General features: G+C 44.3%; 111 protein-coding genes, 1 pseudogene and 1 riboswitch (2 of these 113 cut by a window edge). Of the genes and pseudogenes, 86 read left to right on the top strand and 26 right to left on the bottom strand.

Features of this window, described 5'->3' with window-relative positions:
• Positions 1-1455, bottom strand: the 5' portion of a protein-coding gene (locus MKY87_RS30350; protein WP_340967745.1) for an MFS transporter. It extends 51 nt beyond the left edge of the window; only the first 1455 of its 1506 coding nucleotides appear in the window; its start codon is at positions 1453-1455; the stop codon falls past the left edge of the window.
• A gap of 139 nt (positions 1456-1594) precedes the next feature.
• On the opposite strand from MKY87_RS30350, the gene MKY87_RS30345 reads away from it, so the two are divergent.
• From MKY87_RS30345 to MKY87_RS30300, 10 genes are all read left to right on the top strand, one after another.
• Positions 1595-2452, top strand: a complete 858-nt coding sequence (locus MKY87_RS30345) for a MerR family transcriptional regulator (RefSeq protein ID WP_340967744.1) — start codon at positions 1595-1597, stop codon at positions 2450-2452.
• Between the two features lie 13 nt (positions 2453-2465).
• A complete protein-coding gene (locus MKY87_RS30340; protein ID WP_340967742.1) occupies positions 2466-3002 on the top strand; it encodes a GNAT family N-acetyltransferase in 537 nt (178 codons plus the stop codon).
• A 376-nt stretch (positions 3003-3378) separates the two neighbouring features.
• A complete protein-coding gene (locus MKY87_RS30335; RefSeq protein ID WP_340967740.1) occupies positions 3379-4857 on the top strand; it encodes an Lsa family ABC-F type ribosomal protection protein in 1479 nt (492 codons plus the stop codon).
• 152 nt (positions 4858-5009) lie between these two features.
• Positions 5010-5576 (top strand): TetR/AcrR family transcriptional regulator, encoded by a 567-nt coding sequence (locus tag MKY87_RS30330; RefSeq protein WP_340967739.1) that lies wholly within the window; start codon positions 5010-5012, stop codon positions 5574-5576.
• A 351-nt stretch (positions 5577-5927) separates the two neighbouring features.
• Entirely contained in the window at positions 5928-7082 is a 1155-nt protein-coding gene (locus MKY87_RS30325) for a glycosyltransferase family 2 protein (protein WP_150367354.1), read from the top strand.
• A 37-nt stretch (positions 7083-7119) separates the two neighbouring features.
• Positions 7120-8427: an aminotransferase class III-fold pyridoxal phosphate-dependent enzyme gene (locus MKY87_RS30320; RefSeq protein ID WP_340967737.1), complete on the top strand. Its 1308-nt coding sequence runs from the start codon at positions 7120-7122 to the stop codon at positions 8425-8427.
• Positions 8428-8469: 42 nt separating this feature from the next.
• Positions 8470-9501, top strand: coding sequence for a zinc-dependent alcohol dehydrogenase (locus MKY87_RS30315; RefSeq protein WP_036608226.1), 1032 nt, complete (start codon positions 8470-8472; stop codon positions 9499-9501).
• Positions 9502-9593: 92 nt separating this feature from the next.
• A complete protein-coding gene (locus MKY87_RS30310; RefSeq protein ID WP_340967735.1) occupies positions 9594-10838 on the top strand; it encodes an MFS transporter in 1245 nt (414 codons plus the stop codon).
• A gap of 95 nt (positions 10839-10933) precedes the next feature.
• Positions 10934-11527 carry a DUF1349 domain-containing protein gene (locus tag MKY87_RS30305; RefSeq protein WP_340967733.1) on the top strand — a complete coding sequence of 198 codons (594 nt, stop codon included), beginning with the start codon at positions 10934-10936 and terminating at the stop codon, positions 11525-11527.
• Between the two features lie 39 nt (positions 11528-11566).
• The gene (locus MKY87_RS30300) at positions 11567-12208 is read left to right on the top strand and encodes an HAD family hydrolase (RefSeq protein WP_127548321.1); all 642 of its coding nucleotides are present in this window, start codon (positions 11567-11569) and stop codon (positions 12206-12208) included.
• Here MKY87_RS30300 and MKY87_RS30295 read toward each other — a convergent pair.
• Complete coding sequence (locus MKY87_RS30295; RefSeq protein WP_338594512.1) at positions 12205-13020, bottom strand: AraC family transcriptional regulator; 816 nt, start codon at positions 13018-13020, stop codon at positions 12205-12207. The genes MKY87_RS30300 and MKY87_RS30295 overlap by 4 nt on opposite strands.
• Positions 13021-13313: 293 nt before the next feature.
• On the opposite strand from MKY87_RS30295, the gene MKY87_RS30290 reads away from it, so the two are divergent.
• The 3 genes from MKY87_RS30290 to MKY87_RS30280 all read left to right on the top strand — a co-directional run bounded on the left by MKY87_RS30290 (position 13314) and on the right by MKY87_RS30280 (position 16190).
• A complete protein-coding gene (locus tag MKY87_RS30290; protein ID WP_340967731.1) occupies positions 13314-14456 on the top strand; it encodes an NAD(P)/FAD-dependent oxidoreductase in 1143 nt (380 codons plus the stop codon).
• Complete coding sequence (locus tag MKY87_RS30285; RefSeq protein WP_340967730.1) at positions 14453-14740, top strand: hypothetical protein; 288 nt, start codon at positions 14453-14455, stop codon at positions 14738-14740. The genes MKY87_RS30290 and MKY87_RS30285 overlap by 4 nt, the downstream gene beginning before the upstream one ends.
• A 214-nt stretch (positions 14741-14954) precedes the next feature.
• A complete protein-coding gene (locus MKY87_RS30280; protein WP_340967729.1) occupies positions 14955-16190 on the top strand; it encodes a cytochrome P450 in 1236 nt (411 codons plus the stop codon).
• Positions 16191-16288: 98 nt separating this feature from the next.
• On the opposite strand, the gene MKY87_RS30275 is transcribed toward MKY87_RS30280, so the two are convergent.
• Positions 16289-17728 (bottom strand): DHA2 family efflux MFS transporter permease subunit, encoded by a 1440-nt coding sequence (locus MKY87_RS30275; RefSeq protein ID WP_338594946.1) that lies wholly within the window; start codon positions 17726-17728, stop codon positions 16289-16291.
• A gap of 281 nt (positions 17729-18009) precedes the next feature.
• On the opposite strand from MKY87_RS30275, the gene MKY87_RS30270 reads away from it, so the two are divergent.
• The 8 genes from MKY87_RS30270 (at position 18010) to MKY87_RS30235 (ending at position 27293) form a co-directional block, all read left to right on the top strand.
• Positions 18010-18615, top strand: coding sequence for a TetR/AcrR family transcriptional regulator (locus MKY87_RS30270; RefSeq protein WP_339784029.1), 606 nt, complete (start codon positions 18010-18012; stop codon positions 18613-18615).
• Between the two features lie 90 nt (positions 18616-18705).
• On the top strand, positions 18706-19239 hold the full coding sequence (locus MKY87_RS30265; protein WP_340967727.1) for a GNAT family N-acetyltransferase: 534 nt from the start codon (positions 18706-18708) through the stop codon (positions 19237-19239).
• 73 nt (positions 19240-19312) lie between these two features.
• Positions 19313-19987 (top strand): response regulator transcription factor, encoded by a 675-nt coding sequence (locus MKY87_RS30260; protein ID WP_076211879.1) that lies wholly within the window; start codon positions 19313-19315, stop codon positions 19985-19987.
• Entirely contained in the window at positions 19984-21354 is a 1371-nt protein-coding gene (locus MKY87_RS30255; RefSeq protein WP_339784027.1) for a sensor histidine kinase, read from the top strand. The genes MKY87_RS30260 and MKY87_RS30255 overlap by 4 nt, the downstream gene beginning before the upstream one ends.
• Positions 21355-21571: 217 nt before the next feature.
• Positions 21572-22558: an alpha/beta hydrolase gene (locus MKY87_RS30250; RefSeq protein WP_340967725.1), complete on the top strand. Its 987-nt coding sequence runs from the start codon at positions 21572-21574 to the stop codon at positions 22556-22558.
• 126 nt (positions 22559-22684) lie between these two features.
• Positions 22685-23668 carry an alpha/beta hydrolase gene (locus MKY87_RS30245; RefSeq protein WP_340967724.1) on the top strand — a complete coding sequence of 328 codons (984 nt, stop codon included), beginning with the start codon at positions 22685-22687 and terminating at the stop codon, positions 23666-23668.
• 45 nt (positions 23669-23713) lie between these two features.
• Complete coding sequence (locus tag MKY87_RS30240; protein WP_340967723.1) at positions 23714-25168, top strand: alpha/beta hydrolase family protein; 1455 nt, start codon at positions 23714-23716, stop codon at positions 25166-25168.
• 34 nt (positions 25169-25202) lie between these two features.
• Positions 25203-27293: a serine hydrolase domain-containing protein gene (locus MKY87_RS30235; RefSeq protein WP_340967722.1), complete on the top strand. Its 2091-nt coding sequence runs from the start codon at positions 25203-25205 to the stop codon at positions 27291-27293.
• Between the two features lie 103 nt (positions 27294-27396).
• Here the strand turns inward: MKY87_RS30235 and MKY87_RS30230 are convergent, their stop codons facing one another.
• Both MKY87_RS30230 and MKY87_RS30225 read right to left on the bottom strand, forming a co-directional pair.
• Positions 27397-28785 carry an MFS transporter gene (locus MKY87_RS30230; protein ID WP_338594533.1) on the bottom strand — a complete coding sequence of 463 codons (1389 nt, stop codon included), beginning with the start codon at positions 28783-28785 and terminating at the stop codon, positions 27397-27399.
• 112 nt (positions 28786-28897) lie between these two features.
• The gene (locus MKY87_RS30225; RefSeq protein ID WP_074094962.1) at positions 28898-29323 is read right to left on the bottom strand and encodes a MarR family winged helix-turn-helix transcriptional regulator; all 426 of its coding nucleotides are present in this window, start codon (positions 29321-29323) and stop codon (positions 28898-28900) included.
• A 263-nt stretch (positions 29324-29586) separates the two neighbouring features.
• Between MKY87_RS30225 and MKY87_RS30220 the strand changes: the two genes are divergently transcribed.
• From MKY87_RS30220 to MKY87_RS30205, 4 genes are all read left to right on the top strand, one after another.
• Positions 29587-29961: a hypothetical protein gene (locus MKY87_RS30220; RefSeq protein ID WP_340967721.1), complete on the top strand. Its 375-nt coding sequence runs from the start codon at positions 29587-29589 to the stop codon at positions 29959-29961.
• Between the two features lie 2 nt (positions 29962-29963).
• Positions 29964-31682, top strand: coding sequence for an ABC transporter ATP-binding protein (locus MKY87_RS30215; protein WP_340967720.1), 1719 nt, complete (start codon positions 29964-29966; stop codon positions 31680-31682).
• A 233-nt stretch (positions 31683-31915) separates the two neighbouring features.
• Positions 31916-32338: a MarR family winged helix-turn-helix transcriptional regulator gene (locus MKY87_RS30210; protein ID WP_339784020.1), complete on the top strand. Its 423-nt coding sequence runs from the start codon at positions 31916-31918 to the stop codon at positions 32336-32338.
• Positions 32335-33414, top strand: a complete 1080-nt coding sequence (locus MKY87_RS30205; protein WP_340967718.1) for a threonine aldolase family protein — start codon at positions 32335-32337, stop codon at positions 33412-33414. Before MKY87_RS30210 ends, MKY87_RS30205 begins: the two co-directional genes overlap by 4 nt.
• 179 nt (positions 33415-33593) lie before the next feature.
• Here MKY87_RS30205 and MKY87_RS30200 read toward each other — a convergent pair whose 3' ends face one another.
• Complete coding sequence (locus MKY87_RS30200; protein ID WP_340967717.1) at positions 33594-34511, bottom strand: AraC family transcriptional regulator; 918 nt, start codon at positions 34509-34511, stop codon at positions 33594-33596.
• Positions 34512-34882: 371 nt separating this feature from the next.
• Here MKY87_RS30200 and MKY87_RS30195 point away from each other — a divergent pair.
• The 13 genes and pseudogenes from MKY87_RS30195 to MKY87_RS30135 all read left to right on the top strand — a co-directional run.
• A pseudogene (locus MKY87_RS30195) lies at positions 34883-35155 on the top strand (aldo/keto reductase); the annotation flags it as partial.
• Between the two features lie 239 nt (positions 35156-35394).
• Entirely contained in the window at positions 35395-36159 is a 765-nt protein-coding gene (locus tag MKY87_RS30190) for a methyltransferase domain-containing protein (RefSeq protein WP_340967716.1), read from the top strand.
• 11 nt (positions 36160-36170) lie between these two features.
• Positions 36171-36800, top strand: a complete 630-nt coding sequence (locus MKY87_RS30185) for a pentapeptide repeat-containing protein (RefSeq protein ID WP_091030814.1) — start codon at positions 36171-36173, stop codon at positions 36798-36800.
• A 70-nt stretch (positions 36801-36870) separates the two neighbouring features.
• Positions 36871-36969, top strand: a riboswitch (guanidine-I (ykkC/yxkD leader).
• Positions 36970-37071: 102 nt separating this feature from the next.
• Complete coding sequence (locus MKY87_RS30180) at positions 37072-37410, top strand: DMT family transporter (RefSeq protein ID WP_133384669.1); 339 nt, start codon at positions 37072-37074, stop codon at positions 37408-37410.
• Positions 37410-37724, top strand: a complete 315-nt coding sequence (locus MKY87_RS30175) for a DMT family transporter (protein WP_221819443.1) — start codon at positions 37410-37412, stop codon at positions 37722-37724. The genes MKY87_RS30180 and MKY87_RS30175 overlap by 1 nt, the downstream gene beginning before the upstream one ends.
• Positions 37725-37841: 117 nt before the next feature.
• The gene (locus tag MKY87_RS30170; protein WP_340967714.1) at positions 37842-39242 is read left to right on the top strand and encodes a DEAD/DEAH box helicase; all 1401 of its coding nucleotides are present in this window, start codon (positions 37842-37844) and stop codon (positions 39240-39242) included.
• Between the two features lie 142 nt (positions 39243-39384).
• Positions 39385-39741, top strand: coding sequence for an MmcQ/YjbR family DNA-binding protein (locus MKY87_RS30165; protein WP_340967713.1), 357 nt, complete (start codon positions 39385-39387; stop codon positions 39739-39741).
• Positions 39742-39903: 162 nt separating this feature from the next.
• The gene (locus MKY87_RS30160; protein WP_340967712.1) at positions 39904-40578 is read left to right on the top strand and encodes a hypothetical protein; all 675 of its coding nucleotides are present in this window, start codon (positions 39904-39906) and stop codon (positions 40576-40578) included.
• A 163-nt stretch (positions 40579-40741) separates the two neighbouring features.
• The gene (locus tag MKY87_RS30155) at positions 40742-41626 is read left to right on the top strand and encodes an alpha/beta hydrolase (protein ID WP_340967710.1); all 885 of its coding nucleotides are present in this window, start codon (positions 40742-40744) and stop codon (positions 41624-41626) included.
• A gap of 256 nt (positions 41627-41882) precedes the next feature.
• Entirely contained in the window at positions 41883-43040 is a 1158-nt protein-coding gene (locus tag MKY87_RS30150; protein WP_091030798.1) for a type III polyketide synthase, read from the top strand.
• On the top strand, positions 43027-43746 hold the full coding sequence (locus MKY87_RS30145) for a methyltransferase domain-containing protein (RefSeq protein WP_047842870.1): 720 nt from the start codon (positions 43027-43029) through the stop codon (positions 43744-43746). Before MKY87_RS30150 ends, MKY87_RS30145 begins: the two co-directional genes overlap by 14 nt.
• Before the next feature lie 6 nt (positions 43747-43752).
• Positions 43753-44901, top strand: a complete 1149-nt coding sequence (locus tag MKY87_RS30140; protein WP_340967708.1) for an NAD(P)/FAD-dependent oxidoreductase — start codon at positions 43753-43755, stop codon at positions 44899-44901.
• 179 nt (positions 44902-45080) lie between these two features.
• The gene (locus MKY87_RS30135) at positions 45081-46271 is read left to right on the top strand and encodes an aminotransferase-like domain-containing protein (RefSeq protein ID WP_340017061.1); all 1191 of its coding nucleotides are present in this window, start codon (positions 45081-45083) and stop codon (positions 46269-46271) included.
• A gap of 68 nt (positions 46272-46339) precedes the next feature.
• On the opposite strand, the gene MKY87_RS30130 is transcribed toward MKY87_RS30135, so the two are convergent.
• Entirely contained in the window at positions 46340-46765 is a 426-nt protein-coding gene (locus tag MKY87_RS30130; protein WP_074094976.1) for a MaoC family dehydratase, read from the bottom strand.
• 161 nt (positions 46766-46926) lie between these two features.
• On the opposite strand from MKY87_RS30130, the gene MKY87_RS30125 reads away from it, so the two are divergent.
• The 9 genes from MKY87_RS30125 (at position 46927) to MKY87_RS30085 (ending at position 56342) form a co-directional block, all read left to right on the top strand.
• Positions 46927-47925: a LacI family DNA-binding transcriptional regulator gene (locus tag MKY87_RS30125; RefSeq protein ID WP_340967707.1), complete on the top strand. Its 999-nt coding sequence runs from the start codon at positions 46927-46929 to the stop codon at positions 47923-47925.
• A gap of 118 nt (positions 47926-48043) precedes the next feature.
• Positions 48044-48928, top strand: coding sequence for an AraC family transcriptional regulator (locus MKY87_RS30120; protein WP_017688600.1), 885 nt, complete (start codon positions 48044-48046; stop codon positions 48926-48928).
• Between the two features lie 85 nt (positions 48929-49013).
• On the top strand, positions 49014-50279 hold the full coding sequence (locus MKY87_RS30115; RefSeq protein WP_340967705.1) for an ABC transporter substrate-binding protein: 1266 nt from the start codon (positions 49014-49016) through the stop codon (positions 50277-50279).
• A gap of 54 nt (positions 50280-50333) precedes the next feature.
• Positions 50334-51224 carry a carbohydrate ABC transporter permease gene (locus MKY87_RS30110; protein ID WP_074094979.1) on the top strand — a complete coding sequence of 297 codons (891 nt, stop codon included), beginning with the start codon at positions 50334-50336 and terminating at the stop codon, positions 51222-51224.
• A 15-nt stretch (positions 51225-51239) separates the two neighbouring features.
• Positions 51240-52121: a carbohydrate ABC transporter permease gene (locus MKY87_RS30105; RefSeq protein ID WP_338594572.1), complete on the top strand. Its 882-nt coding sequence runs from the start codon at positions 51240-51242 to the stop codon at positions 52119-52121.
• Positions 52122-52320: 199 nt separating this feature from the next.
• Positions 52321-53730 carry a spore germination protein gene (locus tag MKY87_RS30100; protein ID WP_340967703.1) on the top strand — a complete coding sequence of 470 codons (1410 nt, stop codon included), beginning with the start codon at positions 52321-52323 and terminating at the stop codon, positions 53728-53730.
• 40 nt (positions 53731-53770) lie between these two features.
• The gene (locus MKY87_RS30095) at positions 53771-54886 is read left to right on the top strand and encodes a GerAB/ArcD/ProY family transporter (RefSeq protein ID WP_338594574.1); all 1116 of its coding nucleotides are present in this window, start codon (positions 53771-53773) and stop codon (positions 54884-54886) included.
• Between the two features lie 42 nt (positions 54887-54928).
• Complete coding sequence (locus MKY87_RS30090) at positions 54929-56080, top strand: Ger(x)C family spore germination protein (RefSeq protein WP_340967702.1); 1152 nt, start codon at positions 54929-54931, stop codon at positions 56078-56080.
• Positions 56081-56123: 43 nt separating this feature from the next.
• Positions 56124-56342, top strand: a complete 219-nt coding sequence (locus MKY87_RS30085; protein ID WP_340914806.1) for a hypothetical protein — start codon at positions 56124-56126, stop codon at positions 56340-56342.
• Positions 56343-56426: 84 nt separating this feature from the next.
• Here the strand turns inward: MKY87_RS30085 and MKY87_RS30080 are convergent, their stop codons facing one another.
• Positions 56427-57701: a stalk domain-containing protein gene (locus tag MKY87_RS30080; protein WP_340967701.1), complete on the bottom strand. Its 1275-nt coding sequence runs from the start codon at positions 57699-57701 to the stop codon at positions 56427-56429.
• A gap of 182 nt (positions 57702-57883) precedes the next feature.
• On the opposite strand from MKY87_RS30080, the gene MKY87_RS30075 reads away from it, so the two are divergent.
• Together MKY87_RS30075 and MKY87_RS30070 are read left to right on the top strand one after the other, a co-directional pair.
• Complete coding sequence (locus tag MKY87_RS30075; protein ID WP_091030768.1) at positions 57884-58252, top strand: hypothetical protein; 369 nt, start codon at positions 57884-57886, stop codon at positions 58250-58252.
• A 27-nt stretch (positions 58253-58279) separates the two neighbouring features.
• Positions 58280-59503: a sialidase family protein gene (locus tag MKY87_RS30070; protein WP_165980168.1), complete on the top strand. Its 1224-nt coding sequence runs from the start codon at positions 58280-58282 to the stop codon at positions 59501-59503.
• Between the two features lie 82 nt (positions 59504-59585).
• On the opposite strand, the gene MKY87_RS30065 is transcribed toward MKY87_RS30070, so the two are convergent.
• Positions 59586-60011, bottom strand: coding sequence for a hypothetical protein (locus MKY87_RS30065; RefSeq protein ID WP_091030763.1), 426 nt, complete (start codon positions 60009-60011; stop codon positions 59586-59588).
• A gap of 46 nt (positions 60012-60057) precedes the next feature.
• Complete coding sequence (locus MKY87_RS30060; RefSeq protein ID WP_091030760.1) at positions 60058-61290, bottom strand: GAF domain-containing sensor histidine kinase; 1233 nt, start codon at positions 61288-61290, stop codon at positions 60058-60060.
• A gap of 163 nt (positions 61291-61453) precedes the next feature.
• Between MKY87_RS30060 and MKY87_RS30055 the strand changes: the two genes are divergently transcribed.
• The 5 genes from MKY87_RS30055 (at position 61454) to MKY87_RS30035 (ending at position 67647) form a co-directional block, all read left to right on the top strand.
• The gene (locus MKY87_RS30055; protein ID WP_211083220.1) at positions 61454-61762 is read left to right on the top strand and encodes a hypothetical protein; all 309 of its coding nucleotides are present in this window, start codon (positions 61454-61456) and stop codon (positions 61760-61762) included.
• A 187-nt stretch (positions 61763-61949) separates the two neighbouring features.
• Positions 61950-62522 (top strand): esterase/lipase family protein, encoded by a 573-nt coding sequence (locus MKY87_RS30050; RefSeq protein WP_165980272.1) that lies wholly within the window; start codon positions 61950-61952, stop codon positions 62520-62522.
• 203 nt (positions 62523-62725) lie between these two features.
• Positions 62726-63724 (top strand): helix-turn-helix transcriptional regulator, encoded by a 999-nt coding sequence (locus MKY87_RS30045; RefSeq protein ID WP_340967699.1) that lies wholly within the window; start codon positions 62726-62728, stop codon positions 63722-63724.
• A 130-nt stretch (positions 63725-63854) separates the two neighbouring features.
• On the top strand, positions 63855-64649 hold the full coding sequence (locus MKY87_RS30040; protein ID WP_340967697.1) for an SDR family NAD(P)-dependent oxidoreductase: 795 nt from the start codon (positions 63855-63857) through the stop codon (positions 64647-64649).
• Between the two features lie 163 nt (positions 64650-64812).
• The gene (locus MKY87_RS30035) at positions 64813-67647 is read left to right on the top strand and encodes a glycoside hydrolase family 2 TIM barrel-domain containing protein (RefSeq protein WP_340967696.1); all 2835 of its coding nucleotides are present in this window, start codon (positions 64813-64815) and stop codon (positions 67645-67647) included.
• A gap of 106 nt (positions 67648-67753) precedes the next feature.
• Here the strand turns inward: MKY87_RS30035 and MKY87_RS30030 are convergent, their stop codons facing one another.
• Positions 67754-69127 carry a sugar phosphate nucleotidyltransferase gene (locus tag MKY87_RS30030; protein ID WP_340967695.1) on the bottom strand — a complete coding sequence of 458 codons (1374 nt, stop codon included), beginning with the start codon at positions 69125-69127 and terminating at the stop codon, positions 67754-67756.
• A 17-nt stretch (positions 69128-69144) separates the two neighbouring features.
• On the bottom strand, positions 69145-69954 hold the full coding sequence (locus MKY87_RS30025) for a DUF6492 family protein (RefSeq protein WP_340967694.1): 810 nt from the start codon (positions 69952-69954) through the stop codon (positions 69145-69147).
• Positions 69955-70156: 202 nt separating this feature from the next.
• Here MKY87_RS30025 and MKY87_RS30020 point away from each other — a divergent pair, with 202 nt between their 5' ends.
• The 5 genes from MKY87_RS30020 (at position 70157) to MKY87_RS30000 (ending at position 76922) form a co-directional block, all read left to right on the top strand.
• Positions 70157-70921 carry a YheC/YheD family protein gene (locus MKY87_RS30020; RefSeq protein ID WP_340967692.1) on the top strand — a complete coding sequence of 255 codons (765 nt, stop codon included), beginning with the start codon at positions 70157-70159 and terminating at the stop codon, positions 70919-70921.
• A gap of 198 nt (positions 70922-71119) precedes the next feature.
• On the top strand, positions 71120-71860 hold the full coding sequence (locus tag MKY87_RS30015; protein ID WP_340967690.1) for a LytR/AlgR family response regulator transcription factor: 741 nt from the start codon (positions 71120-71122) through the stop codon (positions 71858-71860).
• Position 71861: 1 nt separating this feature from the next.
• Positions 71862-73160, top strand: coding sequence for a sensor histidine kinase (locus MKY87_RS30010; RefSeq protein WP_340967689.1), 1299 nt, complete (start codon positions 71862-71864; stop codon positions 73158-73160).
• Between the two features lie 110 nt (positions 73161-73270).
• Entirely contained in the window at positions 73271-75322 is a 2052-nt protein-coding gene (locus MKY87_RS30005) for a serine hydrolase domain-containing protein (protein WP_340967687.1), read from the top strand.
• Positions 75323-75518: 196 nt separating this feature from the next.
• Positions 75519-76922: a PQQ-binding-like beta-propeller repeat protein gene (locus MKY87_RS30000; RefSeq protein WP_340967686.1), complete on the top strand. Its 1404-nt coding sequence runs from the start codon at positions 75519-75521 to the stop codon at positions 76920-76922.
• A 67-nt stretch (positions 76923-76989) separates the two neighbouring features.
• Here MKY87_RS30000 and MKY87_RS29995 read toward each other — a convergent pair whose 3' ends face one another.
• Positions 76990-77664: a class I SAM-dependent methyltransferase gene (locus MKY87_RS29995; RefSeq protein WP_338594603.1), complete on the bottom strand. Its 675-nt coding sequence runs from the start codon at positions 77662-77664 to the stop codon at positions 76990-76992.
• A 163-nt stretch (positions 77665-77827) separates the two neighbouring features.
• Here MKY87_RS29995 and MKY87_RS29990 point away from each other — a divergent pair, with 163 nt between their 5' ends.
• The 5 genes from MKY87_RS29990 to MKY87_RS29970 all read left to right on the top strand — a co-directional run bounded on the left by MKY87_RS29990 (position 77828) and on the right by MKY87_RS29970 (position 83725).
• Positions 77828-78439, top strand: a complete 612-nt coding sequence (locus MKY87_RS29990; RefSeq protein ID WP_340967684.1) for a hypothetical protein — start codon at positions 77828-77830, stop codon at positions 78437-78439.
• Positions 78440-78611: 172 nt separating this feature from the next.
• Positions 78612-79592, top strand: coding sequence for an SDR family NAD(P)-dependent oxidoreductase (locus MKY87_RS29985; RefSeq protein WP_340967682.1), 981 nt, complete (start codon positions 78612-78614; stop codon positions 79590-79592).
• 237 nt (positions 79593-79829) lie between these two features.
• Positions 79830-81860 carry a methyl-accepting chemotaxis protein gene (locus MKY87_RS29980; RefSeq protein ID WP_340967680.1) on the top strand — a complete coding sequence of 677 codons (2031 nt, stop codon included), beginning with the start codon at positions 79830-79832 and terminating at the stop codon, positions 81858-81860.
• A 115-nt stretch (positions 81861-81975) separates the two neighbouring features.
• Positions 81976-82884 carry a UDP-N-acetylmuramate dehydrogenase gene (murB, locus tag MKY87_RS29975; protein ID WP_445259540.1) on the top strand — a complete coding sequence of 303 codons (909 nt, stop codon included), beginning with the start codon at positions 81976-81978 and terminating at the stop codon, positions 82882-82884.
• Between the two features lie 232 nt (positions 82885-83116).
• Entirely contained in the window at positions 83117-83725 is a 609-nt protein-coding gene (locus MKY87_RS29970; RefSeq protein ID WP_340967678.1) for a hypothetical protein, read from the top strand.
• Positions 83726-83762: 37 nt separating this feature from the next.
• Here MKY87_RS29970 and MKY87_RS29965 read toward each other — a convergent pair whose 3' ends face one another.
• The 4 genes from MKY87_RS29965 to MKY87_RS29950 all read right to left on the bottom strand — a co-directional run bounded on the left by MKY87_RS29965 (position 83763) and on the right by MKY87_RS29950 (position 88340).
• A complete protein-coding gene (locus tag MKY87_RS29965; protein WP_340967677.1) occupies positions 83763-86012 on the bottom strand; it encodes an ABC transporter permease in 2250 nt (749 codons plus the stop codon).
• Between the two features lie 30 nt (positions 86013-86042).
• Complete coding sequence (locus MKY87_RS29960; protein WP_340967675.1) at positions 86043-86741, bottom strand: ABC transporter ATP-binding protein; 699 nt, start codon at positions 86739-86741, stop codon at positions 86043-86045.
• 1 nt (position 86742) lies between these two features.
• Complete coding sequence (locus MKY87_RS29955; protein WP_340967673.1) at positions 86743-87330, bottom strand: TetR/AcrR family transcriptional regulator; 588 nt, start codon at positions 87328-87330, stop codon at positions 86743-86745.
• Between the two features lie 224 nt (positions 87331-87554).
• Entirely contained in the window at positions 87555-88340 is a 786-nt protein-coding gene (locus MKY87_RS29950; protein WP_340967672.1) for a DUF817 domain-containing protein, read from the bottom strand.
• Positions 88341-88605: 265 nt separating this feature from the next.
• On the opposite strand from MKY87_RS29950, the gene MKY87_RS29945 reads away from it, so the two are divergent.
• The 7 genes from MKY87_RS29945 to MKY87_RS29915 all read left to right on the top strand — a co-directional run bounded on the left by MKY87_RS29945 (position 88606) and on the right by MKY87_RS29915 (position 94047).
• A complete protein-coding gene (locus MKY87_RS29945) occupies positions 88606-88950 on the top strand; it encodes a YojF family protein (RefSeq protein ID WP_017688572.1) in 345 nt (114 codons plus the stop codon).
• 22 nt (positions 88951-88972) lie between these two features.
• Positions 88973-89653: a bacillithiol biosynthesis deacetylase BshB2 gene (gene bshB2, locus MKY87_RS29940; protein WP_339783968.1), complete on the top strand. Its 681-nt coding sequence runs from the start codon at positions 88973-88975 to the stop codon at positions 89651-89653.
• Between the two features lie 317 nt (positions 89654-89970).
• Positions 89971-91359, top strand: coding sequence for a right-handed parallel beta-helix repeat-containing protein (locus MKY87_RS29935; protein ID WP_340967671.1), 1389 nt, complete (start codon positions 89971-89973; stop codon positions 91357-91359).
• Positions 91356-91937, top strand: coding sequence for a nitrous oxide reductase accessory protein NosL (locus MKY87_RS29930; RefSeq protein WP_051449728.1), 582 nt, complete (start codon positions 91356-91358; stop codon positions 91935-91937). Before MKY87_RS29935 ends, MKY87_RS29930 begins: the two co-directional genes overlap by 4 nt.
• 28 nt (positions 91938-91965) lie before the next feature.
• Positions 91966-92787 carry an ABC transporter permease gene (locus MKY87_RS29925; protein WP_339790627.1) on the top strand — a complete coding sequence of 274 codons (822 nt, stop codon included), beginning with the start codon at positions 91966-91968 and terminating at the stop codon, positions 92785-92787.
• The gene (gene ccmA, locus MKY87_RS29920) at positions 92780-93493 is read left to right on the top strand and encodes a heme ABC exporter ATP-binding protein CcmA (protein ID WP_339783966.1); all 714 of its coding nucleotides are present in this window, start codon (positions 92780-92782) and stop codon (positions 93491-93493) included. The genes MKY87_RS29925 and ccmA overlap by 8 nt, the downstream gene beginning before the upstream one ends.
• Before the next feature lie 11 nt (positions 93494-93504).
• A complete protein-coding gene (locus tag MKY87_RS29915) occupies positions 93505-94047 on the top strand; it encodes a TlpA family protein disulfide reductase (RefSeq protein ID WP_339783965.1) in 543 nt (180 codons plus the stop codon).
• Between the two features lie 181 nt (positions 94048-94228).
• Here MKY87_RS29915 and metE read toward each other — a convergent pair whose 3' ends face one another.
• Positions 94229-96523, bottom strand: a complete 2295-nt coding sequence (gene metE / locus MKY87_RS29910) for a 5-methyltetrahydropteroyltriglutamate--homocysteine S-methyltransferase (RefSeq protein ID WP_339783964.1) — start codon at positions 96521-96523, stop codon at positions 94229-94231.
• Positions 96524-96792: 269 nt separating this feature from the next.
• On the opposite strand from metE, the gene MKY87_RS29905 reads away from it, so the two are divergent.
• Positions 96793-97191 (top strand): DUF3888 domain-containing protein, encoded by a 399-nt coding sequence (locus MKY87_RS29905; RefSeq protein ID WP_340967670.1) that lies wholly within the window; start codon positions 96793-96795, stop codon positions 97189-97191.
• 16 nt (positions 97192-97207) lie between these two features.
• Positions 97208-97831: a hypothetical protein gene (locus MKY87_RS29900; protein ID WP_340967668.1), complete on the top strand. Its 624-nt coding sequence runs from the start codon at positions 97208-97210 to the stop codon at positions 97829-97831.
• Between the two features lie 73 nt (positions 97832-97904).
• On the opposite strand, the gene MKY87_RS29895 is transcribed toward MKY87_RS29900, so the two are convergent.
• On the bottom strand, positions 97905-98570 hold the full coding sequence (locus MKY87_RS29895) for an MBL fold metallo-hydrolase (RefSeq protein WP_340967667.1): 666 nt from the start codon (positions 98568-98570) through the stop codon (positions 97905-97907).
• A 218-nt stretch (positions 98571-98788) separates the two neighbouring features.
• On the opposite strand from MKY87_RS29895, the gene MKY87_RS29890 reads away from it, so the two are divergent.
• Positions 98789-99259, top strand: coding sequence for a GNAT family N-acetyltransferase (locus tag MKY87_RS29890; RefSeq protein ID WP_091016394.1), 471 nt, complete (start codon positions 98789-98791; stop codon positions 99257-99259).
• A gap of 141 nt (positions 99260-99400) precedes the next feature.
• Here MKY87_RS29890 and MKY87_RS29885 read toward each other — a convergent pair whose 3' ends face one another.
• On the bottom strand, positions 99401-99766 hold the full coding sequence (locus MKY87_RS29885; RefSeq protein WP_340967790.1) for a winged helix-turn-helix transcriptional regulator: 366 nt from the start codon (positions 99764-99766) through the stop codon (positions 99401-99403).
• A gap of 105 nt (positions 99767-99871) precedes the next feature.
• Here MKY87_RS29885 and MKY87_RS29880 point away from each other — a divergent pair, with 105 nt between their 5' ends.
• A complete protein-coding gene (locus tag MKY87_RS29880) occupies positions 99872-100729 on the top strand; it encodes an arginase family protein (RefSeq protein ID WP_340967666.1) in 858 nt (285 codons plus the stop codon).
• A 148-nt stretch (positions 100730-100877) separates the two neighbouring features.
• Complete coding sequence (locus tag MKY87_RS29875) at positions 100878-102149, top strand: MFS transporter (protein WP_340967665.1); 1272 nt, start codon at positions 100878-100880, stop codon at positions 102147-102149.
• On the opposite strand, the gene MKY87_RS29870 is transcribed toward MKY87_RS29875, so the two are convergent.
• Positions 102144-102956, bottom strand: a complete 813-nt coding sequence (locus tag MKY87_RS29870) for an undecaprenyl-diphosphate phosphatase (RefSeq protein WP_036608062.1) — start codon at positions 102954-102956, stop codon at positions 102144-102146. The two genes, MKY87_RS29875 and MKY87_RS29870, sit on opposite strands and share 6 nt — an antisense overlap.
• Before the next feature lie 211 nt (positions 102957-103167).
• Between MKY87_RS29870 and MKY87_RS29865 the strand changes: the two genes are divergently transcribed.
• The 5 genes from MKY87_RS29865 (at position 103168) to MKY87_RS29845 (ending at position 107121) form a co-directional block, all read left to right on the top strand.
• Positions 103168-104196, top strand: a complete 1029-nt coding sequence (locus tag MKY87_RS29865) for an ABC transporter substrate-binding protein (RefSeq protein WP_340967664.1) — start codon at positions 103168-103170, stop codon at positions 104194-104196.
• Between the two features lie 186 nt (positions 104197-104382).
• Positions 104383-104808 (top strand): MarR family winged helix-turn-helix transcriptional regulator, encoded by a 426-nt coding sequence (locus MKY87_RS29860; RefSeq protein WP_017688556.1) that lies wholly within the window; start codon positions 104383-104385, stop codon positions 104806-104808.
• Positions 104809-104946: 138 nt separating this feature from the next.
• Positions 104947-105591: an SDR family oxidoreductase gene (locus MKY87_RS29855; RefSeq protein ID WP_340967663.1), complete on the top strand. Its 645-nt coding sequence runs from the start codon at positions 104947-104949 to the stop codon at positions 105589-105591.
• A gap of 51 nt (positions 105592-105642) precedes the next feature.
• Positions 105643-105987, top strand: coding sequence for a rhodanese-like domain-containing protein (locus MKY87_RS29850; RefSeq protein ID WP_339783956.1), 345 nt, complete (start codon positions 105643-105645; stop codon positions 105985-105987).
• A gap of 111 nt (positions 105988-106098) precedes the next feature.
• Positions 106099-107121, top strand: coding sequence for an NADH:flavin oxidoreductase/NADH oxidase (locus MKY87_RS29845; protein WP_340967662.1), 1023 nt, complete (start codon positions 106099-106101; stop codon positions 107119-107121).
• A 137-nt stretch (positions 107122-107258) separates the two neighbouring features.
• Here MKY87_RS29845 and MKY87_RS29840 read toward each other — a convergent pair whose 3' ends face one another.
• On the bottom strand, positions 107259-108182 hold the full coding sequence (locus MKY87_RS29840; protein WP_340967661.1) for an AraC family transcriptional regulator: 924 nt from the start codon (positions 108180-108182) through the stop codon (positions 107259-107261).
• A gap of 289 nt (positions 108183-108471) precedes the next feature.
• Between MKY87_RS29840 and MKY87_RS29835 the strand changes: the two genes are divergently transcribed.
• Positions 108472-109050, top strand: a complete 579-nt coding sequence (locus MKY87_RS29835; RefSeq protein ID WP_340967660.1) for a TetR/AcrR family transcriptional regulator — start codon at positions 108472-108474, stop codon at positions 109048-109050.
• A 99-nt stretch (positions 109051-109149) separates the two neighbouring features.
• Here the strand turns inward: MKY87_RS29835 and MKY87_RS29830 are convergent, their stop codons facing one another.
• Positions 109150-109563, bottom strand: coding sequence for a MerR family transcriptional regulator (locus tag MKY87_RS29830; RefSeq protein ID WP_338594643.1), 414 nt, complete (start codon positions 109561-109563; stop codon positions 109150-109152).
• 192 nt (positions 109564-109755) lie between these two features.
• Here MKY87_RS29830 and MKY87_RS29825 point away from each other — a divergent pair, with 192 nt between their 5' ends.
• From MKY87_RS29825 to MKY87_RS29815, 3 genes are all read left to right on the top strand, one after another.
• The gene (locus MKY87_RS29825) at positions 109756-110796 is read left to right on the top strand and encodes an NAD(P)-dependent alcohol dehydrogenase (RefSeq protein WP_340967657.1); all 1041 of its coding nucleotides are present in this window, start codon (positions 109756-109758) and stop codon (positions 110794-110796) included.
• A gap of 179 nt (positions 110797-110975) precedes the next feature.
• Positions 110976-111449, top strand: a complete 474-nt coding sequence (locus MKY87_RS29820; protein WP_338594646.1) for an HIT family protein — start codon at positions 110976-110978, stop codon at positions 111447-111449.
• Positions 111450-111575: 126 nt separating this feature from the next.
• A complete protein-coding gene (locus tag MKY87_RS29815; protein ID WP_076317922.1) occupies positions 111576-111947 on the top strand; it encodes an iron chaperone in 372 nt (123 codons plus the stop codon).
• A 74-nt stretch (positions 111948-112021) separates the two neighbouring features.
• Here the strand turns inward: MKY87_RS29815 and MKY87_RS29810 are convergent, their stop codons facing one another.
• The 3 genes from MKY87_RS29810 to MKY87_RS29800 form a co-directional block, all read right to left on the bottom strand.
• Positions 112022-113002, bottom strand: a complete 981-nt coding sequence (locus MKY87_RS29810; RefSeq protein ID WP_340967654.1) for an aldo/keto reductase — start codon at positions 113000-113002, stop codon at positions 112022-112024.
• 231 nt (positions 113003-113233) lie between these two features.
• Entirely contained in the window at positions 113234-114112 is an 879-nt protein-coding gene (locus tag MKY87_RS29805) for an SDR family oxidoreductase (protein ID WP_340967653.1), read from the bottom strand.
• Positions 114113-114258: 146 nt separating this feature from the next.
• Complete coding sequence (locus MKY87_RS29800; protein ID WP_017688544.1) at positions 114259-114576, bottom strand: winged helix-turn-helix transcriptional regulator; 318 nt, start codon at positions 114574-114576, stop codon at positions 114259-114261.
• 364 nt (positions 114577-114940) lie between these two features.
• Here MKY87_RS29800 and helD point away from each other — a divergent pair, with 364 nt between their 5' ends.
• Positions 114941-115343 carry the start of an RNA polymerase recycling motor HelD gene (helD, locus tag MKY87_RS29795; protein WP_340967651.1) on the top strand. The gene runs 2012 nt beyond the window's last position, so the window shows 403 of its 2415 coding nt (coding positions 1-403); it begins with the start codon at positions 114941-114943; its stop codon lies off the right edge, out of view.

Below are 115343 nucleotides of genomic sequence, written 5' to 3'. Positions count from 1 at the left end.
GCTCATCATCAGAGCAGCAATGATCAGAAATACGGTAACACCTGCAATGACAACAAAGAAGGATTGGTCAAATGCAGCAAAGGCGGCATTTTTGAGCGATTCAGCAGACGCGGCAGGCAAGCTTTCGGCAGCAATAAGCGCTTCATCCAGACTGTCCTTCGCATTGGCTGACACACTAATCCCCGCAGGAATCTTCATAGCGAGTGTGTAGAAAAGGGTAGACATGCTTCCGATGATCGCAATACCGGATGCTCCGCCCAGCTCATAACCTACTTCCTCAATGGATGCTGCCATACCCGCTTTGTGAGGTGGGGCATAACTCATAATGGAATGTGATGCAGCGGTCATGCCTGATCCAAGACCTGCACCAAGCAGTGCCAAACCGATAATTTGCCCAGTGAACCCAGCATTGAAATACATCAGATACGTCCCCATGCCAAGGGCAGCGATGAAGAGAGTGAAGCTTTTGATATATACAACATCCACACGGTGCATAATGGCCCCCGTAACAGGTCCGGCAATGAGTGCTGCAACAGGTATGGATACGGTGAATAGTCCAGCCTGAAGAGGTGACATGCCTTCCACCAGCTGAAGCCGCTGAGTGACCATATATTGCACACCCATTTGTGCAAATAAGCCAACCAGTGCGGTAATAAAGCCGGTACTGAATCTTGGAATTTTGAACAAGGACAGATCCAGCAGTGGAGTCGTACTGTTATTCTGACGGCGAATAAAGATGATCAGGGACAGAAGACCGATCACAGCAGCAATGATAGCGAGTGTGAGGGATCCTTCGCGTCTTGTGAATTCCTTAATGGAATAGATAATTCCAACCATGGCAATCATGATCTGAATGGAACTGGTGAAGTCCCACTTTTTCGACGCATCCCCATGGTGTTTAGGAATCATTTTCAAGGCGAATACAAACGCAAGAATAGCGATAGGCAGGTTAATTAGAAACACAGAGCCCCACCAGAAATGTTGAAGAAGCAGTCCACCAACAATCGGTCCCAGTCCAGCACCACCTGATGCAATGGAACCCCATATGCCGATCGCCAGTGCGAGTTCTCGCTCATTCCTAAACGTAACTCTGATAATCGACAATGTCGCTGGCATCATCATGGATGCACCTACGGCTAGAAGAATTCTGCTCATGACTAGTACAGCCGGTACTGGAGAAAAGGCAGCAGCAAGAGAAGCAGCAGAAAAGACGAGCAAGCCCAGGGTAAATATTTTTTTATGACCAACACGGTCCCCGAGTGTTCCCATTGCAGGAAGAAGACCCGCCATGACAAGGGAGTAACCGTTCAGAATCCATAATTTCTCCGAAGCAGATGCACCGAGATCATGGGTCAAGCTGGGTAAAGCGGTGTACAGGATGGTCATATCCATGACAATGAGTAATAGTGCACTTGAGACAATAACAAGAATCATCCAACGTTTGAATTTTGACATGTTTCCCTCCGGCGATATGAATAACTTACAATTTTAGACTAAACTATCGGGTAACCCTATAGTCAAATCTTTATTTACACACTATAATGCATTTATACTTTTATAACTTAGACCACATATGTACACGGAGGGCCCTAAGATGGCTGGACATCACGCACAACACTTTACCACCAGTGAATTTGCCAAGATCTGCGGAGTGACCAAACATACCTTGTTTCATTATGACGAGATTGGGCTGTTAAAGCCTGAATATATCAATGCCAAGGGCTACCGCTACTACGGTATGCAACAAACGTATGTGCTGGATGTCATACATGTGCTGAAGAAGGCAGGAAGCTCACTCCAAGAGATTAAGTCATTTATTCAAAATCAGAATACACCATTGTTAATTGAGCTATTTGAACAGAAATTAAAGGCACTTGAGTTGGAGCAACAACGAATCAAACGTATGCAAAAGCTGCTAAGTGGTGCCATTGAAATGACGAAACAAGCCACGGATGCTTCTCCTGAAGGGCTGCATATTGAACAATGTGAGCTGGAGTATTTTATTGCTGTTCAACTGGAGCAAGGGGATGGGGATAAGGAATTCTTCCGTAAGTTCATTGAATACAGGACCCATTGTGATGAACAGATGATCGACTATGAATTTCCGGTATGGACGATCTTACGTCAGGAGCACTATGAGGCAGGAGAATACTATCCGGATTACTTTGGCAACAAAATAAAAACTCCCATTCCAGGGGAAACGATATGGATTAAGCCCAAAGGGATGTATGCCGTCATGAATCATCGAGGTTCATACGAAAGCATGCCGGAGACGTATTCCCTCATGAAAGAGGAGATAGAAAAAGAGGGACTCCAAGTCTGTGGACATGTATATGCACTGGACCTGCTCACTTATTTTGCAGAAAGTAATCCCGATGAGTACATCATCAAAATTTACGTAGAGGTGTGTAAGGCTGATAACCCAAGCAAAGGGCAGAATGGCTTGACTTAAGGAGGATATTTATTTGAAATTAATTCAGACATATGATGTGGATCTAAGTGAAGAGTGGTCAACTCTTCTTCGAGAATTACTTGTTGCCAGTTTTCCAGTGATTTATCCAACAGACAGATTGTTCTTTAAGCAAATACCACATGGCAGAGTGTTGGCATTTACCCCTGATAACCAATTAGTTGGGCATGTCGGACTAGATTACAGGATGATGAATTTGAATGGAACACCCATAAGAGTGTTGGGGATAATCGATTTGTGTGTTTCTCCGGCTATTCGCTCTCAAGGAATCGCTTCTTTGTTAATATCCGAAGTGGAAAGGTTGGCCAAAGGGCGTGTTGATTTTGTCCTTTTATTTGCTGATCATGAGGAATTGTACAGCAAAAATGGATTCAAAACGGTGAGCAACACTTGTAAGTGGTTGAAAATTGATCATGAAACCTTAACCACAATTGGAGTTGGAACTCAAAAGGTAGAGGGGTTAATGATTAAAGAAGTGGGAAGCTTGCCATGGGGTGAAGGGGAACTCGACTTTTTAGGATATTTATATTAATCCCTACACGCCAATATGGGAGAAGGGTGCCTTGACCCATGTTGTATTCCATGTTAAGTTTTCTGTATTCAAATTGTGAGCTTGTAAAGGGGTGGTAAAGTGATGACTGAATTAGAGGTTGTGGATGTTTATGTGGACCTGTCAACGAACATGAACAGTGGCATGGTTCACAATATTACTAATCAGAATCCGACACTTTGTCCTCCTATGCATAGATCTACTTGGCGCTGAATGTATATCGGCCAGGTTCTTTTATTGTATAAGCGAATCTAAATTCTGATTATGTTCAAATATTAAAGTGAGGGAATCCATGCCATGTTCGATGGTGAAATCCCGTCAGTTTACTTTTATATTTCACATAAGAAGGATGATCTGTATGTCTTTAATTAACGTTACCAACCTGACCTTTGCCTATGATGGCAGTTACGATAATATATTTGAAAATGTTAGTTTTCAGTTGGACTCGGATTGGAAACTTGGTTTTACCGGAAGGAATGGCAGAGGCAAAACAACCTTCCTCAATCTGTTACTTGGCAAATATGAATACAGCGGACATATCTCTGCGAATGTTAGCTTTGAATACTTTCCTTACCAGGTAGAGAATAAGGGAGCTATGACCGTCGATGTCATCGGCCAGATTCATCCTGAATATCTGCACTGGCAAGTTGTGCGCGAGCTTAACCTGTTAAAAGTGTCAGAAGATGTGTTGTATCGGCCTTTTGATACGTTATCCAACGGAGAACAAACAAAGGTGATGCTGGCTGCTTTGTTCCTGAAGGATAATCGGTTTCTGCTCATTGATGAACCTACCAATCATCTTGATCTTCATGCGAGACAAATTGTAGGTGATTATCTCCGCAGCAAGAGTGGATTTATTTTGGTATCTCACGATCGGGCGTTTCTGGATCACAGCGTGGACCATATCCTTTCCATCAATAAGAGTAACATCGAGATTCAGAAAGGCAATTTTTCCGCTTGGTGGGAAAATAAAAGAAGGCAAGATCAGTTTGAACTTGCGAGTAATGAGAAATTAATAAAGGATATCAAACGTTTATCCGATTCAGCCAAACGGACCGGTGGATGGTCGCATGAAGTTGAAAAAACCAAAAATGGTACGAGAAATTCCGGTTCCAAGGTGGATAAAGGATATATTGGGCACAAGGCTGCCAAAATGATGAAACGTTCCAAAAATATCGAACAAAGGCAGCAATCTGCGATTCAGGAGAAATCCAAACTTCTCAAAAATATCGAGAGTGCAGAACGTCTACAGATTCATCAGCTGGATTTTCACAAGCATGAACTTGTCGAATTGGAACATGTGTCGATCTCATACGGCTCCAATACGGTGTGTAAGGATGTCAGTATCACGGTTGAAAAAGGGGATCGTATATCCCTATACGGTAAAAATGGATCTGGAAAATCAAGCATTCTCAAACTGATCTGTGGTGAAGATATCCCTTATACAGGTCTTTTCCGTAAGGATCATCAGCTTAAAATCTCGTATGTGTCGCAGGACACGTCCGATCTCGGAGGATATTTATCTGAGTATGCGGCCACACAGGGGATTGATGAAAGTCTGTTTAAATCGATACTTCGAAAGTTGGATTTTTCCAGACTGCAATTGGAGAAAGATATCTCAACGTTTAGTGCAGGTCAAAAAAAGAAAGTGCTCATTGCCAAAAGTCTTAGTGAGAAAGCTCATCTGCACATTTGGGATGAACCACTCAACTTTGTAGATGTCATTTCACGTATGCAGATCGAAGACTTATTGCTGGAATACTCGCCAACCCTGCTTTTTGTAGAGCATGATCGTGAATTTTGTACAAATATTGCAACGAGAATCATCGAACTGTAAGTAACGGGAAAGATAACGATGCTAAGAGCCGCCAAATGGCGGCTTTTAGTTTTACTCGTGAGGAAGTATGCTATAATTTTATAGTCTAATCCAATCATATGATGGATGATCAGATCAATTGTTGAACTATACTCGCCAAGAGGTGTAATACAATGAAAAAAGAAATGACTACAATCAAACAAACTAGGCTTCATTCCATTTTGGACGAGGCCACCAAGTTGCTGATTGAAAAACCGAATGCTTCCATGAATGAAATTGCAGAATCTGCAAAAATCGGGATCGCGACGTTACATCGATACGTGGAAAGCCGCGAACAGCTCATGGTTCATCTGGGATTACGCGCAATCGAGGTGGTCAGTGAGACCATGAAAGAAATTCAACTGGATGAAGAGCAATGTGAAAAATACATACCTGAGCTGATCGAGGCACTGATTCCATTAGGCGACAAAATTTATTTTCTGGCTCATGACACCACCATTAACTATAATCCCGAGATTGAGGGAGCAGATATGAAACTGAGACAACCTGTACTGCATGCGGTCGGTCTGTTACAACAGAAAGGTTACTTCCGCTCCGATCTTGATAAAACCTGGATTGTCGATGTGCTGTATTCCATCATGTTCCTGACGTGGCAACAAGTTGTGAGTGGTCATATCGCGAGAAAAGCAGCCCCTGCGCTTGTGGTGGATACGTTTTATCATGGATTTAAGCAGCGTTAGGTCAGGGCATATCCAACGAAAAATATAGATTTTAATACGAAAGCACCTCCAAAGAATCAACCGTATCGTATGATACGCAGACTCTTTGGGGGTGTTTTTTTGCGTTCACAACAGCGTTTCTCAGTGTGCAAGCTGCAAAGACTTGATTTTCTCACATATTCAAATATTAATAGAGTTCAGAATTTAAGATTTTCAGTTTACAAAAAATGATATAAATTTCTAGTAGATTCAAATCATTACCAAATAAAGACAAAATATTCAAACAAGGAGGCCGGACAGAACTACCTGCAATTATGCATTTCAAAATCAGCTCAAGTACTCATTCCATCAACCCAAATCAGGAGGGATTCCATGCTTTACACCATTATTGTGCCAGTCAACCAGGACTATAACATTTTGAACCTGTTCACAGATTCGTTGCTCCGGACGGTAAGCCCATCCACTCAGATTATTTTCATCAACGATGGTTCCGGCTCAGCAGTCTTTCAACATCTGGATAAACTGAAGCAAGAAGTAAGAGAAGGTGTGACCATCGAGATTCTTCAGCATGATTTTCCACTCGGTTGCGCCGTGTCGATTAATAGCGCACTGAGTCTAGCCAAGGGAGAGTACATTTTCTTCCTGGATTCGGACACCATTCTTCAACCGAACTGGCAACCGATGATGAAAGAGACACTGGATAGCGATATTACAATCGGCATGATTGGAGGGGTTCTGTTGTATCCGCAAACCGGAGGCGTGCAGCATTGCGGCATTGCTTTTGCGGACACCATCGGCCGACACCTGTTCCTGAACGCATCTCCTGATGATATACCAAAAGAAACCTTTTCTGTTCAACTGGTGGTGTTCGCCATGTTTGGCATGAAGCGGGAGGTGTATGAGACCATCGGCAACCTCGATGAGAAGTTCTTTAACGGATACGAGGACTTTGATTATCAGATGCGGGCACGAGCTGCGGGATACGATACGGTCATTAACCCGAATATTCAGGCGTATCACTGGGAACGCAGCAGCGGCATTCACCGCAACTTCAACCGCAAGAACAATCTGGCACGCTTCTGGAAAAAGTGGGGCGGTCAGATCGAGGCTGATGTGTGGCCATTCGTTTTCAGTCATCTGAAAGCACAGCTGGAAAGCCAAGGGGAATACCAGCATCTGCCGATTGTTGGGATTGACCTTGCCGAGGTTCGAAGTGATGCCGATACATTCTGGACTAAGCTGGAGGAAGCTGAATTTGCAAATGTAGCCGAAGTACGTGACTATTCAAACCGCTTCAATTCCAATGGAGCCATCTGGCTGCCACAGGTACTGGGCAAGGAACTGATTCATAGTGAGAACCGGTTACTGTTTTTGGTGGACAATTTCGCCCGTTTGCTGGAGAACCGCTACTGGATTGAGATGAGACATGCTCATCGAGCCAAGGATCTGATCATTGACTTGTATGGCAATGTGATCACAATGGACCGCATCTACGATGGATGCTGGCCTGGAACCAAAGTTCGGTAATTCACTCACAACGAAAATAAACAGGGAGGTACTTAAGGTGAAAGAAAAAGAGAGCACGCTCGATCGTGCCGTAAGATTTACCCGGAATCTGGAGTGGTTGGAACAAGTCGAAAAGGTAATTCCGAGCGGATGCAGCACTTTAGCCAAAGCACCTGAACGTTTATTTCCCGGGCATACACCCGTATGTTGTGCAGAGGCTTACAAATCCCGATTTACAGATATCGACGGGAATGAATGGCTGGATTGCGAGATGGCCATGGGTACGGCGTCTTGGGGCCATGCGAGGCATGAAGTCCAACTAACCGTCATTCACCAGCTGAAAAAAGGGACAAGCTTTTCTCTGCCTGCCGACATTGAGCTTGAATGCGCCGAGTTGATTTTGGAGCGGTTCGAGGGTCGTTATCCATCGCTTCGCTTTACCAAGAGTGGGGCCGATGCAGTGAGTGGAGCTGTACGTCTGGCTCGTGCTGCAAGTGGTAAGAGCAAGGTTATTGCGACGGCTTATCATGGGTGGCACGATTGGTCTGCCTACGGCTATTATGGTGGCCAGACGAAAGAACGTGGCATCCCGGTGGATATCGAGCGTTCAACGATCTGGGTCAACAAACCTACTGTGGAGCGAATTGAGGCCCAGATTACCTCATCTCCCGAGGATATCGCATGTATTGTTTTGTGCCCCAACGAGTGGAAAAGGGACGCGCTGGAGGAAGCCGTAAACCTGTGTCGCTCTCTGGACATCATTATTATATTTGATGAGGTCACTTCCGGTATTCGAATGGGCAAGCAGGCTACAGCAGGAGAATATGACATCTGGCCTGATCTGCTCTGTATCTCTAAAGGTATGGCCAACGGTTTACCGCTCGCAGTGGTTATGGGGCCTGAGCACTTGATGTCTTTGTCGGGACAGGTCAGATTCAGTAATGCCCATTCCAGCGAAACGACAGCGCTCGCGGCAGCCATTGCCTGTGAACGATTAATGAAAAATGCGAAAGTATGGCCGACCTGGCGTGATCCGGCAACCCGGATCATGGATCGTCTGGAATCCGAACTTGTGTTACTCGGATTGACGGATCAATTGGAAGTGAGAGGGACGTATGCAAGCTTCTGCATTCAATCCTTAGCTGAAGATAACTTCCAGACAGATCCTTTCCGCGAGTTCATGGTGAAGAGAATGGCTCACTTCGGCATTTTCACCAAGGGTTACTTTATTTTCTCCGATGCCCATACACGGGAAGAATTGTTGTGGGTCGAGGAAGCGCTGTTGCAGATCCTGTCAGACTGGAAAGAGATTCAGAAGCAGGAACATCTTCATGCGATGCAACTTTCGAAAACGTTTGAAGCTTAATCCATAGATCATAATTGAAAATCGACTAGGAGGAATTATTCAATGAAAGCACTCGTATATCAGGATCTTAAACAGGTGACTTACCAGGAGATTGAGGAGCCAACCATTCAAAAGCCAAACCAGGTAAAAATTAAAATCTATGGTTCCGGCATCTGCGGGACAGATCTGAATATTGTCAAAGGCAAAGTGCCGGCGAATAAAGGAACGATCATTGGTCATGAAGGCGTAGGCACAGTGGTTGAGGTGGGCGACGACGTTCGTGGTTTCAAGATCGGTGATCGGGTATTGGTTGATCCCACGCAATCTTGCGGTACCTGCTCATACTGCCGTGAGGGTCTGTTCATCTACTGCGAGAATTTTGATGACTATCAAGTAGGGATGACGACACACGGAACCTTTGCTGAATATTTTGTTGGGGACGAAAAGTATATCTATGCCATCCCGGATTCCATGAGTTGGGAAACGGCCATGATGATCGAACCACTGGGATGTGTACTTCAGACGTTTATGAAAGCAGGGACTAAGCCAAGTGACTCCGTACTGGTCCTCGGTTCGGGTGCAATCGGTTCCCTGTGTCAGCTTGTTAGCAAACGATTGGCAAGGCTTACTGTAGGCACGGAAGTTGATCCATACCGCAAAGAGTTCGCTTCAGGGATCGCGGATCATGTGTTCTATCCTCAGGATCTGACACTGGATAAAGTTTACGAGATCAATAATAACAAAAAGTTTGATATTGTAGTGGACGCGGTTGGTAACCAGCTTCATGTGGGGTTTGAGCTGATTGCCAAAGGCGGCAAAATTATTCCTATGGGATATGACGACAGCTATGAGGTAACGTTCAAATCAACAGCCGTCATTAATGATGGAATTAGTATCATCGGTGCAGTTGCTAATCACTCGATGATCAGTACGGCACTGAAATTTGCCCAAAGCATCCCGGAACTGGAACAGATGGTGACAGCCAAGGAACTGCTGAGTGATTATGAACAGGCCTTTAATGGAACGATTGGTTATGACATGCACACTGGAGAGAAGTTGCCGATGAATTCAGTCAAAACAGCTCTTATTCTATAAGAGGTACTATAAGCATGTAGACATTAGCGGGTTTGCCGCTGCGAGAAGTTGGAATTCGCAGCGGTGAAAACCGCAGAAGGAAGGGATATCGATTGAAATTGCTTCAAGATTTGCCGAAGAATCCACGCTACTCCATTTTACTCGAACCGGTATGGGCCATTCCGGGCACGATCGTTCTCTTCTACGCTCCTTTATATATGAAGGAAGCCGGACTTTCGGACATTGAAATCGGTTTAATCAATTCGGTGAATCTTTATTTTGCCTTTATCTTTCAATTGTTTGCGGGTTCCATTACGAATAAGCTGGGCCGGAAACGAACAACGCTGATCTTTGATCTGCTTGCCTGGAGTGTTCCCATGTTCATCTGGGCCTTCTCCCAGAACTTCTGGCTGTTCCTGATCGCTTATTTACTGAACGCAACATCCAAGTTTGTAACGGTCGCCTTTAACTGTCTGATCATAGAGGATGTGGAGGAACACAAACGATCCAAGGTGTTTGCCATCCTCAACATGATTATTACAGGGGCTGGGGTTCTTACGCCGATTGCCGGAGTTGTCATTGCTGATTTTGGTATTGTACCTACTTTGGCTAGCATTTATTTTGTCGGGGGCATCCTCATGACCGCCATGTTCTTCATTCGTAACCGATACACGGATGAGACCGAGGTCGGCAAGGAACTTATGGGATTGCATAGTAAAACCCGCGTGCTTCAGAGCTTGGGTTCCAGTCTGCGTCTGTTCGGCAAATCGTTCTACAAACGGAGACTTTTTCCGATTATTCTGATTACGGTGTTATCCAATCTGATTCTGCAACTGAATTTCTTTCAGGTTATTTTCTTCAAGGAACAGTTGAAATTTGATGACCGTGTCATTTCGTTTATCCCAGTAGTGACTGCGGTAACCGTCATGCTGCTCTATCTGGTCATCATTCCGCGACTGAAACGGCGTTCGGAAGAAAAGTATGTTGGTTTTTCCATCGTGCTTAGCACGGCTGGAGCCATTCTGTTTCTATTGATCCCTGTGGGGAATATAGGCATGCTGTTTCTCACGTTAATTGTGCTCGCTGCGGGGAACTTCATTTTGCAGACGTACCGGGATTCCCTGCTGATGAACCGATTGGGGACGCATGAGAAAGCCGACATGTTCTCGGCTGTGCAGACGGTCATGACGCTGACAGCCATTCCATCGGGATACCTGACGGGTTTGCTCTACCATCACAATCCAACCCTGTTGTTCAGTGTCATTCTTGGTCTATACATCGTACTCATGGTCATTATGTTCTTCCTGCCAGATCCACAAAAGCACTCCCAAGTGCTGAAACCTTACAAAAATATGTAGAAAAAGGGGTTTACTGTATTTGGAGCGAATATGTAGTACAGAAAAAAACTAGAACTACCTCTAGAACATATTTTAACTTGGGAGGCTGCTAACAAATGACTAACGTAATGACAACAGAAGCACGGAAGCAATGGAGCTGGATGAACGAGCCCGAAAGCTGGTCCTTTACAGATCAGGGAGGTGTGCTGGTGGAAGCGAAGGCGGACACCGACTTTTTCCAGGACCCTGCGGGCAAGCACATTCGTGCAACTGCTCCTTTCTTGTTCATGCCTGTGCCTGGCGATTTTGAAATTACAACCCAATTAACCGTTGATATGAAAAATCAATATGATTCCGGATGTCTGATGGTGATGGCGGATGATCTTAACTGGTGCAAAATTTGTTTTGAGTATGATGGAAAAGTGCCTACCATCGTGTCGGTGGTGACACGTGATGGTTCATCCGATGATTGTAATTCGGTTGAAGTCTCCGTACCTAATCCCTATCTGCGTATACGCAAAGTAGAGGACTGCATATCATTCTTTTATTCACCCGATGGGGAAGAGTGGAAACTAATTCGATATTTCGGCATGCCGATTCAGGGGGAACTTCGAGCTGGATTAGTTGTACAATCGCCGACTGGAACGGGCTGTACGAGTCACTTTTTATCAGTGAACGTTACTCATCCTGACTTGACCGCACGTTTCTAATCCGCTCCCCCGGCCGATCATTGGAGGGAGAACAGGTTCATGGTAAAAGCATTTATATTTGATTTTGATGGACTCATTGTGGATACAGAGACGCCTTGGTACTATGCATTTCGCGATATTTATGAAGAGCACGGAGTGGAACTTGGTCTGGAGCTATGGTCGAAAAATGTGGGGACATCCTTTGAGGAGTTTCATCCATTTCTATATCTGGAGCAGGCGCTCCAAAAAAAGATAGATCATGATCATATCAAACTTCTCTCTGAACAGAAATACGAAGTCTATTTGGGACAGGCCGCCATTCTTCCAGGGGTGTATGAATTGCTTCAGTCTGCGAGGGAGAAGGGGATTCAGCTTGCGGTTGCTTCCAGCTCCACACGAGACTGGGTGCATGGTTACTTGCAGAAGTTAGGCATTTTCGATTATTTTACAGTTGTTCATACATCTGAGGATGTGAAGCGAGTGAAACCGGACCCTGAACTGTACCTTCTTGCTCTCCAGAGTCTTGGGATCGAGGCTTCCGAAGCGATTGTGTTCGAAGACTCACCTAATGGCTTGAAGGCAGCCAATGCCGCAGGTATTCGTTGTATCATCGTGCCTAACGAGGTAACGCGTGGTCTGGAATTCGCCATGCATGAACTTCGGTTATCCTCGCTGGCCGAGATCGATATGGAGGCGCTTTAATCCAGATACTGCTTGCGTAGCTCGATAGGAGAGATCCCTTCGTATTTTTTGAACACAGATCCAAAGTAACTGGCACTGTTGAAACCAACGGCTTTGGCTATTTCATGAGCGGTTGTAGCGTCATTTTCGATGAGCATTTCCTTTGCTTTCAACAACCGATACCTCATGAGATACTCCAGTGGAGTCATTTGAAATTCTTTTTTGAATATCCGATTCAGGTGCTGCTCGGTAACATCCATCTGCTCAGCCAACATGGGGAGAGAAATATCCTGATGATAATTTTGTTTGATAAAAGTAATGAGTTCATCCAATCTTAATCGGGCATCAGAACGTTCGTAAGCACTATAGCGTTCACCTTCAATGGTTAATCTGACCAAAAGCATGTACAGTAATGCGGATACGTGCCAGATCTGATCCTTGTGCCGGGACTGCAGCGCCAACGTAATTTCACGCAACAGGATATGAAGCATTCCATCCGGCTTGAAGGCGCGCAGCTCCCCGATCTGCAAGGTATGCAAGAACCGTGGCAACAAATAGCCATTGAAAGACAGACAATCAAATCGTAATGAATCACTCAGATTGTGGTAACGGTAGGTTACCTCGGGAAACAAAATAAGAGCGGTCCCTTTTTTGATCGAAAATTCATGATTCTTTGCTGCGATTCGCCCTGTTCCTCCGATGCACTGTACAATGCTGTAATCCCGTGAATGGTCGCTCCAATTCATCAATTCATCAACGGTCAACTGGTTTTGCCCTGTAATCATGAGCGGCATATCGGTATCCAGCGGATTCCCCATGCTAGGTTTCGGCATCGTCGTGTTATTCCTCTTTTCGTTAAAGGATCATGTGCGTAAGTGGCGTGGTTACAGAGTTAAAAGAAACCTAGAAAGAATTATATTACATAAATGGAATAATTTTAATTGAATGACGGGCAATATATAAAACGTTTTCATATAAATGTTTCAACAATTATTTCTTGGATGAATGAGTATGAACAGTGGTCTGATCAGCCTCTATATGGACCTTAAAGTACGCCTGCCTTGCCAACAGAATGCGAAACGTTATACGCTATAACGAATGAGTGATTAAAGAAAGGAATGCAAACATGAAGAAAGTCATCGTAGTCGGATCGGGTATTCTGGGGGCATCAACAGCCTATCAATTAGCCAAACATGGCGCAGAGGTCATCATCATAGACCGAAAAGATATAGGACAGGCAACGGATGCAGCTGCTGGTATCATCTGTCCATGGCTGTCACAGCGACGTAATCAGGACTGGTATCAGCTCGCCAAGGCTGGTGCGCGGTTCTATCCTGGCATCATAGCGGAGCTTGAGGGTGAAGGAGAAACGGAAACCGGATATGCTCAAGTGGGTGCGCTCAGTATTCATACGGATGTGGACAAAATCAACAAGATGGAAGAGCGGGCCCATCTTCGCAAAGCAGATGCACCGGAGATTGGCGACATCACACCTCTGGATGTAAAAGAAACCCATGAACGTTTTCCATTGCTGGATGAACGTTATCAGTCGGTACATATCAGCGGTGCTGCACGTATAGATGGAAGGGCGCTGCGTGATGCCTTAATCCGGTCTGCACAGCGAAATGGAGCGGAAGTGATTCATGGAGACGCCACGCTTCAATTCGAAGCAAATCGGGTCGTTGGTGTGAGTGTTAATGATCGGAGTTTCCTGGCAGATGAAGTCGTTGTCTGTGCAGGTGCATGGGCCAACGAACTGCTGAAGCCGCTCGGGTTACACTTTAAAGTGCATTATCAAAAGGCACAAATTATGCATCTACATGTCACGGATGGGGAGGATACAGGCAGCTGGCCTGTGATCATGCCACCTTCTGACCAATATCTCTTGGCCTTTGATCAACAGAAGATTGTGATTGGAGCCACTCATGAAAATGATGTGGAGGGTTATGATACAAGAGTAACTGCAGGAGGCATGCAGGAAGTTTTGAATAAAGGTCTGGAACTGGCGCCGGGGCTAGCCAATAGCACATTCCAGGAAGTAAGAGTTGGGTTCCGTCCGTTCACGCCAGGCTTTCTGCCAGTAATGGGGGCTGTCCCAGGCTGGGAAGGTCTGATTACCGCGAATGGACTTGGAGCCTCTGGATTGACCATGGGTCCTTTTATCGGGAGTCAACTGGCGAAATTAGCTCTTGGCATGGAGCTGGATATCGATATTGAGCCCTATGCTGTTGGCAAAGCAATGGATGAAATTAAAAGAGGTGAGTCATGACATATTCACAACGTTTATCCGATGGAGCGAATTCGTCCGACATCATATATCTGGAACATCAGATCGGTACGACGAAAGAAGAACTGCGCATAGCTTTAGAGAAACAAGAAACATACAAAAGCGAATTGTCGGAATTGTCGTCATCACCAATCGGTAAAGCATCGAAAGAGGGTTCGGACGAGCAAGTCTTAATGGAGAAGGCACGCCAAACGCAGAACTTGGTTGAAACCTTGTCTGCACAGCTGGATCAGCTACAGGAAGCATTGGCGAAACTAGGCGATTGATCGGTTCGTATCGCTGATCTCTCTGAAACAGCGACAGAATAATATACGATACGTATAAAACAAAAACCCCTTATAATAAGGGGTTTTTCTGATTTAGTTCAAATGGTTTATATCAATAAATGAACTCATGGTATAAAATGGAATCAGGTGCTGAACTGTCAATTCAGGTACCCATGTAACCAATCACGAAACTATGCTGAGAGGTGGATTCCAAATGTATAAAGAAGTGATACGTGTTGAGGACATCACGGGGTTTCAGTCCAGATCAGAAGAGTTTTTCCCACTTCACTGGTTTCGAAAAATGCTGTCCGAGCATCCTGTGTACTATCACGAAGATACAGACACCTGGAATGTGTTCAGATACGATGATGTGAAGCAGGTCCTCAGTAATCATGAGTATTTTTCAGCCGAAGGAACCCGGACGACCATTGCCGTTGGAGCGAAAAACAATGAAGGCACACCTCCAGACAAATTAAACATATCAAGTATTGATCCTCCCCGTCATCAAAAAAGTCGTTCGTTGTTATCTGCTGCTTTTACACCGCGTAGTCTGAAGAACTGGGAGCCACGTATTCGCAACATTGCAGAGCAGCTGGTAGCAGATATTGAGCCGAATACGACCATTGATATTGTTCAAGCGTTGGCTGCTCCGCTGCCTTCGATGGTTATGGCTGATCTGCTCGGCATCCCTCTCACAGACAGTCATCGCTTCAAGAACTGGGTAGATATTCTGTTTCAACCTACCAATCCGAAGACTGCTGAAGAGAGTGAACTGAAAAAACAAACTGCAGCGCAAGAGTACTATCAATTTCTGTATCCTGTTGTGGTTCATAAACGGTCCCATCCTGGTCAGGATATCATTACGGATCTGTTGAACGTTGATGTTGAGGGGGAGAAGTTCACGGAGGATGAGGTTGTTCGCACGACCATGCTTCTGCTCGGAGCTGGTATTGAGACAACAAGCCATATGGTTTCAAATACATTCTATTCCTTCCTGTACGATGACCCGAGTCTGTATGGCCAACTAAGACAGAATCCCGAGTTGGTTCCGCTCGTAGTGGAAGAAATGCTTCGTTATCGGTTCCACAATGCCAAGCGACATCGGACAGTGAAGCAGGATAACCAACTGCTCGGAGTAGACTTGAAAAAAGGGGATGTCGTCATCTCCTGGATGAGTGCAGCCAATATGGACGAGCAGATGTTTGAAGACCCGTTTGATCTAAACATTCATCGTCGGAATAACAAAAAGCACCTTACCTTTGGTAATGGCCCACACTTTTGTCTAGGTGCCCCACTGGCAAGAATGGAACTAAGTATCGCCTTGACAGCATTTGTGGAGAAGATTGCTCGGATTGAACCAGCGGAGTCCTTTGATCTGGAGAGTAATCTGGTCACTTCAGCTCCGGGACAGTCTTTGACCCATCTGCCAGTGAAGATCGTTGCGGAGTGAGAAGGAATCATACGGGATACAACCTAAAAAGCGGCAGATCAGACGTAAACGTCTTGATCTGCCGCTTTGTTATGCAAGCAATTATGAGGCTGGACACCTTAATTTGAGTTCATAGAAACTTTTTGTCTTACCACCTGTTTGATTTCTTCCTCTTTGGCTTGTTTGGTACGTTTGATAAAGAAGGAAAGAACCAATCCCACAACAGCGATACCGATGATAACAACATAAGCATCATTGATACCCTGGATCATGGATTCTGTAGCAAGCTGTTTTTGACTGAGACCATTGGCTGCACCAGTGGCCATCATATCCTGTACGTGTGCCGTTGTACGGGAGGTCATGACACTCACGAGCAATGAAGTACCTACAGCGCCAGCTACTTGTCTGACGGTGTTGGAGATAGCTGTACCGTGTGCACCAAGTCTTGGTGGCAGTTGGTTAAGCCCCGCAGTCTGAATCGGCATCATGAGCAGAGCCATACCAATTCGGCGGCCAGTTGACATTAATACCAGGTAACCATAGCTGGTTGAATCCGTTAAGTCGATGAAACCAATTGTCGTCACGATGGTGATCACCATCCCGATAACAGCCAGCCATTTTGCTCCAAATCGGTCAAACAATTTTCCGGCTACAGGCATCAGGAAGCCCATGACAAGAGCACCCGGGAGCAGTAATAATCCGGACTCCAGTGCAGTGTAACCACGTGCGTTCTGGAGGTACAAGGGAAGCAACATCATGTCAGCATACATGATCATCGTAATTGCGATACTAATGACCGTGGTCAGGGAGAACATGTTGTATTTGAAAGCCCGCAGATCAAGCAGCGGAGTATCTGAAACGAGCTGCCGCCATGTGAATAGTGCAAGAGCAACTATACCAGCAGCGATACAGATAAGTACTTCTGCACTTGACCATCCCAGACTTCCTGCTCTGCTGAAGCCATACAGCAATGCGCCGAATCCGATGGTGGACAGTACCACACTGATGGTGTCGAACTTCGTACTAACTCGTTCGGATACATTCTTCAGGTATACAAACGCAAAGGCAATGACAATAAGAGTTAAGGGTATCATGCCGTAGAACATCGTTTGCCAAGAGTAGTTCTCCAGAATATAACCGGCAAGTGTAGGCCCAATTGCAGGGGCGAAAATGATCGCAAAACCAACCATACCCATGGCTGATCCTCGTTTTTCAGGAGCAAACAAGGTCAAAATAACGTTCATCAAGAGCGGCATGATAATGCCCGCGCCCGCTGCCTGAATCATGCGTCCTGTCAGCAATGTGCCGAAGTTGGTTGCAAGGGCGGATACGATGGTACCAATCAGGAAAATAAACATTGAAGCTTGGAATAATTGCTTGGTTGAAAAGCGTTGCATGAAGTAAGCCGTAATGGGGATAAGTACCCCGTTCACCAGCATATAACCTGTCGTTAACCATTGTGCTGTTGCGGCGGAGATGTTAAAATCACCCATCAGTTCCGGTGTAGCGACACTCATGATCGTTTGATTCAACGTTGCAAGGAAGGCTCCCAAAATCATGATAAACAGGATGGGGCCTTTCTTTACGGATAATTCTTCTTGTACTCTAGCCTGACTCAATCCTTTTCATCCTTTCAATCCACGCGTGACTAAATTTACAACGTGTTGTATAGTTTACATTGTATTTATTGAATTATATACATATTCGGTCAGATTACAATTTACGTTATGATGTGTTTTCGTTGTTTATTTTACAGAAATTATGAGTTTGTTGTCTAAATCAAAAATAAACGACTGATCGTTTAAAATTGTAATGTTCAAAATTTGAAGGAGGGATACACGTGAAAGACGAGAAGAAATCAGCCGTGGACCCAAGAATATTGCGAACACGTCAGTTAATTCGAGGTGCATTTGTTGAATTGCTGCAGGAAATGGATATTGAGAAGTTGTCAGTCAACAAAATTGCCGAACGAGCGACGATTAATCGGGTAACCTTCTACCTGCACTATCGAGATATTACGGATATGATGGAGAAGATGGCCGACGAGATGATTGAGCATATTGAACGGATCGTGGATGAATATGCCCCTCATTTTGAGAAGCATAGGACGGAAGAGGCTTGGCCTGTTTTGGTCAAGTTACTGGAGCATTTTGCAGAGAACGCCTCGTTTTATAAGGTCGTACTTGCTACAAAGCGCACACCGATTTTTACCGAACGACTGCTCAAATTGTTGAGTACGCTGGTCAAAGCCAAAATTGATCGGGTGGAGATGGAGGATGAACTCGAAGAATCTGGTATTCATAAGGAGATTGCAATCTGGTACGGTTCTTCCGCCCTGATCGGCACCATTGTCGCCTGGCTGCGCAACGACATGCCGTATTCCCCGCATTTTCTGGCGAAACAATTCTCTTTGATTCGCTCGTACTCGTATAATGACCTGATATAATCAAAGTAGAATCCACTGATGGCAAACAGGGAGATATGACAGGAAAATTGCAGCCCATTTGACCTAACGTAATAGAGGAGGAATAATGTAATGAAATATAGTGCAGAACGTATCTATGTGAGATTTTGGAATGTGGAAGATGCCGCTTTGCTTCTGGATCTACAGATTCGTAACCGTGCGGAAATTGAGAAAATCTCAGCGAGTAATCGGGATGAGTCTTTCTACAGCTTGGAAGGGCAAAGGTCACTTATTGAGAGCTGGAACAAGAAGAGAGAAGACGGAAATCGCTATTCTTTTGGTATTTTTCTACATACAACGGATGAACTCGTCGGTGAAATTTCTTTGTTCGAGATCATATTGGATTCTACCCCAAAATGGATCGTTGGTTATGTGACGGATATTCTACATCAAGGAAAAGGGTATATGAGCGAAGCCCTGCAATGTGTGCTGGAGTTTGCCAAACACGAAACTAAAATTACTCGAATCGAAGCTGGCGCTGTACCAGAAAACACAGGCTCTATCCGTGTCCTTCAAAAGGCAGGATTCAAGGAGAATGGGTCACAGCCTGTGCCAATCCAGGGAACGTTGAAAGAGCATACGATGTTTGCTGTAGATATACTATAAGCACGAGGTTTTACTATTTACTATATAAGTTGAACTATATATTTCAACGTAACGGAGAGGACAGAAAAAACCTATGGCTACTATACTCGTTGCTGACGACGATGCGAATATTCGCGAACTCGTTTGTTTATTTCTAAAAAACGATGGATTCACAACGGTGGAAGCTGCGGACGGTAAGGAAGCTCTCACCGTGTATGGCGAAACTCCAGTGGATCTGGTTGTGCTTGATATTATGATGCCTGTTATGGACGGTTGGGCACTGTGCAAGGAACTCCGGAGAGCCAATCCCGACCTCCCGCTACTCATGTTGACGGCGAGAGGAGAGACTTGGGAGAAGGTGAAAGGATTCGAACTGGGAACGGATGATTATTTGACCAAACCATTTGATCCATTGGAGCTTACCGCTCGTGTCCGAGCATTGCTCAAACGATACAAAATCGGCTCCACACACACAATCCAGTTTGGCAACGTCATTCTGGATCGTCAGACGTATAAGGTGATGAGAGGCACGGAGTCGCTTACGTTACCACTTAAGGAGTTCGAATTACTGTATAAGCTTGCTGGAACACCAGGACAAGTCTATACACGTGAGCAATTAATCGATCAGATATGGGGTATTGATTACGCCGGAGATGATCGAACGATAGACGTACATATTAAGCGCCTACGCGAACGATTCGCAACTACACCTGATTTTCGAATTGAAACGGTACGTGGGCTAGGATACAGACTTGAGGTCTACGAATGATCCGATCCATATATATTCGTGTGGTCCTGACCTTTCTGGGGTCTGTCATCGCTGGTACGGTCATTTCATTTTTTGTATCTACCTGGATATTTGAGGACAAATTGAACCAAAACGCTCAAATTAACTTGCGTAATTTTGGCCAAGACGTTGTGCAGATCTATAAGACCCTCCCAGTACGTGAAGCGGACTTGTACGTAAGTGGAATGAAGCAGCTCAATTCCTATCATATCCGAATTTACGAAGCTTCCGGTCAGTTCGAGTCTTACGGAAAACTTAACGGACATAAGTCTGCTGCTGTGACGAGTGAGCAACTAAAGAAAGTATTAGCTGGGGGCGTTGTTCAAGATACGAGGGATGGGATCGCTACGGTGATTTTAGGGTTGCCTTTGAAAACGGAGATGGGAACGAAAGCGATGTTTTTGGAAACACTCTCACCTCCCTCAGCCACGTTTGTGGTCAAGTGGGGCTTGATCTTTGCAATCAGTTCGTTGATGACAGGAAGTTTGTTAATCCTGGTTGCTTCTGTATATCTGGTGAGACCGATCAAGAAGTTGACCCAAGCAACCAAACGAATTGCAGCTGGAGATTTCAACGTCAAGTTGAACATTAAGCAAACGACTGAGATTGGTACGTTGGCCCGCAGCTTTGAAGAAATGATGCATGATCTGAAGCAGTTGGAGCAGATGCGCAGGGAATTTGTTACAAATGTTTCACACGAGGTTCAGTCTCCTCTCACCTCGATATCAGGTTACGCTTCGGCACTGAAGCAAGTAAACCTCTCAGAACAAGAACGGAACCGTTATCTGGATATTATCATCTCTGAAGCGAAACGAATGTCCAAAATGAGCGATAGCCTGCTCAAGCTGAGTTTGCTTGAATCGCAGTCACAGCAACTACGGCTCACCACGTTAAGCCTTGATGAACAGATCCGGCGGGTCATCGTGGCACTTCAGCCGCAATGGTCTGCGCGCAACATTCATTTCGAGCTTGATTTGGAGAACGTGAAGGTAACGGCTGATCACGACCAGTTAAATCAGGTATGGACAAACATCATAGGAAATAGCATCAAGTTTTCCAAGGATGGCGGTATGATTAAAGTCCGTATCGAAGAGGATTTCAAAAATGTGACTGTTCTAATATCCGACACGGGCATTGGAATTCCCCTGGAAGACCAGAAGCGTATATTCGACCGCTTTTTCAAGGCAGATCGTTCCCACAGTCGTAAATACGACGGGAGTGGTATGGGACTAGCAATCGTTAAACAGATCGTATCGCTTCATCAGGGTGACATCCGAGTGGAAAGTGAACCTGGTCAAGGCACAACCTTTATGATCACGTTGCCCATCCATCCACCAACCGATAGTTAGATTCACAGGATAGGTGAATGAATTAGAATATCCATCGGAGTATCTAGACCGAATTATCATGTCATGTGTAACATGCAAGCTTCCTTGTATGTTACACATGGCATTTTTTTTGCTTGTTCATACTCCGTTCATATTATGGTCATGGGGAGTACATCTTCGTTGGTTAGGCTTTTATTAGCAGCCTGTTAGGCCAATATACAGATGAGGATAGGAGCAGATGAATGTGAATCAACAAGCAGAGAAAGAAGTACAAAGTAAAAGCAAAATAAAGAAAGTGTTAAACATCTTGTTTAAAGTGTTTGCCGCAATCGTTATCGTAATCCTACTTTTTGTAGCTACCGTATATACCGTTAATAAAATCAGTAGTTATTCGGAGCAAAAAAGAATGGAGCCGTATGGTCAACATGTATCCGTAGACGGGAAAAATATGAATGTATTCATTCAAGGCGAAGGCGAGGAAACGATTGTACTTCTGCCGGGTTTTGGAACAGCGTCACCTGCACTTGATTTTAAGCCACTTATTTCAGAACTATCCCCCTATTATAAAGTCGTTGTGGTTGAACCTTTTGGTTATGGATTGAGTGATCAGACTGACAAGGAACGCAGCACAGCAAATATCGTAAGTGAAATCCACGAAGCGCTGCAAAGTCTACATATTGATCGGTATATTCTCATGGGTCATTCCATTTCGGGGATCTATAGTCTGGATTATGTGAACAAATATGCAGATGAAGTAAGTACATATGTCGGGCTGGATAGCAGTGTTCCAGCGATTAGTGAACAGAAGGTTGAAGCATCAGAAATCGTACCGATTACATGGTACCGTAACTTGGGTTTCCCACGTTTGCAATTGAAAATGAGTGATGATCCATATGCTGGGCTACCGTATGATGAACAAACCAAAGAACAATTGAACATTTTGATACAAAAGAACATGTTTAATTCAACTCAATTAAACGAGATTGTAAGCATGTATTCCAATTTTAAAGCAGCTGAACAGTTAACGTTCCCAGTCGATCTCCCCGTTCTTTTCTTTGTTCAAAAGAATCATCCGGCAGTGGACAATTGGGTTCCCGAACACGAGAAGTTAATAGAGAACTCTATACATGGTGAAATGGTGCTACTCGAAGCAAATCATTATTTATACCGTTCCCATGCCAAAGAAATCGCTGAAAAATTCAGGAGTTTTATGACGCAGCAATAAATATTGATTGGCTTATTCATATTCAGTTCATATTGGCGTCACGGAGAGTACATTTTCATTGGATAAGATTTCATTAGCAGCAAAGAAGACAACCGAACAAACAGTTCAAGACAGGAGAAGATCAGAGTGACACTACCAGAAGGAAAAAAAGCCAAGAACAGAACCAGGGTCAAGAAGGTACGAAATATTATACTTAAAGTACTGGGCGCAATCTTAATTGCCATTATTCTATTTTTAGGTATTGTTTATATCACAAATGTGATTAGTAGTAATTCAGAGGCGAAAAAGATAGAGCCCTACGGTCAGCATGTATCTGTAGACGGGAAAAATATGAATGTGCTCATTCAAGGTGAAGGCAAGGAAACGATTGTGCTTCTGCCCGGTTATGGAACAGCAACACCAGCGCTTGATTTCAAGCTGCTTATTGATGAATTATCTCCATATTACAAAGTGGTTGCTGTTGAGCCATTCGGTTATGGATTAAGTGATGAAACTGAAAAAGAAAGAACCACAGAGAATATCGTAAGTGAAATTCATGAAGCTCTGCAACAACTTGATATTCATCAGTACATGCTTATGGGTCACTCTATTGCAGGCATTTACGGCATTGATTATGTGAACAAATATCCGGGTGAGGTGACTGCTTTTGTCGGTATTGACAGTAGTGTTTCCACCCAACCAAGTATTACAGATGCGAAGTTCCCATTAAAAACGTTTGCTTTTCTCCGAAATACAGGTCTCTTAAGATTAATGATGAAAGTGGGTGCGGACCCCTATGAGGGACTTGCATTCGATGAACAGACGGTTGAGCAGATGAAAATGATCTCGAATAAAAACATGTATAATCCCACCTCATTAAACGAGATGGATCATATTTATACCAATTTTAAAGGTGCTCAAGGTTTAAGCTTCTCTAAAGATCTTCCACTTCTTCTCTTTGTACAAGCGAATAATGAAGGGGTAGAAGGATGGATCCCATTACATGAAGGGCAGATCAAAGATTCAGTACATGGGAAAGTCATCACTATGGATGGTTCACATTATTTACATCATACTCAATTCAAAAAAATTGCTGAAGATGTAAGAGCATTTATGAACGAAGCAAAATAAATATGGTTTCGGCCGTTGCCGTGATGAAAGAGAGAGGAATTCAACATGAGATTATTTGAGATACTGTTAGTTCTATCCTGTTTTGCTTTACTCGTAGACCTGCTATTTATTAAAAGAAGTGCAAAGAAAACAGGATTGGGTTTGGGGATAGGAAGTAGCGTTATACTCGTAGTTCAATTGTTAGTTGAGGGATACAGATGGCAGTTGCTTTTGGTATATATCATGACGGCTCTATTCATAATTATTGTTTTACTCAGACATTCCGAAAAGATGATGAATCTAAAAATAGGGAAGTTCTTGAAATATAGTTTATCTTCCCTGATTGTCATTCTGCTGGTTGCTTCTACTGCCTTGTCTGTATACTTACCTGTCTTTAATTTGCCGAAGCCGGATGGTCCAGAGAAAGTGGGAACTCAAACATTTCATTTAACGGACCAGAACAGAGACGAAAGCTTCACTGAAGATCAAAGCGATAAGAGGGAACTAATGGTTCAAGTTTGGTACCCAACTGAAAACAGCAATAATAACAAGCGTGACACGCTGTTTCCAAAAGATAAAGAGAGGTTCAAAAAGTATATTCAGAGCTTCTCTAATTCTTTAAAACTGCCTGAATTTGTGCTCGACTATTGGAAGTATAGTCAAACCAACTCTTATGAAAATAGTGAAATATTGTCTTCTACAAGTCCTTATCCCGTGATACTGCTATCTCATGGTATGGGAACCAGTAGAGTTCTACATGCATCGCAGGCCGAGAATCTGGCCAGTCATGGGTTTATCGTGGTCACCATCGATCATACGTATAGCACCTTTGCTACCCTTTTTCCAGATGGCCGTGTAACGGATTATAAAAAAAGTACGACTACACTAGAGGAACGTACAAAAACAGGGAATATATGGACGAAAGACGTGGAGTTTGTAATCGATCAAATCGAAAAGCTGAATTCAGGTGCAATCGAAAGTCAATTTAAAGGTAAGATCGATTTAAATAACATAGGCGCAATGGGGCATTCTTTTGGGGGGGCAACCGCGTTTAATGCAACTTATCTAGATCAGAGAATCAAGGCCGGGGTTAATATGGATGGGTCATTATATGAAGTGGAAAATAGAGATGATATAAACAAGCCATTTATGTTCATCCGATCGGGAAGTTTTGAAGACTGGTTAGCCAATTTTGAAGTGGATAGAAATTCGGATGATGAAGTAACTAAATTTCTTTCAGATGAGCTACACATTATGAAAAATGTTATCAATCATGGGGGAAATGTGATTTATGTAGAAGGAACCCAGCACTTCAATTTCACAGATCTTCAATTCTATTCGGAGCTGGTTAAGCTGTCCGGAATAACAGGAGACATCAATGGTAAAAGAGGATCAAACATCGTGAATCAATATGTACTCGATTTCTTTAACAAGCAGCTGAAAGGAACGGGTGGAGATCTGATTCAGGGACCGAGCGTCAAGTATCCGGAGGTAAAATTTGCAAACCCAGAAGAACTCTAATACCAAAACATAATAAATTCAGGAGATGATGTGAATGGGACGACAAAAGGGAAAACGAACTTCAATCACCGCCTTAACTCTGGTGTTAACGATGTTGGCTCCAATGTCAGTCATGGCCGCACCAACTGCCGGTAACAGCAGCGACCTGAAGTATGAACCAACAGAGAAAATAGTGGCGGAGAAAGCCAAGTTGCTCACGGAGACGTACGGTACGAACAGTGTGCAATATGCATTAATGGATGGCGGAGAGATCGTAGTGTCTGGTCAGACAGGCAAGAACGATTTAGAGGGTAAAGTACCGCTTACTTCAAATACGATTTATGGCATAGGTTCAACGAGTAAAATGTTCCTCACAGCTTCTGTTATGAAGTTAGTTGACGAAGGCAAGATTGATTTGGATCTGCCTGTTGTGAACTATATACCGGATTTTCAGATGAAAGATCATCGCTACAAACAAATCACACCACGCATGCTGTTGAATCATTCTTCCGGTCTGCTGGGCAGTACTGGCAGCAATGCCACATTGTACGGGGATAATGACACGTATTCACACGATACGTTTCTGGAGCAATTGGCGAATCAAAACCTGAAGGCAGATCCTGGAGCATACTCGGTGTATAGTAACGACGGTTTTACGTTGGCCGAGATTATGGTTGAACGTGTTAGCGGCATGACTTTTACGGCTTTCATACACCACTATTTTACGGAACCTTTGGACATGAAACATACCAAAACACCACAGGATGTCGTTGACCCGGCAGCAATGGCGGGAATCTATTCTCCTGTGTATGAGGGACAGCTTCCACAAGAGAATTATAATATCATCGCTACTGGAGGCATTTATTCGACCGCTGAAGATCTAGTGAAATTTTCACAAATCTTCACGGGAGAAGTCGATGGCATTCTATCCAGTAAGTCGGTAGAAGCCATGGCGCAAGAAGAATACAAAAGAGGTATGTGGCCGGAGGATAGCGACACGTCTATCTCTTACGGTTTAGGGTGGGATAGTGTGAACTTGTTCCCATTCAGTGAATATGGCATCAAGGCCTTGACGAAAGGTGGAGATACGATATCGTATCACTCCTCATTAATCGTACTGCCGGAATACAATCTGGCTGCAGCCGTTACCTCATCAGGGGGAACGAGTGCCAGAGATCAGTTCATTGCAAGTGAATTATTACTAAGCGCACTTGAGGAAAAGGGTATTATTACGGAACGAAAGCCGGAAAAATCATTTGGCGTGCCAGTGAAGGCTGTTATACCTGAAGAAATATCCACGTATGCGGGTATATACGGTTCTAATAATTCGGTTAAGAAGATCGAAATTAATGCTGGAAAAATGAATGTATCGGCGCTAACAGCTCCAAATAACCCGGCTCAAGTATACACATATACAGCGGATGGTACGTTTGTTAACGATAAAGGCACAGAAAAGCTGAAATTCGTTACGGAACAGAATGGAAGGACGTATCTGTGGTCTCGATCTTATGTATCCTTGCCAGGACTTGGTCAGCTGGCGTTCTCCGAATATACGGCGGAGAAGCTGAAAGCCAATGAATTATCTCAGGATATTACCGCCTCATGGGAACAGCGTGAAGGTAAGAGATACTACGTGGTGAATCAGAAGTATACATCAACAGTATATCTGCATTCATCACCAATCCTCTCTTTCCATATGAATGAAGAGACCCCAGGGTATGTGACCAATAGTAAGATTATTGGAGCCAATGAAGCAGTCACAGAGCTGCAAATCCCTGGCATGGCTGGACGTGATACCAAGGAGATTTATTTCACCGAAAAGAATGGAGTAGAGTACATTGAAGCCGTAGGTAGCGTATACGCCAGTGAGGAAATAGTACAACCACTATATTCGGGTAAACAATCTCTAGCAACAATTCAAGCAGACGGATATGCCAGATGGTTTTCGATACCAGCAACGGTGAAAGGAAAAGTCATGACGGTTAAAATGCCTGCAACTGGCGCCTTTGCCGTATATGATCAAAAGGGTATTTGTATTAATCACACCGTAGTCAGCGGTCAGAATGAGGTTGTTTTACCAGAAAACGGCCGCATTGTATTTGCAGGTGACGTGGATTCCACTTTCGAAATTTCATTGAAAAAGTAAAATGAATGTATTTAAAAAACATACCAAAGCCTTCTCCATGACGTGGGGAAGGTTTTGGTATGTCAATGTAGGGAATATTTAATTTTCCGAATTCAGGACGGTATCAGTTCTCCGCCGAGGCTTTTGCCTGCTTGATGCGAAAGGAAATCGTAAAGCTCAAGAGAACGAGAATTAATTGAAGAGATAGAGCCAATATAATCCCCGTCAACAACCCCAAATTTAGTGACTGACTAACGGCAATAAGGGCTCCTCCGACGCCGATGCTTACCCCTGGGCTAAATGCATCTGTAAACTGAAGGCTGGCGGAGATCTCACCTTCTTCACCTGTTTTTGTATTCTGTAGTGCAATCGCTCCAGTCGTAGGATGTGCCAAACCGATGCCGAATCCAGTGAAAAGCTGTGAAATCACTGCAAATACGATCCCTCCTTCGGGGAGGCCAACAGCGAGAATGACCGCAGCAACACCAATGATCATAAATCCAATACCAATGGTTACCCGTTTTTTTCGGCCCATCCCATGATCTTTAGCATCAAACCTGGACTGAAGCCAGGCAGCCGCTGACCAGCTTAATGCACCAGCGGCTACAATTAATCCCGCCATATCCGCAGGAAGCTTTTTCACATCTGTCAAAGCGAGGACAACATAACTCTCGGTCGCATTATAACTAGCAACAAAGAATCCTCTTGAAGCAATTGTGGCCGGTAAACCTCTTCTGGCACTTAAGGTGCCCTCGGGCAGCAGCTTTCGCAAAGGCTGAATCATGATAAGCAATCCTGCTACGGAAAGCACAATTCCTTTCCAATCGGTTATATAGCCTAGCCCAGCCAGCAACATTCCCGTTCCGATAGTCAGTAATACTGCAAAACCTTCTTTTTGGTTATTCTCGGAAGGTTTATTCACTCTAACTGTAAATTTGCGGAAAGCGGGAAGCGTCAGCATGACAGCCAAACCAATGAAGGGAAGCACGAGCCAAAAAACAACTCTCCAGGAGATATGCTCCGCTATAAGCCCAGCAATATAAGGGCCTATTAGTGCAGGTAGAATGTATGCGCCGGAAAACAAAGCAAGTATTTTCGTTCTCAGCTTATCAGGATAACCTAAAGTAATGCTGTAATATACACACGTAATGATACCGCCTCCACCAAACCCTTGAAATACTCTCCCTATAATTAGAGTAATCATGTTCACCGAAGTAGCCGCAATTACGATGCCGATCACAAAAAAAAGTATCGATATGCCAAACGATGCAAATACGCCGTTTTTGTTGATCCGCGCTCCAATGATCATTGTTCCAAGGATTTGTGCCAAAAGAAAAGAGCTGAATATCCAACCGTACAAATGGAGCCCATTTAATTTTTGAGCCAGGCTTGGAGCAATCGTAACAACTGCTAAACCTTCAAACGCGACGGTAGTGACAGCAAGAATGATCCCAATGGTCAATGCTCTGTACTTGGCGTCGAAAACACCTGTTTCTTTTGCTGTTATTTCCATCTTTAAAATCTCCTTTAGAATAAATTTTAATAGTCTCGACCATAGTTGCTGCAGCAAGTATATGACAAAAAAAGTTATCCCCCCTTTAAAGTGGAGAGGACTCCTCTTTGGACTATAGATCTTTTACGTTGTTATACATTACAGTAAGAATCCTTCTAAACATCTCAACCTCCTCCTTGGATAACCCCTGGATCGTTTTATTATATGCATCCATGGAAGGAGCAAGAATTTCATCTTTCATATCTCGTCCTTTAGGAGTTAAATAAACACGTAAAGATCTTCTATCCGTTTCATGAATCACACGATAAATAAATTCTTTCTTTTCGAGCTTAAACAGCATCCGTGCAACATTCGTTTGGTCCTTATGAAGTCTCTCGGCAAGTTCTTTTTGAGTAATGCCTTCTTTTTCCCATAGTACGATTAGTATTTCCCACTGATCCACTGTGATGTCAAACGGATTGACTACCTTTTGATAGTAATTATTCAGTTTAAGTGCCGCGCGCTGTACATTAACACCGATATATTTTTCTAATTCCAAGGTTTTCCTCCTAAATAACCGTCATGATTATAGTTGCTGTGACCATTATAATTCTACCTCTTTTTGGTGTCAATTAATAGAAGTGTTCATGGAAAAGTGCCCGATCCAAAGAGATCACTTCTTTTTCCGTTGGATTGATGTATGGCGTAAAGTTTACGTTGTTTCAAGTGAATATAAAGGTTGACATCTTTTGGGATTTCGCATACATTCGTATACATGAATGCGTTGTATACATATGTATACACGTAATGGGGGTGGCAAAAATGAGAGATCGTGATCTGAATGAAATCAATGGAAGTGTACGTCAAGGTGAGCGTCCGAAACGTGATATGAGTGACAGCGAGCAACGTGGAGAGCGTTCCAGACGTGGCAGAGGGCATGGAGAACATCAGGGAAGACGGGGCCATGGTGCGCAAACATTCCGCCGCGGCCGGATTCTTGTATTTCTGGAACAAATGCAGAATCGAAGAACAACGCTTGTCCGACAACTTGGACAGGAGGAGTACGAACATATTCGCCCGATGATCAGTGGGGAGTTAAAAGCTATTGATCAGGTCATCGACGAGTATATCCATCTTTTCGAGCTGCAAAATGAAGGTGTAAGTCCCAATAAGGATCTGGAGAGTGAGAGTGAATAAGTATGATTCGTCGTTTTTTTTCGTATTATCGCCCCTATAAAAAACTGTTTTTGATTGATTTTGGATGCGCTGTACTCGCAGGTCTTTTGGAGTTGGCTTTCCCCCTTGCCGTCAGCAAATTCATTAATGAGTTGTTGCCAGGTCAGGATTGGCCTCTTATTTTGCTTGCCTGCGTTGTGCTGTTATCCATCTATGCACTTAATACCGTATTGAACTATGTCGTTACATACTGGGGACATATGCTTGGCATTAATATTGAGACCAACATGCGTGAGAAGATGTTCGCTCACTTGCAGAAGCTGTCCTTCCGTTTCTTTGATAATCGTAAAACAGGCCACTTAATTGGTCATCTTACGAATGATCTGAATGATATCGGCGAGGTTGCTCACCATGGACCTGAAGATGTATTCATCGCAATCATGACATTAATCGGATCGTTCTGGCTGATGGCTAACATTAATCTGGAGCTTGCGCTGCTTACCTTTATCATTATCCCAATTATGGCTTGGGTCATTATTGTATTTGGTGGACGGATGACAAAGACCTATCGGCGACTTTTCGGAGACGTCGGCAATTTCAATGCACGCATTGAAGATAACGTTGGTGGCATGCGTGTTGTGCAATCGTTCGCCAACGAAGAGCATGAGAAAGAACTTTTTGCGGTGGACAATCAGAATTTCCGTAAAACCAAACTGCTTGCCTACAAAACGATGGCGAAAAGTATCTCGGTCAGTTATATGATGATGCGACTGGTTACGGTGTTTGTCATGATAAGCGGGGCTTGGTTTTATATCGATGGCAGAATCAATATGGGTGACTTTATGGCCTTCCTGCTTCTGTCCAATATCTTCTTCCGCCCGATCGAGAAAATCAATGCCGTCATTGAAAGTTATCCAAAGGGCATTGCTGGTTTCAAGCGTTATCTGGAGATCATTAATACAGAACCTGAAATTGCGGATAGCAAAAACGCCGTTGAGTTCGAAAGTGTTAAGGGTGATATTCGCTTCGAGAACGTCTCGTTCGGATATGAATCCAGTCGGCGTATTCTGAGTGATATCAGTCTGTCTGTTCGACCAGGGGAAACCGTTGCTTTTGTTGGTCCTTCGGGTGCAGGCAAGACGACGATCTGCAGCCTGTTGCCCCGATTCTATGAGGTAGAAGAGGGACGTATCACTGTGGATGGCGTCGACATTCGTAACGTTAAGCTTCAATCGTTGCGTAAGCATATCGGAATCGTTCAACAGGATGTATTTTTGTTCTCGGGTACCATTAAGGAGAATATTGCTTATGGTGATCTCAGTGCAACGGATGAACAAATCTGGGATGCCGCCCGTCGTGCCTCATTGGAGGAACTGATCCTCACGTTGCCTGATGGCATGGATACCATTATTGGTGAACGTGGTGTTAAACTCTCGGGAGGACAAAAACAGCGTTTGTCCATCGCACGTATGTTTTTGAAAAACCCGCCCATTCTTATTCTGGATGAGGCAACCTCTGCGCTGGATACGGAAACGGAAGCACTGATCCAGCAATCACTCGCTGAATTGTCGGTGGGCAGAACAACACTTGTGATTGCACACAGACTGACAACTATCAAGAATGCAGATCGAATCATCGTAGTAAACACAGATGGTATCGCTGAGCAGGGCAACCATGAGGAATTGGTCGCCGCTGGAGGGATATACAGCCGTCTTCATCAGGTGCAATATAGTCACTCTTAATCCATATAAATTGAACAAAAAATAATTACACTCGTCACTCCGATGACAGAACAACCTTGCCGCGCATCTGCGCGGCTTTTTGCATGGTGTCAAAAAAAGAGGTTATACAATGTTAAGGAAAAGATAATGTTGACAACGTCCACTAACGTGATTATTATAATGTTGACAATGTCCACTAAAAAGGAGGGTTTGACATCGACTCTCAGTACATAAATCCAGATATACTGGCTGACATGCGACGTTTTAACCGTTTTTATACCAACATACTTGGTGTACTCGACAAGCATATTCTCGGAACAGGGTATTCCTTTGCTGAAGTACGGGTCATTATTGAGATTGGGATTCGGGGAGAGAGCATTGCGAACAATCTGGTAGATACTCTGACCATTGATCGCAGTTACATGAGCCGAATTGTGAACAAGCTGTCCAAGGAAGGACTGCTGGTGAAAGTGGATTCTGCTGCCGACAGCCGGGTCAGTCTGATTCGTCTGACAGCCAAGGGTGAGGAACTGTATGCCCAATTGAATGATCGATCCGATCAACAGATCCTGAAGCTGATGCAAGAATTGAATGAAGAAGAGATTCAAGAGGTATACATCTCCATGATGAACATACAAGAGAAGTTGAACAAGAAGGCAGGAGAGACAACACGATGATACGATTTGAATGTGATTATAACGAAGGTGCGCATGAACGAATTTTACAAAAACTGATGGAAACCAATATGGAACAGACGAGCGGGTATGGCACGGATGAGCATTGCGAACGGGCAAGAATGCTTATTCGTCAGGCCTGTGACAATGAGCAAGCTGATGTTCATTTCCTGGTTGGCGGTACACAGACGAATACAACAGTGATTGCGTCCATTTTGCGTCCATATCAAGGTGTGATTGCAGCGACCTCGGGACACATTGCGGTTCATGAAACTGGAGCTATTGAAGCTACGGGACATAAGGTACTCACGGTTCCAAGCGAGGACGGAAAGATCACACCTGAGCAGGTTAGAGCAGTCTATGATGCGCACATGAATGAGTCGTCTCCGGAACATTGTGTGCAGCCAGGCATGGTCTACATATCTCAGCCAACCGAGAACGGAACGATGTACAGCAAGGCAGAATTGCAAGCATTGCATAAAGTGAGCAGAGCATGTGGTCTTCCGTTTTTCGTGGATGGAGCACGTCTTGGATATGCACTCGCTTCACGTGATTGCGATATGACACTTGCTGACCTTGCGCGCTTGTGTGATGTGTTTTACATCGGGGGAACCAAGATTGGCGCATTGATGGGAGAGGCGGTTGTTATCCTGAATGATGCGCTGAAACCGGATTTTCGTTATATGATCAAACAAAAAGGTGGCCTGCTTGCCAAAGGCAGATTGCTGGGTATCCAATTCGAAACGTTGTTCGAAGATGGTCTGTACCTCGATATTTCCCGTCATGCGGTAGATATGGCCTTGAGAATTCACGACTCACTTGAACAGCACGGGGTACGTTTCCTGTACGACTCACCAACCAACCAGCAGTTTCCGATTCTGCCTGATCGTTTGCTTGAGAAATTACGCAGCGGTTATACCTTCTCCTTCTGGGAAAAAGTTGACGATACACACAGTGCGGTGCGGTTCTGCACCAGCTGGGCAACTCGTCAGGAGAATGTGGATGCACTGACTCGTGACATTGCTCAATTATTGCACGAAGAGACCCACGTGCCAGAACGGGTCGAAGCATTGGTCTGATCTTGTTCAAAAATGAAGGAGAACAGCCCGATTTCCTACTCATACATACGAGTATTTTGAATAAATCCAAAAGCAATTACGCAGAATTCTGATACTGAAAAAAGGACAACTCATTGTGGTTGTCCTTTTTTGGTTTGCCTTTTGTGTGATAGTTGTGAGATAGAGAGGTGCATACTCGGTTACTCACTCAAGGCCATGTCGTATTTCTCTTTCAGCCGTCGGATATCGGCTCTTGGCGGCGCACCGAACATGCGTGCATATTCGCGGCTAAATTGGGAAGCACTCTCGTAACCAACCCGGAACGCTACATCTGCCGCATCTGCAGATTCGGCCATCAGAAGTCGCCGGGCTTCCTGTAATCTTAATTGTTTCTGGAATTGTAATGGGCTCATAGCTGTAATCTCTTTGAAGTGACGATGGAATGAAGAGACGCTCATACTGGCGGTCTCAGCCAGATCTTCAATGCGAAATGGCTGTTCCCAATGATGAACGATGTACTCAATCGCTTCTCTGATCCGATAAGTGCTGCTACCTTCAACCGCAATCTGCGCCAGTTCTCCTCCGTAAGGCACTTGAAGGAGGCGGAACAGGATTTCTTTAACGTACAACGGAGCCAGAAACGGAATCTCTTCCGGCGTATCCAGCAAACGAACAAGTCGGAGTACAGCGTCCTGAATGGACGATTCCATCTGACCTACAAACATGGCTCGTCTGGCGTTTTCGTTGAATGTTACCTTGATATTGCATTCGTTAAGTACTTCGAGAATTTGGTTCGGTGTGAATTCGAGCTTGAGACTTAAGTAGGGTGCATCAGCGGATGCCTTGATAATCTGCCCGATGACCGGGAGATTCATGGAAGCAATCAGGTAATTGGAAGGTCCATATTCATAACGCTCCTGTGCGAGCAATACTTCTTTCAACCCTTGAACAATCACACAAAATGAAGGTTTATACACTCTGTATGCGGGTTCACTAATCTTGGAATGGTGATAGACAAACAAGGAAGGAACCGCCGTTTCCATTGCACCGTTATGATTGGAATGGCGTTCGATCAGGTCACTCAATTCCTGTTTTGGTAGAAATAATTCTTCGGTCATACGTATCCTCCTCACGGATTTAACCTACTTAAATTATAAAGCTTACCGTACAGAACCAAAAGGGGGCCTGAGAGGATCAGGCAATCAATTAAGACGATTGATATACCGCTTGCAGCCCATGACTCGGCATACTAAGAGTATGTTAACAGAGCCAAGCGATTAAAGTTTATTCGAAAAGTTGGGTGAGTAAGGTGATGAAGTGGTTATCAAACCATGTGAGGCAAATATTGATTGACAGGCTCGAATCACAGATCAAGTTCGAAGAAAATTCCGTACATCGAGAGATATACTTCACATGCTGGTTAGAGCTAGTTACCGAAGAGGTCGAGACAACATCCATTCACAGAACAAATTGAAGGAGAGTGTGAAATATGGAATATGTGAAATTAGGACGTACCGGTCTGGATGTCTCCAGATTATGTCTAGGTTGCATGAGTTACGGTGTACCGGAACGCGGAATGGCTCCATGGTCCCTGAATGAAGAGCAGAGTCGACCGTTCATCCAGAAGGCGTTGGATGCTGGTATTAATTTCTTCGATACGGCCAATATCTATTCGGATGGAACCAGTGAGGAAATTGTTGGACGTGCATTGAAGGACTTTGCGCGTCGGGATGAGATTGTCCTGGCGACCAAAATTCACCATCTGGAGGATGCAATGGCAGCCCTTACGGTGAAGCTGACTGTGGAAGAGATCGGTTTCCTCGAAGAAGTGTATGTACCGCATCCGGTAACAGGCATTCTCAGTTGATCCGAATTCTTAATGTTAAAGTCGCCATTCGGCGGCTTTTTTTATAGTTATCTGATGAGTGAATTGACAGTTCTCTTATATTAAAGTTATTATAGATACATTAGATCCTTAATTGAAAAAGGAGATTATATTCTATGAATAACGGACATTCATCCGGTCAAGCGAACGAATCATGGAGTGGTCATTCCGCTCCTTTTGCAACGTTACAGGAAACACCTATCTTATCCCTGCTCCAGCCATCCCAAGGTGAACGTATTCTTGATGTGGGTTGTGGCAATGGGGATCTGACAGCCAAAATTGCAGCCGCAGGAGCGCTGCCAATAGGTATAGATTTTTCAGAAGAGACGATTAGGCAAGCTAAACAGAAATACCCTGATATGAATATTCAAGTCGAAAATGCTTGTCATTATCGGACAGAAGAAACGTTTGATGCGGTCTTCTCTCATGCCGTTCTGCATTGGATAAAGGATGCTCCAGCTGTAGTACAATCCATACAGTTAGCGCTCAAGACGGGAGGACGATTCGTGGCTGAGTTTGCTGGAAGTGGCAACACGGCTATATTAATAACAGCGGTAAGGGAAGAACTGAATGCCCGTGGATACAAATGGGAAGGACGGAATCCATGGTATCACCCGACCATTGGCGAATATGCTAATCTACTAGAACAACACGGATTTCGAGTTCGTCTGGCGCAGCACGTTGACCAATTTACCCCGTTTAAGCCAGGTGTCAGAAAGTGGTTGACCAGCTTCGCGGAGTATTTATTCAGTGGTATCACACCTGCGGAACAGGATGTTATTATGGAAGCTGTCGAGAAAAGAGTGCGGCCACAACTGATGCGGGATGGACAGTGGTATCTGGACAGAAGCCGACTGCGAGTTGTAGCTATTAAAGAATAGGGGAATACGGGATGAAAATGGACAAACCCAAGATTCAGGAGCAGTTGCTCGAACCGGAAACGATTGCATTCCTGGAATCCAAAGTGGAGTACAAACACAAACTGATCGAGAACATTACATTGGATCAACAGGAAGCGAGTAAGGTTTCCTTTGAAAATGTTGTATTTAGACATGTGACAATCTCGGAGTCTGCCTTGGAACAATTTGAATTCACCGATGTCCGGTTTGAACACTGCGACTTCTCCAATGTCAATCTCTCTGGTGCCTTCATGCACCGGATCGAATGGCATAACTGCAAGTTTGTCGGAACTGATTTTTCCAATAGCCGATTGCAAAATGTCAATTTCCTTCATGGTCTAGGCGACTATAGCAATTTCCGTTTTGCCCATCTGAAACAGGTCTCTTTCTCGGAATGTACCTTGATTGGTGCGGACTTTGCCTATCTGGCACTGCAAAAAATGGAGTTCAGTCAATGTAACATCGACCAAGCTTCCTTAACGGGGACCAAAATGAAGGATTTGGATCTTAGCGATTGCGAATTTGACTCCTTGGTGCTGACCATGGAAGATCTCAACGGTTGTGTGATTTCACCACATCAAGCCGCCACATTTGTAGGATTAATGGGTTTGATTATCAAATAAATAACATGATCATAATATCAGGGTTGCCAAGATAGTGGAAGTGTGTATAATTGGAGACACATTAGAATAAAAACAGGTTTTCTAGGGTTCCGCGATGTATGTCGGTCTGGTCCGAGAGAAAACCCACAACCTGTTGGTTGTGCCACGGAGGGATAAAAGCCTGGGAGATGAACTGCTACATGCAGTTTGTTTCCCGGGCTTTTTTTGTTTTTACGCTAATGTACCCATACAGGCTGTACAAAAAATGTAGTAGAGAAGGAGTGTTACAGGAATGAATAAAACGTGGATGTCGGTTGTGATTGCTGCTTTGTTTGAAGTGGGTTGGGTCATTGGTTTGAAACATGCCAGTGGTCTGTTGGAATGGGGGTTTACGTTGGTTGCAATTATCATTAGCTTCTCCTTGATGATTGCAGCTTCGCGGACACTGCCTGTGGGAACCGTGTATGCAGTATTTGTTGGCCTGGGTACCGCAGGTACAGTGCTTGCAGAGATTTTTCTGTTTAATGCACCTATCCAAACCGGAAAAATGGTACTCATTGGTGTACTTTTACTCGGCGTGATCGGGCTTAAAATGCTGAGCAAAGAGAAGAATAAGGAGGTGCAGCTATAATGAACTGGGTATTTCTTATCTTGGCAGGGGTATTTGAGATGATCGGAGTGCTGATGATAAACAAGTTACACAAAGACCGTAATCTCATTTCACTGGTTCTATTGGTAGCCGGGTTTGGTTTAAGCTTCCTGTTCCTGTCCATTGCAATGGAAACTCTTCCGATGGGGACAGCGTATGCCGTATGGACGGGAATCGGGGCCTCCGGTGGTGCTATTCTGGGCATGGTGTTTTACGGAGAACCTCGAAATGCCCTAAGAATTCTGTTTATCGCTATGGTGCTTGGATCAGCAGTCGGTCTTAAATTGGTCAGTTAAACAAAGTGATATTAAAAAGATAATGTACAGATTACGTTTTTAATGGTATCCTTATACGTTACGTGTGAAATAAAAGATGCGTCTTATTGATAGATGTGCGTAAATGAAGGAGACAACATGACATTTAAGGACTTAAATATTATCCCCTCTATTATGGAAGGGTTAAGCAAAGCAAATTATACTAATCCTACCCCTATACAGGAACAGGCCATACCAGCTGTATTAGCTGGCAGAGATCTGCTGGGATGTGCACAGACAGGAACAGGCAAGACAGCAGCATTCTCGGTGCCGATCATTCAATTATTAAGCGAAAGATCCAAAGGACCCAAGTCCACACGACATATTCGCTCATTAATTTTGACACCAACACGAGAACTGGCTATTCAGATCGCGGATAACATCAAGGTATATAGCCGATATACGGACATTCGTTGTACGGCAATTGTTGGCGGCGTTTCGCAAAAAGTACAAGAGCGTGCGTTGAATCAAGGTGCAGATATTATTATCGCAACACCTGGTAGATTGAACGATCTGATTAATCAGAAACGTATTGATCTGAAGATGGTTGAGATTCTTGTTCTGGATGAAGCAGACCGGATGTTGGACATGGGCTTCATTCATGATGTGAAAAGAATTATTACCAAAATGCCGAACAAAAAGCAGACGCTGTTCTTCTCAGCTACAATGCCTCCTGAAATCACCAAAATGGTTAAAACCCTGCTGGTTGATCCAGTCAAAGTAGAAATCACACCGGTATCTTCAACAGTAGACCGCATTGAGCAGTCTATATATTTGCTGGAGAACGGCAAGAAGCAACATATGTTGAACCAAATTTTGGAGGATAAATCCATCGTCACGGCATTGGTGTTCACACGCACGAAGCGCGGCGCTGACCGGGTTACACGTGATTTGGCCAAAGTGAACGTTACGGCACAGGCTATTCATGGCAACAAGTCTCAGAACGAGAGACAACGGGCACTGAACAACTTCAAGAGTGGTGCAACACGTGTATTAGTTGCGACGGATATCGCGGCAAGAGGAATTGACGTGGAGGAACTGTCACATGTCATTAACTTTAACCTGCCTAACATCCCGGAAACGTATGTTCACCGTATTGGCCGTACAGGTCGAGCTGGCAAAAGCGGGATGGCAATTTCGTTCTGTGAGAAGGATGAACTTCCATTCCTGAAGGATATCGAGAAAGTAATCAAAAAGACGATTCCTGAAGTGAAAGGTCATCCGTATCCAATGACAGGTGTACCTGTGTTTGATAAAACCAGCAAAGCAGCAGGCAGTAAACCTTCGTTCAACAAATCGGCTGCAGGCAAACCGGCGAAGTCCAAAGCTAACCCGGCGCGCAAGCCCAAATCCGAATGGTTTGCCAAGAGTGGTAAATCAAACAGTAGTCGTTCAAACGACGGTAGACCGAATAGCAGTAGATCAAACAGCAGTAGCAGTAAATCAAACCATGGCTCCTTCAGCCGCAGCAGCAAAACTAGGAATGATAGAGCCAATTAAGATCTAAATGAATCCAGATAAAACCTTCTCCATTTATATGGAGGAGGTTTTATTATGTGCTTTTATGTGCAACAAGCTTATTTACATACGAACTTACATTCGGTATCATTATATCGTCCACTGGTGAAAGGGAGGTACTGACTTGAAGGAAACGATGATTGAATACAGTTTGAACAAGAAAGGTGCGACCAAGGATTATCCATTTGGGCCTGATCCAGTCGCGATTAAGGTTGCGGGTAAGATGTTCGCGCTTATTTTTGAAAACAAAGAAAAGCACGGTCTCTTAAACTTAAAATGTGATCCCATTATTGCAGAGAACCTGAGAGAGCAGCATGAAGCAGTTCAACCGGGATATCATATGAACAAAAAACACTGGAATACCATTACGCTGGATGGTTCATTGTCCGATGAGGATGTCTATGTCATGATCGATCACTCGTATGATATGGTTGTCCAATCCCTTCCGAAAAGGATTCGGGAATCTCTGGCCGAATCGTGAGACATTTCTATTTGATTTAACACACATTTATGTATCGTATAAAGGACGTGCCGAGCTTCGCTAATAAGGTAAGAAAGAAGAAATATATATTATGAGGTATGTAAAAAAGCCACTGGTCTGCTGGCCAAGTAGATTGAATATCATATGGAAATGAAGACATACATGAAGTCCGTGTGGGACCGTTACCTTGGAAATAAACAAGATCGAACAGCCATGATCAACGTTGTATCCCTTGTTATCAATGCTTTGATCGGAATAGGCAAGTTAATCCTGGGAATATATCTGCTTTCCGGATGGTTCATTACAAATGCGGTATATTATCTGATTCTGTGTGTAGCCAAAGGACAGGTGCTTCAAAAATATAAAGTTGCCAAAAGGATGAAGTCTCCAAAGGAAAGATATACATTAGAGCTTACGGTCTATAAGCGCGGTGGTCTTTTCCTGTGTTTTCTGGGCATGTCCTATTCACTGGTCTGCCTGCGAATGTATCTAATCGGCGATGCCTTCATATATGAGGGTAACATCGTGTATATCGTATCTACAGTGGCTTTTACCAAGCTGGTTTTTGCCGTGTATGGTACCTGGGCGAACCGTCATCTCCATAACCCGATCATATCTACATTAAAAATGATTAACTTCACCGATGCGATGGTATCCATAGTGGTGACCCAAGCGACATTACTTACCATGCAAGGCTCACCTCTTGCATTAAAAACCAGTAGCTTGTTTGGCATGGGGTGCAGCATTTTATTTTGTTTGATGGGGGTCTGGATGATGTTCCAGAAAAAACAGGAAACAAGCACGGACCCAAACCGATCTCCTGGCACTGAATGTTAACATTGAAGCATTAAGAGCAGGGGAAGGTAATTTTGGTCCACGTTTGAGCATGTTGATCAATACATATCGAATGAATTGCACATGACGGAATAGACGAATGTCATCTATACTTAAGTGACAACGGAAGTAGGCGTATTGGCAATCCACTAAAGGAGTGATATCTATGGATCAACAACAACAACTGGAAATGGTACAACGTATGCGTCAAAATGTCGTCGGTACAGGTGCAGCTCTTCAACCCAGTTCCACGTATGCTGTCACAGTAAAAGAAGTCATGATTCCTACGACGAAAGGTGATACACGTGTACTTGTGTATACACCGGATAGGGACCATTCCGCTCCTCTGCCAGTCTTCTTTAATATGCATGGGGGTGGTTTCATCTTGGGACAAGCAGAGATGGATGATCCATGGTGTCGTCTGATCGCTGATCGATCTGATTGTGTGGTCGTTAATATCGATTACAGTCTTGCACCAGAGCACAAGTTCCCAACGGCGGTCCATGAATGTTACGACGTTGTACAGTGGGTCCACGCCAATCCGCAATCCTTATCGGTTAACCCGTCTCTATTCGCTATTGGGGGGCATAGTGCTGGTGGTAATCTTGCTGCAGCAGTGTGTTTACTGAATCAGCAACGTGGTGGCGAGCTGCCGCTTGTTCTGCAAGTTATGGATTATGCCGTATTGGATGTGGCTACAGATCCGGCCGAGAAACCGAGTTTTGAAGAAGCCATTCCAGCCGAGATCGCCAGAACGTTTAATGCCATGTACCTTGAAACGCCAGAAGATGCGCAAGACCCGTTGGCTTCACCTGTGCTTGCAACATCAGTAGAGGGTCTTCCAGAAGCATTGATTATTACCGCGGAGAAAGATTCACTGGCCCAAGAAGCAAGAACATATGCAGCAAGGCTGGAAGCAAGCGGTGTTAAGGTGACTCTTAAGGAGTACGAGGGAGCCGCTCACGGATTTACGCATTTTGGCGATCTCCAGATGGCTGAGGATGCCTGGTACCGGATGAGTGACAAGATCAGAGAAGCATTTTCCAAATAACGTACATCAGAACGACGTTGAGAAGTGGTTAGAAATTATTTGAGAAAGTTATTTAAAAAGATACCTTGAAGTCGCCTAATGGCGGCTTTTTTCATTCATTGGTGTGACTGCTTCAATGGCTTGATGAAACCAAGCTTCTGAGCTTGAGGATGTGTTAATAAACTGGATTAGGAGCCTTATTGAGATTATAACGATATCGTTAAGGGTAAGAGTTGTTAAATTAGAGGAAATAATGACCAATACCAGGAGGTTTATTATGAACCAATATAACAGTCCATCCGATATCGCGATTCTTGGCATGGGAACGGCTCTACCTGCTCACCCCGTAGCGCAGTCAGATATTGCAGAACTAATCGCTTCTTCTCTTCAGGATCGGCCAGATTTGGCCCGTTTTGCCAGACGAATATTCAAGTCCTGTGGTGTTGAAACACGATATACCGTGGAACCGAGCTATCTGGGTTCACTGGAAGAATGCCGTTATCTGCCCTCTGGTGAGCGATCAGACATCCCGACAACCGAAGAACGAATGAATACATACAAGCGAGAGGCGCTTCCACTCGGGATTGAGGCGGCAGAGAAAGCCCTGGAGGATTCAGGCGTATCTCCAAAGAGTATCACGCATATCATCACGGTCAGCTGCACCGGTCAATATCTGCCGGGTCTTGATGTTATGCTCATCCGTCATTTGGGTTTGTCTGCCCGAGTTAATCGACTGCCGCTGATCTTTCAGGGGTGTGCGGCAGGGTTGAAAGCCATTCAGATGGCACGAGATGTTGTGCAGGGAGCTCCCGGATCACAGGTCCTTGTGGTCTGTGTAGAGTTGTGCACCATTCATTTTCAGCCCGTACAAGATCGGGAAGCGCTGTTTGCAGCTTCATTCTTCGGAGACGCTGCTTCTTCCTGTGTAGTGGGTACACCAGAACCTCAGCACAAGAATGTTCTGAGTCTGGGCACGGGTTATTCTGTGCTTCTTCCGGATTCGACTGAAGATATGACCTGGGAGGTAGGGAATCTGGGGTATGACCTGTATCTATCCCCTCGTATTCCAAAGCTGTTAGGTGTTCACCTGGAAGAGGAACTGCGTCTCTTATTGCAAAGTGAACAGCTTCCTGAACTGTGGGCCATTCATCCGGGAGGACGTGGGATTGTGGACTCTGTACAGAATGTAATGAAACTGCGAGACGAGCAAACAAAGTATAGCAGGGATGTCCTCAGAACGTATGGTAACTTATCTTCCAATACCATTCTGTTTGTACTGAACGCGATGCGTGAGGACATGAAGGCACAGGTTCAATCCTCTACAGATGGTGTAGCCATGGCATTTGGACCGGGACTCACCGCAGAGTTGATGAAATTCACTTATGTACCCTCATTATCTTCAGTGATGGAGGAGCACGATCATGTCCTTTTTTAGAACATTGTCCATTCGAGCCAAGGAAGATGAACTGATGGATGATTTCTCTCTGGGAGGGGAGGAGCTGCGTGAAGCGCTTAGACATCTGAGACGTCTTAACAAAATATTTGCAGCACCTGGCCCAACTCTGGCTGGTGTAGAGAAGTTGTGGAACTCTGTCGGCAGGCCGGATAAGCTGACTCTACTGGATGTGGGGGCAGGTTCAGGAGATGTGAACCAGAAACTACTGCAATGGGCAGATCGTCAGGGTGTTCAGTTGGAAATTACGCTGGTTGATCTGACGGAAGAGGCGTGTGAGGAAGCGAGACAACTATTCCGTGACGAACCCCGAGTCCGGGTACAACGTGCCGATCTTACACAACTGCCGGATGCTTCAGCAGATATTGTGACAGGTTCCCAGTTCGTGCATCATTTTGACGGAGATCAGCTGGTTGATATGGTTTCTCATATGCTGCGAGCATCCAGATACGGTGTCGTCATTAATGATATTCACCGCCACCCCGTATCCTATAAGGCGGTCTGGATTACTACACGGATGATCTCGCGCAATCGTTATATTCGTCATGATGGGCCTCTTTCCGTAGCCAAAGGTTTTACAGGGAGGGATTGGAAGGAACTTAAACAACGGCTAAATCATGATACGATGACCTATGAATGGAAGCCGTTATTCCGTTACTCTGTTGTTATTCCCACGAAAGGCAGGTGATCTTACGTGTCGAAATCGATAGATGTGATTGTCATCGGAGCCGGAATTGCCGGCAGTACATGTGCAATGCAACTGGTAGGGAAAGGACATCGGACCCTTTTGCTGGATCGCCAGGAGTTCCCGCGACACAAAACCTGCGGTGAGTTCATGTCACCCGAAACCAAGGAGATGTTAGAAGTTCTGGACATTCACCTTCTGGACCAGTCGAAGAAACCCAGCACCATGGATCATGCCAAAATCGTTATGCCACAAGGCGGAGTGATCGAAGCACCGCTGCCGGGATTTGCATATGGCATAAGTCGATATGAGCTGGACCAGATTTTGCATCAGAAGGCTCTGGAGGCCGGAGCCCAGATTGTGACCAAAGCGACCATAACGAGCATTGAGCAGCTTGAGGATGCCAGTTATGAGGTTCAGGTGAAACAGGGAGATGAGCGGATCAGTTACAGAGCCAAAGCCGTCATCGGAGCACATGGGACCAAAAAGCCGCGCGGGATGGCTTCCGCACCTGATCTGCGGGACCAAACCGTATACGTTGGCGTTAAGTCCCACTTCAGCGGGATGGAGATTCCCGCACGGGTAGAGTTATATTTTTGCGAGGGTGGTTACGTGGGCATTTCCCCAATTGAGGATGGCATTGTGAATGTCGCCGCGTTGTTGACACTGGATACCGTCCAGGGAAGTGGCAAGTCTGTAAACGATATTTTACAGGCGGCATCCCTGACAAACGTGAGTTTGGCGGCCCGTTTAGCCGAAGGAATACCTGTAGATGGAACGCAAGTGTCGATTGCACCGCTGCATCTGTCCAATGTTCCAGAACCGTGGTCCCAATATCCGCATATTGGGGATGCCATGCTGATGATACCGCCTTTATGTGGAGACGGAATGTCCATTGCCCTTCGCTCCTCACTCCTGTGTGCAAGGTGGACTGACAAGTACCTGCAAGGCGACATTGAACATGCCGATTGGCAGAGTAATTACACGCTGGAAGCAAGCCGGGAATTCACCCAATTGCTCAGACGCGCAAGAAGAATTCAAAAGCTGGCTTTTGCCAAAACCAATAAATTCTATCCCGGTCTGGCTCGGATGATCCCAGGTCTAGCCGCTTATGTTGTGAAGGCCACACGGTTATCCGAGATGAACGCAGCGCGCTAATAGGCTGAAACTTTGCTCAATACTTATGCAAAAGAGGTTGCTGACGGCAGCCTCTTTTTTGGTGTATAAACATTAATTTTGTCGAGACAGTTTGGAAATTTGGGAAATGCTCGTATAATAGAATCTAATGTAATGATAGAGAACTAAGTCAGATGAAATGTCGGGAGGCACTATTTAAGATGAATTATTCATTTTCCAATCGTATCGCAGCACTGCAACCATCCATTATTCGTGAGATTTTGAAGGCTTCTTCGGGTCAAAATGTGATTCCATTCTCTGCGGGAAATCCCGCTCCGGAAACCTTTCCTATTGAGGCGATTCGTACGTTTACCCAATCCATTCTGGAACAGGACCCGGTCACGGCTTTGCAATATGGAATTACGGAAGGATATGTTCCCCTCAGGGAAGCATTGACTCAACATTTGAAGACCGGTTTTGATACGGGTAAGCCATCCGATCAATTGTTCATCGTATCTGGAGCACAGCAGGGGATTGAACTGGCCTGTAAAGTGTTCTGTAATGAGGGGGATACCATCATCTGTGAGAGTCCGAGCTTTATCGGTTCTCTGAACTCCTTCCGGGCATCCGGTGCAAAGCTTGCCGGTGTTCCGATGGAGATGGACGGTATGGATATTGAGAAGCTGGAACAGGCGCTGCAAACGGAGCCCAATGTGAAACTGATCTACGTGATTCCAAGTTTTCAGAATCCGACCGGTGTAACGACGAGCCTGGAGAAACGGAAGGCCATTTACGAGCTGGCTAAGAAGTATGGCGTGATGATTTTGGAAGATAACCCGTATGGAGAACTTCGATTCAATGGAGACGATGTGCCAACGATCAAATCAATGGATGATGAGGGTCTGGTCATCTATGTTGGATCATTCTCCAAAATTTTGTCGGCTGGACTGCGCGTTGGTTTTGTACAAGCGCCACATGAAGTCGTGGAGAAAATGGTTGTCGCGAAACAGGGAGAAGACGTACATACGGCTATGCTTCCACAGATTCTGGCATACAAGTTCATGACAGAGTATGACTACGCAGGGCATATTAACAGCATTCGTGAAGTATATCGGAGAAAGGCAACATTGATGATGGACAAGCTGCAAGAGCATATGGGTGAGTCCATTACCTATACCCAACCGGATGGTGGGTTGTTCCTCTGGTGTGATCTGCCAGCACATGTGCCAATGCTTGATTATGCCAAGACAGCGGCAGCTCAAGGGGTTGCGGTTGTACCGGGAAATGCTTTCCTGGTGAACGAACAAGACCCTTGTAATGCCATTAGGCTTAATTTCTCAACTCCGTCAGACGAACAGATTGTCAAGGGCGTAGAGATTTTGGGGCAGGTATTAAAAGGTTATAACGCTTAAAAATGCTTCGATGTGATATATCTACGAAAAGCCGCCAATTGGCGGCTTTTTTGGGCTTTTTCTCGTCCTTAATTATCGATTAATGCACTTAATTCTGCCTGAAATACCTTTTGATTTTTCTGATTGAATGTACTCAGCAGCACCGTAACAATCCCATTTCCTTTTCGTCTGGGAGTCAGTCCAATGACTTCTGCAATGACATGAAGTTCATCATCCGGAAAGACAGGTTTCAGGAATTGAATGTTATTCATTCCGGTGCCTGCCACGACATGCTCTCCATAGACCCCGACCTCAATCCATAATTTAAAGGAGATATTCATTGTTTGCATGCCAGAAGCAATTAAACTGCCGAATCGACCTTGCTTGGCCTTTTCCTCATCCAAATGCATGTACTGTGGATCATAGATTGTGGCAAACTCAATAATATCACTCTTGGATAATGCCAAGGATGTGGTTTCGTAGCGCTGACCTATTACATATTCACTAAATCTCATGAAGGCACCTCGGTTTCTTTAATATGTTTTTTCGTAGTTGATGGTTTGCTAAGAGACATGACTGGACTGACGTGTTAAAATGCTAGTGAACTATCCCGTGTGTATTGCTGTGTTACTGCCATGATGGACTAAACAGATGAAACTGTCTTTGAGGAGTATATATGATGACAACGATTAAAGATGTTGCAAGGATGGCTGGTGTAGCCAGTTCGACCGTATCTTGCGTACTCAACGATAAAGGGAATGTAAGTGAGCCGACAAGACTCCGAGTACTTGAGGCAGCGAGTCAACTCAATTACGTTAGGCATGGTCCTGCATCGGAATTAAAACGAAATAGTACACAAACCATTGGTGTTATTGTCCATGACATGTCCAGTCCGTATTTCTCGGATTTGGTGAACGGAATAGAAACCGTCGTCATGAGTCATGGATACGATATGATCGTATGTAGTTCGTTGGGTGGAGAGAAGTCGACAGCCCATCGTTACATTCGTGAAAGAAGAATTGACGGAGCTATTGTTATCGCTCAGAATATTCAAGATCAGTTGCTTGTTGAAGCATCTGAAGCAGGCTTTCCGATTGTTGTCATGGATCGGGATCTGGATGCTCAACATATTGTAAAGGTTTTAATGAGTGATACGCAAGGCGGTTACTTGGCTACCCGTTATCTGATCGATAAAGGGCATCGGACAATAGCTTATATTAGTGGCCCGTCACAATCGGAATGTAATCTCCATCGTTATCAAGGTTATTTGAAAGCCTTGAAGGAGGCAGGCATTAAAGAGAACCCCGAATGGAAAATTGGCGGACAATACATGAAGCAAGATGGCTACAATGCAGCCAAGAAACTGCTTGAAGGAGAGTTGCCATCCGCTGTATTTTTTGCAAATGATGAAATGGCGATCGGCGGCTTGGAAGCCTTCAGGGAGCATGATATCTCAATACCTGAGCAGTTATCCGTAATTGGCTTTGACAATATACCTGCATCTCAGTACATGAATCCACCTCTAACCACATTTCGTCAGCCGAAGAGGGATGCAGGCCAGCTTGCAGGTCATGTTCTCTTCCAACTGCTGAACGGAGAGATCGTAGAGACGTTATATACACTGGACATCCAATGCGTGGAACGTGATTCTGTTCGGCTCCTCAACCTGAGTTGAGGAGTTTTTTTTGCATTCTATAGAATTTTAAATACTTAAAAAGAAAGGAGAGTAGCCATTTATGCATAATATAAAGACGAGGAGTATTTTTTGTTGGAAATAAATGGAGGTTGATACGATGGGCGTACCCACTTTTTTGGAGACAGGCCATATGCAAGAAGGTTTTCCCATTCGGGTAATTCATACAGGAAATCAGTTCAATTATGCTGCACACTGGCATGATGAGGTTGAACTGGTTCTCGTCAATGGAAAGAGCGCCAGAATTGGCGTGAACGACCACGTGTGTGAGTTGGAAAAAGGGGATGTGCTGTTGATCAAACCAGGGGATGTTCACTGCTTCTTGCCGGGAACCGAACATTTGACCATTATTTTGTTCCGACTCGAATTGTTAACGGGAAGTTTCACAACCGAAGCCGAAATTCAGGATCTCGGACAACTTTTCAACAAAACAACAGTTATTCCCTCGAATACGGGAAGTCAGAGCAATCTGACTCAATATATAGATGACATCATTACCGAGAAGAAAAATCAGAAGCCGGGATACCGATGGTTAATGGTATCCAGGTTGTATGATCTCATCATACTTTTATTACGTACCAAAGTACCGGTTACCACCGATGAATCTTCATCTTCAGGATGGGCATGTACTTCTTCCAAAAAATTTGAATTCCTTGAATCGGTCTGTGAATACCTGGAGGAGCACTATGCTGAGCCCATTAAGCTGGAACAGGTGGCGGAACATATTAAATTCAGCAAGTTCCATGTCTGCAAGCTGTTCAAAGAGATCAAGGGAGTAACACTGATGGAATACTTGAATCATTTTCGAATTATCAAATCCGAGTGGGCTTTATTGTTCCGTCAGGATACGATTCTGGAGATTGCGATCGGACATGGATTTAACAATGTTAACTCCTATAATCGTCTTTTCAAGAAATATAATGACTGCACACCCTCCGAATTTCGTAAGAAACATCGTACAAATATCACAAAATATGGAGGGTAATGCACAATATTTGTGGAGAAAGCCCTCTCCAAAATCAATATACTCTAATAAATTGTAAGCGTTTCCTTTTTGAAGGAGGGGGCCTATGAAGAAGTGGTTTAAGCCAACTATTGTATTTGTATGTGCAGCGATGTTGTTAGCTGGTTGTCAGTTCAGTCCATCGAATCAAACCAAGCAACAAGAGATTACCGTGTGGAGTTTTACGGATGAAGCAGGGTACGCCATCGAGAAATTCGAACAGAAATATCCTGACATTAAAGTGAACTTTGTCAACATCCCCGGTAATTTCTATATCACCAAGCTGAAATCTGCGCTACAGACAACCTCGAAGGCTCCAGATGTATTTATGATTGAAAATGCGAATATTCGAGAGCTGATTGACGTTCCATATCTGGAGAATCTATCCGCTTCGCCGTATAACGCCAATGAACTTATCCAGGAACAATATGCTTTTGTTCAGGCCAATGAACAGGACAGTGAAGGAAATGTCAGAGCGATAGGTTATCAGGGAACACCAGGGGGCATCTACTATCGTCGGGATCTGGCGAAGAAATATCTTGGCACCGATGATCCTGAGAAGGTGGGTTCACAGATCGATACATGGGAGAAAATCTTCGAGATTGGAGAGAAGGTGCAGCAACTAAGCGGGAATAAAGTACATGCATTGGCGAATTGGAATGCTATATCGAATTCATATGATGGGATTCCTTGGGTGAAGGACGGCAAGCTCGTCATCGATCCAACCTATTTGGAAGTGCTCGATCTTGTACGTGAAGCACGTGAGCGAAATGTACTTGCCGAGTATGAAGATGGAAGTGCCGGTTACGCTGCATCCATGCAAAAAGGAGAGGTCATGTTTTATCCCGGGGCAACTTGGGCCCTGCAATATACGTTCAAGGCAAACGCCCCGGATACCGAAGGCATGTGGGGCTTGGCTCAGGGACCGTCAGCGTTTAGTGCAGGCGGAACGTATATAGCGATGTATAGTAAAAGTGACAAAAAAGATCTCGCCTGGAAGTTTATCGAGTTCTATAACTTTAACCACGACTTTCTGTCGGAGTTAGCAAAAGAGCAGGATTATTTCACCAGCAACATGGTTGTGAATGATGAACTTGCCTCGTCTCTCTCATCGTCCTACTTGGGAGGACAGAAGCATTTCGAGTTTTTCTCGGAGGCTGCAAAACGGGTACCTGTATATGAACGCACCAAATATGATGCCACGATTAACAATGATATCTACAAGATTGTACTCCAGTTATATCTCAATAAGGACATTCAGACCAAAGAAGAAGTCGTAAAGCGAATCAAACGTGATGTCACCTTGAGATTTCCGGAGCTGGAAGTGGATTAGCTTATAAGCTAGCGATTGAATATACACATCCGATGATAACTGGGGGGATAGAACATGTTTGCCAAAACGATTCGCAAGGACCATTACGGCTACTACTTCATTGCTCCGTTTTTTATTATTTTCACCACTTTTGGGCTGTATCCCATTTTATATTCCCTCTACATCAGTTTCACCAACTTTGATGGGATCACGACACCTGATTTTGTAGGGATCGGTAACTACGTTGCCGTATTACAAGATCCGTTGTTCTACAAAACCTTGTTTAATACGTTATTCATCTGGGGCGTATCTGTAGTTCCACAGCTCACAATCTCACTTGTGTTGGCTTTTATCCTGAACGATAAGCTGCTCAAAGGACGGGACTTTTTCAGAGCCGTATACTTTTTTCCCAACATCGTGACGGCGGCATCACTTGGATTGCTTGTCAGTTTGATTTTTGACTGGCAGTCTGGCGGACTGAATCATTTTTTGGTGCAGACCGGCATAATACAAGATCCAATTAACTGGAAAAACGATCCCTGGTTTATGCGTCTGATTGTATCATCCATTTTGTTTTTTCAATACTTTGGCTATTCCATGGTCATCTACTTAGCCGGTCTTCAGGGCATTGACCCTTCTCTGCTGGAGGCTGCCCAGATGGATGGCGCGAAAAAGAAACATATTTTCATTCATATTATCGTGCCGATGCTCCGTCCAATTATTCTTTTTCAGATGATTACATCCATTATTGGGGGCATTCAGATTTTCGATCAGCCATTTACACTGACCAATGGAACTGGCGGTCCTGACCGGGCAGCCATGACTAGTATTATGTATCTCTATAATGTAGCATTCCAGAGCACGCGTTTTGGTTACGGCGCTGCCATAGCATTTTGCCTGTTCATCATTATCATATTGTTGTCTGTTGCATCCTTCATCATGACCAAGCGCAAGAGCCGTTCATAGGGAGGGGAGTTCTTCATGCAAACTGCGAAATCAATGGAACAACCAAATGCAGCGATTCAGCATTATGCCAGCACAAGGCGACTGACGGTTGGCAAGATCATCATCTATTTGTTACTGGTCGGTCTAGCCGTGCTTTGTATTATTCCATTCTATCTGATGCTCATCTATTCAACACATAATAATGCAACGATTGCTTCGACGTTTACATTTCTCCCGGGCTCATTCTTGGTTGATAACTATATGAACATGGTATCCAAAATCAACATATGGCGTGGGTTTGCCAACAGCATATTTATCGCAGGAACATCGACCGTATTATCTCTGTATATTGGGGCCTTAACTGCGTATGGATTTGCCAAATTTAAATTCAAAGGACGAAACGGATTGTTCCTGTTTCTGTTGGCAACCATGATGGTACCGGGTCAACTGGCTTTGATTGGCGTATATCGACTATTCAGCATGATGGGACTCCTGGACAGTTATGCCGCCATTATTTTGCCTGCTGCGGCTAACGCATTTAATGTATTTTTTATCAAACAGTTCATGGAGAGCAGCATCCCGGATGAGATTATTGAATCTGCGCGGGTGGACAGTGCCGGTGAGTTCCGGACGTTTAATCAGATTGTACTGCCTATTCTGGGACCGGCGATCGCCGCCCTTGGCATATTCACGTTTATCGGATCTTGGAATAATTTCCTGACACCGCTGGTGTTATTTTTCTCCCTGGATAAATATCCGCTTCCAGTATTGGTTGCGCTAGTGCAGGGGTACTATGGGATGGATTATGGGCTCTTGTATTTGGGTGTAGCGATCTCAATCCTGCCTATTATTATTGTATTCTCTGTATTTTCCAAACAGATTATTGGGAGTGTTGCTTTGGGTGCTGTGAAAGGATAGTGATCAATAGAAAATAGGGAATTTTAAGGAGCAAGATCAACGGATTCATAGGAATGAATAGCGTTCTATATCATCAGAGTCGCTCATGAGGGCGGCTTTTTTGGCATTCTATATTTTGCGTATATATCCCATCTGATAAGTAAAGGATACCTTTAACTGAGAATATCTGGACGGAGCGTTCACGGAAAGGGGAGGCGTCATGGACACATCAGTGATAACACAACAGGACCTGCCATTAACCGGACAACTTGTTATTGATCAAGAAATGTTACGCTCCGTTTTTGCGGGTTGCTCGGACGTTGTATTTCATACATTCCAAACCGCGTGTCTTACATCAGCGTTATGCGTATATTGTGTTGGTGTATGCGATACGGAGCGGCTGGAACGACAGGTACTAACGCCCCTTCAGGAAACGGGGATCGAAGCTGCGCAAGTTCCCCTAGCTTCTGTTAAGCAAGTTGAAACGACTACTCAGGCAGTACAGGCCATATTTGAGGGGGAGGCTCTGTTACTGCTGGACGGTTCAATAGGCGGAACAACATACCCTTTATACCAAGCTGCAAATCGTTCAACAGAAGAACCGTTAGCTGAATCGACCGTGCGTGGTGCACGGGATGGGTTCACAGAGTCGTTGACCATGAATATGTCTTTACTGCGCAAACGTCTCAAGACACCTGCATTGAAGATTCATACACGTAACATGGGAGATCGTACAAACACCAGTATTTCACTTGTATACATGGAGGGGATTATTGACCCCAAACTTGTTAAGGAAGTGGAGACACGACTTGGCGATTTAAAGCTCCGAGACGTACTGGAGAGTCAGTACATTGAAGAAGGCATTGTTGATCAGCGATATTCACCATTTCCACAGATGATTGCGACAGAGCGCCCGGATGTCGTCGTATCCAACTTGCTGGAAGGTCGTTTTGCTATTCTCGTTGACGGAACGCCATTTACCCTTATCGCGCCAGTGACCATTTTTTCCATGTTACAATCCTCCGAAGATTATTATCAAAATGTGTTCATGAGTGTTTTTGTACGCTGGCTGCGATACATCTTTTTTGTTTTATCCATGCTGCTTCCATCGGCTTATGTAGCGATTACTACGTTTCATCAGGAGATGATACCTACCGTATTACTTCTCAGTATTGCTCGGGCGAGAGAAGAGATCCCTTTTCCAGCACTGGTGGAAGCGCTCATTATGGAAATTGCCTTTGAAGCATTGCGTGAGGCTGGCGTCCGCTTGCCCAAGCAGGTCGGATCAGCGGTCAGTATCGTGGGCGCCTTAATTATTGGGCAAGCGGCGACGAGTGCCGGAATTGTCTCAGCCCCCATGATTATCATTGTCGCGATTACCGGTATCGCTTCTTTCATGATCCCTCGCTATGCTGCCAGCATCGCGACCCGTCTACTACGTTTTCCCATGATGTTTCTTGCGGGAACGCTGGGACTCACGGGTGTCATGCTGGGAGTCATCTTGGTTGTCATTCATCTAAGCAGTCTTCGTTCATTTGGAACACCTTATCTCTCACCGGTAGCACCTACGATGGCTAAGGAACTTAAGGATGTATGGTGGCGTCCATCCCCAAGGAACAAACCACACTAGAACAATCTACATTCAAGCAAACAAGGGAGCGGGATTACATATGTTGACTGACAAAGGGAAAATATCGGTGACTCAATTGGCATTTATGGTTTTTCCCGCCATTCTCGCGACGGCTATCCTGTCTGTGCCTGGAATTACAATGCACTATGCAGGACATGACATGTGGATGACTCCAATTATAGGTTCTATTGTTGGATTGGCTGCCATTGGTATTTCCGTTGGACTTGATCGTCTGTACCCTGGAAAAACGCTCATTCAATCCAGTGTATTGATTATTGGTCGGATTCCGGGCAAGTTATTCGGTCTGATATATATCGCTTTCTTGCCCCACCTGACGGGCTTGATTATTCGGGAATACGGTGAATTCATTGTCAATAATGCACTTCCGCGTACACCTTTGTTTGTTGTGATGGGTACGATGGTTGTTGTATGTGCGATTAATGTCAGACTCGGGATTGAAGTTGTCGGACGAACCGCTCAGGTGTTTGTTACCCTGCTGATCGTTCTGCTGGCTTTGATCTTTATATTGTTGATTGGTGAACTGAATCCTGCCGAGCTGTTTCCTTTTATGGAGAAGGGTCCAATTCCCATTATAACGGGGGCGGCTGCACCTGCTGCATGGTTTAGTGAATATATCGTGCTGGCTTTTCTGCTACCTTATGTGAATGAAAAAAAACGAATAACCCGGGTCATGCTGGGTTCCCTTGTGTTTACAACAACTGCAATGACAGTTACCAATCTGTTTTGCCTGTTTTTAATTGGTGATTTGACGGATACATTTGTATTTCCGGTCATGATCGCAGCAAGATACATAACCATTGCGGACTTTTTGCAACATATCGAATCCCTTATTATTGCCATCTGGATTTTCGGTATTTTCGTTAAAATCTCCGTTTTTCTATATATCTTTGCTACATCAACCGCGGAATGGTTTGGTTTGCGGGACTACAAACCTGTGGTTGGTCCACTTTCGTTCCTGTGCATGGTATTTGCTTACTGGGTTGTGTCGGGTGGATCCGGTATTTCTAGTTTGGTTAGCGCTTCAGCCAACTTGTATACGATCAGCATTTTATTAATCCTTCCGGCTATGATCTACGGTGTCGCATGGCTGAAAAAAGGGTGGGCACATTTTCGGAAGAATCGAGCGAACACCTGATTGATGGGGGAGGAGCACTTGCGAATATATAGAGTACTACTAATGCCAATATTGTGTTGTGTGCTTTTAAGTGGATGCTGGGATCGTATCGAGATTAACGATTTGGCTATCGTGCTGGCTACAGGGATAGATTATGAAGATGGCAAAGTACAATTGACTTCACAGATTTTCATTCCGCGAAAGGCGAGTGCAGGAGATAGCAGTGGGAGTGGAGGCAGTCCAAGTGGGGTAACAATGATTCGAACAGCGGAAGGACGTACAATTGCCGAGGCATTGAATCGGTTACAACGTAAAGTTCCCCGGAATATGTTCTGGGGCCACTGCGAAGTCATAATTATTAGTGAGCAAGCCGGCAAACGTGGTATTCGCGAGTACATCGATTTCTTCCTGCGTTACCCTCAGTTCAGGGAGCATGCATATGTCTTTTCCAGCGAAAAGGCTGCGAAAGATATCCTTGCATTACTTGATCCACTGGAGCGAAGTTCTGCTGAATCGTTGCGTGAGATGGCCAATTTGAAGTTAGGTACACGTGTTACTGCCCTTGAACTGGCTAAATCTATTGAAGGTCCGAGCAGTTCCGCCATTTTGTCTCGCATGTTAATCTTACCCCCGGAGCCCGATCAGGATAAACTGACAACTACGCCATATGTGAAAGGTCTGAGTATGTATAAGAAGGATCGTTATGTCAAGACGGTCAAAGAACCACTAAGCGTAGGTGTATTACTACTTGCAAAAGAACTGAACAACATTATCATGCCTGTTGAGTTTGAGCCGTTAAAGGGTTCTTTCTCGATAAGACTCATTGAAAATAAAACCTCCTTGAAGCCGCGAATCGTAAACCAACAGTGGAGTATGAAGGTTGATATCCAGACCAGGGGAGAAGTGGTATTAAATACGACAGATGCCAATCTGACTGATCCTGCTGTAGTAACTAAACTGGAAAAGGAATGGTCGGCTAAGCTCACATCTTTGGCTCATGATGCTTTAGACATGTCGCAGAAAGAGCTACGCTCCGATTTCTTCAAATTCGCAGTTGAATTCCGCAGATATTATCCGAATCAATGGAAAGCGCAGGAGAAGAACTGGGAAGCCATCTATCCTGATTTGGACGTGGAAGTCAAAGTAGATGCGCATGTAGTACGTACCGGAAAATCAACAGGACCACAGGGGATACCTAATGAGGACGAAAGTTGAACAGAATCGGCTCCTGTACAAGCCTGAGAAGAGAGGTGATTGCATGAAACTAGGCTCAATCCTTGGTATTTTGATGCTGGCGACTGCGATAGTGTATGGAGAGTGGAAGAGTAGCAAAGAGAAGCGAGCCAGAATATTGATCGCGGGAATTACTGCTGTGGCGGCAGTAATTGGGATTATTCTTCTCTTTCAGCCCCGTTTGCCTGGTCCTACCCAGTTTGTGAAGCTTGTATTTGGAAGTGTGGATAAATTTATGAAGTGAGATGATGGGAAAAAGAAGGGCCAAGCTCTGAGTACCAGACGCGTGGTCCTTCTTTTATTAAGTGAACTGTATCCAGTCAGAATTTTACTCTTTGATTACAGAAGCATTCACGGCATCTTCCATCTTGGTATTGTAGGAACGGAACAGACCCAGACGCCAGAATGCGGCTCCTTTGAGGTCATAACGTTTGGCAAGACCGAGCTTGTCATCTACAGAGGAGGGCGTTTCACTGCTTAGACTGATACCGAGCAGAAGCTTGCTCTTTGGGACACCGGCCTGTATGGCTAATTGAATCGCCTGATCTACAAGACTATTTGGCTCAGGTACCTGAGATTTGGTGCCAACCGGATTATACTGATAGGCCATAATAATAAGATCATCTGCAATAGAGGCAAGTGTCTTGTAATCATAACCTTTATAAGCACTATTTAGCGGCGGTACTGCCAGAGATAAAGCTGTGTCCTGGGGCAAGGAACTCTTTAGTTGCTTCACGTAAACATTGAGCAGCTTCTGTTGTTCTACCGCATCCAGCTTAAAGCCCAGTCCTTCAAAGTCAAGAACAACTCCGCCAAAACCATGCTCTGCGACAGCAGCAGTTATGCCTTCAATCGATTTAAGCCGCAGACTGCTGTCGCTCAGAACTTTGGTCAGTTCGCCGTTTCCATCCAAGGCATATACCATGAGCTGTGGTTGGATATTTTGATCTGCTGCGTCAGCAACAATGGACTGAGGTGTAATATCACCCGCAGCAGCAGGGAGACGGTATTCATCCCCTTGGAGCGTAAACTGACCTTCACGATCAATGCGGCTCCAGCCAAAGGTTACGGAATTCATGGAAGTAATAAGGTCCTTTTCTTGAAAGGACTGCAACGCATAGAAGGCTCTCAAGTGCATCTCGCGTTGTGGGGAGACAAGGGAGACCATCTTCGTTGCCTGATTCCAGCTTACTTGTACACCGAATTGGTTACTGAATGAACTTAGTGGAATAAGTACGCGTCCCTCCCGCTGGACAGGTGCTGCTGCGAGCGTAACTTTTTTTCCATTTACGGTCGCTGTGGTGCTGCCAACTTGTAATAGTACCTCGGTAGTTTGTCCTTTCACAGTGTTCGTTGCTTTTACAGTCTGTGATTTGCTGTTCCAGGTAATATCGATACCTAGGGCTTCCCCGACCGTCCGAAACGGAACGTAAGTAACACCTTTATCAATACGTGGAGCTGCATCAAATTTCAGGGGCACATCATCCAATTGAACTGAGATGGCCGGCGCAGCATAGGCTCCACCGATATTGGGGGTACTTCCAAGGATAGAGAGAGCAATTACAGTAACCGCAGCGATTTTTCCTGCTCTTTTAATAAGCATCGTTTGTGTCCTCCAACTCCGTACATAATAGTAGAATTATATTTTGATCAGAATCTAGTAATCTAACATATGTAGCATAACAAAATTTTCATATCGTTCCAATATAAGAGTCTGGGATATAGTCATACTGGTTGCAGGAATCGTAATATACTTTACTATATATTGCGGAAGGAGTGTGCTTTTTGCCAAACTCTACAGGCTTTATTTACAATCCAACTTCGGGTGAGACCCAATCCACTCAGCTCATCGTGACTTGCATTAATGATTCCCTTAATGTGCCTGTCAGTATTGAGCTGGAAATTTTCAGATGGGACACCACCCAAGCAGCACGCATACCAATTGGTCATGATCTTTTTGAATTACTTCCCCAAGCGACGAGAAGTTTAATCTATCCACTGATCAATGCGGCGTTTTACGAGGTGCAAAGTGATTATTTTAGTGCTACAAGTACGGTCATCCATGTATACGGTGTTAATTCTACAGGTCAGATCATCCAGCGTGTGCTTCAATCGGAGATGACATTAATTGACCGATTCACAAATATCCCTTAAAGGAATCGAGGTGAGCAGATGGTAGTTGTGAATATTACCGGGGCTTTGGCAGGCAGTCAATTTGAACCCTCAATTGCAGTTAATACGCTGAACCCGAATATCATGTGCGTGGTAGCTGTGGATACCAGTACTGGGCCAACATTGACTGGGTTCTATCGTTCCATTAATGGAGGCAGTACCTGGACCACCACTGTGCTTCCTCAACCGGCAGGGTATGCAGGAGCAGAGGCGCCTACGATAGACTATACGTTTCCGAATACCTTTATCGTTACCGTACATTTGTTTAACGGGATCAATGATGGGACGATTGCGAGTTATACTTCTTTTGATGATGGACTCACGTGGCAGCCACCGGTTATCGTCCAAGCGGGGTTCGGTACTATTGTTCATAACGATGAGCCTTTCATAGCTGTTGATCGTTCTCCAGGTAGCCCTTATCGAGGCCATGCATATGTCGGATATACTCCGCTTGCTACCGCATCTTCCGCTATATTTACGCAAAGATCGCTCACTCAGGGGATAACCTGGGAGCCACCTGACCGACAGTCGAATCCGCGAGGAATTCATGACCGGGCTGCGTTGGCTGTTGGATTCTCGGGTCAAGTCTATGCAGGATATATCATTACGGGTCCTGCCAGTCCGTCCGCTTTATTGCGTATTTCGTACGATGGGGGCATTACCTATCAACCTCCTCTGGAAAGACAGGCAACGTTTATTTCATCCGTTGTACCTGCACCTTCGCCTTTACCCGTACCTAATTATGCTTTTCGAGTACAGACCAACTTAAGTTTGGGAGCGGATATATCAAATGGACCTAACAGTGGGACGTTATACGGGGTTTGGAATGATGCACGTGCCGGATATACCGATGTTTTACTCTGCGAATCTCCGGATGGCCTTTTATGGTCAGACCCCATCAGTATCACAGGCGCGCCACCGGGTACACAGAATTTTTTCCCGTCGATAACCGTATCACCTTTTGCAGGGACGATCAGAGTTATTTATTACTCCAATCGAATTGACGGATTCCTGCTGGACGTTTTTGTTGCAGAATCGTTTAATGGAGGTGCGAGCTTCACTAATCGTCGCATCACAACTACATCTTTTAATCCGAATGGCAACTCTCCGATGCCCACAGTACTCATTGGAGACTATATTACTGCGGCTACAGTTAGTCCAGATAATTTGGCAGCTGTCTGGATGGCGACAACGCCGCCTACAGGTAAACTGGATGTTTATTTTGGGAACTAATTCGACTTAAATAAAACACCCCCATACTTTAATCCTATGAACAAACAACAGGATAAATGGTATGGGGGTGAAGGCAATATACTTAATCCGAAACGATAAATCCGTCGAAACTCTCAGGGCCGACACGAACTGTTCCTAACAAGTTAGTACTGATAAATGCAGTGTACGTGATCTGTGGAGTTATCGGGGGATTATAGTCGTTGGCAGAAAAAACGATAACTTCGGGGACGAGGAGACCGCTCAGACCGTATGTGAAGTTTGCAGAGTATACAATCGGATCGGTAGCCACTGTCCCTCTAACAATAGTAATTCTTACTTGAAAAAGGGCGAGCGGTAATTGCACAGTAATGGTTCCTTTTAACGAAACCCTTGGATTGGATCCAGCTCCAGCCGTTAGCAGACCAATCTGGGCGAATAATTGAGGCGTGTTAATCACTGGAATCGGTATGGAAATGGAATTAAACAACGCAGCATTTTGTGATGATCTTGCATCCAGAAATTTCGTCATCGAATATACCTCCTATCTGTTCCAGATAGAATAATATATTCATCATTCAGATATTCGCATGGACTGTGGGTGCAGTGCTAGAAATATTAAAGACAAACTGACTGCCCAAATCACTGGAATCTTTAAGCCATACAACGCCACCCATTAATTCAGCGAGTTGTTTACAGATGGACAGGCCCAGCCCCGCTCCGCCATACTTTCCTGAATTACCATGAATCTGGGAGTAGGATTTAAATAACAGATCCTGGCGATCCTGCGGGATGCCGATGCCCGTATCCTTTATTTCGTAGGACGCATGGAGGGTACCTTCGGTATCAGCAGTTACCTGAGTAGAGATACATACTTCACCTTTCTCCGTAAATTTAAGTGCATTCCCAACAAGATTGATTAGAATCTGACGAACTTTGTGCTGATCGCCCATAAGCATCAGATGATCATTAATATTATATTCTGCGTACAACCTAATTCCTTTTTTCTGTGCTTCAGAAGAGAATAATTGTAATACATGTTCAACTGTTTCAGTGACACTATAGGGCTTGATCTCCAGAGAGATCGCACCAGCTTCTGCTTTGGAGTAGTCCAGAATCTGATCCATCATCGACAGAAGGCTGGCGCCACTTGACTCAATGACATTAACATATAACGATTGATCCTCACTCAGCCTGGTCGATTGCAACAGATTGGCCATTGCAAGAACACCATTCATTGGCGTTCGGATTTCGTGGCTGAGAACGGCCAGCAAATTTTTCTTTTCTTCAAGCACTTTTGCAGCGGTCTCTTCCGCCTGTTTTAACTGTTGCAGAGTTGTTTCCATCTCAAGAAGACTCGTGAAAAATGAAGATAAGGAGAGTAATAAATCCACGTCCTTTTGTTGATAGGAATAGAAATCCTGATCAAATGAGCAAAGGGAGCCGTAAATTTCTCCGTTCTCATTATGTATGGGCACACCGACAAATGAGCAGCCACCTACGAATTCGGTTGCGTCCATATGTCTGGTTAATGGATGAGTCAGATTATTATTGATCACCAACGGACCTTGGGAATGTTCAGTCACAAGTGCACAGTATGACTCGGCGTTATCAACGACCAGCCCTTCACCCAGGATTAGTTTGTCGCGATTATATACGTTTAGAACTTTGGTGGATAGATGATCCAACTGGGCAATACAAAACGTATTTGCAGGAATTAATCTGCTTGCCGTGTCCATAACGTTAGCAGCCGAATCATATAATTTATGTGAGACAATGGATAGTACATCAATGAATTCTGTTTTCAACATATTGATTTGACTCCTCCTGATTGTAGAAATTCGTTGTGCACTGTATTCAGTATATATGAATTCGAAGAATCGATCATGTATGGTTTTGACAGTGGAAGACGGAAATGAGAAAATATAATGCTGTGCAACATGTATATATTAATAAAGTTTTGGAGGCAAATCAATGAATCAACGTTTTCGAATTACCCGATCCATGCAAGATAGTAATGCCGAACAATCCATCTCGCTGGAAGAGTGCAAACTTTACTTTGAATCCCAACCCGATTTTACCTATTCACCGGTTCTTAACATTGTAGGAGCTGAAAGCACCATGACCATCGAGGGGGACTTTTTTATGTGGGACCTTGAGGGTGCACAGATTGCTTTTCGTTTGTACATGGGGGATCTGTATGTAGCTATTTCTAACGAAGCTATTGTACCCAAAATGATTGAGATTGCAACGGAACTACGTGCGGATATCGTTGAAGGATAAGAAGTAGAGAACTAGAGTTTGATAAAGTTGTAATCATGTTAGTTGTAGTATGCTTTAGACATTCTTGTAAAAATGAGACTAAAGATTCATTTATATTCCATATGTTAGATTGTAATATATGGAATATAAAACATTTTACAGGAGAGTGAATGAAGTGAAAAAGACCAAATTAATACTTGCTGTAATCATGAGTATGATCCTTGCCTTATCGGTACCTGGAATAGGATCGAGTACAAAGGCTTCTGCAGCTACGGCGCGTACACCTATTGTATTGGTACATGGATTGACCGGTTCAGATAGCAATTTTACAGCAATTGAGAGTTATTTGCGTAGCCAAGGGTGGACAAGAGACGAATTATTTGCAATTGACCTTCCTAGCAAACAAGGAAATCAGCTGTTGAACTCCGCAGCAATTAGTCGATTCGTAGATGATGTTCTAAACCAAACGGGTCACACGAAAGTGAATATTATAGCTCATAGTATGGGTGGAGCTAATAGTCTCTATTACATACTTAACCGTGGAGGCGCTTCCAAAGTGGATAAGTTGATTACCCTTGGCGGGGCTAATCGATTGACCACAACGACAGCTCCGAGTGGAATAAAGGTGACTTCGATCTATTCCACCAGTGACACGATTGTGTCCCCGGTACTTTCCCGGTTGAATGGGGCGAACAACGTTTCGGTTTCCCTCGTATCCCATATCGGTCTGCTGTTTAACTCACGGGTGAATGCACTGATCAAAACTGCGTTGAACGAGTAGCTGACATTATAAAATGGCAAAAAAATGTACATTTTTTCATAATATACTGAATGATTGACTTGAACACGACTGACCATTCATGGTTAGTCGTGTTTTCGTATTACCTGGAAATGGCTTGCCGAGGTAGGATTCAAAAATAGGTGCATCCATTCTATAATTAGAAATCAGAATAAAAATGGAACAAGTTAAAGGAGTCTGTATACATGCAACCTCAACCGAATGATCGAATTAAGGTTCACCCAGGATTTTGGGCTGGATTACATCAATTAGGGATTGGTGTTGATGACATCGCTCGCACAGCACAACTATCTATTGAGACAATAAATAAATCAGTAGTGACCCAATCTCAATACTTTGCAATCTGGCAGGCGTACTCTGATCTGATTGGGGACACCGCCGAGGGCATCATCAAACTTGCAATCGGATATGAGATATCGAAGTATCCTCCGCCTGTACTGGCAATGTATCATGCTCGTGATTATCGTGATGCGTTGAATCGCATGGTGCGTTACAAGCAAATGTGTCCTCCCGAGAGTTTGCAGATTACCGAAGCAAGGGAGGAATGTATCATTGAACTCGAATGGTTATATAAGGGGCAACCAGGTCCGCCATTACTGGTCGGTATTACGCTGGCATTTCTGATCGAACTTGGACGGAGGGGCACAGGACAGCCTTTGATTGCCAAACGGGTTGAGTTCTCCCAACCGATGGGTGACGTAGCCACCCTTGAGGCCTACTTCGGCTGCCGAGTCGATACGAATTCCAACTATAATCGGCTGACGCTAGAACGGAAAGATCTGAGACTTCCATTTCTATCGTATAACGAGGAGTTACTGGAGATTCTGACCCCGGCTCTGGATCGGTCGCTGGACGAACAAGAGAGCAATCGTTCCGTTACTGAAGTGGTCAAATGGATTATGAAACGCAGCCTCACAGGAAAGCGCCCTGACATCCAGACGGTCGCCAAAGAGCTTCGCATGAGTGATCGTACTTTGCAGCGGCGACTGACGGAGGAGAACACAAACTTCAAGCAATTATTAACAGAGGCTAGACGTGAGCAGGCCCGAGCGTACCTTGCAGATCCTTCGCTCGATATCAAAGAAGTGGCATTTCTGGTTGGATATGAAGATCAGAATTCATTCTATCGTGCTTTCAAGACCTGGGAAGGGGATACACCTTCAAATTGGCGTGTGAGGCAATAATTCTGGCGCAAAGTGCTAGTTACTAGGCCCTTTAGACTGCGTAATATTATATCTATCCGGTGCATGAAGGTGTTGGCAATGTTCAAGAAGCACCTGCCGGATAGTTGTAATCAAGAAGGAGAAATGCAGGATGGATATGGGACTAAAAGAGAAAACAGCACTAGTTACAGGATCAACAAAAGGAATCGGTAAAGCAATTGCTTTAGAGCTCGCCCGAGAAGGTGTTCATGTTCTTATTAATGGACGCAATGATGAAGATGTGGAACAAACCGTTCGTGAAATCAAGTCCACTTTTCCGGAGACCTCTCCGCAAAAGGCCACGGCTGATCTTGTGGATCTGGAGCAAAGACAAGCTTTATTTGAGAAGTTCCCTGAGGTTGATATTTTAGTGAATAGCATGGGCATATATGAGATCATGAGTTATGAAGACGTGAACGATGAAGTGTGGGAGAAATATTTCCGTACCAATGTATTGGCTGCCAATGGCTTGTCTCAATTTTATTTACCTAAAATGGTGAAGAACAATGACGGACGTATTATATTTATCGCGAGTGAAGAAGCTATTATGCCCTCAGGCCAGATGCCCCAATATTGCATGACCAAGTCAATGTTGCTGTCATTATCCAAAAGTTTGTCCAAACTGACAGCAGGAACCGAGGTTACGATCAATACGATCCTGCCAGGTCCAACACTGTCCGAAAACGTACAAGAAATCATTGAGGGCATATACCCTGATGAGACGTTGACTTTTGAGGAAAAAGAGAAGGACTTTATGAAAAGCAATCTGCCTCAGTCTGAATTACAGCGATTCATCAAACCAAGTGAAATAGGCAGACTCGCAGCTTTTGTATGCAGTCCGTATGCATCAGCCTTTAGAGGATCTCCCATCCGAATGGACGGTGGCATGGTTCCCACCATATTTTAAAATTGTTGAGGATACAGCATATGTATCCTCAAGAAGTCGCCAGTATTGGCGACTTTTTTTATGTATAAGATCTATGCGAGGAGCGTAAATCGAGTTTATAATACAGGTATGATTTATCGAAAACGGTTTCTGTTATTTGGAAGCGATTACTTGTATCCATTAGATGAACTTAAAAGGGGATTATATGATGATAGCTGCACTGACTCTGGAAGGTGTCTGGAAACTTCAACTTGATGAACATAAGGTGGAACGTGGTCTGAATTTTTCAGATGTCATTACATTGCCCAATACCACATCTCATGCGGCAAAGGGAAAGAAAAACGAACATGTGTTAATCGGTGCACTGACGGATGAGTATTTATTTGAGGGTTATGCCTGGTTTTCACGAGAAATTGAAATTCCCGAACACTTGGCTGACAAACGTTGCTTTTTACATCTGGAAAGAACTCGAGTAACTACAATCTGGATCGATGGGGTGGAATGGGGAACGCAAAACAGTCTGAACACACCTCACCGTTACGAGATAGAGGCAGGGTTAACCGCCGGGACTCATACAATTACCATTCGAGTAGATAATACCGATTATCCAACCAAAGGTGGGCACCTTACATCCGAAGACACGCAGACGAATTGGAACGGCATCACCGGGAAGATGGAACTTCAGTTTTTTGAGTGTGTTTATCTGGATAATGTTCAAGTTTATCCGGTTCTGGCGACTCGATCTTTCGATATTAAGGCAGCGCTTGTGGGTGATCAGCAAGGCGTGCAAATCGTCGTATCGGCTGTTGCTGTCAGTGCAGATCCGGTGTTTACGACGGAGGAACAGATTTTCACCCCGGATTCGCAGGAAATTCAGTTGACGTATAAGATTGGCGAAGATGCCATGTTATGGAGTGATGATGAGCCTAATCTGTACCAACTTCACATTCATCTGCAAGACCAGAACGGGGAAGTGCTGGATTCAACCGAAGTATGGGCGGGATTACGGGATTTCCGGGCGGCTGGGGACAAATTCACGATTAATGGTCGCAAAACGTTTCTTCGAGGCAAACATGACGGGTTAATCTTTCCGCTCACGGGATACGCGCCAACAGATGTGAACGAATGGGTTCGTATTCTCGCTATCTCCAAGTCCTACGGCATCAATCACTACCGTTTCCATACCTGCTGTCCTCCAGAGGCTGCTTTTATAGCAGCGGATCTGTTAGGCATCTACATGGAGCCTGAGCTTCCGTTCTGGGGAACCATTACGGATGAATCTTCGGATGGGCATAATCAAGCCGAGCAAGATTACTTGATCAGCGAGGGATTTGCAATGTTGCGAGCTTTTGGTAATCATCCTTCGTTTGTCATGATGTCCATGGGGAATGAACTATGGGGAAGCAAGGATAGACTGAATTCGATCCTGAAGGCATACAAAGCATATGATCCTCGTCATCTATACACCGAAGGTTCCAATAACTTTCAGTTTGTGCCGGACATTCTGGAGGAAAGTGAATTCTTCTGCGGGGTTCGTTTCTCCAAAGAGCGCCTGTTCAGAGGTTCATATGCAATGTGTGATGCTCCGCTCGGTCACGTGCAGACCGACCTGCCAAATACATTGAAAGATTACGATTCAAACATTGTACCTGAGCAAGGCAGCGATGCTGACCCTTCTGGTCAGACTGGGGACAAAGAGATTCAGATTCAGTATGGGACAGGTTCCAAAACAGTGCAGGCCGAAGCTGGAAGTGACCAACTTGTCTCACACGTACCAATCATTTCGCATGAAATTGGACAGTACGCCACGTTTCCTAATTTCGAGGAGATCAACAAGTATACGGGTTCTCTCAAAGCCAAGAATTTCGAAGTGTTTCGAGAGCGTCTGAATGCCAAAGGACTGGGACATCTGACGGAAGCATACTTCAGAGCCTCTGGTAAACTCGCGGTCGCATGTTACAAGGAAGAACTGGAAGCTGCTTTTCGTTCGCAGCAACTAGCCGGGTTCCAGCTGCTGGATCTTCAGGATTTCAGTGGTCAGGGAACAGCGCTGGTGGGCGTACTGGACGCATTCATGGATTCCAAAGGCATGATTACGCCTGAGGAGTGGAGAACGTTTTGTTCCGACGCTGTGTTGTTGGCGAGATTCCCCAAATATAATTATCAAGCGGGTGAATTGTTCGAAGCACGCATTGAACTAAGTTACTTCCGCAGAAAGGCATTGGACGGACTTCATCTGAAGTGGGAGCTACATGGTGAGGATTCCACCCTTGCAGAAGGAAAAACAGACCTTCCATCATTCCATGGAGAACACTATGTGAGTATCACAAATCTCTGTATTCATATCCCAATAGTCTCCAAGATGACCAAGATGGAACTGTTACTTACCATTCCAGGTACGGATATCCGCAAGTCCTATGACCTTTGGGCCTACCCGAGCCAACTGGACGTGGAATTGACCGGATTAAATCTATTTACCAAACTCTCGGACCAGGCGCTGGCCTTGCTAGAGCAGGGAGAGGATATCATGCTTTTCCCAAATCCCGACCAGATTCAACATGGGATTCAAGGTTTCTATAGCACCGATTTCTGGTCTTATCCTATGTTTCGTTCCATATCAGAGAATATGAAAAGAGAGGTTCCCGTGGGCACGATGGGCTTGTTAATTCAGAGGGATCATCCAGCATTCGAACATTTTGTCACGGAAGATTACTCGACCTATCCGTGGTGGAATATCGTATCCAACTCGTCCTCGATGATTTTGGATGAACTTGGCCCAGGAATTACGCCGATCGTGCAGACCATTGATAATTTTGAACGGAACCATAAGCTCGGACTGTTGATGGAGTGCCGGGTGCGGAATGGCAGAGTGCTGATGGGAGCGCTGAATCTGGAGAGTCTAATGACTACATTGGAGGGCAAACAGTTGTTATACAGCTTCCAGCGTTATGTACAGAGTTCCGCTTACCAGCCAGTTGCACGTCTGGAAGTAGAGGAACTTCGCCAGTTGTTTAACTAAGATATAGGGAGAAGAAGTGTCAGGTTTCCCTTAATTATGCCAATGAGCCCCTTCCGCGAATGGAAGGGGCTATAAGACACGCAGATTGAATCGGTTCATTTTCCCATTAAGCGTTAAATGAACCTGCACTTTTTAGGATTACATTCCAATCTTCTTCTTCAAAAAGTATGTTGTCTTTATCCTCTGTTACTCCGATCCGGACCTCAAGGATCACCATCCTGGTTTCAGCCAGAATAGAAAAGAGACTCTCCTTGGTAATCGCAAACTGATTGCCCATACTCACTTGCATGACCTTTCCGTTAACAAGCACTTGCCCACTGCCTGCAAGCATGGTCCATGCTCTACACCCAGTTCTATGCCAGTTCAACCCGATATGTTTGCCCGGTAGAACCGTTATGTTTAATGTGGTTACTGTTCTATTCTCATCTTCTAACGTACTTTCAATGACACGATAATTGCCCCAGGTTGCTTCACCATACATCGGTTTTAATGGCAAGTTACCCAATTGCGCTTTAATTTCATTTGAATTATTTTTGTTGGCAATGAGAATGCCATCCGGACTTGCGGCAGCGATAATACCTGGCACGCCAATGACTTGGATGGGGTAGGGAAGCTCGTTAATAATATAGGAATCGGAGGAAGAACCCGAGATTTCACCGTGTCCGATTACATGGGTATCTAACTGTGCGCACAGCGTATCCCAGCTTCCGATATCCTGCCATACTCCCTTATAAGGCAGGACTACGGCCCGCTGCGCCTTTTCTGCAACATGCTTGTCAAAAATTCGTTCAGGCAACGCTTCATACAGGGACAACAATTGATCATAATGAACCGGAAGCCCCATTTTTTTAATATGGGATATCATAAACGCGACGGTGAACGCGTACACACCACAGTTCCATAGTGCCCCACGTTGTAGCAGAGTTTCAGCAATGGTGGCTTCTGGTTTTTCTATAAATTGTGTTATGGGCGCATAAGCATTACGTTCTTCCCCACCCGGCAGGATGTATCCATACTGTTCTGAAGCATGTGTAGGCCTTGTCCCAATTAAAGCGATATCGGCTTGAGAATGTTTCAATATGTCCGGCAGTAATTGGAAGTTGCTGAAAAAATCTTCACCTGCGAACACATCAGCTGGCGCGATACAGATCACATCGTCATCTTTGGCCATTCGGAAGGATTGCAGATATAACGTCGCTAAGGCAGCCGCAGTAAAAGTGCCTCGTTTATAAGGTTCACCAATGACTGGTATTTTGCCTTGAGTATGTCGTGCCGTAATATTAGCCTGATCCTGATGTGAAATAATGAGCGTTGAATCCGTTAGGGATGAACTGTCAAGCTGGCGGCATACTCTGCTGATCATGGATTCCCTACCTCCAGCGGGTGATGGAAGTATATCTATGAACAGCTTGGAGCGAAGCTCATTGGATAACGGCCAGAGCCTTTTGCCAGAGCCGCCGCACAGCATTACGATATGCATGGGCTTCCTCCTTAAGCTCATGGAGCTTTACTATAGATTTTCCGTTTATGAAAGGAAAGAGAACGATATTTAAGAGCCAGATTACGGATTTGTTGCTCTTTTAACGAAGAAGCGTTCACATGCAGACTTTTATTCTTGGAACTTCTAAGGACCATGCTGCCTGGGTTCTTCGTATACATAAAATTGGCATACGTTTCATACTCGGAGAAACCAAACTGTTTTTTCTTATTGATACTGGAGATGATCGCTTTGTACCATGGCAGCTTATGAACCGCTTCAATTTTCTGTTTTAAGGCAGCGAGTTTCGATTTGTCGAACAGCATATAATGGGTGACAAAAGAGCGGGGACGCGGGGCTTTCATGCCTAACAACTTGCGGTAGGTATTAAAATATTCCGGCTGGCTCCAGTCACGGCAGTAAAATACTGTTTTGCCTTCTACAAGAAATGAATGAGGTTTAATCAGTACGGTATCTGCATCCATGACTAGAAAGTACTTTGCCTTCACAATGGAATCTCCGTTCATTTTGAGCAGCTGTTGATATAACCAGCCTGACCGATTCCATCGGGAGGACTGGTAGTGTATGTCGTTTTTGGTTATAGGCAGGACGGATCGCTCATTAACAAAAATGCAGTTTTTGAGGGTACAAAGTTTTCTGATTTTGGTGCTTACCGGAGAAACAATATATATGCTTCCAATGGGATGGTTTACATAACGGCGAATGTTATCAATGACGAGGGGAAGGGTAGCCAAATCTTTCTCGATCGCTGGTATCAGAACATCAATCTTAGGCGCATTATTCAACCGGATTTCAGGCAGGACGGACATTTACTCATCTCCTTGCACAAATCGTGATGACTCATTATATGGTATGTGTGCAAAAGTGTTTTGGTCAGGGCATGTGCAAATATACATTTTTACGAATAGGGGCTTTTGTTGAGGGCTCCTTTATCGGTATTACATATAATGCATGCAGGATCTTGATCAAACAGCGGGCTATGATGCGGTTGCTGAAGGGAGAGTTTACGACATGGGAGTTGATAAATTGCAGCCGTTAAGAAGCAAGTGGTTAAAAACAAAATTGATCATTAATAATGAATTAATTAAACCGTTTATCCCCGACACACAGAAATATAACAAAACGAATCTGAAATCCATGATCAGCAAATATGGAATGGTCTATGTCAAACCCGAGAGAGGTACTTTCGGGATGGGTGTTATTAAGGCCGAGATGGAAAGTCATCAACATTTTGTCTATCAGATAGAGCAAAAACGCCTGACGTTTGACAGCTTTGAATCGTTTTATAGTAGTCTGACTCGTTTGGTGAATAAAAGAAGTTATCTGATTCAGAGAGGAATCCATCTGCTTAAACACAATAACAGACGTTTTGACATCCGAGTCATGATACAGCTAAGCCCGACCAAACATTGGGAAGCTACCGGAATCATTGGCCGACTGGGTCATCCTAAGAAAATCGTAACCAATTATCATAGTGGTGGTACACCGATGGATATTCACAAGCTGCTACAATCGCATGCATCCACAAAACGCAGGAATGAACTAGTTCAGGAGATGAATGAGCTTAGCCTGCGCATAGCTCGTCATATGAAAAAAAAGTACCCGTATCTAAAGCAAATCGGTGTAGATATCGGCCTTGACCACAGTCTGAAACCCTGGATTATTGAGGTAAATGTCAAACCTGACCCATTTATATTCAATCAATTAAAGGACAAGACGATGTATCGCAAGGTAATACGATATTACCGCCATGCTTTCCCCACAAAAACAGAATAACAGACCGGACTTTTCATAGAAATGACTGGAGAAGGTCTCAAGCTCAAGAGTCGCCAATGTGGCGACTTTTTTTGTTGATCTGCGTTTTAGGGTCGGAATAATGCATTTCATCCCAATTCGACTCCGAAACCTATGCTAAAATAGTATATTCGAGAGTGAAATTCAGAGTCGATGTCGATGAAAGGCGGATGTTCCCCCATGTTCAATATTGCAATCTGTGATGATGAGGAGCAGCAACGAGAACATGTGAAAACGATGCTGGTCTCCTTATCTCTAAAAACCAATTTTGATTTTCAAATTAGCCTATTCACATCTGGTGAACAGCTGCTCTCGCATTACAGAGAGGTTGGGGATACATTTCATATTCTCATCTTGGATGTGGAGATGGGCGGAATGAACGGGATTCAGACCGCTAAAGAGATCAGGGACATGAAGTTTCTGGATGTACAGATTATGTTCTTGACCAGTTACCCGGAATACATGGTGGAGAGCTTTGATGTCATCACCTTCCAATATCTGATCAAGCCAATTCAGCCGCAAGTTTTCGAGGAAAAGATGATTAAGCTGTGTCAATATTTTCAGGCATTGGACAAAAAGTATGTATTAATCAAATCAGACTATGATGAACTGCTGCTGAAATATGATGATATTCTCTGGATTGAGGTCGTCAAAAGTTTAACGATCAAGAACAAGTTGAATTTTGTGACACAGGAAAATGTACATGAGACCAAAGGCATTTTATCCAGCTACGCTACCGGTTTGAAAGACCATGGTTTCTTGCAGATTCATCGCTCGATTATCATCAACCTGATGCATGTTCAGAAGTTTTCCGGTACCCAAGTTGTTATGTTGAATGGAACGGAATTGCCCATAGGCAGATCCAAGGTCAAAGAAGTCAAGGATGCGTACACCAAATACATGATTATGAGGATTCAATGATATGGATGCCTATATGATCTTTTCCATCATCTTTGTGACCTTACTTATGGCATTTCAGGCGAATTTTTATTTTGATTCTGTGCTGGGTAAGTCCAAGCGGAAGCCACAGAGAGTTTTCTATTTCATCGTATTTTTGATGCTGGGTTATTTTTATTTGGCATCTTCCTTCTCCGATCTCGTTTCCACTGCAGTTGCTCTGCTATTAATCTTCAGTCTGGCACAGTCCTATGAAGTGGAGTTCAAAATCAAGCTTGTTTTCACCATCCTGTATGGGGTCTTGATTACTATGGCGAATACGATAGCGGTATATATTCTCGGAGTTGTGGAATCGACAGATTTCATTTCATGGGAACAGTTCAACGGAGATAACCACTGGATTCTCTCCAAGGTGATGTTACTGGGTTGTAGCATCATGTTCATTGTTATTCAAGTTGTCCGTCTAGTCGCCAAACGTAGAAGTTTTGCCGTGCACTATCGTTATTATTTGCTGTTTCTCATCGTGCCGATCATTACGATCTATCAAATCAATGTGGCCTCCATCTATAGTGAAAAAAACATATTTTACGTCTTTTCTGTATTAGGCTCTCTTTTTCTCAACGTGTTCATTGTTTATGTATTCGATAATATGGTGGAAAAGGTACAGCTCACGCATGAAAATAACCAGTTACAGCGTCAGATGGACTACCAGGATGCCAACTATGAGAAGACCGTTCACAGTTTCAAAAACATTAAATCCATCATCCATGATATCAATCAGCAATTTCTGTATATTGATGAATGCATCCAACGTAACGAACTGACGGCGGCAGGGGATCATATCAAGTCTACATTAAATACCATTGAAGGTGCGTATCAGCGGGTGAATTCCGGCAATCTGGTCATTGATGCTCTTGTTACGAATACCCTGGCTATGGGACAGGCAAATGGAATCAAAATCGACACCAAAATCCAGCTCCACTCGCAACATATCCAGATCGATCGCTATGATCTGTGTGTGGTGCTGGGTAACATGCTCGATAACGCGATTGAAGCCTCCAAGAAGGTTAGACAAGCGGAGGATCGATATGTCCTCATTGCCATTCACTCGACGTCATCTGCACTCGTCATCCAAATTATGAATCATGTTGAGCAACCGATAGTTGACTTGAAAAGTGAAAAGCCTAATCCGGAGTACCATGGCATCGGTCTAACCAATATATCGCGAATGTGCGAGAAATATGGTGGACATATGAGTATTGAGCATCAGCATCGGAAGTTTAACAACATGGTCGTACTTCCGTTCCACACCGACAATCCCTGAACCTGCCGTTCAGGGGTTGTTTTTTTCCATTCAGGGTCCGTTTGCGTTCGAACAGTCTCTTCCCGGATATGATGAATTCATTCATAAGAACATTTGAGGGAGGACATGGGATGAAAAAATTAATTAGTCTTTTATGTACAGCGGTGCTTGTCATTACACCGCTGGCAGATGTCAGCGCAGAGGCGAATAACAGCAGTACGATTGAGGCACGGGCGGAGCAGATCGCCACGCAGATGGTGCAAAACTACGGTGTCACCAGTGTGCAATATGCGATCATGGATGAAGGAGAATTCATTTTATCAGATAGTGTAGGACTACACGACAAGGCATCACAGAAGCCAGTAGACGAGGATAGCATGTATGGCATAGGTTCGGTTAGTAAAATGGTTGTTACGGCAGCCGCCATGAAGCTGGTTGATTCCGGAAAAATAGATCTGGATGAGCCGCTTACTTCGTATATTAAGGACTTTAAGATGGCAGATGCGCGATATACGCAAATCACACCGCGCATGTTGATGAATCATTCATCTGGTCTTTACGGAACACATTATGGAAACAGCATGTTGTTTGACGATAATGACAGCCGCAATCATGATGAACTATTGCTCAAACTTCAGTCCGAAAAACTGAAATCCAAACCTGGCGAATACTCCGTCTACGCCAATGACGGTTTTCAATTGCTTGAAATCCTGGTTGAACGGGTGAGTGGGTTAAGCTACAGCGAATATATCGCCAAGTACATCAGCGAGCCGTTGAAGTTGGAATCAACGAAGACACCACTAGATTCCTTTGACAGAGCGCAATTATCCGAAACCTATTGGCCTACACTTGAGATGACGATGCCTACCGAAAATGCAAACATTATCGGCACAGGCGGGGTGTACTCTACCGCAGAAGAATTGAGTCAATTCGGAGAGGTTTTAATGGGGAACCGACCCGATATTCTGTCCGAATCTGCTGTGAAGGCCATGCAATCTCATGAATATCGGAAGGGCATATGGGTATCTGATGAGCAAAATACGATCAATTATGGCTTGGGGTGGGATTCGGTTGAGCTTGCACCTTTCAGCGATTATGGGGTTACCGCGCTTGCCAAAGGCGGGGATACCATGTTGTACCATGCCGTGTTAATCACTATACCTGAACATGATATTTCAATGGCGGTCCTATCCTCTGGCGGATCTTCCGTCTACAATCAGATGTTTGCCAGCAAAGTGCTGCTGGACGTTCTGGAGGGTCAGGGCATCATCAACGATGTTCAGCCTGATCAGACATTCTCACCACCTGTCAAAGTGAAGATGCCAACAGAATTAAGCGCGTACTCCGGTCTCTATGGTACGGTAGGAGAGACATTGGATATAGCGATTAAGGATGGTGAGATGCAACTGCCTGCCTTGCTGGGAGGAATTATTCCTGAGCAGAACTATGTCTACACAGGCGACGAACATTTTACAAGTGCGGATGGCAGTGTGAAAGCTAGTTTTGTGAAGGAACGTAATGACAAGGTGTATGTTAAAGTTCAGGCGATTATAACGTTACCCGGCATAGGTCAAACGGTGATGAACACGTATGATTATCAAAAACTGGATCATAATGCGCTTGACGCAACAACCAAAGAGAAATGGACAGCTCGTGACGGCTCGAAATATTACGCGTTGGATGAAAAAATAACGTCGATCTTTTATCTGCTTCCATCGATGCTGATCAAGAACCTGTCTGTTGATGCCCAAAATGGCTATGCAAATGGCACGCAAATCATGGATGCAAACAACGCAGAGAATATAGCCGAGATTCCTGTAATGAACGGAAGAGACGCGTTTGATCTGCAATTTTACACAAAGAATGGCGCCGAGATTTTGATCCAGGATGGGCAAGAATACATTGCCGAGGATGCGATTACTCCAATCTTTGGTGGGAAAAAAGGAATTACAACTATTCCGGCAAACGGTCAAGCGCGGTGGTATGCGATCGACGCCCGATCGGGTAACAAATCCATCATGGTGGATTCTCCGAAGACCGGAGGTTATGCAGTGTATAATGATAAGGGTGAAATGGTTGACTTCTCTTTAGCAACTAAACAGGAATCGACGAAGCTCCCGAAAAGTGGTTTTATCGTTTTTGGTGGGGATGCCGGTGATGTATTCCAGATTGAATTAAAGTAAAGCAGGGACTGAGTTACAAAATTGTCGTGCGCAACTTGTCACATAAATAATGTCGTATTCAGGAAGTCGCCTTATGGCGGCTTTTTTGATATTTTCTTTGAATAATTTAACAATCTCGTAACTATTTGGACTCACCACACGTTATGGTTATGTAGTTATATATCAGGCTCATTTTTAACAGGAGGAATTATTATCTATGATCAATAGACATAAACGTCAAACGACTAAGCAATGGAAAAGAAGAGCAGGCAGACCCATCGTTGCAGGTCTTACTGCCGGAATGTTGATGGTTCATGGAGTCATCGGCGTGTTGCCATCTCAGGCACATGCTGAAGCATCGGATGTATCCATCCGTAACTGGTATTCCTATCAGCGAATCACTGTACCTGAACTGAAACCTTCTTGGACAGCAAAAGTAGATAACTATTTGAGTATGAACGAGACGTACATCGGAGCTAATGCCATTGCAGAAGAAGGCAAAGTATTTACGTTTGCTGGATCAAAGTTGATTGCACTTGATGCGACAACAGGTAAACGGCTGTGGACTTACGGCAAAGAACTGACACCTTATATTACCTATCAAGGCGGCGTCCTCTACGGACTGACCAGTGATCACAAGCCATATGCCTTGAATGCAAAAACAGGCAAAGCAAAATGGCAGTCAGGAACATCCACCTGGATTGATACGGTTCAACGTACGGAAGCTCTGATTCCAACAGCGGATACCCTCTATGTTATTAAAGGAAGTACAACGTTTGCACTGGATATCCAGTCAGGCAAACTGCGCTGGAAGGCAGATGAGCCATTAGGCGAAGGTCATGGTACTGAATATCTTGAAGAGTCTAATGGTATTGTACTGAGAACCTTTTTTGTCCAAGGGGCACTTACATCCGTTCAACTTAATGCATATGACAAGAAAACGGGCAAGAAGCTTTGGGGGCATTTTGGTCAGGGGGAAGCTATTCAGATCAAAGACGGTCTTGTGTATTCGGTGGATTTTTATTCTCCAATGTTGGAAGATGACGAGTCTTCACCTGAACGCAAATGGAAAGTCAATGCTTACAACCTGAAGACCGGTGTGTTGAAAGGAAGTCAGGAGTATAGGTGGACCATGCCTGGTGACCCACCGTATACGAATGGTAGAGGAGGTATACTTGTCTATAAAGACAAACTGTACATTTCGCAGGGGGACAACATAGCGGAGTATTCGTTGAATACGACCAAGTCGGAAACTACGCCCATTCGAACGTTTCACCAACCTTACGGGGACAAAATGGAGTTACTTGGCATTGTACAGGAACGGCTGGTGTACAAAAACCTCGAGACAGGTGAACTTAAAGGCATTAAGCTGGCTAACGGTCAGGAGGTGCAGTGGCATGGTGATGCCCCGGTTTCTCAGATTGATGTTTACGGTAAAGGAATGTATCGAGCGCAACGTAACGGCACCCTGCTTGCCCTCAACATGATGACGGGTCAGCCAGCTTTTCGAGTCTCTACCGGGGGAGACCTGCATAATAAGACATTGAAGACAAATGGAATGATCATCATCCAAGCCGAAGGCAAACTTCTCGGCGTCAAGCTGCCAGCATCGCTGAAATAATCGATTCAGAATAAAATCATGGGAGAAGACCGGATCAGGGCATAACTCGCTTCTAATCCGGTCTTTTTTATTTTTGTGCGTAAAACACTGCAAAGTCCAAGTATTTGTACATGCAGTCTGCCACGCCAAACCCAGCTTCCTCCAACCACATCAATTGATCCTCCAGCGTGGCATTGATATCCACCTTGCGTCTTTCGATCGAAGCCGAGATGGCTTCCTCAGACAAACCACTTTGATGTATCGTTTCTAACCAGCGCTGGCGGTAATAGGTGTCCGTATCGGGGGTTCTTCCCTGAACTTGATCTGCGTTGATGAAACATCCACCTGGTTCTAACAACTTGTGTACAGAGTCAAACACCTTTTTCTTGTCAGCGTGGGGCAGATGGTGAATAGACAGGGAGGAAATAATCATATCGTAGGAACTGGTGAAATCGTACTTGGAGTAATCCCCGATCACATACTGTACTTGGTTTGCATCAGCAAATCTTCGACGTGCTGCTTCAAGCATTTGATCACTAATATCGATCAGGGTTAATCGTGCGTTGGGATACTTTTGCAGGACCAATCCGGAGAGCAGTCCCGTTCCTGCACCCAGATCAAGAATACGTGGAGAATCGAGCGGGCTTTCCATCAGATCCAGAGCTATTCCATAAAAATCATCAAAGCAAGGGATAAGCTGCTTTCGCTGCACATCATAATCTTGGGCTACCTTATCAAACAGCTGCTTTACTGAGAATTCCATGTGCTTATCACTCCTTGATGTTTTCTCCATATTTTACAAACTGGAAGGGATCAAGGGAAATACTGATTATGGATAAACTCATAGGTTGGGCCTATAGGTTTCGAGTTTCTGCCATGGGTAATAACATGTAAGCGCAGAATATAGACAGGGAGGAATGAACCTGATGTTTCAACCACGTTCTATTATGATGAGTATCTCGTTAATCGTTATAGTTCTAACACTTGCAGCTTGCTCTGGTAGTAATGAACCTTTGCCTAGCCCTCAACCATCAATGCCAGTAGGTGAAACAGAAGACGCGATTGAAACAGAGCGTCCACAGACCGAAAGTTTTGAAATGTTGACCGCAGATGGCAATCAATCACTAGAAGCGACCTTGCAACAAGGAGAAGGATTTTCCTTGTACGTATTTGAGAAATTCACATTTGATGCTGTTAAAGGCCGTCTGTCACTGACTAGTAACGCTGACTATTATGTGGATATTGAACCACTGCCTTTGGAGTATAATCTGGCAGAACTGGAGACAGCGGGTAAAGAAGAATTAGAAAAAGCCGGTAAGGTATCCGATTATAGCGGAGAACTGGTAGAACACCCGCTTGGTTATGCCGAGCTCTATCTTCAGGCCTCTGGTGAAAAAGGCATTAGCGATTATATGGTCTGGAAATCAGAAGAAGGGGATGCATTTCTATTCCGTCTTCATAATCCAAAAGGTGAGAAGGCTTCTGATTTCGCCAGCCCGGTCCTTGTTTCGTTATCCACCGTTCAGGGTGATTCGTAACTTAGATGACTATAAATTTTTCAACGAAAGTCGCCAATTGGCGGCTTTTTTACTTATGCAGATTGCACGGAAAAGTTGCGAGACGATGTATTCACTTCCATTTGACTTAGAGTACGCTCTAGGGTGTAGACTTTGAAGAAGAAAAAGAAATATTGCCAAGGAGATGAACAGAATGACACAGGAAAATAATATTAGAACTTTACAACATAAAATGGACTCTGGATTCAATCATAACAGTACAGCGGAGGATGTATTGAGAGATCTGGACTTGTCAGGACAGCTTGCTATTGTAACGGGTGGATATTCGGGTCTCGGGTTGGAGACGACACGTGCGCTTGTTAATGCGGGAGCCCGTGTAGTGGTGACTGCACGTCGTCCAGCGGTTGCAAAGGAAGCACTTTCTGGTCTTGAAGGTGTTGAAATAGATGCATTGGACCTTGCTGATTTATCCAGCGTTCGTGCTTTTGCCGAGCGGTTTCTGGCGAGTGATCGGAACATTGACATGCTGATTCTTAATGCGGGCATCATGGCTTGCCCGGAGACACGGGTTGGTCCTGGCTGGGAAGCTCAATTTGCAACAAATCATCTGGGCCACTTTGCCCTGACTAATCTGTTATGGCCAGCACTCGCTAGTCAGGGGGGAGCACGTGTTGTTTCCTTGGCATCAGCGGGACATCATTTCTCGCCTATTCGTTGGGATGACATCCAATTTGAACATGGCTATGAGAAATTCCCTGCCTATGGACAGTCCAAAACAGCAACGATTTTATTCAGCGTTGAGCTGGATCGTCGAGGTGCAGAGCACGGAGTACGGGCTTTCTCAGTTCATCCAGGCGGAATTATGACACCACTACAGCGTCATATGCCAAAAGAGGAAATGATTGCGCTGGGCTGGATTGATGAATCTGGACAAGTGGCCAACCCTGCGTTCAAAACACCTGAGCAGGGGGCAGCGACGCAAGTCTGGGCAGCAACTTCACCTCAGCTTGAGGGAAAAGGCGGTGTCTACTGTGAGGATTGTGACATCAGTGAATTGGCTCCAGAGGATGGAGGTTTCTATGGGGTCAAGAAGTATGCTATCGACCCTGAGCAAGCTCTTCGTTTATGGGATCTATCGGTCAAGCTGACTCAAACAGACATAGAACTCTCATAATCATGTAGTTTTCTTGTCCACGAGATAACGGTAGTTGCATGAGAAATGCCTTGCGGTATTCATCCGGCCTAGATGCTGGTTCCGCAAGGTGTATTTTTTATTTATTTTTTTGAAAGAGAATATTTAGTTTCATGAAAAACTTTCATATATCTTTAAGTTGAAATTAATCGTACCCTCATCTATTTCATGCTTAATAGAGAATAAGCTACGATACATCATACATAAGGAGAAACGCCTATGAAATTCAAGAAAAAAATCGGTACGGTCAGGAACCGTCTGGTAGCATCATTTTTAATCGTATTGTTGCTTCCCAGTCTGGTTATCGGAGGATTTGCCTATTTTACCGCTAAACAGCAAGTAGATACACAACTAGCCAACATGGCCAACACCGACATATCGCTCGTTAGCAGCATGATCAACCAATACATACAAGCTAAACAATCAGATGTGGGTCTCTTAGCCGAATCCATTACATCTACAACTCCTGAAGCCGCATTAAAAGCCTATACCAATAACCATTCGGAGGTCGAATCAGCTATTTTTGTAAACAGCGACGGACAGCATGTGTACGCTTCTTCCAGTCAGAGCAAGCCGGGCAACGATAAACCTCTGGAGAGCGAATTCTATACAAAGGCGATGGCTGATCCAGGACAGGTTGTTCTGACGGAGCCGTTCACTTCGGAACAGTCGGGTAACACGGTATTGACCTTAGCGAAAGCGTCTAGTGACAGCAAGTCAGTCGTCGCTGTAACCCTTGATTTAAGCACTCTGCAAGAGATTGTAGGCCAGATCAAAATTGGAGATAACGGCTTTGTCGTCATTTTTGGCGCGAATGGCTCTATGATCGTAACTCCGCCATGGGGAACTGAAAGTTCTCAGGGTGAGGATGCGGCAAATGGTAGTGCAACACCGCTCAACTCTTCTTCCGATGCAGAACAAGACACCGCTCAAGGTGATGGAGGACCCGGGACAACGATGTTTGAGGGCGACTCCGGCCAAATTGAGCAAAGCTCTCCTGAAGGAGAGACACGTCAGCTCGTCTATATTACCAATCAGCTTACGGGCTGGAAAATCGCAGGAGATCGCTCACCGATCGAGATCGTGCAAGCAGCCAAACCCATTTGGAACAATACATTAATGGTCATCTCCGTGTTTGCCCTGCTAGGGATAGGGATGACAATCCTGATCGTGCGTTCGATCACCAAACCGCTCAAAACATTGAATAATGTATCTGAGGAAGTCAGTCGGGGAGATTTGACCCAAAGTGCAGCCATTTATTCAAATGATGAACTCGGTCAGTTGGGGGATGCCTTCAACCTTATGGTCGGTTCCCTGAATTCCATTGTATCCGAGGTGAAGAATTCATCTAATCAACTGGTCACTGCTTCGGAACAGTTATCCGCTAATGCGGGTCAAAGTGCTACGGCAACAGGGCATATCGCTGAAACGATTGAACAGATGGCGGAAGGCGCTGACAGACAGGTGGTGCTGGTTGAAGCGAGTCTGCGTTCTATTCATCATGTGGCGGAACAAATCGGTCATATCGCCAATAATGCCTCAGCGACAGCTTTAGCTACAGAACATGTAACGGAGAAATCAAAAGAGGGTGGGCAGGCCATCAATGGCGCTGTGACACAAATGGGAACCATACACCATTCCGTCAATCGTGTGTCGGATGGCATTAACCATCTGGTTCAGACTTCGTTGGAGATCGGGCAAATCATCAAGGTGATCTCAGATATCTCCCGTCAGACCAATTTACTGGCTTTGAATGCTTCCATTGAAGCTGCACGGGCAGGTGAACACGGCAAAGGTTTTGCTGTTGTAGCCAGAGAAGTAGGTGCACTCGCGGAGCAAGCTGCTGATTCTGCGAAGCAAGTCACCACACTAATTGGCAGCATTAACGAAGGAATCCAGCATGCGGATCAATCCATGATTGAGGCGATTGGTGAAGTTTCCAAAGGGATGACCGTGATGAATACGGCGGGCCAGCTCTTTGAAGAAATTACCTTGTCCGTGGATATGGTGAACAGCAAAGCCAGCGAAGTGTCCACCATGGCCGATGATATCGTTCAAGAGACCTCCCATGTGGTGGCGAAAATCGAGGACATTTCTCATGTCTCGCGGGAAACGGCGGAAGGGGCGCAAACGGTATCTGCGGCAACAGAGCAACAACTTGCTTCAATGCAAGAGATTAGTTCATCTTCATCTTATCTGGCTCGCATGGCATCACGTCTTCAGGAACTCACGGAAAAGTTCAAAATCTAAAGAGAGTGCGATTAATTATTGTGAAAACAACATAATTTCAAACAAAATCTCCTATTTAGCATATAATAAAGAAGGAGCATCTCATTTTCGCGATGGTGCAATCATTTCTTTATGAATTCAGGGAGAGAAAATCATGAATATTTTTGAGCATCAGATACCTTTGGAAAAAGTGAAATTCAATGAACCGTTAAAAAATCACACGTTTATAAAAATTGGTGGTAACGCAGATATTCTCATCCATCCAACAACGATAGACGAAATCACAAAAATCGTAGAAATTGCCAACTTACATCAGTTACCTCTGACGGTCATTGGAAAAGGCTCAAACGTCATCATTAAAGACGGGGGCATCCGGGGAGTAACGATTTCTCTTAGCCACTTCGATCAAATTAAAGTGAGTGAGGACAGCATGATTGCGCAAAGCGGCGTTGATATCATTGATGTATCCAGACTTGCTTTGGAGCATAGCTTGACCGGTTTGGAGTTTGCTTGCGGTATTCCCGGCAGCACGGGGGGCGCACTTTACATGAATGCGGGTGCTTATGGCGGTCAGATCGCAGATGTTGTTGAACGTGCGACTGTGATCACCAAAGACGGCGCAGTGTTGGAGATCCCGCGAGAAGAGATGAAGTTTGGTTATCGAAATAGTCTCTTCAAAATGGATCACTATATCATACTGGAGGCCGAATTCGGGCTCAAAAAAGGAAACAAGGATGAAATTGCAAGCAAAATGAAGGAACTAACGTTCCTGAGAGAATCCAAGCAGCCGCTGGAGTATCCTTCTTGTGGAAGTGTATTTAAACGACCCGAAGGACATTTTGCCGGTAAACTGATTCAGGATTGTAACTTGCAGGGTACTCGCATCGGAGGTGCTGAAATCTCCATGAAGCATGCAGGTTTTATCGTAAATGTGGATCACGCTACTGCCCAGGATTATATGGATCTGATCCAATTTATTCAGAAGAAAGTCTATGATACGTTCCAAGTTGAATTGGAAACCGAAGTAATCTTTCTGGGAGAATAGCTTCGATGAATGACTTGAAAGGTCGCCCTTGGCGGCCTTTTTTGATTGTACGAATTATACTCAAACAAGAACCAATATGCTAATTATGGTAATATCAGAGTGATTGTATTTAATATTTCACCGTCATCATAAGGAGTGTACAATGGAGATAATCAAGCGTAACAGGAGAATTTTGCTAATCACTGCAATAGTAATTTTATTATCGCCCCTGTCAATCTTGGCATATATGTATATGAATGAACGAGCTGGCGGACTAGCCGATCAACGGATATCCAAAGTTTGGGGATTGAATGAACCTATACGTATTCCTATAGCGAACAGTCCTCAAGGGGCCGTTCAAGAATTTAGAGGTGAGTTTTATACTTCCCAATTCATTCATCAGGAGGCTTTAGACGGTGGCATGATTTTGTTCACACAAAAAAAGGATCGGGAAAACAACAGTAATCTTCAGATGGAGTATACCCGCAAGAACATTTTCGGATGGAAATGGGTATGGGGTGGAGGATATTCCATTAATGAATCAGTTGAATCCAAGTCTGCGTTGCATTATATGAGCATACCGAAACTGGAAAAAGTCTCGGCCTCGTTTCCCATGCTGTTTGGTGACATCATAGACTCCACTATCAAACGTGTAACTGTTGAAATCAAAGAAACGGGTAAACCCGACACATTCGATGTGAAGCTGGTTGAGGCAGGTGAGAACCAACGAATCTGGTACGTATTCCTGCCATCATCAGCTACTCTTCCTTATACCATCAAAGCATACGATGAAAAGGAGAACCTCTTAATCAACAAAGACATTGAAGAGACAGATGGCTTTGGCTCATTATTTGTTAAATAATCTCAAACAGAACAACTATGCATTCTATAGTCACAACTTATTCATGACTTGGAATACTTTCAAGCCCCATGCCTCGTGTCTGCTTAAACACTTTTCGCTTAAATAAGGAGACGACCAACTGATATTGAAGCAAAATCAGTATGAGGATCAGGATTAGAATCCACCAATGGATCTGGAACGGGATATAATCCCCGGTTTGTAATGAGATCATGCGCAAGATTGCACGTGCTGCCAGGATCGCAACGGGTACAGCAATCAGATACAGCAGGACAAATAGCGGTTTGTATACATCGACGAGCGTACGGTTAATGTCTCGATGGCTATATCCAAGCAATCGAAGGATATGCATATCCTTATGGCTATCCTGAACGTTAAGCAAAATGACTAGATATATCAGCAGGAAACCAACAAGAATCCCTGCCACTTGATTAATGACAGCACTGGATTGGCTCGATACTGCATCGCTACGCAGAGCAGCTAACTTGTTCTCGGCAGTAACCACTCGTGCATTTGAGTCCTGAGCACTGTCGTTACTGTATTCCCCGTTATGCATGAAGGGGCTAACGTTCAACCACCTCGCTAATTGTGTTTTGGATGTATAGATCGTATCTGCTTCACCATTTCGGCTAATCTCACGGACTGAGACGTTATGTGGTTGATGATTAATAATCAGTTGAACGGTATCTCCGGATTGGATGTCATACAACGAACTGGTCGCCTCACTCACCACGATACCATCCAGCTCAGCAGGCAGAATGGGGGTGTTGTCATGATTCATAAGTTGCACCTGTGTTCCCTGATCATCCATGCCGACCAACTCTCCTGAGAGTTTTTGTCCATCAACTTCCACGAGCTGTACGGACTGTCTGAGGTAGTACATGCTGGACCTATGCGATGTTACTTCATCTTCCTTCAGATTGGGATAACGGATATCGTACCTGTAGTGCATGCCTGTCGTCTGTGATTCCAGGGCGGCACCACTTGATTGATACAACGAAGAACTCATGATAAATAACAAGGTCATCAGAAAAATTGCTGCTGCACTTAAGAAAATGGCGTTCCATTTGCGAAGCACGACGCGCAGAGGAAGCCTTAATCGTTCCGGCAAAAGGCTAATTACGGATTGAAGAGCTGTGGTTAATCTTCCATTCGGAAGAGGCTTAATCGTGTTATGCATGACATGAAAGGTCTCTTGGCGCAAAAAAGGAACGATAGACATCCAGGTGACCAGCACCGTTCCGATGATAGGAATCAAAAGCCCAAACAAGATAGAACGGAGTTCAAGGCCTCGTTCCCAGAGGGGGAAGGAGTACATTTGAGCATACATATGGATTAGGACAGAGGAACCGAAGAAACCCAAAACCATCCCGACGAGTCCTCCTGCTGTCGATAGGATCAGTGAATAAACGAGTGGTGCGTGGCTGATCTGTCTTGCCGTATATCCCATTGCCTTGAAGCAACCGAAATCTTGACGGTGAAGGCGGACGAAACGGGTGTAGAACATGTAGAAGATAAACAAAGTAATGAGTGTAAACAAGAAGAGGAAGCTCTGGGCCAGACTTTGATTGGAATCGATTGCGGTCAGTGGTTCGGTGCTGCTCTCAAGTCCAGAATTGAAAGCCAAATATGAGAAGGCGGGATCACTACTTATGCGCACTTCAGCTGAGCCGGAGTCCACATCTGGTTTGAACTTTGCTGCATAATAGCGCTCTTCCTGTCCGTTTATCTTATGGTACACATCAGGGGTAACGACACCGAAAGTCGCTTGATTGTAATCTTGCTTCAGGTCATTGAAAGGAATAAATGATTGGTAGTCTGGCAAAAACATGGAGCCAACGATGGTGAGATTCTGATTTCCTATGGTAATTGAGTCTCCTACAGTCAGGGCATGCTTATCCATATAGTGCGGCATTAGGGCAACTTCCGTAGAAGCTGCCGGCAGTCGACCTTCCAATAGGTAAGGTACATTTAGCATCTGGGGTGGAGCGAGCAGATAATAATTTGTACTGTCTTGTGTAACTTTTTTGAATCTTTTTTCCTCGATAATAGCTTCTGTATGTATCTCCTCTAACGCATGTAAACGATCTGCATCTTCTTGCAATTGGAAGCGGAAATCCTCCAAATGTTGTGTCTCAGCGTATTCTTGAATATGAACCTGATTACGATCCACCGAGAATTCCACAAAAAAATACATAAACGAAGTCAGCACTACCATGAGAAACAAGAGGATGGTGTATCCACGGTTTTGCTTCAATAAACGGTTCACATGCTTGTTAAGATAGCGCATTAGTCTTCCGCCTTCCCATTGTGAGTATATCTATGCCCAATGCATCTGTGCAGCAGTAATTGGGTGCTCGTTCAATCGATCCTGATAGATGGAGCCGTTCTTAATTGTAATTACGCGCTGAGCAGTTTTGGCAATTTCAGGATTATGGGTGATGAACACAATGGTCACTCCGTATTGCTGCCGGGCAAGATGAAGAAGCGAGATCACATTTTTGCTGTTCATCTCATCCAACGCACCCGTGGCTTCGTCGCAGAACAAGATACGAGGCCTCTTAATTAATGCACGTGCAATGGCTACCCGCTGCTGTTGCCCACCAGACAGTTGACCGGGAAACTGATTCAGGATGTCCTCAATCCCCAGAAGGGCAGCTAGCTCCTCAACCGTGTGGCGTTCACTTGTTCCAGAGAGCCCAATGTATATATTTTCACGAACCGTAAGATGAGAGAGTAGATGGTAGTGTTGGAAAATGTAACCCAGATGCAGTCTGCGAAAGTCGGCAAGTGCATCCTCGTTCAGTTCAGCAATATCCTGGTTATTGATGAAGACGTGACCATTTGAGGGTCTGAGCAGTCCTGACATCAGGTTGAGAAGCGTGGATTTTCCGGAGCCACTTGGGCCAATGATGGCTGTAAACTCACCTTCAGCGAGATCCAGACTGATTTCGCCTAGTATCATTTCATTTTTTTTAAAATGTTTCGTTACGTTCTGAACGGAGATGGCGATGTTCATCTTACACACTTCTTTCATAAAGATGAATTTGGATGAAATCAAGCTGTTCGCGAATAAAATCTTCAGTTAGATCGGTAGACAGGGCAAGCACTCGTAGTCCCTCCAGGAAAATAACAATATGAGCAGCAGCCGTGTGGCTTGCCTCAACCTGTATTTCACCACGTTGGACCCCATAGTCGATCAGTCGACTGAGCTCCGTGATGCTATGATCCTGTTGGCGGTGAAGCAACTCACGATCCTCTGCATTGCGGTGTGACAAGAAAAACTCATACGCCGCGGTCATAATACTGTCATTGATCTCAGTTAGATCGATCCGTTGACTTGTCCAGAATGCATCCATGATCTGCTGAAATGGTATAGCTGCTTCCATCTGGGCTGTAAAAGTTTCATGCGTCTGTTTGCTACTTTCCATCAATAAGGATCTGAAAATCTCCTCTGTTGAGTTGAAATATCGGTAAAGACCGCCGCGGCTAATTCCGCATTGCTCCACAATATCTGTCATCGTGACAGCATGGAATCCTTTTCGCACAAATACCTGATGTGCACCTGCAAGGATCATCATTTTTTTGGACAACGATTTCTGAGTCATAGCTTCCTCCTGATGTAATAGAATCAAAAAAAAGTGACATTAATGTCGCTTTATTGATCATTTTATGACACTAGTGTCGTTTTTGTCAAATGAAAGTGTTACCGATCAGGTGGGGGACATAAGTATATCTCCAGTTGCATTGGCACAGTAAAAAAACAGCGGCATTCGAAGACTTTATGTACGAGTCTAAGATTGCTGCTGTTTTACGGTTAGAGAATAAATAGTTAACTGGATTTTGGATCATCTGGGGTTCGATTGGCTTTCACATATTTGAGCTGCGCAACGATGATGACACTGATGATGACCAGCAGGAACCATGAACTGATCTTACTAAAGCTAACCAGTTGCCATGCATCATGCTGATCTGGATATTTCCAGGCATTGAAGAATGTAGCGATATTCTCGGCAGTCCAGATGAAGAAACCAACAATGATAAAAGCCAGCGATAACGGCATTCGATAGGTCGTTGCTCGTACCCGGTAGATAATCCAGGTTTTCCAGAAGACAATAAATACAAGCGCCGTCAGCCACCAGCGAAAATCGGGAATAAAATGATGAGTGAAAAAGTTAATATAGATGGCTGCTCCGAGCAGCATGGAAGGTGCAAAACCAGGCCATCCGGTCATGTCCATTCGCAGTCTTCGCCACACTTGACACATAAAACTGGCTACACTTGCATACATGAATCCACTATAAAGAGGCACACCCAGGATTTTGGTGTAAGCTGGCTCAGGGTAAGACCAGGATCCCATCCATACTTTATAAATCTCCAGCACCAGGCCAATAATGTGAAATACACAGATGACCTTGATTTCATCCCGGGTTTCCAAGCCGCTTCGATACATCAGGTACTGCACAGCAAGTAATACGAGCAGAATGGCATCATATCGATGAAGGAAAGGAATAGGAATTACGCTGGACAGGGCCAGTGTTCCAAAGATCGCTACGGGAAATATGCAACTCATGGCCTGATGATAGCCAAAATGAAGTAGTTGTATTAGAGATTTCAAGTTGAGTTAAACTCCTTTCCAAACATGTTGGAGCAAGATTCACTTAAGATTTAGGTTCTTCATCACGGGCGTTTTTGCCTACACTTCATAATATAGATTTGGTCCATGAATAAAAAGAGAAAAAAACGGGCAAATCTGTTCTTGTTTTCAAACCTGAATCATCATGAGAATGCTCTATAAGAGGCGACAGGGTCACTCCATGTATATTCTCTTCAGGTTATGTTAAAATGAAATTCGTACAATTACATTAGACAAGGAGGCCGCTATGCAACCAATTAAACCTCAAGATATTCAGCTCCGGATCAATAATCTTGCTGATCAGGACTTATACGTACATCTAGAGCTTACGTCAGGTGCTTACGCACAACACATGGACAGTACTAAACATCCAGCATCGGCATTCATTACTAATGCGGCCATACGATATACGCAGGGATCCATTTCAGGTACAGGTCCATACCGTGTTGGTCTGAAAACGACGCAAGGATGGCTTTACGCCGAAGGTCTTACACATATTGATGAGCAGGAACAAGAAAGACTGATTCTTGCCGGTCACGACAGCCAAGGTAAACTAGTTGTGGCGTTACAATTAAGCCGAGAGATGTTCTGATGAAAGCGGAGGGTTGAATAACATGAATACTACACACAACGAGCAAGAGCATGAGCGCATCTTGGTGGTGTATCCCCATCCAGATGATGAAGCTTTCTCTGTATCGGGAACGTTAGCCAAATACATAGATGGCGGTGCCCATGTAACCTATGCTTGTCTAACACTTGGCGAGATGGGGCGCAACATGGGGATTCCTCCATTTGCCAACCGAGTGACGTTGCCTGCCATCCGTAAACAGGAACTCATCGAAGCTTCTGAAGCGATTGGTATTCAGGACCTGAGAATGCTGGGTTTCCACGATAAAATGCTGGAGTTCGAAGACCCACAGTTACTGGAAGACACCGTCATGTCGCTACTTAAAGAATTAAACCCCACGCTGGTCATTACGTTCTATCCGGGGTACAGTGTTCATCCCGATCATGATGCAACGGGAGCCGCTGTTATACGTACAATCGCTAAACTTCCTGTGGATGAACGTCCGATTGTTCACTGCGTTGCGTTCGCAAATAATCAGGAACAGTATATTGGCAAACCGGATGTATTCGTTGACGTATCCGAATTTTTGGATCGGAAAATGGCGTCCATTCGTGCCCATCGTTCACAATTCCAGGCAGCAGAGCTTGTAGGAAATCGTGAGCTGAATAATGAAGAAATCAAGAAACGTTTTGGCAGAGAAACATTTTGGACCTATCCATTTGAATAATATGTTACTTAGAAGTCGCCTATATGGCGGCTTTTTTTGTTTTACATCACAATATCGACACAAAAATGTAGCGTCTATAGCCTAATTGAGCTATATGGAATAAATATCATTTTAAGTACACTGTGATCAGGATTGTGATAACGCTTCATTTATTACGTTGCTTCAATGGATGAGGAACATGGAGAGTTGATTTTAAGTGGAATGGAGGGATGGTGTGTACAACCAACGTATATTTTGGATTAACGTAAGACCCGTTGAATACATTGCCACAGCAATAAGCAACTGTAACCAGAAGCCGGAATTGCGCGGTTTGAATCATGAGTAATCCTCAGGCAGGATTGGGTGCATTCAACAGTTGTAAGAAGAGTCGGGTTACGGGTTTACTTTTTCTAATCGGAATGATGATGCTCCTACTATCTCTTCCGCACGGTGCAGTCATGGGCTCTTCCGGACATCGTGATCTCATTCCCCTTCAGCCTATGATTGACCGATCTGCACCTGGAGAAGTCATTGAACTTGCGTCAGGTCGTTATTCTGGACCGGTGACGATTGACAAGAACATCACCATTCAGGGTGATCCTACGGTCATAGTTGTTAATGCGGAAGCCACCTCTACGATAATGATTCGCTCGGATGGGGTGAAATTGAGCGGTTTTACAATTGAACATGATACCAATGAACAGACTGCAGCCATTCAGATTGAAGGGAAAAACAGTGAGATCACGGATCTGCATATTCAGACCCAGGGGTACGGGATGATCATCCGAAATTCGAGTCATGCAACGATTCAGCGGAACAACATTACTTGGATGGGGGCTGATTCTGCTTCCAGTAGCCAGAAGGGCAATGGTATTGATCTGTACAACTCCCATGATAGCTACATTGAAGCCAATGAGATCACCGGCATGAGAGATGGAATCTATCTGGAGAACAGTCGCAAGTCTATCGTGCAAAATAACAGGCTGTTACATACAAGGTATGGCATCCACTGTATGTACATTGACGGCTCTTCTGTCATGGATAATACCGGAGAAGAGAACATGACAGGTGCCATGATTATGGGCGTCAAGAATACGGTAATCTCGGGCAATTCTTTTCGCAAACAGAGTACTAATGTTCATTCCCAAGGCATTCTGTTGTATGACGTGCATCAATCCTCAATTCATAACAATGTGGTGGAGGGTAATCGTGTCGGCATGAATATTGCAGAGTCATCGGGCAATGAAATCCGTGGCAATGCGGTGCTTCGGAATTTTGTTGGCATCCAGCTTGTTCTGGCAGAAGCTAATGAGCTTACAGGTAACCAATTGGTATCCAATGTTATTGAAGCTTCAGCGCTGGATAGCCCGAATAATACCATGATGGAGAATTACTGGGACTCCTTTCAGGGGCTCGATCTGAATCAGGATGGGATCAGTGAAATATCCTATGCCATCAATCCTTTTTATGAGCAACTGGTCAGTCGAAATTCAGCATATCAGCTCTTTTTTCAATCACCGGGTATGGTCTTTCTGAGTGACTTATTTACAGAGGGCAGAGAACAATGGACTACCGACGATTCGCCACGAATGAGCATGGATACGGGATCTGATCTGAACATGTCAGTGGAAAGGGCAGCAGGTTCCAATGTGGTGTGGATGCTCGGGTTAGTTCTGTTGGGTATGGCAACTTTTATAATCATCTATATGGGGGTATTACGAAAATGAACAAAAGCTTGAACAGAAGATGGTCCATGGTTATGGTACTTATGTTTGGCATGGTATTGTTAACCGCTTGCGGAACAAAATACGCGGCATTGCCGATCAATGAAGACGTGGATATCTGTGCGATCTGTAAAATGCAGGTGAAGGACGATGCATATGCAACACAGCTCACTACGAAAGACGGCCAAAATTACAAGTTCGATGACATCGGCTGCATGAACCAGTGGAAAACAGAAAATGGCACAGATAACATCGGTATGGACTATGTACGTGATTATAATGACAAGGAATGGATTGAATACAGTAAAGCCACGTATGTGTACGACGCTTCATTGCGTACGCCTATGGCTTATGGAATTCTTAACTTTAAGGACAAGCCTTCGGCTGAAGCTTTCATTGCAGAGCAAGGTGTCGGAACCATTATGACCGCTGAGGATCTTGCCTCCCATGACTGGAAACAGAACACAGAGAATATGGACATGATGGGTGAACATGGGCATGATGAGCACGGACATGGTGAAGAAGGAGACGGTAATGAGATGCATCAGGAAGGTGAGATGAAAGAAGAGTCAGGCCACTAGGAATGACAATAGAAAATGGTGATCAATGATGTCAGATATGATACAGATTGCAAGAAAAGAAGTGAAAATGGGATTTCGCAATCCTTGGGCATATTCGTTTCTGATTCTTTTTTGCACATTTAGCTTAAGTTTGTTACTTCTAAATTCACAGAATCTGGTTGAAGGATATTCGGGCACCACAGGTTCGATGTTGAATCTCATTCTCTACCTTTTGCCATTAATGACGCTATTCCTCGGTTCCTTTTCATTAACATCGGAAAAGGAAGACGGTAGCTGGCAGCTGCTATCCACGTATCCCATTGGCACGATGTCTTTTATTGTGGGCAAGTATCTTGGGCTGTCGATTGTTTTGATCACCATTGTTGCATTTGGATACGGCCTGATGGGGGTCATTAGCGGAGTAATCGGAAATCCACTGGATGCCATGACATATCTTCTCTTTCTGGCATTCTCGTGTGGACTGGTGTTGTTATTTCTGACGCTGGCTCTATTCATCGGTTCATTGTCGCGCAATCGGTGGCAGGCGTTAACCATATCCGTGACCGTATGGTTCTTCGCTGTCATTGGGTGGCCAACATTATTGCTTTCTGTGCTGGGACTGATGCCTTATCTGTGGGTCAAACCGCTACTGATTATACTAACACTTATCAATCCGGCCGAGCTGGTACGTTTGTATGTCGTGATCAAACTGGGAGGCGGCTCCATTCTGGGACCAGAATATTATCGATGGGTGGAGTGGGTGCAGCAACCAAGTGGCAGTTGGATCTTCATCGGGATATGCCTGTTCTGGATCACCTGCTCTGTCCTGGCGGTATACGCGATCTGGGAGAGGGGGCGTTCTCATGGATAAAGCGGGGCTCGAAGTGATAGGATTGTGCAAATCCATTAAAAAGCAACCGATTGTTGAGGATATCTCCTTTCACATGAATTCTGGCCAAGTGCTTGCCCTCTGTGGAGGGAATGGCGCAGGGAAAAGCACGGTTCTGCGAATGATCGCAGGAATTCTTCGGCCTACCTCCGGTGAGGTTGCGGTGAACAATGTGCGATGGTTGAAGGAGCGCAAGCGTTATTCAGAGCAGATTGGATATATGCCGGACGATTATCAATTTAATCAAGGACTGAGTGCGGAGGAAATGCTTCTGTTCTGGGCTTCTCTGAGGAAAGTTCCCAAGGAGAGAGTACAGGAAGTACTGACCATGGTAGGTTTGGAGGATCAAAAGAAAAACCGGGTTACGACCTTCTCCAAAGGCATGCGCCAACGTGTGTTATTCGCCCAGGCTGTGCTGTCGAAACCTCCACTGCTCATCATGGATGAGCCAACAAATGGATTGGACCCATTCTGGATGCAGGAATTAACTCAGCTGCTCAAGGGAATCAAACAGGATGGTCACATGGTCGTGTTCTCTACCCATCAGCTTGAGATCGCAGAAGATATTGCGGATCAGGTGATATTCATGAACCATGGACGTAATGTTGGAGAGGGCTCCACTCACGACTTTTGTGATCAATTCGGTTCGCTCCATGCAGCATTTCATCAAAGTCTTGGTTTAAAGTGAAGGTGAGTTTAATGCAGAAAAAGAGTTTTAAAAGTAGACGTACACTTACAATTTTGATTGGTGTGATCGCATTGTTAGCAGGTACATGGGCCATTTTTGAAAATGTATCGACACCCGAATCTCGGCGAGGTAACGCCATTGAAGCTGGTGCCGTGGCTCCTGAGTTTACAGCGGTTAATTCAGCAGGCGAACAAGTCAGGCTGTCGAATTATCGTGGCAAAGCCGTCATGATTAACTTTTGGGCTTCATGGTGCACACCCTGTGTAAGGGAGATGCCACTCGTTCACCAGATCGCTCAGGACTATCAGAACGACGTGGAAACCCTGTTTGTTAACGTGGGGGAATCGAAGGGCACGATCCGTGAGTTTATGGATAAGCAGGCGTTTGATTTTCCGGTGATCATTGATGTGACGGGCAATATATCAGGTATGTACCGTATTACAGGTTTGCCCGCAACAATGGTCATTGATAGGGATGGGGAGTTCCGTCACATACTGCTCGGTGAACTGACCGAAGATACACCATTGCAGCAATGGCTGGAAGAGAGTATCTAGTCGTAAGCGTTGGATGGTGATAAAAGGGGCAGGAACGCTCGAGATCGCCCAAATTTGGAGTAGATGAATGTATGTTAAAAGTAACTACAAAAATATAACATAAAAAGGCGGACACCCATCTAACGAAGGGGTGTCCGCCTTTGCTACTTTTGCTTTTGAAGATATGCTGCTTCGCAGCCGATTACAATACAGCAGCTGAAGCGTGATTGGTACGAGCGATTCTGGTTGCATCAACCATGTTGCGCAGAGAAGCAACCGTTTCTTCTTGTCCACGGGTTTTCAATCCGCAGTCCGGGTTAATCCAGAACAGCTTCGGATCAAGAACACGCAGGGCACGTTCAATCATGCTGCTCATTTCATCTACACTCGGAACACGTGGACTATGGATGTCATATACGCCAAGACCGATACCGAGCTCATACGTATTTTCTTCAAAACTATGAATCAGTTCACCGTGACTACGGGATGTCTCAATGGAGATAACATCCGCATCCATAGCTTCAATGGAATCAATCATGTCATGGAATTCGCAATAGCACATATGCGTATGAATTTGAGTCGTTTCATGCACCGTGCACGTGGAGATACGGAACGCTTTGACTGCCCAAGCCAGGTAATCAGCTTGTTCATTTTCTTTCAACGGAAGCCCTTCACGAACAGCCGGCTCGTCAACCTGTATCATGCCAATGCCTGCCTGTTCAAGTGCTTCGACTTCCTGTCTCAACGCATACGCCAATTGATAGGCAATCTGCTCACGAGCAATGTCTTCGCGTACGAATGACCAGTTCATGATGGTAATCGGGCCAGTCAACATGCCTTTGACAGGACGCTCAGTCTGCGATTGGGCATATTTCGTTTCTTCAACCGTCATTTCACCAGTAAACGCAACATCTCCGAAGATGATAGGTGGCTTCACGCAACGGGAACCATATGATTGTACCCAGCCGAACTGTGTAAAGGCAAAACCAGCAAGTTTCTCGCCAAAGAATTCAACCATGTCGGTACGCTCAAACTCACCATGCACCAGTACGTCAATTCCGATCTCTTCTTGAATCTTGATCCAGATATCAATCTGATCCCGGATGAAGGCAGCATACTGTTCGTTGTTCAACTCACCCTTGCGCCACAACTGACGTGCTTTTCTGACTTCAGCAGATTGTGGGAAACTACCAATCGTTGTTGTCGGGAAGAGTGGCAATTGCCATTTGGCCTGTTGGGCTTCATGACGCTCTGCAAAAGGACGGGATCGCTCTGGCTGTTGAACACTGATGGACGCAACGGCTTTCTGTACAGCGGTACGGTTCCGATCTTCGGATTGCTGAAGCGCCTGAAGGGTAAGCTCAGCTTCGTCTATTTTGGCGGTAATCTCTGCACTCGGTGAAGATAAGGCTGTAGTCAAAAGAACGATCTCATCCAGCTTTTCATCTGCAAATGCAAGAGCATTTTTCAGTTCAGATGTAAGTTTTGTCTCACGTTCTGTTGTAACTGGCACATGCAGCAGGCTGCAAGATGATTGCACGATGATACGTTCAGGTGTCACGAACTCAGTCAATTCATTCAGCAAGTTCAGTTTTGCTTGAAGGGAAGCTTTCCAGATCCCACGTCCATCAATAATACCTGCACCAAGCACTTTGTCTGCCGGGAAACCGGATGTCCGAATGGATTGTGTGTTACCAGAGAGTCCGTGTACAAAATCAAGTCCTACACCTTGAACTGGCAATGCCACAATGTCGCTGTAGTTTTCGACAGATTCAAAGTACGTTTGCAGCATGATATTCAAGCCTGGAACAGCTGCTGCAAATGTTTCATATATTTTATTCAGACGCTGTACGTCTTCATCGCTTAATTTGGTTACCAGAATAGGTTCGTCGATCTGCACCCACTGAACGCCTTCGCTTGCAAGTTCTTGAAGCAATTGAGTGTACAGTGGCAGCAAACGGTCCAACCAAGCGTCCGTCTCGGATTTATCATAGCCCTTGGAGAGCTTCAGGAAGGTCAAAGGTCCAACAATAACCGGTTTTCCTTCAATGCCGAGTTTTTCTTTTGCTTCACGATAAGCGAGAAGTGGTTTGTTCTCCGTCAGATTCGGGGAAGCCCCGTCCAGTTCAGGTACAATGTAGTGATAGTTCGTGTTGAACCATTTTGTCATTTCACTTGCTGCGGCATCTTTCGTTCCTCGTGCAATGCCATAATATACGGACAACGGAACGGAACCACCATCATAAGCAAATCGTTTAGGGATAATGCCAAACATCACAGCCGTATCCAGGATATGATCATAATAGCTAAAGTCATTCACCGGAATGATGTCGATGCCTTTTGCTTGTTGCTTGCGCAAATGATCGATACGGATCTCCTGCAAACGTGCGTGAAATTCTGTTTCCTCCAGCTTACCTGCCCAGAACGCTTCCAACGCTTTCTTCCATTCCCGATCAGCACCAATACGCGGATATCCCAATACACTGCTTTTTGTCATCGTTTAAAACCCCTCTGCTTTTATGTTACACAAAATTTATCACAGATCCGGAGTTATAATGTAATTCCATTAAATTATACCTAGTTATAGCCTGAGGCTATATCCAAAGGTGTATGCTTCATAAGTTGAATTAACGAGTATTTACACTTGCCACTCCGATGACAGAATAACCTTCCAACTCAGCTAAGGATAAATAATAGATCGTAATCATATTTTGTATGCTTTTGCATTCGCTCGGGATAATAGAAAGTAAAAAAAGGTGGATGAGTATGGTAATTCAAAAACGATTTGTTCTCTTAATACTTTCAGCTATAACATTAATGATAAATAGTGTTTCCCTATACACAGATGTTACATATGCAGATCCTGAGAGCGTACAACAAGAAAACTATAAGCCATTAGCACTTACGATGCTCAACTCTTACATTGCTCGTGAGATTACCAACTATTATCAGGCAAATCATAAACCTGTCCCTAGCTACGGTCTATATGATATTCATGTATTGGAACTTAAAAGGCGCACACAAGGTGGTTATAACTTTCGAACCGTTCTGGAAGTCAGAACTTTCTACGGTCCACATAACCCGCCATATGGGAAAGAGATCATTACGTTTGAAATAGACCCCACTAATGTTACAATGGTGAACTACGTTCATACGAATGATTGAAAGGAAGGCGGTACGCATGAACCTGTATCATATCCAGTCGACTGTGCATGGGATCAACAGAGTAAAGTCCTTTTTGGAAGAAAATTATATTGGTATCGCTTGGTCAGTTACAGGGGATCTGGAGAATACGCCCCCGGAGCTATGGAAGGAACAGTTGGTGCTACACTATAGCTTGGATGAAGCTGAAATGGCGAACACACTTGCGACACTACATATGTTTGCTAACCTCATGCAGGATGGAGATTATGTCTTAATTAGCGATGATGAATGGACGTATGTGGGGGATATCGGGGATTATTATTACGACGATTCCGCTGGTTCTGAAGAGGACTTGATCTGTCACCGACGCGGAGTTACCTGGTTGGGGCGCATTCCTCTCACTGAGCTGAATGACAAAGTGCAGGCACTGCAGAAAGACGCATCCATCCTTGCGAAATTTGAGTATCCCATATCACAAGCACAGCTGGATCGAGGTCTTGCAGTCAGCATAACAGCCGAAGCAACGAACTCTCTCTCAACAGGGGTAGATGAAGCCACGGTTCAGACAGCTCTCCAGGTGCTGAGAGAAGCGTTACACAGTGAAGAAGAAGAGCTGCGAATTCGTGCGGCTACAGCCATTTTGCAGTATGCCAAACAATAGGAAGACTATGCTAAGACTAAGAATGGTTTCTGGTTCTAGACGGTAACCATTCGCGGATCAGCAAATTTACTATTCATGACCCTTGAGTAAGTTCTGAGATCTGTTCATTTACATTCATATCACTTCGTCCACCGTGGTAACAAATCACAGATGAAATGTCGAGTTCCATATACTTTTTCAAGGAGCAACGAGCCATTTCGATATCCAGCGTAGTAGGTTCATGAATGCCTCCAAGCCTGCCGTCTACACTATACATTGAATCTCCGGCGAAGAGCGTCTTGCTGCCCATCAAATATAGACTGATATGACCTGGCGTATGACCAGGTGTATGAATAACACGAATTCCGCCGCAAAACGGCAGTACCTGACCATCAGTTACCGTTTCATCTACTTTGCCCATTGGAGGATGCTCAAGGTGACCGTCTTTGAGAAGAGGGAGCTGTCCCTCAATATATGGCTTATCCAGCGCATGCGCATATATCTTGACTTGTGAGCCACACTCCTGCAAAATCTCGGGAAGACACCCGATATGGTCCACATCCTGATGCGTCAAAATCACTGCTTTAAGTCGGCTGATCGGCACACCAATCTTTTCGAGTGCGATACGCAAATCGTCATATTGTCCAGGGAATCCGGTATCAATTAACACAACCATTTCTTCATCCCATATCAGAACAGGGTGAGTTATATTCCCCTCGAAATTAAGCTGAAGCATCGTTATTCCCTTTGAAATTTCCATAATATCAGACCTCCGAGAGTTGAAATTCATATACATCGTTGCTTGTTATATTTCTTATGTAAACGAATAAAGACGGCAATAAGATACGTTCGGGTATTTATAGGGTGTACTTATAGAAATATTCAATGAATTGGGGAATTGACGCTTGCTGTTGGGAATGATAATTTAGATATATCATTAAAACCAATAAGTCCAATAAGATAAAGGGGGTATGTGGGATGACACATATCGTGCATGCAGCAGCTGAAGATATTCGGAGCGAAGATTCGCTGTTATTGATCAAGGAACTGAGTGAAGAACTCGGTTTGTTATATGGCGGTGATGGAACGGCGGGATTTCAACTGTCAGACGTTGAGGTGCCACGTGCGGCCTTTATCGTTGCCAGGATCGACGGGTATCCGGTTGGTTGCGGAGCACTTAGACCCCTTGATGAAACATCTGTAGAAGTTAAACGCATGTATACACGCAGTGGTTACCGCCGTAAAGGGATTGCCCAGGCTATATTGGCCGAGGCAGAGCGTCTTGCAAACGAACTTGGTTATACCAATCTGAAACTGCAAACAGGTCCCTTGCAACCAGAAGCTGCAGCGCTGTATGAGCGTGTAGGGTATTATCGAATTCCTGTTTTCAGTGGCAATTGGGACAGAGTGTTGGCCTACCAGAAAGATCTGGTACACGAAAAAGTATAATTCTACGAATTACAGCTTTTATTTGCTGAACGGACAGAGGAACACAAGATAAAAGTAAAAAAGTCGCCGATTGGCGACTTTTTTACTTTTAACATACTCCATATACTCCAATTATCTCATCTAAAATACAGACAAAAGCGTTCAATCCGTTGCGCTATTATTGATCGAAGGTTCCTGATGTTGGACACCCCATTCGCATAGTCCTTCCAAAACGGGCAATAACGTTTCAGCTTTGGCTGTCAGACGGTACTCGACTTTAGGAGGGACTTGGGGATATTCTTTCCGCTGCACCATACCATCTGCTTCCAATTCTTTGAGCTGTGAACTCAGCGTTTTATACGTGATGGCGCCGATCTGTCTTTTAAGTTCATTGAAGCGGACAGGCTGGTTATCAGCCAGAAGATACATAATCACCATTTTCCATTTGCCACCAATAACGGACAACGTGTATCCAAAAGGGGTATCTTGAATATTTTTAACTTTACCGTGGTATTCAGCCATACTCATCATTCACACTATCCTTCCGGGTAGTACCTATCCTAAAAGACCGTACTATTTATTTGTTTGGGCTCAGTTTATACTAACCTTACTTTGAAGTAAAGGGGATTTACGATGACTCAAAAAACAATACGTTTACTTATGCCACAATGGCAAGGTGGAGATAATCCTAACTACTCTTTTGGAGCGGAGCTGCTTGCATGGCTCGCACCTGACAATGATCAACCTCTCATTCATGTTCCTGTTGAGGCTTATGATGGAACATCTCTGGTAAGCGAGAACGGGATAAAAGGCAGAGCACAGCTACTTCAGCAATTGCAGGCTGCCCAGCATATTATTCAAGCTCACCAGCCCGATCGCATTGTCATGTTTGGCGGTGACTGTTTGGTTGAACAAGCCCCGTTTGCTTATTTAAATGAACGATATGGCGGAGAACTTGGTTTGATATGGATTGATGCACATGGTGATCTGGTTAGATACGAGGGTTATGACAACGGTCATACTTTACCGCTTGGGAACCTTCTTGGGGAAGGTGATCCGGAGTTTACCAAACATGTGAGTGTCCCCTTGAAGCCTGAACATGTCTTCATGGCCGGGTTGACAGCCCCCACGGAACAGGAAACCGAAGTGATTCAAAGATTGGGTATCCGAACGGCTGGAACTGAAGAATTAACCCATGGCAGGGATTCGATTAAGAAGTGGATTAAAGAGACTGGGTTCAAACATCTGGCAATTCACCTTGATCTGGATGTGCTTGATCCCAACATGTTCCGTTCATTGTTATTCGCCAAACCAGGGGAACCTTATGTGTTTTCACCAGCGGGAACCATGCAATTACCTCACTTGCTTCATCTGATCAGAGAACTGTCTGAAGAAACAGATGTAGTTGGATTAGGGATAACTGAGCATATACCGTGGGATGCCATTAACTTGAAGAATTTGCTTGGAGAAATACCTATCCTGAACCAGTGATATAGGTTATAAGTCGCCAGAATATATCAGAATACTGATATAAGGAGTCAAAATATAGGAAGATTACAGATAGAGATATCAATATTATTATATGGGTGGTTCGACGAGAATCAGAAATTAATTAAATAAACTGAGGAGAGACACCCAGATGGTCACGTTATTGTTAATCATTATTTATCTCGCATTTATAGGGCTGGGATTACCTGATGCTTTACTTGGCAGTGCCTGGTCCGTTATGAAAAACGATATACATGCGACAACAGAAATGGCTGGTTACATATCGCTAATCATTTCATTTAGTACAGTAGTGTCCAGTCTGTCCGCGAGTCGATTGTTGCACCGGTTCGGAACGGGTAAAGTCACATTATTCAGTATTCTCTCAACAACGATCGCGCTGTTGGGATTCTCATTCTCTGAGAATTTTGTGTTTTTACTGGTTCTGGCGATCCCTCTCGGTCTGGGTGCAGGTTCGGTGGATGCGGCACTAAGTAATTATGTAGCATTACATTTCAAAGCCAAGCATATGAACTGGTTGCATTGTTTCTGGGGGATTGGTGCAGTGACAGGCCCACTCGTTATGGCATATTGGCTGAATCAAGCAAACAACTGGCGTGCAGGATACGTTACTGTGGGGTTGATTTTGTTTGGGATCGTGGTGATCTTATTATCAACGTTGTCTCTATGGAAGATTTTTGAGAAGGTAAGAGTAGAGGGGTCAGGCGATGAGAAGAAACGCGTAAGCAACCGTGAGGCCATACGTATCCCCGGCGTGAAAATGTCGATGCTTGCGATGCTCTGTTACAATGGTTCCGAAACTGCTGCCGGTCTGTGGATGGCTTCTTTTTTCATTGTTAGCAAAGGAGTTTCTCCAGGTACTGCCGCAGCACTTTCCTCTCTATTTTTCATTGGCATTATCTTGGGCCGTGTAATCTCAGGTTTTCTTTCGACTCATGTATCCAGCAAAAATCTCATCAGATATGGTGGAATCATTGGATGCTTCGGATTGGTTATCCTGGTTATGCCGGTACCGTACTGGGTTGCCGCAGGTGCTTTATTTATCGTGGGATTGGGTGGAGCACCGATCTATCCGAGTATTGTTCATGCGACACCGGAACGCTTCGGTGAGAAGGCATCCCCAAGTGTAATTGGACTTGAAATGGCCAGTGCCTACACAGGTTCAACACTCATCCCGTTAGGTATGGGGCTCATTGCAAGCGAATGGGGAATGTCAATGGTACCCCTGATTCTGCTGATTCTGTTCAGTGTCATGTTCGCGGCTACGGAGCTGGTTAACAGAAGTACCAAGGCTACGCGCCTGACGGTGTGGCTCTTGCTACAGGTCATTAAGGCTCTGCCACTATATACCAAAAGGAACAACCATCGCTGGTTGTTCCTTTTGGTGTGTGGACTTTTTTTATAAGAAAATCAGCAACAATGTTCCTGCGGCAAAACAGTAATACGAAAAGTATTTCAGGTTGCCTTTGGCCATAATGCCCATAAACCATCTCATGGAGAAATACGTGACAAAAAGTGTCGTGATGAATGCGATCAGATAAGGAATAGCCAGTTGTGATCGATTCGGATCATTGGCAATGTCGGATACACCCATAATGAGTCCACCGATACTTATGGGAATGTACAGCATAAAGGAGAACTTCAAAGCGGTTTCCTGTTTCATGCCAACAGCGATGGACGCAATTACAGTTGCCCCTGAGCGGCTAATGCCCGGAATAAGAGCGACCGCCTGAGCCAGACCTACCAACAGTGCATCTTTCGTAGACAGATCACCGTCTTGCTTGCGCCCACGAAGATTACGAATAAGCCACAAGGCAACACCGGTGATTAATAACGCGATGGAAACGGTATATACGGACGAGAAAATTTCTTCAATCCGGTCTTTGAACAGGACTGCGACGACAGCAGCAGGGATCGTACCAATAATTATGTATAAGCAAAACATGAAGTCAGCTCTATATTCTTCTTTACGAGTACGCAGGTAACCCAATGCACCAATAATCAACTTTTTGATATCTTCCCTGAAAATAAAAATAATAGCGATAAGTGATGCTGTGTTTGTTAAAATCTCAAATGACAATCCATTCTGCTTGATGCCCATTAGTTTCTGGGCGATGATCAGATGACCGCTCGAGGAGACGGGAATCGGCTCCGTTGCACCTTGAACAATACCTAAAAATAAATACTTTAACCACAATATAATCTCTTCCATGTTGTCCTCCTTGAATACGTTTCATTGGCTTTCCAATGATCTCTCTTTTTAATAAAAGTGACTTGTCTACTCTATTGATGATAGCTGTTTAACTTGGTGACTTGCAAGTTAGAGTTCATAGAGAGAGGGAAATAAACATAGCTTGTCAAATCCTGCAGAGCATGATATCGTTGATAACGATTATCAATATCAACGAAAAGGTGGGTTTATTTTGCGTAAACAGATAAAATCAATATGGATCATGATGGCACTTATCTTGCTGATTGTACTTAGTGCATGTGGTCAGTCTGCGACGACCGATAGTACAACCGGTGATAGCACGAATACAGCTGCGGAGACAGAAACCAAGACGAACTCGGATTCAGCTTCTTCAGCTGATAAAGCGGCAACTGCCGAAGAGGAACTTGTTACATATCAATCGGATGCAGGAGAAGTACAGGTACCGAAGAATCCTAAGCGCATTATTGATTTGACATCATTTTCGACAGGGTACTTTGTTGCCCTGGATGCACCAGTAGTCGGCGCTTTATCAGGAGCGATGAACAACAAATATATCAAGGATCAACTTGTAGCAGCGGGCACCAGTGATCTGGGTCAAGAGCCTACACCAGAGAAACTAATCAGTTTAAAACCGGACTTATTTATCGTGTACACTGGAACAGAGGGCATCGACAAGCTGGAGCAGATTGCGCCTGTTGTACAGATTGCATATGGTAAGCGCAATTTCAAGGATCTGATGCTTGAAATGGGCAAGCTCACCAATAGAGAAGACGCAGCTAAAGCTTGGAATGCTAAATGGGAAGCGAAGATCAACGAACTGAAGCCCAAGGTTCAGGAAGCTGTAGGCGATCGCACCGTTTCCATCCTGAATCCGTACGCCAAAGGATTATTTGTATTTGGTCATAACTATGGTCGAGGCGGTGAAATTATTTACGGGGAGTTTGGTCTCAAGGCACCAGCCAAGGCCCAAGCTGAAGCGATTGACAGCGGAACTGGATGGGCTTCAATCTCCATGGAACTATTACCGGAGTATGCGGGGGATATCATCTTCACAAGCCCGTGGTCGGGAGATACAACCGATCCCAAGATCGTATATGACAATACATTATGGAAGAACTTGCCTGCGGTGAAGGCAAATCATGTGTTCCAGCTTGACCCAACTTCAGATTCGTACAACGATCCGTTAACGTTGGAAGGTCAGCTGCAATTTATTTCCGATAGCCTGCTTACCGCAAAGTAAGATTAGACTGCATAAATGGTGATACTGGAGCATTTCCAAACGTCGTTACAAGACGGGGAAATGCTCTTCTTATGAGATTAGAATGTTATATATGTCGATATTGGATGTATTTTGACCAATGTAATTAAGCTTGATACAATAGGATAACAGCTGATGAACATTAAATATCAAGTGGGGTGATCTAGATTGCAGCAAAAGAGTGAACGTTTGAATGTTTGGTTGGCTTTCTCTAACATTCATACCCATCTGAACGAGAAGCTGGAACAAGCTCTGCTTCAACAATATGACTTATCTTTGAAGGAATTTTATGTGTTAAACTTCATATATAATGCGGAGGGTAAGGAATTACGCCTACAGCAACTTCAAGAACTAGTGGGGTTGAGCCAAAGTGCTACATCCAGGCTCGTCGTTAGGATGGAAGCCAAAGACTGTGGGGCTCTGGAAAGACATGCATGTGAAGATGACCGGCGTGGCATTTACACTCGTATTACGGAGCTTGGAGAGAATAAATACAAGAAAGCACTTCAAACGTTTAATCAGGTCTTGCAAACTGAATTGGAACAGGATGGATTTGAGACTCGATTAGAGAACCTCACTAAAGAATTGTTCTAAGGCTAGGGTGAATATAGGGTAATGTAATCATTTACCCTATAAGAAGACTTGACACTCATTAAAATATCCTTTAAATTAAATGCATGCGCATGAATTTAATGTGGATGCGGTGATTTATGTATAAAGGAGGTATTGAACATGAAGGTATTCGTCGTTGGATCAAATGGACAGATTGGTCAACAGCTTATTCATCTTTTGAAGAATAGTGAAGAGCACACCGTTCTTGCCATGGTACGAAAACAAGAACAGGTAGATTCATTTGCAGCACAGGGTGTGGAAACGGTGCTTGCCAACTTGGAAGGTACGGTTGACTCACTTGTAGCTGCTGCAACGGGTTGTGACGCAATTGTATTTGCAGCTGGCTCTGGCGGTACAACGGGATATGATAAAACACTCCTCATTGATCTGGATGGTGCCGGGAAAACTATTGAAGCGGCTCAAAAAGCGGGTATTGATCGATTTATCATGGTGAGTGCGATCCAAGCCAATAATCGTGATAACTGGCATGATAACACCCTTCCATATTATGCAGCGAAGCACTATGCTGATAAATTGTTAGAGATCAGTGGATTAACATATACCATTATACGTCCAGGGATTCTAATGAATGAACCAGGAACAGGTAAAGTTTCTGCTGCCGAGAATATCACAACCGGTAACATTGCTCGTGAAGATGTAGCTCATGTGATTTTGGCCAGTTTGAGTGAAAAGAATACCTACAAGCGTTCATTTGATCTAATCGCTGGTGAGGATACAATATCTGAGGCATTGATTAGGCTTTGATGCAAAACAAAATTTTAGACGATATCTGATGAGTTAAGAGAGGGCTATACAATGATTATGTTGATGCTTTTGACCTTCATATTAGGTATCTTCATCGTTGTACGTCAATTTTGGCCAGTACGCAATCTTGAATATATAGATTATCAAGCATTTCTCAGACAAGAGCGTGATTTTCGGCAGTATAAAGTGATTGATATTCGAGATGCGACGGATTATATGGCTAATCCTACTCCGGATACGATTAACATCTCATTGGGGCGTCTTGCTTTCACATGGGAAAAATACCTTCTTCGAGAAGATAACGTAATTATAATGTCACCTGGTATGCTTCAATCCAAAAAGGCTGTTCGTATTTTGCGAAAGCATGGATTTGAATGTCTTTATGTGATGAAGTAAAAGTTAAATGTGAGTTCCAAATCATACGGAATTATTAATTGCAGGTATTTTTTCGATGCTTGCGCATGCATTTTATTATACGTGATTCATGAAAAGGGGAGTTTTATTTTGATGACAGATTTGTTTAGTCCATATTCTTTTAAAAGTCTAGAGCTTAAAAACCGTGTCGTAATGGCTCCAATGTGCCAATATTCAGTTGAGCAAAAAGATGGTATTGCAACAGATTGGCATTATATGCACTACGTTAGTCGTGCCGTGGGAGGAACAGGTCTCATTATCATTGAAATGACAGATGTGGAGCCGGATGGCCGGATCTCAGATTATGATCTTGGACTGTGGTCGGATGAACAGATCCCAGCTCTGAAGCGGATCGTCGATGCGTGTCACAGTTATGGTGCCAAGGTCGGGATCCAGATTGCTCATGCGGGCCGCAAAGCTGAAGATGCCGAAGTTCCAGTAGCTCCGTCCGCGATCGCCTTTGATGAGAATTCCAAGCAACCTAGAGCGCTCACAACGGATGAAGTTAAAGGAATGGTTGAAAAATTCCGGAGTGCTGTAGCTCGTGCTGTTAAAGCCGGATTTGATACAATTGAGATTCATGGTGCACATGGTTACTTAATTCATCAATTCCATTCTCCACTAACGAACAAGCGAGCAGATGAATATGGTCAAGATTTAACTTTATTCGGCCGGGAGATTATTCAGGCTGCGAAGGCAGAGATGCCCGAGGATATGCCCTTGATGATGCGTATTTCAGCCAAAGAATATGTAGAAGGTGGCTATGGCATTAACGAAAGTTCCGAGTTTGCCAAGGCATATCAAGAGGCAGGCGTTGACGTATTTGACATCTCATCTGGTGGCGAGGGACCTATCGCTGCATGGGGCAGACCAGGAACTCACGCGGCTTATCAAGTACCTCTCGCTAAAGCAATCAAAGAGGCTCTTGATGTGCCCGTGATTGCTGTTGGAAGACTCGATGATCCTACGTTGGCGAATGCAGTCATCGGCAATGAAGAAGCTGATCTCGTTGCAGTTGGCAGAGGTCTGTTAAGAAATCCTTACTGGGCCTTGGAAGCAGCGTCTGCTTTGCGTAAGGCAACGGACGTTCCAAAACAATATACAACTGGCTTTTAATGTACTAATGATTTAATGTTAATCATCTAATGATCTTCATTAATACATGAATAAGAAAGGACTCCTCTGACAAAACAGAAGGAGTCCTTTTTTGGGTTAAACTAGACAAGGTAAAGAAACATAATAGCCAGTCTTCATCAATAGAGTGTAGTCGTTTCATCGGCTCTGCCTCTCAAGCGTTTAATATCTTCTCTGGGCGGAAATCCGAACATGCGAGAATATTCACGGCTGAATTGGGAAGGGCTCTCGTAACCTACCTGAAATGCTACATCTGCTGCATCGGTGGATTTGGATAATAACAAGCGGCGAGCTTCTTGTAGCCTCAGTTGTTTTTGAAACTGAATCGGGCTCATGGCAGTCACTTCTTTAAAGTGTCTGTGCAGCGAAGCAGTACTCATATTCGCCAAATCCGCCAGATCCTCGACCCGAAAATTTTGCTCAGAGTGATTCATAATATATTCAATAACGTCTCTGATTCGATAGGTATGGCTGCCCTCCATGGTAGCTTGTTCCAGGGCAGTCCCATGTGGGCCTTTCAGAACTTTATAGAGAATTTCTTTTTTGAACAAAGGAGCGAGTAGTGGGATATCTTCCGAATGATCTTCCAACAAACGGGCTAACCTGACGACTGCATCCAGCAGAGATGGCTTGGCTTGGCTGACAAACATCGCACGTCTCGTCGTTTTCCGCGGTCTTGCTGGGAAATCGGAATGGTTCAATACCTCCAGAATCTCACTGGATGTGAATTCAAGTTTCAGGGCCAGATAGGGAGCCTCAGACGAGGCTTGAATCACTTGTCCACTAACCGGCAAGTCAACGGTTGCCACGATATAACTTCCTGGACCATACCGGAAACAATCCTGTCCCAGCAGGACCTCTTTCTCACCCTGAACGATAATGCAGAAGGATGGTTCATTCACTCTAAATATAGGTTCAGTAACGACCGATTCACGGATTAGAGATAATGAAGGGATTGCCGTCGGGTGCACCCCATCCTTGTTGGAATAACGGTCAATGAGTGTGGCTAATTCGTTTTGTTGTTCGTGTATTTGATCAGACATGCAAAGTTCTCCTTTTTTCCTCACAACATAATAATCACATTCTATCGTATATTGACCGAAGGCGGTAGAAAACGGATAGGAATAGGCAAACATTTGATGTGAATGGATAAGACATTCTGATTGCTGGTTACATAATCACAAGTACACAGGTCATGATATACAACAAGTACAGAAGATATACACTTACGGTTCAGCTAATACATGATAAGATGAGAATGAAAAGGGTATCTGCATCTTTTATTTACTGATCGTTCCCGATGTGTTAGATTGATTTTGGGAGGGAAGTCGAATGGCTAGAAGTAAAGAGTTTGAAGTGAATGAAGTATTGGATAAAGCAATGAAGATCTTCTGGGAACAAGGTTACGAGAAAACGTCGATGAGTGACCTGGTTGAGCATATGGGAATTCATCGCAGAAGTATATATGATACATTTGACGACAAACATTCGCTGTTTTTGCAGGCAATGGATCGTTACAGAGGTAAGGTCAGCACCACATTACTTGCAGAAATCAAGGCATCCAAGACGGCAGTGGAAGCACTGCATAAAATTTTTGATGTTATGATCAGTGAAGCAGAAGAGACACCATCCGGTTGTTTGATCGTGAACTCGGCTGTGGAGCTAGGCACACGTGATCAGGAAGTGGACAACCGATCTCTTGAATCGTTTAACGAAGCTGAGCGAATGTTCGAGCAGATTATTCAATGGGGGCAGCGGGAGGGAGAATTCTCTTCTGATCATGATGCGAAGGAAATGGCAGAGTACCTGCACAATATTTCTGTCGGTATCAGAGCCATGGCAAGAACCTCGACGGATAAAGAAAAACTAAACCGTATTATCAATGTAACGATGAAACTTTTGGAAAAATAATGAGTGGAGACATATCCAAAAAAGTAGCTTGAAATCCGTTAGAGGACTTCAAGCTACTTTTTGTATTCGCAAAATTTTTAGAGTAGAAAGCATGAACCATTAATTGGTGATGGCATTTTCCATCGGTTTAATTTTATGAATCTCTTCGGTTCCAGCCTCCAAAGCTGTTTCGTAGTAGGAGCGTTTGTGCTCGATGACTTCCATGGTCTTTCTTAGTTCCTCCATTTGTGCTTCCACAATAGCTTTTCGCTCCGTAAACATGTCATATCTTTGCTTCAGCGAGGAGTCCCCTTCAGAGCACCATTCAATGAAGTCCTTAATGTCTTTAATAGGCATCCCGGTCAGCTTCAGACATTGGATGATCTTTAGAAAGTCAATGTCGGAGTCTTTGAACAAACGTGTTCCGCTCGTGGTACGTTCCACAAAAGGCATGAGTCCTTCCTTGTCGTAGTAACGCAATGTATATACCGTAAGGTCTAATTTTTTGGCAACTTCACCGATTGAATAGGTCATTTAGAATGAATTCCTTTCTACTATGGGTAGACTTCGAGTTAACTCTAGGATTGATCCGAGTGAATTCTAACATGTTGGATTACTGGATGTCAAAGTACGTTGGAGATAAAAAAATAAGATAAACATTTGACCTAGAGTTAACTAGAGGGGGTAAGATTATTTTGAACTTTAAATTACGAGGAGGTTATACCATTGATTATAGCTAAAGCCAGAGCCGTTGACGGACCAGACCAACAATTCAGAAGTGCTGAAATTAAACGACGTGATCTGGATACCAATGATGTATTAATCGAGATTAAATATGCAGGTATTTGCCATTCTGACATCCATACTGCCCACGGTGAATGGGGACCTGTGAATTATCCACTCGTTCCTGGACACGAAATTGCCGGGATTGTAACGGATGTAGGAACCAGAGTATCCAAATACAAGGTCGGTGACCGAGTAGGGGTCGGATGTATGGTGGACTCTTGTGGTGAATGTGTTAACTGTCGCAAAGGTGAAGAACAATACTGTCTCAAAGGAAATATTCAAACTTACGCTGGAGTAGACAAATACGGTGAGCCTACGCAAGGTGGATATTCAACTCATATTGTTGTCGTAGAGGATTTCGTCGTTCGCATCCCTGATAACATTGCACTTGATGCTGCTGCACCTTTGCTGTGTGCCGGTATTACGACGTATTCACCACTTCATCACTGGGGAGCTGGCCCAGGTAAGAAGGTTGCCGTTGTAGGTATGGGTGGTCTTGGTCATATGGCTGTCAAAATTGCACATGCGATGGGTGCCGAAGTAACGGTTCTCTCCCAATCCTTAAGCAAAAAAGAAGATGGACTGCAATTTGGTGCAGATCACTACTTTGCCACAAGCGAACCGGAAACATTCGAGAAACTTGCAGGCACCTTCGATCTGATGATTAACACAGTAAGTGCGAATATTGATATTAACGCTTATTTCTCACTGCTCACGCTGGACGGTACACTTGTGAACGTAGGTGCTCCTGCAGAACCTTTAGCTGTTAACGTTTTTTCTCTTATCGGTCATCGCCGTTCATTCGCTGGTTCCATGATTGGTGGCATTCGTGAGACGCAGGAAATGCTCGATTTTTGTGCAGAACATGATATTGTACCTAATATTGAGGTCATCTCCGCCGATCAGATTGACGAAGCATACAAACGTGTATTGGCTTCCGACGTGAAATATCGCTTTGTTATTGATAACAGCACAATCTAAGTGTGTAATATTGATAGTTAAAGATAGAAGAAAGCAGCTACCGCCAAGGTCAGCTGCTTTTTGCTTATCAGTTTGTTAATTGCTGATTCGTTCTACTACCCGCGCTCTTGTCGCAACGAACAGAAGATACCTGCGTCTAATAACTAGTTAGAAAAATATGAAGGAGTGGAATGAGAGAGATGGCAGCATCATTTTCACATCAGCCCGAAGGGTATGAATGTCCATTTTGTCGTATTTGGGGTATCGAGCGACCTGATCAGGGAACAAAGCAAAGGGATATCATCTATCAGAATGAAAAGGTAACGGCATTTATAGCAGGCAAATGGTGGCCAAACAATAAAGGACATGTTCTTATTATTCCGAATCAACATTTCGAGAACATCTTTGAACTCCCTGCGGATTACGCTGTTGAAATACACCGTGCGGCTCAGCTTACTGCATTTGCAATGAAAAGTACATATGGATGTGATGGGATTTCTACACGGCAACATAATGAACCTGCTGGTAATCAAGACGTGTGGCATTATCATCTGCATGTTTACCCTAGATACGTGAATGATCAACTGTATCTGTCAAATGGTTCTCCGTCCGATCCAGATGAACGGGCTCTCTATGCGGATAAGTTGCGATCTTGGATAAAAGAAAACATTTAAAGTCTAGCAGGCTGCTCATTTTTTGTTGAGTTATTGGCAGATAAGGGTTTGGAATTTGATATTCATGATAGAATGAGTTTGAATGGGGAAAATTAAATAGTATATTTCATAATATAGGGGGAACCAATGGAGACCTTTGCAGAATTTATAGCACGCATCGATAATCCGGAACACCAGGCACGAACGGAAGAAGTTTTGAACTGGGTCACTGAAAAATTCCCGAATTTAAAACAAAAAATAGCCTGGAACCAACCGATGTTTACCGACCATGATACCTTTATCATTGGTTTTAGTGTATCCAAGCAACATTTGGCTGTTGCTCCCGAGAAGGCAGGAATTAATCGTTTTTCGGAAGAGATCACTCAGGCGGGGTATGATCACACCAAAGAGTTGGTGCGGATGAAGTGGAAACAGGAGATTGATTTTTCGTTACTTGAGAGAATGATTGAGTTCAATATAGCGGATAAGGCAGAATGTTCAACTTTCTGGCGTAAATAAATCGTGATAAAAAAAGAAGACCCCCAACTTCCGAGTACGGAAAGGGGGGTCTTCTACATTGTAAGCAAAAGCGATTATTGAGCACCTACAACAGGGTGAGGCACATAGGGCTCTTCAAGGAATGAGACGTCTTCTGAGGTCAACTTAACGGAAAGAGCACCTACCGCATCTTCCAGATGCGATATTTTGGTGGCACCAATAATTGGAGCCGCTACAGTGTCTTTTTGTAGCAACCAGGCAAGTGCAATGTGTGTGCGAGGGACACCGTATTTTTCTGCAATGGATGCAACTCGTTCAACAACAAGCTGATCCGCATCGCTGGTCGCATTGTACTTGGATTTCTGAATTTTGTCTGTCTCGGATCGGAGTGTCGATACGGACCAGTCACGGGTTAACCTGCCTGAAGCAAGAGGACTGTAGGGAGTCACACCAATCTTTTCTTCCTTGCATAAAGGCAGCATTTCTCTTTCTTCTTCACGGTAGATGAGATTCAGGTGGTTTTGCATGGAGACAAACTTGGTCCAACCATTTTTCTCTGCTACATGTAATGCTTTTTGGAACTGCCATGCAAACATGGCTGAAGCGCCAATATATCTCACTTTACCGGACTTCACCACATCATATAAGGCTTCCATGGTTTCTTCAATAGGCGTATTGTAGTCCCAACGATGAATGATATAGAGATCCACATAATCGGTTTCCAATCGTTTCAGGCTTTTATCAATCTCACTCAGGATGGCTTTTCTGGAAAGGCCAGAACCGTTGGGTCCTTTATGCATTTGTCCGTGTACTTTGGTAGCAATGACAACCTCATCCCGATTGGCATAATCCTTTAATGCCCGACCAAGGTATTCCTCGCTTGTACCCAGAGAGTATACATTAGCTGTATCGAAGAAATTAATGCCTAGATCCAGTGCTTTTTTGATCACGGGGCGAGAATTTTCTTCATTCAGTACCCATTCATGAACCCATTTACTGGCGTCCCCAAATCCCATACATCCCAGGCAAAATCGAGATACGTCCAAGCCTGTATTACCAAGTTTCGTATATTCCATGTTATGTTCAAATCCTTTCTAATGTTTATTATTGCCACCTGTATGGTGATCTATTTACACATTATTATGTCATAACAAATGTAACAACCTGTACCACATTTCTATCAAACTTTTGCCTATTCCTATCATAATCTCTGAATCTGAATCAGTTGAGGCTATTAAAGTTCTCATATAAAAAGAACAAGCCACTCGTTTCTCCAGTGAAGATTCAAAGGGCTTGTTCATAAAATATTATTTATTCATTGTTTGATGAATCCAATCGCTTATTTTGGTTAATTTAAGATTGGCTTTAATGTTATCATCCAACTCTTGATACCGTGGAAGAAGATCTGTATGCCCATCAATCCATTGGTACAATCCTTTAAGACCTGCTGCTGTCTCACTTCCCAACAAAGGCTGAATCGCTGTTTCAAAATGATCAAAAGGTAGAGACATGAAGCTGATCTTTTCACCTAATACAGCACTAAATTGTTCCGCTAATTGTGCACCTGTCAGGGCTTCTAATCCGGGTGCTGGGATAATGCTTCCTGCCAATTCCGAATGAGTCAAGGCATAATAGTGGAATTGAGCTGCATCGTTTAAGCTAATCCAGGAGATCGGCTTGTCTGCTGGTACCGGGTAGGCCAAAACGCCATTGTTCAGTATTCCGGGAATCAGGAAGTTTTCCAAGTATACAATGGGTTCCACAATGATATATGGAAGACCGCTTTGCTGCAATTCATGGATAACTTCACGTTTCAATTCAATTCCTTTGGAATGGGTGATAGGGTCAGGAACATAGGTACCCGTGTTAACAACAATCAATTTAACGTTTGCCTGTATAGCAGCATCAATTGCATTTCTGGTATATTGTCTGATCTTATCCGGATTGAACTCAACCGGTAGGTTTAGGAATACTTTACTTACACCTTCATGTGCGGTATGGAGCTGTTCCACATCTGATAGATCCCCGATGAAAGCTTCAATGTTTTGTTCCTTTAGTGTTTTGGCTGTTGCCTCATTTCGAGTAATCGTGCGAACCTCACAACCGTGTTGAACGAGTAATTGAGCGACAGCGCCGCCTTGGGAGCCCGATGCCCCATATACTAAAAATCGATCATTCTGTGTCATAGTGGTCAATAACTTCCTTTCAATATGTGATTGGAATGAATGAGTTAACACTCAGCAATGACCTCAGCATAACGAATTTAGAATAGGAGCGTAAGTACGCACATTAATGATATAGAGTATCCCTTAGGATACTATGGGAAGGCGTTTTACATATGTTTCGATCCCCAATCACCTAGCTGAAACAAGATCGAAGTCAGGCTTTGTCCTTTTTCTGTAAGGGAATATTCGACTTTAGGCGGAACTACAGGGTGGGTAACACGGTTTATCAAACCAGCTTCTTCAAGTTCTCGTAATTGCCTGGTTAACGTGCGATGTGTAATGGGGTCAAGCATTTTCTGTAATTCATTGAATCGAATTGTTGAATGGCGGATGAGCCGATTTATAATTAATAGCTTCCATTTCCCACCAATCATATTGACTGCAAACTCAACAGGACAACGGTCCTCCACAGGTTCTATATTCATATTTATGTATCCCTCCCAAAAGCATCAACTCATGTTTCATGTTTCGTTCATTTTATCGAATTTATAAAGGGGTGTATAGCTTACAGCGCATTCAGGGTATGAACCATGCCCAGGACACAAAAAAAGATGCCCCCAGTGTAGCTCGAGGGACACCTTATATAAATTATTGTTCAACTCAGACAGAACGAAAAAAAAGCATTGAACGTGAAAAAAAGCCATGATATAATCTATAGCGCAATTGACATTTCTATCGAATTTAAAGGGTGAACAATTCTTTCTCCTAATTTAATTTTACATCCGACATTCCGATTTGTCAATGCTCTTTTTTTGGTCCTAATAAATGGAAAAGGGAGTGGACTTATTCATGGATAAAACTGTGGAATGGAAGCTGGAAGAGGAAAGACTAGTGCAGGTGAGGAACAAACTTCAGGCACGACTCGACGAGCTGGAACCGAAGGTTGCCGGATTGTATGAACAGGCTGCCGAAATTCGTAAACGCTTCTGGGAAGAAGTGACGATTAACACGGGTTCGTACACGGATTTTGAAGATGCATTCTATACCATTAATCAGCAGTCCAGAGTGTTGGCCGAGAGGGAGCGCGGGCACAAGCTGTTAACACAACAATGGAAAAATACAAAGAGACTGCTTCCAACGCCGTACTTTGGCCGTTTCGACTATAAGGAAAAAGGCATGACATTGACTGAACAGATCTACATCGGCGTATCATCCTTCATGGATGAAGATGGATTGAACTTTCTAATCTATG

It is taken from the genome of Paenibacillus sp. FSL R7-0198 (genome assembly GCF_038000415.1).
Lineage (GTDB): Bacteria > Bacillota > Bacilli > Paenibacillales > Paenibacillaceae > Paenibacillus.
Note: the sequence above shows the minus strand (reverse complement) of the source record. Positions and strands in the feature narration are given on the sequence as shown.

What these genes read in the sequence shown, in the direction of transcription:
- MKY87_RS30160 (WP_340967712.1), top strand. Translation starts at nt 39,904, where the DNA reads ATGAAGTCCGTGTGGGACCGTTACCTTGGAAATAAACAAGATCGAACA.
- MKY87_RS30015 (WP_340967690.1), top strand. Translation starts at nt 71,120, where the DNA reads ATGTTCAATATTGCAATCTGTGATGATGAGGAGCAGCAACGAGAACAT.
- MKY87_RS30280 (WP_340967729.1), top strand. Translation starts at nt 14,955, where the DNA reads ATGTATAAAGAAGTGATACGTGTTGAGGACATCACGGGGTTTCAGTCC.
- MKY87_RS30115 (WP_340967705.1), top strand. Translation starts at nt 49,014, where the DNA reads ATGAAGAAGTGGTTTAAGCCAACTATTGTATTTGTATGTGCAGCGATG.
- MKY87_RS29830 (WP_338594643.1), bottom strand. Translation starts at nt 109,563, where the DNA reads ATGACCTATTCAATCGGTGAAGTTGCCAAAAAATTAGACCTTACGGTA.
- MKY87_RS30220 (WP_340967721.1), top strand. Translation starts at nt 29,587, where the DNA reads ATGAGAGATCGTGATCTGAATGAAATCAATGGAAGTGTACGTCAAGGT.
- MKY87_RS29845 (WP_340967662.1), top strand. Translation starts at nt 106,099, where the DNA reads ATGACAGATTTGTTTAGTCCATATTCTTTTAAAAGTCTAGAGCTTAAA.
- MKY87_RS30170 (WP_340967714.1), top strand. Translation starts at nt 37,842, where the DNA reads ATGACATTTAAGGACTTAAATATTATCCCCTCTATTATGGAAGGGTTA.
- MKY87_RS29855 (WP_340967663.1), top strand. Translation starts at nt 104,947, where the DNA reads ATGAAGGTATTCGTCGTTGGATCAAATGGACAGATTGGTCAACAGCTT.
- MKY87_RS29990 (WP_340967684.1), top strand. Translation starts at nt 77,828, where the DNA reads ATGTTTCAACCACGTTCTATTATGATGAGTATCTCGTTAATCGTTATA.
- MKY87_RS30055 (WP_211083220.1), top strand. Translation starts at nt 61,454, where the DNA reads ATGAATCAACGTTTTCGAATTACCCGATCCATGCAAGATAGTAATGCC.
- MKY87_RS30275 (WP_338594946.1), bottom strand. Translation starts at nt 17,728, where the DNA reads ATGATTTTGGGAGCCTTCCTTGCAACGTTGAATCAAACGATCATGAGT.
- MKY87_RS30135 (WP_340017061.1), top strand. Translation starts at nt 45,081, where the DNA reads ATGAATTATTCATTTTCCAATCGTATCGCAGCACTGCAACCATCCATT.
- MKY87_RS30235 (WP_340967722.1), top strand. Translation starts at nt 25,203, where the DNA reads ATGGGACGACAAAAGGGAAAACGAACTTCAATCACCGCCTTAACTCTG.
- MKY87_RS30085 (WP_340914806.1), top strand. Translation starts at nt 56,124, where the DNA reads ATGAAACTAGGCTCAATCCTTGGTATTTTGATGCTGGCGACTGCGATA.
- MKY87_RS30045 (WP_340967699.1), top strand. Translation starts at nt 62,726, where the DNA reads ATGCAACCTCAACCGAATGATCGAATTAAGGTTCACCCAGGATTTTGG.
- MKY87_RS30290 (WP_340967731.1), top strand. Translation starts at nt 13,314, where the DNA reads ATGAAGAAAGTCATCGTAGTCGGATCGGGTATTCTGGGGGCATCAACA.
- MKY87_RS30130 (WP_074094976.1), bottom strand. Translation starts at nt 46,765, where the DNA reads ATGAGATTTAGTGAATATGTAATAGGTCAGCGCTACGAAACCACATCC.
- MKY87_RS30325 (WP_150367354.1), top strand. Translation starts at nt 5,928, where the DNA reads ATGCTTTACACCATTATTGTGCCAGTCAACCAGGACTATAACATTTTG.
- MKY87_RS30230 (WP_338594533.1), bottom strand. Translation starts at nt 28,785, where the DNA reads ATGGAAATAACAGCAAAAGAAACAGGTGTTTTCGACGCCAAGTACAGA.
- MKY87_RS29815 (WP_076317922.1), top strand. Translation starts at nt 111,576, where the DNA reads ATGGAGACCTTTGCAGAATTTATAGCACGCATCGATAATCCGGAACAC.
- MKY87_RS29885 (WP_340967790.1), bottom strand. Translation starts at nt 99,766, where the DNA reads ATGAGTATGGCTGAATACCACGGTAAAGTTAAAAATATTCAAGATACC.
- MKY87_RS29840 (WP_340967661.1), bottom strand. Translation starts at nt 108,182, where the DNA reads ATGTCTGATCAAATACACGAACAACAAAACGAATTAGCCACACTCATT.
- MKY87_RS30005 (WP_340967687.1), top strand. Translation starts at nt 73,271, where the DNA reads ATGAAAAAATTAATTAGTCTTTTATGTACAGCGGTGCTTGTCATTACA.
- MKY87_RS30060 (WP_091030760.1), bottom strand. Translation starts at nt 61,290, where the DNA reads ATGTTGAAAACAGAATTCATTGATGTACTATCCATTGTCTCACATAAA.
- MKY87_RS30155 (WP_340967710.1), top strand. Translation starts at nt 40,742, where the DNA reads ATGGATCAACAACAACAACTGGAAATGGTACAACGTATGCGTCAAAAT.
- MKY87_RS30215 (WP_340967720.1), top strand. Translation starts at nt 29,964, where the DNA reads ATGATTCGTCGTTTTTTTTCGTATTATCGCCCCTATAAAAAACTGTTT.
- MKY87_RS29955 (WP_340967673.1), bottom strand. Translation starts at nt 87,330, where the DNA reads ATGACTCAGAAATCGTTGTCCAAAAAAATGATGATCCTTGCAGGTGCA.
- MKY87_RS30250 (WP_340967725.1), top strand. Translation starts at nt 21,572, where the DNA reads ATGAATGTGAATCAACAAGCAGAGAAAGAAGTACAAAGTAAAAGCAAA.
- MKY87_RS30205 (WP_340967718.1), top strand. Translation starts at nt 32,335, where the DNA reads ATGATACGATTTGAATGTGATTATAACGAAGGTGCGCATGAACGAATT.
- MKY87_RS29995 (WP_338594603.1), bottom strand. Translation starts at nt 77,664, where the DNA reads ATGGAATTCTCAGTAAAGCAGCTGTTTGATAAGGTAGCCCAAGATTAT.
- MKY87_RS30315 (WP_036608226.1), top strand. Translation starts at nt 8,470, where the DNA reads ATGAAAGCACTCGTATATCAGGATCTTAAACAGGTGACTTACCAGGAG.
- MKY87_RS30345 (WP_340967744.1), top strand. Translation starts at nt 1,595, where the DNA reads ATGGCTGGACATCACGCACAACACTTTACCACCAGTGAATTTGCCAAG.
- MKY87_RS29835 (WP_340967660.1), top strand. Translation starts at nt 108,472, where the DNA reads ATGGCTAGAAGTAAAGAGTTTGAAGTGAATGAAGTATTGGATAAAGCA.
- MKY87_RS29900 (WP_340967668.1), top strand. Translation starts at nt 97,208, where the DNA reads ATGAACCTGTATCATATCCAGTCGACTGTGCATGGGATCAACAGAGTA.
- MKY87_RS30040 (WP_340967697.1), top strand. Translation starts at nt 63,855, where the DNA reads ATGGATATGGGACTAAAAGAGAAAACAGCACTAGTTACAGGATCAACA.
- MKY87_RS30210 (WP_339784020.1), top strand. Translation starts at nt 31,916, where the DNA reads ATGCGACGTTTTAACCGTTTTTATACCAACATACTTGGTGTACTCGAC.
- MKY87_RS29875 (WP_340967665.1), top strand. Translation starts at nt 100,878, where the DNA reads ATGGTCACGTTATTGTTAATCATTATTTATCTCGCATTTATAGGGCTG.
- metE (WP_339783964.1), bottom strand. Translation starts at nt 96,523, where the DNA reads ATGACAAAAAGCAGTGTATTGGGATATCCGCGTATTGGTGCTGATCGG.
- MKY87_RS29930 (WP_051449728.1), top strand. Translation starts at nt 91,356, where the DNA reads ATGAACAAAAGCTTGAACAGAAGATGGTCCATGGTTATGGTACTTATG.
- MKY87_RS29880 (WP_340967666.1), top strand. Translation starts at nt 99,872, where the DNA reads ATGACTCAAAAAACAATACGTTTACTTATGCCACAATGGCAAGGTGGA.
- MKY87_RS30100 (WP_340967703.1), top strand. Translation starts at nt 52,321, where the DNA reads ATGGACACATCAGTGATAACACAACAGGACCTGCCATTAACCGGACAA.
- MKY87_RS29925 (WP_339790627.1), top strand. Translation starts at nt 91,966, where the DNA reads ATGTCAGATATGATACAGATTGCAAGAAAAGAAGTGAAAATGGGATTT.
- MKY87_RS29980 (WP_340967680.1), top strand. Translation starts at nt 79,830, where the DNA reads ATGAAATTCAAGAAAAAAATCGGTACGGTCAGGAACCGTCTGGTAGCA.
- MKY87_RS30095 (WP_338594574.1), top strand. Translation starts at nt 53,771, where the DNA reads ATGTTGACTGACAAAGGGAAAATATCGGTGACTCAATTGGCATTTATG.
- MKY87_RS29810 (WP_340967654.1), bottom strand. Translation starts at nt 113,002, where the DNA reads ATGGAATATACGAAACTTGGTAATACAGGCTTGGACGTATCTCGATTT.
- MKY87_RS29820 (WP_338594646.1), top strand. Translation starts at nt 110,976, where the DNA reads ATGGCAGCATCATTTTCACATCAGCCCGAAGGGTATGAATGTCCATTT.
- MKY87_RS29960 (WP_340967675.1), bottom strand. Translation starts at nt 86,741, where the DNA reads ATGAACATCGCCATCTCCGTTCAGAACGTAACGAAACATTTTAAAAAA.
- MKY87_RS30265 (WP_340967727.1), top strand. Translation starts at nt 18,706, where the DNA reads ATGAAATATAGTGCAGAACGTATCTATGTGAGATTTTGGAATGTGGAA.
- MKY87_RS30175 (WP_221819443.1), top strand. Translation starts at nt 37,410, where the DNA reads ATGAACTGGGTATTTCTTATCTTGGCAGGGGTATTTGAGATGATCGGA.
- MKY87_RS30255 (WP_339784027.1), top strand. Translation starts at nt 19,984, where the DNA reads ATGATCCGATCCATATATATTCGTGTGGTCCTGACCTTTCTGGGGTCT.
- MKY87_RS30030 (WP_340967695.1), bottom strand. Translation starts at nt 69,127, where the DNA reads ATGCATATCGTAATGCTGTGCGGCGGCTCTGGCAAAAGGCTCTGGCCG.
- MKY87_RS30240 (WP_340967723.1), top strand. Translation starts at nt 23,714, where the DNA reads ATGAGATTATTTGAGATACTGTTAGTTCTATCCTGTTTTGCTTTACTC.
- MKY87_RS30150 (WP_091030798.1), top strand. Translation starts at nt 41,883, where the DNA reads ATGAACCAATATAACAGTCCATCCGATATCGCGATTCTTGGCATGGGA.
- MKY87_RS30260 (WP_076211879.1), top strand. Translation starts at nt 19,313, where the DNA reads ATGGCTACTATACTCGTTGCTGACGACGATGCGAATATTCGCGAACTC.
- MKY87_RS30090 (WP_340967702.1), top strand. Translation starts at nt 54,929, where the DNA reads ATGCCAATATTGTGTTGTGTGCTTTTAAGTGGATGCTGGGATCGTATC.
- MKY87_RS29970 (WP_340967678.1), top strand. Translation starts at nt 83,117, where the DNA reads ATGAATGAACGAGCTGGCGGACTAGCCGATCAACGGATATCCAAAGTT.
- MKY87_RS30000 (WP_340967686.1), top strand. Translation starts at nt 75,519, where the DNA reads ATGATCAATAGACATAAACGTCAAACGACTAAGCAATGGAAAAGAAGA.
- ccmA (WP_339783966.1), top strand. Translation starts at nt 92,780, where the DNA reads ATGGATAAAGCGGGGCTCGAAGTGATAGGATTGTGCAAATCCATTAAA.
- MKY87_RS29965 (WP_340967677.1), bottom strand. Translation starts at nt 86,012, where the DNA reads ATGCGCTATCTTAACAAGCATGTGAACCGTTTATTGAAGCAAAACCGT.
- MKY87_RS29800 (WP_017688544.1), bottom strand. Translation starts at nt 114,576, where the DNA reads ATGAATATAGAACCTGTGGAGGACCGTTGTCCTGTTGAGTTTGCAGTC.
- MKY87_RS30305 (WP_340967733.1), top strand. Translation starts at nt 10,934, where the DNA reads ATGACTAACGTAATGACAACAGAAGCACGGAAGCAATGGAGCTGGATG.
- MKY87_RS30295 (WP_338594512.1), bottom strand. Translation starts at nt 13,020, where the DNA reads ATGCCGAAACCTAGCATGGGGAATCCGCTGGATACCGATATGCCGCTC.
- MKY87_RS30105 (WP_338594572.1), top strand. Translation starts at nt 51,240, where the DNA reads ATGCAAACTGCGAAATCAATGGAACAACCAAATGCAGCGATTCAGCAT.
- MKY87_RS30080 (WP_340967701.1), bottom strand. Translation starts at nt 57,701, where the DNA reads ATGCTTATTAAAAGAGCAGGAAAAATCGCTGCGGTTACTGTAATTGCT.
- MKY87_RS30190 (WP_340967716.1), top strand. Translation starts at nt 35,395, where the DNA reads ATGAATAACGGACATTCATCCGGTCAAGCGAACGAATCATGGAGTGGT.
- MKY87_RS29890 (WP_091016394.1), top strand. Translation starts at nt 98,789, where the DNA reads ATGACACATATCGTGCATGCAGCAGCTGAAGATATTCGGAGCGAAGAT.
- MKY87_RS30010 (WP_340967689.1), top strand. Translation starts at nt 71,862, where the DNA reads ATGGATGCCTATATGATCTTTTCCATCATCTTTGTGACCTTACTTATG.
- MKY87_RS30335 (WP_340967740.1), top strand. Translation starts at nt 3,379, where the DNA reads ATGTCTTTAATTAACGTTACCAACCTGACCTTTGCCTATGATGGCAGT.
- MKY87_RS30065 (WP_091030763.1), bottom strand. Translation starts at nt 60,011, where the DNA reads ATGACGAAATTTCTGGATGCAAGATCATCACAAAATGCTGCGTTGTTT.
- MKY87_RS29805 (WP_340967653.1), bottom strand. Translation starts at nt 114,112, where the DNA reads ATGACACAGAATGATCGATTTTTAGTATATGGGGCATCGGGCTCCCAA.
- MKY87_RS30145 (WP_047842870.1), top strand. Translation starts at nt 43,027, where the DNA reads ATGTCCTTTTTTAGAACATTGTCCATTCGAGCCAAGGAAGATGAACTG.
- MKY87_RS30330 (WP_340967739.1), top strand. Translation starts at nt 5,010, where the DNA reads ATGAAAAAAGAAATGACTACAATCAAACAAACTAGGCTTCATTCCATT.
- MKY87_RS30110 (WP_074094979.1), top strand. Translation starts at nt 50,334, where the DNA reads ATGTTTGCCAAAACGATTCGCAAGGACCATTACGGCTACTACTTCATT.
- MKY87_RS30300 (WP_127548321.1), top strand. Translation starts at nt 11,567, where the DNA reads ATGGTAAAAGCATTTATATTTGATTTTGATGGACTCATTGTGGATACA.
- MKY87_RS30025 (WP_340967694.1), bottom strand. Translation starts at nt 69,954, where the DNA reads ATGTCCGTCCTGCCTGAAATCCGGTTGAATAATGCGCCTAAGATTGAT.
- MKY87_RS29945 (WP_017688572.1), top strand. Translation starts at nt 88,606, where the DNA reads ATGCAACCAATTAAACCTCAAGATATTCAGCTCCGGATCAATAATCTT.
- MKY87_RS29985 (WP_340967682.1), top strand. Translation starts at nt 78,612, where the DNA reads ATGACACAGGAAAATAATATTAGAACTTTACAACATAAAATGGACTCT.
- MKY87_RS29935 (WP_340967671.1), top strand. Translation starts at nt 89,971, where the DNA reads ATGAGTAATCCTCAGGCAGGATTGGGTGCATTCAACAGTTGTAAGAAG.
- MKY87_RS29905 (WP_340967670.1), top strand. Translation starts at nt 96,793, where the DNA reads ATGGTAATTCAAAAACGATTTGTTCTCTTAATACTTTCAGCTATAACA.
- MKY87_RS30120 (WP_017688600.1), top strand. Translation starts at nt 48,044, where the DNA reads ATGGGCGTACCCACTTTTTTGGAGACAGGCCATATGCAAGAAGGTTTT.
- bshB2 (WP_339783968.1), top strand. Translation starts at nt 88,973, where the DNA reads ATGAATACTACACACAACGAGCAAGAGCATGAGCGCATCTTGGTGGTG.
- MKY87_RS29915 (WP_339783965.1), top strand. Translation starts at nt 93,505, where the DNA reads ATGCAGAAAAAGAGTTTTAAAAGTAGACGTACACTTACAATTTTGATT.
- MKY87_RS30185 (WP_091030814.1), top strand. Translation starts at nt 36,171, where the DNA reads ATGAAAATGGACAAACCCAAGATTCAGGAGCAGTTGCTCGAACCGGAA.
- MKY87_RS29850 (WP_339783956.1), top strand. Translation starts at nt 105,643, where the DNA reads ATGATTATGTTGATGCTTTTGACCTTCATATTAGGTATCTTCATCGTT.
- MKY87_RS29870 (WP_036608062.1), bottom strand. Translation starts at nt 102,956, where the DNA reads ATGGAAGAGATTATATTGTGGTTAAAGTATTTATTTTTAGGTATTGTT.
- MKY87_RS30125 (WP_340967707.1), top strand. Translation starts at nt 46,927, where the DNA reads ATGATGACAACGATTAAAGATGTTGCAAGGATGGCTGGTGTAGCCAGT.
- MKY87_RS29895 (WP_340967667.1), bottom strand. Translation starts at nt 98,570, where the DNA reads ATGGAAATTTCAAAGGGAATAACGATGCTTCAGCTTAATTTCGAGGGG.
- MKY87_RS30180 (WP_133384669.1), top strand. Translation starts at nt 37,072, where the DNA reads ATGAATAAAACGTGGATGTCGGTTGTGATTGCTGCTTTGTTTGAAGTG.
- MKY87_RS30285 (WP_340967730.1), top strand. Translation starts at nt 14,453, where the DNA reads ATGACATATTCACAACGTTTATCCGATGGAGCGAATTCGTCCGACATC.
- MKY87_RS30020 (WP_340967692.1), top strand. Translation starts at nt 70,157, where the DNA reads ATGGGAGTTGATAAATTGCAGCCGTTAAGAAGCAAGTGGTTAAAAACA.
- MKY87_RS30035 (WP_340967696.1), top strand. Translation starts at nt 64,813, where the DNA reads ATGAACTTAAAAGGGGATTATATGATGATAGCTGCACTGACTCTGGAA.
- MKY87_RS30050 (WP_165980272.1), top strand. Translation starts at nt 61,950, where the DNA reads ATGAGTATGATCCTTGCCTTATCGGTACCTGGAATAGGATCGAGTACA.
- MKY87_RS30200 (WP_340967717.1), bottom strand. Translation starts at nt 34,511, where the DNA reads ATGACCGAAGAATTATTTCTACCAAAACAGGAATTGAGTGACCTGATC.